The organism is Methylobacterium sp. Leaf100 (assembly GCF_001422845.1).
Lineage (GTDB): Bacteria > Pseudomonadota > Alphaproteobacteria > Rhizobiales > Beijerinckiaceae > Methylobacterium.
Genome location: NZ_LMMW01000001.1, coordinates 1 through 115343, shown reverse-complemented (window position 1 = coordinate 115343; position 115343 = coordinate 1). Strand labels below are relative to the sequence as shown.

Genomic DNA, 115343 nt, shown 5'->3' with positions numbered 1-115343 from the left:
TCGGCGGAGGTGGCGGCGTTGATGTCGCCACCGACGTTCTCGATGTCCTCGGCGATGCGCCGGGCCGAGCGCGTGGTCGTGCCCTTGAACGCCATGTGCTCGATGAGATGGCTGAGCCCGCTCTCGTCCGGCCGCTCGTGCCGGGAGCCTGCGCCGACCCAGACGCCCAGGGTCGCCGTCGCGACACCCGGCATCGCCTCCGTGACGACGGTGACTCCATTGTCCAGGCGGGTGATCCGCAGGTCAGGGGAGGCGCCATGGGTGGCGAAGTGCTGGTTCATGGAATTCAGCCGGCCTTGGTGATGCGGGCGTGGGTGCGGATGAAGCTCTCCACGGCCGCCTGATCGTTGGCGACGCGGGAGAATTTTTCCTCGCGGTCGAGGAGGTCGGCGAGATGCGGCGGCAGGGCAGGGCGCGCTCCGCCGACGGCCTCGGACACGGCATCGGGGAACTTCGCCGCGTGTGCGGTCGCCAAGGCGACGACGGGCGTGCGCGGATCCTTATCGAGGAGCCGTCGGGCGGCATGGACGCCGATGGCGCTGTGCGGATCGATGACGTGACCTGTCTCGGCGAAGGTTCGGGCGATCTCGGCCTTCACGGCATCCTCGGGCACGGCGGTAGCGTCGAACTCGGCGCGCACGGTGTCGAGGACCGCCTCGTCGAGGCTGAACCCGCCCGACTGTTTCAGCCCGGCCATGAGCCGGCCGAGGCTGGACGAATCCCGGCCGAGGGCCTCGAACAGCAGACGCTCGAAATTCGAAGAGATCTGGATGTCCATGGAGGGCGAGGTGGTCGGCTGGACGCCGCGGACCTCATAGGACCCGTGCTCCAAGGTCCGTGCCAGGATGTCGTTGGCGTTGGTGCCGATCATCAGGCGATCGATGGGCAGGCCCATGCGCTTGGCGACCCAGCCGGCCAGGATGTCACCGAAATTGCCCGTGGGCACGGCGAACGAGACACGCCGATGCGGTGCGCCGAGAGCGACCGCACTGGTGAAATAATACACCGCCTGGGCGGCGACCCGCGCCCAGTTGATGGAATTCACGCCCGAGAGTTTCACCGCATCGGCGAACTCGGCGTGCTGGAACAGGGCTTTGACGATGTTCTGGCAATCATCGAAATTGCCGTCGATGGCGATGGCGTGGACGTTGTCCGCCCCGACCGACGTCATCTGCCGACGCTGGACCTCCGAGACGCGGCCCTCCGGAAACAGGATGAAGATGTCGACCTGATCGAGGCCGCGGAACGCTTCGACGGCCGCCGAGCCGGTGTCGCCCGAGGTGGCGCCGACGATGGTCGCCCGCGACCCGCGCGCCCGCAGGACATGGTCCATGAGCCGCCCGAGGAGCTGCATCGCCACGTCCTTGAACGCGAGCGTCGGCCCATGGAAGAGTTCGAGCAGGAATAGGTTGTCGTCGAGCTGGGTCAGCGGACACACGGCCGGGTGCCGGAACGTCGCGTACGAGTCCTCGATCATCCGATCGAAATCGGCATCCGCTATCTCGCCGTCGATCAGAGGGCGCAGGACGATCTTGGCGGCATCGGCGTAGCGCAGGCCCGCGAGCCCCGCGATGGTCTCGTGCGACAGTTGCGGCCAGCTCTCTGGCACGTAGAGACCGCCGTCGCGGGCAAGCCCGGCGAGCAAGGCGTCGGAGAAGGAAAGGGGCGCCGCTGCGCCGCGGGTCGAAACGTGAAGCAAAGGGGCCTCCAGGAAGGCGCCCCGTCTACACCAAGCCGTCCGGCCTGTCGAAACCTGATGCGCCTCAGGTGCTGGTGCCCGGCGCCTTCTTGAGTTGGCACCCCGTGATGCGCCATGCACCGTCTGCTTGTCTCTCCAGGGTGTAGAGGGCCACCCAGTCGATGCCGGCCTCGTCCTGCAGCTTCACACCGAGGGCGACACCGTTGGCATCGACATCCTCCACCCGGTCCACGCTGTAGCTTCGAGCGCGATAGACGGCGGCGTAGCCCTGTCGCACCATAGCGAGGAAGGTGTCGGGCGAGGGGAACATCCCCTGGATCGCAGGTGCAGCCTGGGCGTAGGCCGTCGCCGCATCGTCCTTCCGGAAAGCCTCGATCTGTCGGGTGACGGTGGCGCGGGCAGCCTCGCGCCCAGCTTCATCGGCGGCGTGCGCCGCGCTCCACGTCAAACCGAGGGTCAGCAACAGGATCGCGGCGCGCATGGGCACACTCCAGGGCGTGATCCGCCCTCCCAGAGAGTAGCGCACACCCCGTTGCCGGCAAGCCGACGGAGAACGGTCAGGCAGGGTCGGGTGCGTCGAAGAGGCGCTTCCAGGCGAACACACCGAAGACACCGATGAGGCAGCCGGCGATGCCGAACCACGTGAAGGCGTATTGCAGATGGTTGTTCGGCAGGTCGACCCGCAACTGACCGCCCTTCGGCCAGCCGCCCGGATTGGGAGTGGCGTCGGCTTCGACGAGATAGGGCAGAGGGGCCGCCAGCCCGGCTGCCGCGCTGATGCCGGCGATGTCGCGGTTGAACCACTCGTTGCGCGCCGCATCGGGGGCGGGGACGAACATGGTCCGCGGCTCGGAACCCCGCAGGATACCGGTGATCGTGGTCTCGCCCGCGATCTGCCCGACCGTCCGGCTCGTCGGCGCTTTCAGTTCCGTGGGTACGAAGCCGCGGTTGATCAGCACCGTATCGCCCTCGGACCGCCGTAGCGGCGTCAGGACATAATAGCCCTGGAGCGCGCGACCGGGTGCGGCGCCGGCGGCCAAGCCATGGACGAGGGTCTCGCGGTCGTTGAGTAGCGTGCCGGTCACCCGCACTCGCCGAAACTCGTCGGCCTCTGGGTTCCACGTGCCCGGCGCCGGCAAGGACGCCGGTGGTTCGATGCGCGACCGGTCGAGGATGCGCCCGATGAGCGCTTCCTTCTGGCTCTTGCGATCGAGCTGCCAAACGCCGAGGCCGAGGAGAATCGCGAGACAAACGAGCGAGACGAGGCCGGGCGCGATCAGAGCTCGCACGGCCCCAGGTCGAACGGCCGACACTAGCGAAAGCGTCCCTGCTCGGCCTTGTTGGCGAATTGAAGGGCCGCGAGCACGCCCTTGAGAGGCCGAATAATGGCGAGGCTCAGACCAATGGAGAGCGACCCGGCGACGACGGCGTGGACCCAGATCGGCGGCTCGTAGGAAATCTCCATCCACAGGGCGAGGCCGACCACGATGGTACCGACGATGGACATGACGAAGAAGGCCGGACCATCGCCGGAATTGAAGCCGGAATAGTCGAGACCGCAGGCTTCGCAGGACGGCGCGAAGGTGAGGAAGCCGTCGAACATGTGACCTTCCCCACAGCGCGGGCAGCGACCGCGCAGTCCTGTGGGAATCGGTGGGGGAAGCGGCCGCGTAGCGTCCAAGATTCGTACTCCTCGAGCCCGGGTGAGCATCAGCTCGATCTGGATATGGGGATAGGAGTTGGTCTCGACACGCGAAAGGGCGGCTCGCGCCGCCCTTTCATATCTCCCATGCAGCCGAGGGCCGCTTACGATCAGTGGGCGGCGTGTCCGATGCCAGATCCCCAGACGTAGATCGAGGCGAACAGGAACAGCCAGACCACGTCAACGAAGTGCCAGTACCAAGCGGCGAACTCGAAACCGAGGTGCTGCTTCACGGTGAACTGACCGAGATACGCACGGTAGAGGCAGATGGCCAGGAAGATGGTGCCGATGATGACGTGGAAGCCGTGGAAGCCCGTCGCCATGAAGAAGGTCGCCGAGTAGATGCTGCCCGAGAAGCCGAAATGGGCGTGGGCGTACTCGTAGGCCTGACAGGCCGAGAACAGCACGCCGAGGATGATCGTCAGCCACAGACCATATTTCAGGCCCTTGCGGTCGTCATGCAGCAGGGCGTGGTGCGCCCACGTGATGGTCGTGCCCGAGGTCAGCAGGATCAGGGTGTTGAGAAGCGGCAGGTGCCAAGGGTCGAAGGCTTCGATGCCCTTGGGCGGCCACGTCCCGCCGGTGAAATCGACGCGGGTCGATTGGATGGGGTCGGCGGTGTAGAGCGCTGCCTCGAAATAGGCCCAGAACCACGCGGCGAAGAACATCACCTCCGAGGCGATGAACATGATCATGCCGTAGCGGTGGTGGAGCTGCACCACGCGGGTGTGATCGCCGGTGTTGGCCTCGTGGACCACGTCCTTCCACCAGGCGTACATGGTGTAGAGCACGCCGATGGTGCCGGCACCGAAGATGTACGGACCCGGGCTGAGGGTACCGATGGTGAGGCTCTTCATCCAGAAGACGGCCCCGAACGCCATCAGGAAGCCGGAGAAGGCGCCGATGAGCGGCCACGGACTCGGGGCGAGAATGTGGAAATCGTGGTTCTTGGCGTGCGCCTCGGCCATCTAACGTCTCTCCTGACCCCTGGGCCCCGACCGTGACGGCCCCGGGCTCTCTCATTGTTTCGGCTCGACCGGATGCCCGGCTTCCACGCTCAGACCCTTAATCGGCCGGGCGCGCTCTTGTCACGCTTGCTGCGTCAGAAATTCGACTTCTTTCCCGTGCCGCCCGTTGTCGCAAGCGCGGCCGTGGGCTGACCGTTCTTCGACGCGAAGTAGGTGTAGGACAGCGTCATCTCCGAGAGGTGCGCGGTGTTCGAATCCTGGCGTACGGCCGGATCGATGTAGAACACCACCGGGAAGTCCATGGTCTCGCCCGGCTGCAGGGTCTGCTCATTGAAGCAGAAGCACTCGATCTTGACGAAGAACGCGCCCATCAGCGCCGGCTGGACGTTGAAGGTCGCGATGCCGGTGGATGGTACGGTGCCGGTGTTCTTCACCTTGAAAAAAACGGTCTTGGTTTCGCCCAGGCGGGCCGTGACTTCGGCGGCCTCGGCCTGGAAGCGCCAGGGCAGGCTGGAGGATACGTTGGTATCGAACCGGACCAGCATGCCGTCGTCGGTGGCGGCCGCCACCTGAGCGATGCCCTTGCGCGGGGTGCCGTCGAAGCCCGTTGCTTTGCAGAACATGTCGTAGAGCGGCACCGACGCGAAGGCGAGGCCGATCATTCCGAAGGCGAGGCCCGCGCAGGCGAACGCCGTGACGGCGGCCTTGCGGGAGGGATTCGTGCGATCGGTCATGGTGTCTCCCTCGCCACGCGTCAGAGTGCGCGATTGAGGACCTGAGGTCCGAGCTTCGCGATGGTCAGAACGTAGAAGATCGCCACGAGGGTGAAGAGGACGGCCGCGATGGCGAGGGAACGCTTGCGCCGGCGCTGCGCCTCCTCCGGCGTCAACGGCCGCGGCTGGTTCTGAAGGCCGCTCACGCGATCACCGTCCGAAACAGGCCAAGGCTGTGCTCGGCCAGAAGGGCGGAGAACAGTAGGAAGAGGTAGAGGATCGAGAAGCCGAACATGCCGAGCGCCGCCTTGCGCTCTGCCTCGCCCTCCCGATTGCGGAAAACGTGAACGCTGAAAGCCAGCATGCCGAGGCCACCCAGCAGCGCCGTCACGCCGTAGAGCAGTCCACCGAAGCCGAGAAAGACCGGGGCGAGGCCGATGGGGAACAGGACGAGGGAGTAGTAGATGATCTGGCGGCGGGTCGATTGCGGCCCAGCCACGTTCGGCATCATCGGGATGCCGGCCTTGGCGTATTCGCCGGACTTGATCAGGGCCAGCGCCCAGAAGTGCGGCGGCGTCCAGATGAAGATGATGAGGAACAGGACGATCGACTCGATGCCGACGGAGCCTGTGACGACGGCCTGACCGATGACCGGGGGCAGGGCGCCTGCGGCACCCCCGATGACGATGTTCTGTGGCGTCGCACGCTTCAGCCACATGGAATAGAACACCGCGTAGAACACGATGGTGAAGGCGAGGAGCCCGGCGGCGAGCCAGTTCGAGGCGAGGCCGAGAACAAGGACCGAGCCGACGGATAGGACGATGCCGAAGGCCAGGGCTTCGTTGGGCTGGATGCGCCCGTCCGGAATCGGGCGCTTAGCCGTCCGGGTCATCACCGCGTCGATGTCGGCATCCCACCACATGTTGAGGCAGCCGGAGGCGCCGGCACCAACCGCGATCATCAGCAGCGAGATCGTACCCACCACCGGCTGGATGTGGACGTTCGATACCGCCATGCCGACGAGTGCGGTGAAGATCACCAGCACCATCACCCGGGGCTTCAACAGGGCGAAGAAGTCGGAGACTTCGCCGCCGACGGCCATGATGACCGGTTGCGGCTCGGCGTCAGCGGATAGGCTGTTCGACAGGCTCGTCATGGGGACCTGCATGGGGACCTGATTGAGTTTGTCGTAGCGAATGGGGCTTCGGATCGCGCCGTCATCGAGTGTGACGTCCTGGCGCCGCCCTTTTCGGGATGCCCGCCCGCGAGTTCGGTGGGAAGGCATCCGGGAAAGAGCGAGGACCGCTGGCGCGGTCCTCGCAATCCGAAAAGCTGTGGCTTTTCTCTTAGTGGCCCGGCTCGTCAACGATGCGGGGCAGCGTCTCGAACTGGTGGAAGGGCGGCGGCGACGACAGCGTCCACTCGAGGGTGGTCGCACCTTCACCCCAGGGATTGTCGGCGGCGCGTCGGCTGGAGCGGAACGCCAGAACCACGCCGATGAAGAACACCACCATGCCAAGGGCGAAGATGTGCCCGCCCCAGGTCGAGACCTTGTGCCATCCGGCGAACGCCTCCGGGTAGTCGGCATAGCGACGCGGCATGCCGGCGAGACCGAGGAAGTGCATCGGGAAGAACAGTACGTTCGCGCCGATGAAGGCGAGCCAGAAGTGCAGCTTGCCTGCCCATTCGGGGATGATGTGGCCGGTCATCTTCGGGAACCAGTAGTAGACACCGGCGAAGATGATGAACACCGCGCCGAGCGAGAGCACGTAGTGGAAGTGCGCCACGACGTAGTAGGTGTCGTGCAGGTACTTATCGACGGCCGAGTTCGCGAGCACCACGCCAGTGACGCCACCGACGGTGAACAGGAAGATGAACCCGACGGCCCAATGCATGGCGGCGGTGAAGCGGATGGACCCGCCCCACATGGTGGCGATCCACGAGAAGATCTTTACGCCGGTGGGCACCGCGATCACCATGGTGGCGAACACGAAGTAGGACTGGGTCTGGAGCGACAGTCCGACGGTGTACATGTGGTGTGCCCACACGACGAAGCCGACGACGCCGATGGCCACCATGGCGTAGGCCATGGCGAGGTATCCGAACACCGGCTTGCGCGAGAAGGTCGAGATGATGTGCGAGACGATGCCGAAGGCCGGCAGGATCATGATGTACACTTCGGGGTGACCGAAGAACCAGAACAGGTGCTGGTAGAGCACCGGATCACCGCCGCCGGCCGGATCGAAGAAGGTCGTGCCGAAGTTGCGGTCGGTGAGCAGCATGGTGATCGCGCCGGCGAGAACCGGCAGCGACAAGAGCAGCAGGAACGCGGTCACCAGCATCGACCAGGCGAACAGCGGCATCTTGTGCAGGGTCATGCCCGGCGCGCGCATGTTCAGGATCGTGGTGATGAAGTTGATGGCGCCGAGGATCGAGCCGGCGCCCGAGAGGTGGAGAGCGAAGATCGCGAAGTCGACGGCGGGGCCGGGATGTCCGGCGCTGGAGAGCGGAGGGTAGACGGTCCAGCCGGTGCCGGCGCCGCTGGAGCCCGGAGCGCCCTCGACGAACAGCGAGCAGACGAGGCTGAGGAAGCCCGCCACCGTCAGCCAGAACGAGATGTTGTTCATGCGCGGGAACGCCATGTCGGGCGCGCCGATCATGAGGGGCACGAACCAGTTGCCGAAGCCGCCGATGAGGGCGGGCATCACCATGAAGAACACCATGATGAGGCCGTGGCCGGTCACGAACACGTTGTAGGTGCCGGGGTTGGCGAAATACTGGAGGCCGGGCTCCTCCATCTCCATGCGGATGCCGAAGGAGAGGAACGCGCCGATGATGCCCGCGCAGAAGGCGAACAGCAGATAGAGAGTGCCGATGTCCTTGTGGTTCGTGGACAGGAACCAGCGGGAGAAGAACGGCGGCTTGTGATCGTGGGCGTGGGCGTCGTGGTGCCCAGAATGTGCTGCGGCGTTAGCCATGGATAGACCTCAGTCCAGGTTTCTCTTGAATCTCATGAAACGAGGCCGGACCGGGCGCCCTTCGCGCCCGGTCCGGCCGGACCCGTCAGCGGGCCGCAGCGAACTTCGAGGTGTCGTTGTCGATCCGAGCGAACTTCGTCTTACCCTCGGCGAGCCACTTCGCGTACGCCTCGTCGCTCACGACCTGGACCGTGATCGGCATGTAGGCGTGACGGGCGCCGCAGAGCTCGGAGCACTGACCGTGATAGGTGCCCTCGCGCTCTGCCTTGAACCAGAACTGGTTGAGGCGGCCGGGGATGGCGTCGATCTTGAAGCCGAAGGACGGCATCGCCCAGGAATGCAGCACGTCGGCAGCGGTGACCTGGATCTTCACGATCTTGTTCACCGGCACGACCATGTCGTTGTCGGTGCCGAGCAGCTTGGGCTGCTTGTCCTCGTCGAGGTTGGCGTCGAACGTGAAGCCCCCGCCGTTCTCCACGGCCGGATACTCGTAGGACCAGTACCAGGCGTGGCCGATCACCTTCACCAGCACGTCGGCCTTCGGGTCCGAGAGCTGCGTGCGCAGCAGGCGGAACGAGGGAATCGCGACGGCGACGAGGATCAGCACCGGGACGATGGTCCAGGCCACCTCGATGAGGGTGTTGTGGGTGGTCTTCGAGGGCGTTGGGTTCGCCTTCTCGCTGAAGCGGAAGACGCAATACAGGATCAGCGCCAGCACGAAGAGCGAGATGCCGAACGAGAGCCAGTGCATGCCCTGCTCGAACGTGTGGATGTCCCGTGCATTCTCGGTGACCGGGACCTGACGGTCCATCTGCCAGGGCACGGGTTGACCGATGCCCGCCGCCAACGCGGAGGATGACGAGACGAGGACGGCGCCAAGCGCGGCAAGCCCCCATGATGACCGGTGTTGCGCCTGCGTCGTCCGCATCTGCCTCTCTCGGCTCCCCATGACGTGATCGATTGTCCCCGCGCCTCTTGCTATATTTAGACGAAAGCGCAAGTGCGTTCTGCGGGTGTTGCGGCATCCCGCGGATTTTGCCCACCTTGAATGCCGATCGGCGTGTCAGACCACATGGATTGTGGGGGCGCAACCGCAACAGCGTCGCATCGGCGGCATTCCAGCGGGTTACGCCGGGTCGGATTCGCGCGATGCGCGCGTTCCCCCAAAGGGGAGTCCCGTCGTCAGGGAGGTTCGTGCCGGTCCGTGATCGAACGCCTCGAATTCATCCTCGCTCTCGCCCGCGAGCGTCATTTCGGCCGGGCCGCGCAGGTCTGCAACGTCTCGCAGCAGACCCTGTCGGCCGGCGTGAAGCAGCTCGAGGAACGCCTCGGCGTCATGCTGGTCCAGCGCGGCTCACGCTTCCAGGGCTTCACCCCGGAGGGCGAGCGGGTGCTCGAATGGGCGCGCCGCATCGTCGGGGATGCCCGTGCCATGCGGGAGGAGGTGGCGAGCCTCCGGCGCGGCCTGTCCGGGACCCTGCGGCTCGCCGCGATCCCCACGGCGACGCCCATCGTCGCAGCCCTGACGACACCGTTCCGGATGCGCCACCCCGAGGTACGGTTCTCCGTGCACTCCACCACCTCGGGGGAGATCGGTCGCCTCATCGCCGATCTCGAGATCGATGCCGGCATCACCTACCTGGAGAACGAGCCGCTGGGACGCCTCACCGCCGTGCCGCTCTACCGCGAGCGCTACCGGCTGCTCACGGCGGTGGACGGCGTGTTCGGCGCCCGGGACTCGGTGACATGGGAGGAGGTGGCCCGCATCCCGCTCTGCCTCCTCACCCCCGACATGCAGAACCGCCGGATCATCGACCGGCACCTCACCAATGTCGGGCGGGTTTCGGCGCCGCTCCTCGAATCGAACTCGATGATCGTGCTGCTCACCCATGTCCGGACCGCGAAGTGGGCCAGCATCATGCCGGCAGTGCTGGCCGACAGCTTCCGCCTCAGCGAGCGGGTACGGGCCGTGCCCATCGTCGAGCCCGACGTCAGCCACCTCATCGGCCTCGTCGTGCCCGAGCGCGAACCGATGACGCCGCTCTGCGCCGCCCTGATCGTCGAGGCCCGCGCCGCCGCATCCACCATCGCGCAGGATATTGCCTCTCTGTGAGGTTTTCCGTCCCGGCGATCTCTGCCGTCGCTATGAGTTTTTGCGTTGCACAATCGAGTTTTGACAAAAATCTGTTGTCGACCAACGGAAAGGCGCGATTGATTCAAGCTCGGTGATATACCACCTTGGAACGAGAACAAGATAAACCGGGTGGAACAATGCTGCCGAACGAGCCCTGGAGCGAGCCCCGCGCCGCCGGGATCATCGCCGAACATCTTCATCTCGAAGGGGCGACCCTTCCGATCTTGCACGCCCTTCAGGAAACCTTCGGCTACGTCGACGAGGGGGCCGTACCGCTCATCGCCGACGCGTTGAACCTGTCGCGCGCCGAGATCCACGGCTGCATCACCTTCTACCACGACTTCCGCCGCGCCCCGTCGGGCAAGCATCAGGTGAAGCTGTGCCGGGCCGAGGCCTGTCAGGCCATGGGCTCGGACAAGCTCCACGCCGACATCCTCGCCCGCCTCGGGATCGATTGGCACGGCACAACTTCGGATGGGCAGGTCACCGTCGAGCCGGTCTACTGCCTCGGCCTCTGCGCCAACGGCCCCGGCGCCCTCGTGGATGACGAGCCCCTGGCCCGGCTCACCGCCGACTCCCTGGAATCGGCCCTCGCCGAGGTGAAGTCATGAGCATCACCCTCTACGTTCCCCGCGATGCCGTGGCCCTGGGACTCGGGGCCAACCGCGTCGCACGCGCCCTGTTCGCCTGTGCCGAGCGCCGGGGCCTCGACGTCACCATCGTCCGCACGGGATCTCGTGGGATGCTGTGGCTCGAGCCGATGGTCGAGGTCGGCACGCCGGACGGGCGCATCGCCTACGGTCCGGTCACCCCCGGGGATGTCGATGCGTTGCTCGACGCCGGCCTGGTCGACGGCGGTGAGCATCCCCTGCGCCTCGGCGACCCCGAGAAGATCCCCTACCTCGCCCGCCAGCATCGCCTCACCTTCCAGCGCTGCGGCGTCGTCGATCCGGTCTCCGTCGAGGATTACCGGGCGCACGGTGGCTACAGGGGTCTGGAATCGGCCCTGAAGCTCGACGCCGCCGGCATCGTCGCCGAGGTGCGCGAGTCCGGCCTGCGCGGGCGCGGCGGCGCCGGTTTCCCGGCCGGCATCAAGTGGAACACGGTGATGCTCGCCGCGTCGGACCAGAAATACGTGGTCTGCAACGCCGACGAGGGTGATTCCGGAACCTTCGCCGATCGCATGATGATGGAGGGCGACCCCTTCAACCTCATCGAGGGCATGACCATCGCGGGCATCGCGACGGGCGCTACGCGCGGCTACATCTACCTTCGCTCGGAATACCCGCAGGCCTTCGCGACCCTGAAGGAAGCCATCGCCAACGGGGTGAAGGCCGGATTCCTCGGCGCCGACGTCATGGGCTCCGGCAAAGCCTTCCACCTCGAAGTGCGCCTCGGCGCCGGCGCCTATATCTGCGGCGAAGAGACCTCGCTGCTGGAGAGCCTCGAAGGCCGTCGCGGCATCGTCCGCGCCAAGCCGCCGATCCCGGCGCTCAAGGGCTTCCTCGGCCAGCCGACACTGGTCAACAACGTGATGACCTTCACGGCCGTGCCCTACATCCTCGAGCACGGCGCCAAGGCCTATGCCGAATACGGCATGGGCCGGTCGCTCGGTACGCTGGCGATCCAACTCGCCGGCAACATCAAGCATGGCGGTCTCATCGAGTACGCCTTCGGCATCACCCTCCGGGAGATCATCGAGGATTTCGGCGGCGGCACGCAGAGCGGCCGTCCGGTGCGCGCGGTTCAGGTCGGTGGCCCGCTCGGGGCTTACTTTCCCGATCACCTCCTCGACACGCCCCTCGATTACGAGGCGATGGCGGCCAAGAAGGGCCTCGTCGGCCACGGCGGCATCGTGGTTTTCGACGACACCGTGGACATGGCCAAGCAGGCGCGCTTCGCCTTCGAGTTCTGCGCGGTGGAATCCTGCGGCAAGTGCACCCCCTGCCGCATCGGCGCGACGCGCGGCGTGGAGACCATGGACAAGGTCATCGCCGGCACGGACACCCAGCGCAATCTGGCCGTCATTTCAGACCTTTGCGACGTCATGACCGACGGGTCGCTCTGCGCCATGGGCGGGCTCACCCCAATGCCCGTCATGAGCGCGATCACCCATTTCCCCGAGGATTTCGAGCGTGGCGGACACATGTCCGTCGCCGCCGAGTAAGGAGGCGCGACCCATGGCCCTCATCAAAGAGATCGATTACGGCACCCCGATCCGGGTGTCCGAGCAGACCGTGACGCTCACCATCGACGGTATGCACGTCACAGTGCCGGCCGGCACCTCCGTCATGGCCGCCGCCATGCACGCCGGCACGCAGATCCCCAAGCTCTGCGCCACCGATTCGCTGGAAGCCTTCGGCTCCTGCCGCCTTTGCCTCGTGGAGATCGAGGGCCGGCGCGGTACCCCCGCCTCCTGCACCACCCCGGCCGAGAACGGCATGGTGGTCTCGACGCAGACCGACAAGCTGGCCAAGCTCCGCAAGGGCGTGATGGAGCTCTACATCTCCGATCACCCCCTCGACTGCCTGACTTGCGCGGCCAACGGCGATTGCGAGTTGCAGGACATGGCCGGCGCGGTCGGCCTGCGCGACGTGCGCTACGGCTACGACGGCGCCAACCACGTCAAGCCGTCCTCGGACCAGTACCTGCCGAAGGACACCTCGAACCCCTACTTCACCTACGATCCGTCGAAGTGCATCGTCTGCAATCGCTGCGTCCGCGCGTGTGAAGAGGTGCAGGGCACCTTCGCGCTCACCATCGAGGGCCGCGGCTTCGACAGCCGCGTCGCCGCCGGCCCAACGAACTTCATGGAGTCCGAGTGCGTGTCCTGCGGCGCCTGCGTGCAGGCTTGTCCTACGGCGACGCTCCAGGAGAAGTCGATCATCGAGCACGGCCAGCCCGATCACTCCGAGATCACCACCTGCGCCTATTGCGGCGTTGGCTGCTCGTTCAAGGCCGAGATGCAGGGCACCCGCGTGGTGCGGATGGTTCCCTACAAGGGCGGCAAGGCCAACGAGGGCCATAGCTGCGTGAAGGGACGCTTCGCCTACGGCTACGCCACCCACAAGGACCGCATCACCAAGCCGATGATCCGCGACAAGATCACGGACCCCTGGCAGGAAGTGTCGTGGGAGGTCGCCATCGACCGCGCCGCGTCCGAGTTCAAGCGCATCCAGAAGACATACGGCAAGGATTCGGTCGGCGGCATCACCTCGTCGCGCTGCACCAACGAGGAGGCCTACCTCGTCCAGAAGCTGGTCCGGGCTGCCTTCGGCAACAACAACGTCGACACCTGCGCCCGCGTCTGCCACTCGCCTACAGGCTACGGCCTGATGTCGACGCTGGGCACCTCGGCCGGCACCCAGGATTTCGCCTCGGTGGCGCATTCCGACGTCATCCTGGTCATCGGCGCCAACCCCACCGACGGCCACCCTGTCTTCGGCTCGCGGATGAAGAAGCGCCTCCGGGAAGGGGCAAAACTCATCGTCGCGGACCCGAGAAAAATCGATCTGGTGAAGTCGCCCCACGTCAAAGCCGACTTCCACCTGCCCCTCAAGCCCGGCTCCAACGTCGCCTTCATCAACTCGATGGCGCACGTCATCGTCACCGAGGGGCTTATCGACGAGGCCTATGTCCGCGAGCGCTGCGATCTCGGCGACTTCGAGGCCTGGGCGCGGTTCGTCGCCGACGAGCGCCACTCGCCCGAGGCTCAAGAGCGCTTCACCGGCATCGATCCGGCCGAGCTCCGTGGCGCCGCTCGCCTCTACGCCAAGGGTGGCGCGGCCGGCATCTATTACGGTCTCGGCGTGACCGAGCACAGCCAGGGCTCGACCATGGTCATGGGCATGGCCAACATCGCCATGGCCACCGGCAACATCGGCATGCTGGGCGCCGGCGTGAATCCGCTCCGCGGCCAGAACAACGTCCAGGGCTCGTGCGATATGGGCTCGTTCCCGCACGAACTGCCGGGCTACCGCCATGTCTCCGACGACGCGACCCGCGAGACCTTTGAATCCCTGTGGGGCGTCTCGCTCGACAAGGATCCTGGCCTGCGCATCACCAACATGCTCGACGAGGCCGTCGATGGCGCCTTCAAGGGCATGTACATCCAGGGTGAGGACATCGCCCAGTCCGACCCCGATACGCACCATGTCACCGCCGGCCTGATGGCGATGGAGTGCATCGTTATCCAGGACATCTTCCTCAACGAGACGGCAAAGTACGCCCATGTCTTCCTGCCGGGCGCTTCGTTCCTTGAAAAGGACGGCACCTTCACCAATGCCGAGCGCCGTATTTCCCGCGTGCGCAAGGTAATGCCGCCGCTCTCCGGCGTTGGCGACTGGGAGGGCACGATGCTGCTCTCGAACGCCCTGGGCTACCCGATGAACTACAGTCACCCGTCCGAGATCATGGACGAGATCGCCTCGCTCACTCCGAGCTTCAAGGGTGTGAGCTTCGCCAAGATCGACGAGCTCGGCTCGATCCAGTGGCCGTGCAACGACGCGGCGCCGCGTGGCACGCCGATGATGCACGTCGACCGTTTCGTGCGGGGCTTGGGCAAGTTCATGATCACCGAGTACGTACCGACCGAGGAGCGCACAGGTCCGCGCTTCCCGCTCATCCTCACCACCGGGCGTATCCTGTCGCAGTACAATGTCGGCGCTCAGACCCGCCGCACTGAGAACTCGCGCTGGCACGAGGAGGATGTGCTGGAGATCCATCCGTTCGACGCCGAGGTGCGCGGCGTCGTCGACGGTGACCTCGTGGCGCTGGAAAGCCGCTCGGGCGACATCGCCCTCAAGGCCGTGGTCTCCGAGCGGATGCAACCGGGCGTGGTCTACACCACGTTCCACCATGCCAAGACCGGCGCCAACGTCATCACCACGGACTACTCGGACTGGGCCACCAACTGCCCCGAGTACAAGGTGACGGCAGTGCAGGTCCGGCGCACCAACCGGCCTTCCGATTGGCAGGCGAAGTTCTATGAAGAGGACTTCTCCCTGACCCGTATTGCGACCCAGTTGAATGCTGCCGAGTAGCCAGGACCTGAACGAGAACGACGCGCCGGCCGAGACCGCCCGGCGCGTCAAGACCTTGGTCGTCGCGTACGACGATCCCGCCGCCCGGCCGGGCGAGCGCGACCTCGCTGTCGAGATGCCGGTCAACATCGTCTACGGCAGCGTGCCGTACGCGGTGATGATGACGACGCCGGCCGACCTCGTGGATTTTGCCTACGGGTTCAGCCTCACGGAGGGCATCGTGGCCTCGGCCGGCGAGATCCGGGACGTCACGGTCGAGATCGCCGATGGAGGCCTGCGCCTCCTCGTCAACCTCGCTCCGGGGCGCCTTCGTGAGCACCTTGCCCGCAAACGTGCCATCAGTGGCCGGACCGGTTGCGGCGTATGCGGGATCGACGATCTCTCCGCACTTCCCATGGCCGAAGCTCGCGTCGATGGGGCGGGCAGTGTCGGAATCGCCGCCATCGAACGGGCTCTCACCACACTCGGTGAGGCACAGGTGCTGAATCGTCGGACCCGCGCGGTTCACGCCGCCGCCTGGGCCAATCTCGACGGGTCCCTCTTCGTGGTAAGGGAGGATGTCGGGCGTCACAACGGCCTCGACAAACTCATCGGCGCTTTGATGCGCGAGCGGATCGATCCGGCGACCGGTTTCCTCGTGATCACGAGCCGTTGCTCGTTCGAGATGGTCGAAAAGGCGGCCAGCCTCGGCGCGTCGATCCTCGTTGCCATCTCCGCTCCGACATCGCTGGCCATCGACCGGGCGCGGCTGCACGGCATGACCCTCTGCGCTATCGCCCGCTCCGACACCCTCACGGTCTTTCACGGTCGCGAGCGTTTGATCCTCGCCCCGTCTCTCTGATCGATCCTGCAACGCAAACGACGCGAGCGTCCCCATGAGCGCCATGACATCCGATCAGAAACTCGTCCGCATGGCGAACCAGATCGCCACCTTCTTCCGCTCGTATCCGGACGACGAGGCTGTTGCCGGCATCCACAAGCACATCGTGGCGTTCTGGACTCCCAAGATGCGCCACGCCCTCGTCGCTTTCGGCCCCACGGAAGGGAGTGGGCTCGATCCGCTCGCACTCCAGGCGATCACCGAGAAGCCTCAGGCAGAGAGCCCCGTGCGCGCTGCCACCCGGGACCCCGCGCTTCAGGGCGCCGGCGCGAGCGACGCCGGCTGACTGGGGGACGTCAGTCTTTGGCTGGCTCGCTCGGCGGTGTTGCCCCCGGCACGATGGTGGCGCCGCCGATCACCCGAACCGACTTCTTCTGATCCGCGGGTGGGTCCTTCCACGCTTTAGGCGCCTTCGCGTCGATTTGCGGCTGCACGGCAGTTGGTGTCGGCGCAGTGGCGTTCGTCGCTGGCGTCACGGACTTCGGGGCTTCGAGGGAGGCAGCCGCCGGCTCCCGCACTTCCGGCTTTGACGAAGGTGTCTCGGACAGGCGGGGTGCCTGCGGGGTGATCCGGGTAGCGGCCGGCTTCGGCGGAGGATTGAGCCGGACCACCTTACCCGGAGCTTGGGGGGGGATTTGAGCTTGCGACGGCGCGTCGGGATTCAAGCCCATTGGATTGCGGTCCAGGGGTTCGGCTCGGCCCACCCGAACGGCATCGAGCGGCGCGCGGCGAAGCGGTGCGTTCGGAACGGTGCTGGGCGGTATGATTCGCTCCGCTTCACGGACGGGACGGCGCGGAACCGCCTCCTCCTCGGTCCAACCGTATCCCGGCGCCGGCCGCGCAACGCGCACCGGCGGCGAGGCGAGGGCGACGTTCAGACGTTGGCGACGAAGGATTGCGCCATCGTGGGCATCGACGAACACGCGCACGCGCTCGCCGTAGGGGTCGTCGGCTTCGACGACGTAGGCACGACCGTCGAATTGGGGTCGGGTGACGGCAGTGAATCCGCGGTCGTTCAGTCGCCACACCACGGCGCGCGGCGGCATCGGCATGTCGCGGTCGTCAAAATACTGCGCCATGGCGATTCCCGATCCGAAGACGGACAGGGTGAGGCCGCACAGTACCTTTGAGAGGCGCGGCATCGACGCGCGCGGACGGGGCTTGCTGCGCTGGTTCTGACCACGCACGATCATGAGGCCTCGTTCAGAAGGTTCGATCCGGAGGCCCGCTGTTGGCGCGGGTCCTCCGGTGGGTCTCCGCCAGGGTCTCGCCCCCGCATGCCGCTTGTGCTCGGCAAGGTCCTGTTAAGCGTGGGATTGGGGCGGGAATGCGAGGGCTTCGAGGCGGGTTTCTGTCGGGGTATGCCGAAGCAGGACTCGATCCAAACTCGTACCTGCGGCAACGGAGCGGGCCGTGAAACGTTCGCGCGCGCGGAAAAGGCTTACAAGCCGTCGGAACGGGCCTTGCTGGAGCGTTTAAAATCTGTCACTTTCCGTCGTTAGGACAGCAACGCTGTCCCATTTCCGGGGTAGTGACTTCCTGGATGGCCATGGATCTCCGCGGGTGACGTTTCCGGCGAACAAACGAGATTCGAAGACGATCGCCATCGTGGCGATTCGGGTCCGCGTGGCTTGAGACCAAGCCGGCGTCGTGCCCGCGGGTCGCGGGCGCTTCCTCACCGAAGTCCCGCTGACAAACAGATCCGCTGAGAGCCGACGTCGTCGAGAGGATGCACCCGGGAGCCGTTTGGCGCTTGGGCACGAAACATGCTCGCAAGCGAGCACGTCGGAGGCGAGGAATGGTGAGCGTGGTCGCATCTGCTGAATTCGGGGCGCTTCAGGCGTCCATTCCAGCCACCCGAGACGGCGGTGCGCCGCTCGTCGTGCGGGATCAGGCGCTGCCCAAGGCTCAGGGGTTGTACGATCCTGCTCGCGAAGGCGATGCCTGCGGTGTCGGCTTCGTCGCCGACATGCACGATCGCCGGACCCACGCCATCGTCGCACAAGGGCTTCAAATCCTGAAGAACCTCGACCATCGCGGCGCCGTGGGCGCCGATCCGAAGATGGGCGACGGTTGTGGCATCCTCACGCAGATTCCGCATGCCTTCTTCACGGCCGAGTGCGCCACGCTCGGTATCACCCTGCCGGAGCCGGGCCATTACGGCATCGGCCAGTTCTTCCTGCCGAAGGACGACGAGGCGCGGCGGCTCATCGAGGAGATCGTCGAGAAGGCCCTGGCCGAGGAGGGCCTACCGCTGCTCGGCTGGCGCGACGTTCCCGTGGACCCGAGCGACCTCGGGGTGATGGTCAAGGAGACCGAGCCCCACCACCGCCAGGTTTTCATCGGCCGCCCGGCCGCCATCACGGACGAGGACGCTTTCGAGCGCCGCCTCTTCACCGTTCGCAAGGTGATCTCGAACAAGGTCTACGGCCTCAAGGACCCGCGGGCCGACGTCTATTATCCCGTCTCGCTGTCGACCCGGACCATCGTCTACAAGGGCATGGTGCTGGTTACCCAGCTCGGCGACTATTATCGCGACCTGCAGGACGAGCGTTACGTCTCGGGCCTCGCCCTCGTGCATCAGCGCTTCGCCACCAACACCTTCCCGACCTGGCGCCTGTCGCACCCCTACCGGATGGTCGCGCATAACGGCGAGATCAACACCCTGCGGGGCAACGTCAACTGGATGGCTGCGCGCCAGGCCAGCGTCGATTCCGAGCTGTTCGGCAACGACATCTCGAAGCTGTGGCCGATCTCCTATGAGGGCCAGTCCGACACCGCGTGCTTCGACAATGCCCTCGAATTCCTCGTGCAGGGCGGCTACTCGCTGGCCCACGCCATGATGATGCTCATCCCCGAGGCGTGGGCGGGCAATCCGCTCATGAACGAGGAGCGCAAGGCGTTCTACGAGTACCACGCCGCCCTGATGGAGCCGTGGGACGGTCCGGCCGCCGTGTGCTTCACCGACGGCCGCCAGATCGGCGCGACGCTGGACCGCAACGGCCTGCGTCCCGCGCGCTACCTCGTCACCGACGACGGCCTCGTGGTGCTCGCCTCCGAAATGGGCGTGCTGCCGATCCCCGACGAGAAGATCGTTGAGTCCTGGCGTTTGCAGCCGGGCCGGATGCTGCTCATCGATCTGGAGAAGGGCCGCATCGTCTCCGACGAGGAGATCAAGAGCGAGCTCGCCGCAGCCCACCCCTATGCCGAGTGGGTGAAGAACACCCAGATCGTGCTGGAGGACCTGAAGCCCGTGATCCCGCGCGCCTCGCGCTCGGACGTGTCGCTGCTCGATCGCCAGCAGGCGTTCGGCTACAGCCAGGAAGACCTCAAGCTGCTCATGGCGCCCATGGCCGTGACCGGCCAGGAGGCGGTGGGTTCCATGGGCACCGACACGCCGCTCTCGGCCCTCTCGGACAAGCCGAAGTCGCTCTACTCCTACTTCAAGCAGAACTTCGCGCAGGTCACCAACCCGCCCATCGACCCGATCCGCGAGGAGGCTGTCATGAGCCTCGTCTCGTTCATCGGTCCGCGCCCGAACCTCCTCGACATGGAAGGCGCGTCCCGCAAGAAGCGCCTGGAAGTCCGGCAGCCGATCCTTACCAACGGGGATCTCGAGAAGATTCGCTCGATCTCGCACTTCGAGGACCGGTTCGACACGAAGACCCTCGACATGACCTTCCCGGCCGAGACCGGGGCGGCCGCCATGGAGGGCGCCGTCGACCGCCTGTGCGACCGGGCCGAGGTCGCCGTGCGCGGTGGCTACAACATCATCATCCTGTCGGATCGCGGCGTCGGCCCCGATCGCATCGCGATTCCCGCGCTCCTCGCCACGGCCGCCGTACACAACTACCTCATCCGCAAGGGGCTTCGCACCTCCGTGGGTCTCGTGGTGGAATCGGGCGAGCCACGCGAAGTGCACCACTTCGCGTGTCTCGCCGGCTACGGCGCCGAGGCGATCAACCCCTACCTCGCCTTCGAGACGCTGATCGCGATGAAGGACGAGTTCCCGCCGGACCTCACCCCCGACGAGATCGTCTACCGCTACATCAAGTCCATCGATAAGGGCCTGCTCAAGGTCATGTCCAAGATGGGCATCTCGACCTACCAATCCTATTGCGGTGCGCAGATCTTCGACGCCATCGGCCTGAACTCGGCCTTCGTGGCGCGCGACTTCTTCGGCACCGCCACCACCATCGAGGGCATCGGCATGGCCGAGGTCGCCGAGGAGACGGCGCGCCGGCACACGGACGCGTTCGGCGATGCACCGGTCTACCGCACGGCGCTGGATGTGGGCGGCGAGTACGCCTACCGCCTGCGCGGCGAGAGCCACACTTGGACGCCGGATTCCGTGGCGACGCTCCAGCACGCCGTGCGCCTCGGCCTTCCCGAGCGCTACCGCGAATACGCCCGCCTCGTGAACGAGCAGGAGAGCCATCTCAAGACCATCCGGGGCCTGTTCCGCATCAAGCAGGCGGCCGAGCTCGGCCGCGAACCCGTCGCCATCGAGGCGGTCGAACCGGCCGTCGACATCGTCAAGCGCTTCGCCACGGGCGCCATGTCTTACGGCTCCATCTCGAAGGAAGCACACGAAACCTTGGCCATCGCCGTGAATTCGTTCGGCGGCCGCTCGAATTCGGGCGAGGGCGGCGAGGAGGTCGAGCGCTTCAAGCCCATGGCCGATGGGCGTTCGCGCCGCTCGGCGATCAAGCAGGTGGCGTCCGGCCGCTTCGGCGTGACGACGGAATATCTCGTCAACGCCGACATGATGCAGATCAAGGTCTCGCAGGGCGCCAAGCCCGGCGAAGGCGGCCAGCTGCCCGGTCACAAGGTCGACGCCAAGATCGCCAAGGTCCGCTACGCCACCCCGGGCGTCGGCCTGATCTCGCCGCCGCCGCACCACGACATCTATTCTATCGAGGATCTCGCCCAGCTCATCTTCGACTTGAAGAACGTCAACCCGGATGCCGACGTCTCGGTCAAGCTGGTGTCGGAAGTCGGCGTCGGCACCGTGGCGACTGGTGTCGCCAAGGCACGGGCCGACCACATCACCATCTCGGGATTCGATGGCGGCACGGGCGCGGCGCCGCTCACCTCTATCAAGCACGCCGGTGGTCCGTGGGAGACGGGTCTCGCCGAGACCCAGCAGACCCTTGTGCTGAGCCACCTGCGCGGCCGCGTGGTGCTTCAGGCCGATGGCGGCATCCGCACAGGTCGCGACGTCCTCGTCGCGGCGCTGCTCGGTGCCGACCAGTTCGGCTTTTCCACCGCGCCGCTCATCGCCGCCGGATGCATCATGATGCGCAAGTGCCACCTGAACACCTGCCCGGTGGGTGTGGCGACGCAGGACCCCGTCCTGCGCAAGCGATTCAAGGGCACGCCCGAGCATGTGGTCAACTACTTCTTCTTCGTCGCCGAGGAGTTGCGCGAGCTCATGGCGGCCATGGGCTACACCAAGCTCGAAGACCTCATTGGCCGGGCGGACTTCCTCGATACTCTCGAGGTGATCAAGCACTGGAAGGCGAAGGGCCTCGATTTCTCGAAGCTGTTCCACCGTCCGGACGTGCCGGCGCACGTGGCGATCCGGCATACGGAGAAGCAGAAGCACCCCATCGACCACGTCCTGGATCGGCGCCTCATTGCCGGTGCCAGGGCGGCGCTCGACAGCGGCGAGGCTGTCGTGGTCGAGGATGTGATCAAGAACTCGGATCGCACCGCCGGCGCCATGCTGTCCGGCGCCGTGGCCAAGCGCTACGGCCACGAGGGCCTGCCCGACGACACCATCCGGGTGAACCTGTCGGGCACCGCCGGTCAGAGCTTCGGTGCCTGGCTCGCCGCAGGCGTCACCGTGGTGCTGACGGGCCATGCCAACGACTACGTCGGCAAGGGCCTGTCGGGCGGCAAGCTCATCATCCGCCCGTCCGACGCTCTGCGGGCGCCGTCCGCGCACACGATCATGGCCGGCAACACCGTGCTGTACGGCGCCATCGCGGGCGAGGCCTATATCCGGGGCTCGGCCGGCGAGCGCTTCGCCGTGCGCAATTCCGGCGCCATCGCGGTGGTCGAGGGCATGGGCGACCATGGCTGCGAGTACATGACCGGCGGCGTCGTCGTCTCCATTGGCGAGACCGGGCGCAACTTCGCGGCCGGCATGTCGGGCGGCATCGCCTACGTCCTCGATGCCGATGGCTCCTTCTCGGCACGATGCAATCTGTCCATGGTCGATCTCGAGCCCATCGAGGAGGAGGACGACCTGATGCGTCGCTTCCATCAGGACGGCGATCTCGAGACCAAGGGCCGCGTCGATATCCTTGCCGACATGTCGGGCCACGACGAGGAGCGCCTGAGCCAACTCATCACCAACCACCTGAAGTACACGGGCTCCCCGCGTGCCAAGGAGATCTTGGATGATTGGGCCGGCTACCGCACCAAGTTCGTCAAGGTGATGCCGGTCGAGTACCGCCGGGCACTGCGCGAGATGGAAATGGCGCGGATGCCTGTGGCAGCCGAGTAGGCTCCGCACTGCAGACTCGTGTCGTAACCCGACACGATCGTCGCTCGGGTGATCCTACCCAGAGGGTGGCGGTTTGCGCGACCGGGCGAACGACATGAGAAGCGAACTGGCGAAGATGCCGGTTCGGAGGAAGAAAGCGGAACAGGCCGATCCGGCCGCTTTCCGTGCGACGGATCAGACAGACTCGCGAAAGACAGTCAGACGATGGGCAAGGTCACGGGTTTCCTCGAATTCGACCGGCAGGAGCAGAAGTATCAGCTCGCTGCCGACCGCGTGCGGCATTTTCGTGAGTTCACGCTGCCGCTGGACGAGCATGACCTGAAAAAGCAGGCGGCCCGCTGCATGGATTGCGGAATTCCGTTCTGCCACGGGGATACCGGCTGCCCGGTCCACAACCAGATTCCGGACTGGAACGAGCTCGTGTTCCAGTCGGATTGGGAGGAGGCGGCGCGCAACCTGCACTCCACGAACAACTTTCCCGAGTTCACCGGCCGCATCTGCCCTGCGCCCTGCGAGGAGGCCTGCACGCTGAACCTCGAGAATCAGCCTGTGGCGATCAAGACCATCGAGCAGGCCATCGCCGATCGCGCCTGGAACAACGGATGGGTCAAGCCCGAGCCGGCCAGCCACAAGACCGGCAAGAAGGTTGCGGTCATCGGGTCCGGTCCCGCCGGCATGGCCGCGGCGCAGCAGCTCGCTCGCGTCGGCCACGAGGTCCATGTCTTCGAGCGTGAGCCGAAGGCCGGTGGCCTACTGCGCTACGGCATCCCCGACTTCAAGATGGAGAAGCGCCATATCGACCGGCGTGTGAAGCAGATGGAGGCGGAGGGCGTCCGCTTCCACTACGGCGTGAATGTCGGCGTGACGAAGCCCCTCGACGAGCTCTCGGCCGAGCACGACGCGGTTCTGTTCGCCGGAGGCGCAGAAGACCCGCGTAACCCGCAGCTGCCGGGTCAGGACCTGATCGGCGTGCACTACGCCATGCCGTTCCTCGTCCAGTCCAACCGCCGGGTCGGGGCGGAGCCGATGCCGGGCAACGGCGAACAGCCGATCCTCGCAACGGCGAAGAACGTCGTCGTCATCGGCGGCGGCGACACGGCGTCCGATTGCGTCGGGACCTCGTTCCGCCAGGGCGCCCTGTCTGTGACGCAGCTCGATATCCGCCCGCGTCCGCCGGAGCGCGAGGACAAGCTCTCGGTCTGGCCGTACTGGCCGACGAAGATGCGGACCTCGTCGAGCCAGGCCGAGGGCGCCGAGCGCGAGTTCCAGGCGGCGACCCTGCGTCTCGAAGGCAAGAAGGGCAAGCTCACCGGCGTGGTCTGCACCCGCGTCGACGAGAAGCGCCAGCCCGTCCCGGGCGGCGAGTTCGTGCTGCCGGCCGATCTCGTCTTCCTGGCGATCGGCTTCGCCGGCTCCGTTCGTAAGGGCTTGCTGGAAGAATCCGGTGTGACCATGGACAAGCGTGGCAACGTCACTGCCGACACCGTCGATTATCGGACCTCGAACGAAAAGATCTACGTCGCCGGCGACATGCGCCGTGGGCAATCTCTCGTGGTGTGGGCGATCCGCGAGGGCCGGCAGGCCGCGCGGTCCATCGACGAGGCGCTCATGGGCGCCAGCGTCCTGCCGCGATAGGAAAGCAGGGTCGCCGGTTCAGCCCGGCGGCCAGCGGAAGTCGTCTGCCCGTCCCGGTTGCGTCACGGGTGCGGCACCCCGTAGGAGTGCCCGCTCGACGTTGCCGGATGGATCGGCGTCGCGGGGCCGCCCGCTGACAAGCGTTCCTCCAGGCGCGAGTTCAGCCCTTCCAAGCGGAATCACCGGCCCGGCGGCCGGTTTGACCGGCAGGGCCGGGATGCCGGGTGGCTCTGGGAGACTCGGCAGCATGGCGGTGATCTGGCGGTCGATGGCCGCCGCATCGTCGAGGCGAGGAGCCTCACCCTCGGCCGGTACAGCGGGAGCGGTTGCGACCGGGACGGCCGGCGTCGCGCTCGTCCCCATCATCCGCTTCAACTCGACATCGGCGAAGTGCGCGAGTTTGCGCGCACCGGCCTTGGTGAAATGGACGCCGTCGCCAGCGCGCAGCTTCGCCTCCTGTCCGTCGAGATCCGGCCCCGTGGCGGCGTAGCGGTTGCGGTCGTCGACGAAACCCGGCCAGATATCGACGTAGGTCTGACCCGCTTTGGCAACGCGCTCGCGGGCGATATCGTTGATTTCGGCGAGATCCTTGGTGAGGGATTCGCTGCGCATCGGCGGCACTCCGACCCAGATCAGCGGGATCTTGTGGTCGGAGAACACCTTCACCAGGGCTTCGACGCGCTCCCCGTAGATCTGGCGCCAACGTTCGCTCAGGGGCTCGATGGTCTGGTCGCCATCCCGGATCGGTTGACGGTCGTTCGCACCGACCATCACCAGCGCATACGCGACCTTCGGAGTGGACTTGAGAATGTCCTCGACGGCCTTCGGCCAATCCACGATATCCTTGCGTACCAGGCCACTGTCGGCGCGCGATCGGTCGACGATGCCGATCTCGGTGTTGTCCTCGAACACATCGGTGAGTCCGGTGCCGAGGGAGCCGGCCAGGGAATCCCCGAATACCGCGATCCGGGTGGCGGGCTCGGCCTTGGGCACGGTGGGCTTCGGCTGCGCGATGACCGGCGCCGGGCGCGGCTTGCGCCGGACCGCACGAGGATCGTCGGCATAGGTGGGCGTGCGCGGCCGCGGCGTCGGGCGGATGGTCGGCGTCGGCGCCGGCTGTGCCTGCTGGGGCCGGTCCTCCCACGGCCAATAGAACTGGCGCGGTGCTTCCTGCGGCGGCGGCGCGTAACGACGGTTCGACTGCCGGGCGCCATAGCCGCCGTCGTCGCGGTAATACTCCCGCGCCCTTCGCGAAGGCGCGTCGTAGGAATCGCCCCATTGCGCAGCGGCGGGCGGGGCCGCACCGAGGAGCAGGACGAGGCCGACGAGGGAGGACCAAGCCGCGCGAGGTGCCGGCAGCGTCATGACGAACCTTCTCGAGAACCGGACGGGCCGGTGCGGTAGACCTAATCCTAACCGAGGACGGGCCCTCGGTCTAAGGGCAACATCGTCAGGGACGGTGCTTCAGGTGTTCGAGGAGCGCGGGTGTCGCGTAGCCATCGGCCGGCAATCCTTGCTCGATCTGATAGCGGCGCACCGCCTCGCGCAGTTTCGGCCCGGCCCGGCCGTCGGCCTCGCCGGCATAGAGCTTTCGGGCGGACAGGCCCGTCTGCAGGGCCTGGAGGCCGCCTTTGTCGAGGCGGGCCGCATCGCTCGGCCATGGCGCGACGAGGGAAGGTCCCCCGGCGAGACGGTCGGCGAGGTGGCCGACGGCGAGGGCGTAGGAGTCGGAGGTGTTGTAGGCCCGCACCACCTCGAAATTGTCGGTGATCAGGAAGACCGGCCCCCCGAGGCCTCCGGGCAGGAAAAGGCTGGCGTTTCCCGAGGACGGCAGGGGCGCGTTATCTGTTCGGCGCACGCCCCGCCGGGCAAAGTCCGACAGGTCGGCTCGGTAGGCCGTCAGGTCGAAGCCCGGCGGCAGGGTGACGGCATAACCCCAGGAGAGGGCCGGATTCCAGCCGAGGGACTTCAGGTAGTTCGCGATCGAGGCCAAGGCGTCGGCCTGCGAGCCCCAGATGTCTCGGTGGCCGTCGCCATCGAAATCGACGGCATGGGCGAGGAAACTCGAGGGCAGGAACTGGACTTGCCCCATCGCCCCGGCCCAGGAACCTTTCATCCCGGACGGCGCGATGTCGCCGCGTTCCAGGATCGTGAGCGCCGCCAGGAGTTCATCTCGGAATAGGGTGCCGCGGAATCCCGCCTGAGCCAGTGTGGCGAGCGCCCGGACCGTCGGCACCGTGCCGGCGCTGGCGCCAAAATCGGACTCGACCCCCCAGAATGCCAGGACGATCCAGCGCGGTACGCCGAAGCGTGCCTCGATCGCCGCGAGGGTGGGGGCGAGGCGCGCCGCCTGTGCCTGTCCACGTGCGATGCGGCCCGGAGAGACCGCGCCGACGAGATACTCCCAGACGGGACGGGCGAACTCGCCCTGGCGCCGGGTGCGTGCGAGGACATCCGGGTCCGCCGTGGTCACGCCGGAGAAGGCCGCGGCAAAGGTCCTGGGCGAGACCCCACGGCTGAGGGCTTCGGGGCGCAGTGCTTCGATGAAGGCACGGAGGTCCGTTGGCGCCGGAGGCTTCTCCGCTGCGGGCAGCTTCGAAGTGGGCTTCGTGGGCTCGGACCTCGCGGTACCGCAGGCCGCGAGCAGGAGCACGACGGCGAGGCGAAGGCCCGTCACGTGCGGTTGCGCTTCGTCAGGGCATCCTCCCAGGCGAGCGCCTGGCCGACGATCCCTTCGAGGCTGGCATGGCGCGGCGTCCAGCCTAACCCCCGGATCCGGTCCGCCTGGGCGATGATCCGCGCCGGGTCGCCAGGACGGCGCGGGCACAGCCGAACCTCGAAATCCTTGCCGGACACGCGTTTGACCACCTCGATGACGTCGAGGACGGAGTAGCCCTGGCCGTAGCCGCAATTCATGGTCAGACTCTCGCCGCCGCCGCGCAGGTGGTCGAGGGCGACTCGGTGCGCCTCGGCGAGGTCCGAGACCTGGATGTAGTCCCGCAGGCACGATCCGTCCGGCGTCGGGTAATCGGTGCCGTAGACGTCGAGGTGGCTGCGCTGACCGAGGGCGGCTTGCGTCGCGACCTTGATGAGATGGGTCGCGTTCGGGGTCGACTGTCCGGTGCGTCCGCGCGGGTCCGCACCCGCGACGTTGAAGTAGCGCAGGATCACGTAGGTGAAGCCGTGCGCCCTCGCGGCGTCGGCGATCATCCACTCGCTCATGAGCTTGGAACGCCCATAGGGATTGATCGGAGCGGTCGTGAGATCTTCCGGCACGGGTACGATATCGGGCTCGCCGTAGACCGCTGCCGTGGACGAGAAGATGACGTGGCGGACGCCTTCACGCACGGCCGTCTCGATGAGGGCGCGGGTTTTGACCGTGTTGGCGAGGTAGTAGCCCAGGGGATCGGCGACGGAATCCGGAACGACGATGCGCGCGGCGAAATGCGCCAAGGCGTCGATGCCATGTTCGCGGATGATGCCGGCCACCAGTGTCTGATCGGCGATATCACCGGTGATGAGGGTCACTTCCGGCGGCAGGGCCCAGTCGAAGCCCGTCGAGAGATCGTCGAGCACCACGACACTCTCATGACCTGCGTCGAGCAGGGCCAGAACCATGTGGCTACCGATATAGCCCGCCCCACCCGTCACCAGAACAGCCATGCCGACATCCCCAAGCAGATTGCGCAAGAGTGGTCACCGGGTCTGCATCGAAAACCTCCGGTTCACCAACTCTTAAGCGGGTGAGGCGTTGGCTGGCCGATGCGAACCTGCTCAGGACCGTGGACACCCGATATATCGTAAAACCTTCGCATCGGTTATGCCGTCTCACGGTCACGCTGTAAGACCGGTCTCGGGATGCTGTCGTGCGACGCCTCCGAGGCTCGTCCCACCCCATTCGATACCGGGTCCCGCTCGATGAAACCGATTCGCAAGGCCGTTCTTCCCGTCGCTGGCCTCGGGACCCGATTCCTTCCCGCGACCAAGGCGATGCCGAAGGAGATGCTCACCGTCGTCGATCGCCCCGTGGTGCAACACGTCGTCGATGAGGCGCGCGAAGCCGGGATCGAGCATTTCATCTTCGTCACCGGGCGCGGCAAGGCGGTGATCGAGGACCATTTCGACATCTCGTTCGAACTCGACCGGATGCTCCTGGAGCGCGGAAAGCAGGCGGCCTACGACGACCTGAAGCGCGATCTGCCCGCGGCTGGCCAAACCAGCTTCACCCGCCAGCAGGAACCCCTCGGCCTGGGCCATGCCGTATGGTGCGCCCGCGAGATCGTCGGCGACGAGCCCTTCGCCGTTCTCCTGCCGGACATGCTCAGCCGCGGCTGCATGCAACAGATGCTGTCGGCCTACGAACGCCACGGCGGCAACGTGATCGCCGTCGAGGAGGTCGCCCCCGAGGAGACCCACCAGTACGGCATCGTCAGCGTCGGCGACACCTTCGGTCAGACCTTCGAGATCACCGGTATGGTCGAGAAGCCCAAGCAGGGCACCGCCCCGTCGAATTTCATCATCTCGGGTCGCTACATCCTTCAGCCGGAAATCTTCGAAGTGCTGTCCCACGGCAGGAAGGGCGCTGGCGGCGAGATCCAACTCACCGACGCGATGATCGAGCTGGCGCAGTCGCAGGACTTTTTCGGCATGCGCTACGAAGGTCGGACCTACGACACCGGTTCGAAGCTCGGTTTCCTCACGGCCAACCTCGCCTACGCTTTGGAACGCCAAGAGCTCGGCGGTCCGTTGCGGGCCGAGATCGCCCGTCTGCTGGCTGAGGCGTAGCCGGCACCCGCGCCGCTCGCGAGCGATGGACGGCCTCAGCGAAAAGCTGAGCAAATCCTCCGAAAACTCTTGCGTTTTGTGCGGCGCACACTAGTTTGTGCATTGCGGGAGCGCGATGGCGTCGCGCTCCCGTTGCCCTTCTTGGGCGTTTCCTCCCTAGACTTCGGGCCGCTCTTCGGAGCGGCCTTTTTTTCTGTGTGAACCAGCCACGCGCGATGAGCGCCCTGTGTCCGATACGGCGGCCGCCCAGACCGGCAAATGTCGCTGAGATCACGATTCAAGGTTCGATTTGGATCACGGCGCCGCTCGGCTGCGGCCAGTGCTCACCCATTTTACCGCTACCGAGGCGGGGCTGGGAGCTAGGGCGCAGGCACAAAGTCCCCTCGTCGCAGGCGTGTCCGAGTTTGAGGTTCGGCGTGAAGCAGGCCTGGGCCTGTCTCTTCCGGGGGCTCGATCTGGATGCCGCTTATCGCGAGCGTCCTGTTCGATCCGGCGGACGCTTCGCTGCACCGCTACGATGCCCTCACCCTGGCGGTGGTCAAGATCTGGATCGCGATGCTCGCAGTGCGGAGGGAAACCCGGGAGGAGGCGAAAATCATTGCCCCGTATCAAGGGATCGGAACCGTCGTGAAACTCTTCAGAACCGGGGTCGGATCCTGGATCTAACCGGAGGCCAGCTTTCCACGCTTCTCATGCGTCCCGCCCTTCACGGGCTTCTTCTATGCCAGCATCGGCTTCTACATCGCACGGGTCTGGCGCTATCCCGACCAGCACGCCGGATGGGCAGTGGTACCCTTGGGGGAAGTTCGGCTCGTGGGACCGTCTGATGATCGCGTCTTATGTGCTCGTCACCCTCGTGAGCCGGCCGCGGGAAGTCCGGCGGTCGGCTCGCGGGGAAGGCCGGCCAATGCAAAGGCCGGTAGCGTCGCCGATCATCTCAGTTGAGGTACGTCCGAATCCAGTTCGGGGAAAGGATTTCGCCTTCCTCAGTGATGATCCAAGGCTGCTTGGCAGGATCGGTGAGGGCGCCGGCGGCGGCCTTGATGGCCTCGCGCAGGGTGTCGTAGCGCTCGGGCTGAGCGAGAGGAGCCGGGATCGGCGCAGTCCGCCAGATGGTCAGATCGGCGGGACGTTCGAGGGCTTCGGTTTCCATGGGTCCTGTTCCTTGATCGAGAGGGTCGCTCCCCGCGATGCCGGCTGTTCGGTCTCACCCTTTGTAAGGGGGGCAACCTGAACGGCCGCTGCGGAAAGTGATCGGCAATGGCAGCATCTCTGGGGCGGCTTTGCGATCTTTTCGGGCGCAATCCTGAAGGTTGCGTCCGTTTCGACGCAGGCTCAGACCGACGGTATGAGCGTCGCTGCGTCCGCTGCTGCTTTGGAGATACCGCTTTGTCGGGATACGGGTCTTCTCTGGGTCTGCCCTATAGGTAGGCTGTAGCTGTCGCCTTGGAATTGAACGGTGTGCGAACGCACCCGGATCGTCCCTGCGCTTGAGCATCAGTTGACCCTAGAGGCGTCACCGAGCGGTTAATGCCGCATTGCAGCAAATGGGTTCTCCCATTTTTTGGAAGAGGATGGTGATGGCGGACCGGTTTGTGCGAATGGCGGCGGGCGCGGCGCTCGTCCTGCTCGCGCTCCTCGTGGCGCAGCCCTACGTGACGGCTTTCCTGTTCGCGTCACGAACCCCACGCGCCATCACGGCTCGGGGGGATCTGGCATCGGTGGAGACCGCCACCGTTGCGCTTTTCGCCCAAGCGAGCCCGTCCGTGGTCCATGTCTTCGCACAGGCCGCGGCACAGGGGCGTGCGCTCCTCGGCGCGGAGTCCGAGGATGGCGGAGAGCGGGAGGGCAGCGGATCGCAAACGGGCACGGGCTTCGTATGGGATGCGGGCGGGCACATCGTCACCAACAACCACGTCGTGGCCGCTGCGGCGCAGGGGGGCGGCTCCGTCTCGGTGCGGCTCTCCTCCGGGGTGGTGGTGCCGGCTCGCATCGTCGGGGCCGCGCCGAGCTACGACCTCGCCGTACTCCGACTCGGCCGCACCACGCCCCCACCGCCGCTCGCCATCGGCACCTCCGCCGACCTCAAGGTCGGCCAAGCCACCTATGCCATCGGCAATCCGTTCGGCCTCGACCACACCCTGACCACCGGCGTCGTCAGCGCACTCCAGCGCCGCTTGCCGACGGCCGAGGGCCGTGAACTTTCGGGCGTGATTCAGACGGATGCGGCGATCAATCCGGGCAATTCCGGCGGCCCCCTTCTCGATTCGGCCGGACGCCTCATCGGCGTCAACACGGCGATCTTCTCGCCGTCCGGGGCCAGCGCCGGCATCGGCTTCGCCATCCCGGTGGACGTGGTTAACCGCGTCGTGCCCGAACTCATCCGGAACGGGCGCACCCGCAATCCAGGTATCGGCATCATCGCCGGACAGGAATCGGTCACCGCCCGCCTGGGAATCGACGGGGTCGTGGTGGTACGGGTGATCCGGGGGTCGCCGGCGGCGCAAGCCGGCCTGCGCGGCGTCGATCCACAGACGGGCGCCATCGGCGACGTCATCGTGGCGGCCGGGGATCGGCCGATCCATCGCCTGGCCGACCTCACCGCCGCCATGGCGGCCGCAGGCATCGACGCCACCATGGATCTCACGGTCGAGCGCGACGGCCGTCCTCGGCGCGTCCGCGTCACCACGACGGATGTCGCCGAAGCGCGACGCTGACAGGTGACGCCGCCCTTCATGTCCTTTGGACGCGCGAATGGTCTAAGGTCGAAGATCACGAGAGCGGCCGATGCGTCCAGACCCTCGCCTTCTGGCGATCCTCACACTGATTCTGTTGAACTCCAGCGCACAGGCGGGGGAGGGGGCACGACCGCGCGCGGCGCGGCTGCCCTGTCCGCAGGATGCGCCGGAGGGCGTGCGCCTGCCGGACCGGCCGGGCTGTTCGACCCTGCCGACGGCCAGGCCGCCCGATGGGGATGGGTTTCGCGATGTCGGGGGCGTGCGTCTGCGTGTCGGGGGCCGCGTTGGCGCCGAGTACGGAAGCGCCCGATGACCCTGCTGCTCGCGGGCTTCGGCCTCTTGCTGATGTGGTGGCTCGGCCGAAACGCCCTGCGCCGTTCGCCCGCCACCACGACGCGGCTCCTGCGGCGGATCGGGGGGTACGCGGCCCTGGCTGCGGCCGGACTGGTCCTGGTCCGGGGCCGGCCTGAGCTCGGGGTGATCCTCGTCGTCGCGGGTCTCTGGCTCCTCGAGGGTGACGCCGGCCTGCGCCACCGGTGGAGTGCGCTGTCGCGGCGGGTCCGCGGCAAGCTTCCCCTACAGGCGGATCTCGACCGCCGGCACGCCGGCCGGCGTGAACACGCTGAGGCTGACGCCGACCCGCGGTCGCGCCGTCCGGCGGACCCAGGGGCGATGACGCAGGAGCAGGCCTATGAGGTCCTGGGGCTTGAGCGCGGGGCGTCCCTGGAGGACGTCCGCACGGCTCACCGAACGCTCATGAAGCGGCTCCATCCCGACCAGGGGGGGACGGCCGAGCAGGCGGCGCGCGTCAACGCGGCCCGAGACAGGCTGACGAACCGACATCGCTGATACTCCACGCGCGTGCCAGAGGGATCGTAGGGACGTGTCTGCCGGCATGACGAGCCGGCCCCGCGCCGCCGCGAGGGACGGTTCGGGTCGAGCGCCGATCCGGACGGGATCGGCGAATCCGCGGATGGATCAGCTTCGGGTGGCGAAGCAGCTGAAACCGCTGCGCTTCAGGGTGTTGCAGGCATCCTGGGCCGCATCCTGCTCGGAGAACCCCGAGAAGCGCGCGCGGTAAAGGGTGGCGCCGCCGTGCTCGACCTTCACCGTGTAGGGCGCAGCTCGGGACAGGGAGCCGCCGGCACGGCTGCGCGCCTCGGCGAGCATGGATTTCGCCTTGTCCTCGTCGTCCATGGCACCGAGCTGGATCACCCAGGCGGTGGGGGTCACTTTGGCGCCCGAGACGGTCTTGGGCGCGGATTCCGTGCGCGGACCGTCGACGGAGGCGAGCCGCGCCGGGCTCTTCACGCCCATCGGAAACGGAGAACCCGGTGCCGTCGGGGCGTAGGCCTGGGCGTTGGCCGGCAGGCGTCCCTTGACGCCGGCGCTACCCGGAGTGGTGGTTGCCCGGCTCGGGGAAATGTCGAGGGGTTGCGCCGTCGAGGCGGTCGTCTCGACATCCTCGTCGTCCGCCGATGCCATCTGCGTGCGCGTGCGCGAAGCGCCGTCGGCCACCACGGCAGGGCGCGCGCGCTCGGCGACCTCGATCGTGGCCGGGGTCTGGCGGTTGCCCGCATAAGCGCGGGGAAGGTTGGCTCGCACGAGATCAGCCATGATCTTGTCGCGGCTCGCCCCGGATTTACCGCCGAGGACGATGGCGACGATCTGGCGGTCGTCGAGCCGGGCAGCCGTCATGAGGTTGAAGCCGGAATCGCGCGTGTACCCGGTCTTGATCCCGTCGACGCCCTGGACATTGCCGAGGAGACGATTGTGGTTGCCGATCACGCGACCACGGAATGCGAAGGAGCGGGTCTGGAAATAGCGGTAGTAGCGCGGGAAGCGATCCTGGATGGCACGGGCGAGCACCGTAAGGTCGCGGGCCGTGGTGATCTGATCGGAATCCGGCAGGCCCGACGCGTTGGCGTAATTGGTCCGGCCCATGCCCAGAGCCTTCGCCTTCGCGGTCATCATCTCGGCGAAGCGCGGCTCGGACCCGGCGATGTTCTCACCGATGGCGCAGGCCACATCGTTGGCCGATTTCGTCACGATGGCCTTGATCGCGTCTTCGACGGAAATGGTCGAACCGGGACGCAGGCCGAGCTTCGACGGTGATTGCGACGCGGCGAAGGACGAGATGGTGAGGGGCGATTCGAGGGTGTAGCGACCGCGCTCGAGTTGCTCGAAGAGCATATAGAGGGTCATCACCTTGGTGATGGACGCCGGGTGACGCAAGGAATCTTCGTTGACCGCGTGCAGGGTCTTGCCCGTCTTCACGTCGACGACCATCGCCGCGTAAGGCGGGCTATAGCCGCCGCCGCCACGATGATGGGCGCGCCGCTTGGCTTCTGCGGGGGAGGCCATCGTGGCCAGGACCGCCGCCGCCGCGAGCAACGCGGGCAGGGATCGCTTCAGGCCCGGACGCGGGGCTCGCGCGGGGTCGGCCATCGCGTGGTTGGGAACGCTACGCATCACGACTCACTGCCTCGACAGGCACGGCACGGGGCCGGCTTGCACCGCAACATCGGGGCGGGGAGGCATCTGCGCCGCCGTTACCCCGCAACATCTGTCAATCAGGCTAGGTGGATGCAGTTACGGCCGGGTTAATGAGGTGCGCTGGATTTTGCCGGTTATATTGCGATGCATCATAACCCTTGACGTTCTATATTGCATCGCACAAATAAGGGGAGCCGGCGGTCCGCGCCAGACCGATGTCGATGCCAAGGGGATGCCCGCCAGGGCAGTGCCAGACGATGAACATGATGACGCAAGCGTTCGAAAAGACCTCCGCCCTCTTCAAGGCTGGCGCCGACGACAAGGCTGGCTTGGGCACCGCAATCAAAGGCTTCACGGCCGTGGCCAAGGCGAACCAAAGCGCCAGCATCGAGTGGGCGGATTATGCCCGCCAGTCCCTTGCAGAGGGCAGTGCCACCATGAAGAAGCTCGCCGCCGCGCGCACCCCGCAGGCCGTCTTCGAAATCCAGGCCGCCTACCTCAAGGGCTCGTACGAGCGCCTGATGACCCAGACCCAAGTCATGCGCGACCTTTATTCCGGCCTCGCCGGTACGATGAAGCCCCAGAGCTCCAGTGCAAAGCTGCCCGCCACCATCTGATCGTCCTCCCGGACCCATCGTTCCATCGGCCCCGCGCGTCACAGACGCGTGGGGCTTTTTTTCGCTTGCCTCGACCCCGAGCCGGGGTCGGCCGGCGGACAAGTGCGCGCAGCCGACTGGCGAAGTCGCCCATCGCCCTATAGATTGTGTTCACCACCCGCACGGCTCGCGAGACGGGGTGTCTCGACGGTGCCGCGCCGCCTCATGGGGTCGATGCGATTCAGATGTCCGACGTCCTGAAGCAGGGCATAGCCATGACGCAACGGCGCGAGGATTATCGCAACGCACGCGATGCGCCGCTCCGACCCGAGCCAAGGGCGGCCTCGAATCCCGACGATCCGGGGAACGGCGATGACGGCCGGTCCGGCACGGCGATCATCACCCGAACCAAGCCGAAGACGAAGCGCCCGAGTCTGTATCGCATTCTGCTGCTCAACGACGATTACACGCCGATGGAGTTCGTCGTGCATGTCGTCGAAAAGTTCTTCAACAAGTCCCAGGAAGACGCCTACCAGATCATGATGCACGTACACCAGAACGGTGTCGGCGAATGCGGCATATTTACCTATGAGGTCGCCGAGACCAAGGTGACGCAGGTGATGGACTTCGCCCGCAAACACCAACATCCTCTCCAGTGCGTTATGGAAAAGAAATAGGCACCCCCACACAGAGGCCACGCTTTGCCCAGCTTCTCTCGCAGCCTTGAACAAGCTCTCCACCGCGCCCTGGCGCTCGCCGGTGAGCGGCGGCACGAATACGCGACGCTGGAGCACCTCCTCCTCGCCCTTGTGGACGATCAGGACGCCGCGGCAGTCATGCGGGCCTGCAACGTCGAGGTCGACACGCTCAAGCGTAGCCTCGTCGAGTACGTCGACACCGAACTCGCCAACCTCATCGGCGATGGACGCCAGGACGCCAAGCCCACGGCGGGCTTCCAGCGCGTGATCCAACGCGCGGTGATCCACGTGCAGTCCTCGGGCCGCGAGGAAGTGACGGGGGCCAACGTGCTCGTGGCGATCTTCGCCGAGCGCGAGAGCCATGCCGCCTATTTCCTGCAGGAGCAGGACATGACCCGCTACGACGCGGTCAACTACATCAGCCATGGGATCGCCAAGAGGCCCGGGTCGTCCGAGCCGAAGCCCGTACGGGGTGCCGAAGAGGAATCCGCAGCCGAACGCCCGAGCGGAGACGACAACGACGCCCGTCCGAAGAAGAAGGGCGATGCCCTCGAGGCGTACTGCATCAACCTCAACAAGAAGGCCCGCGACGGCCGGATCGATCCGCTCATCGGCCGTGAGACCGAGGTGCAACGCACGATCCAGATTCTGTGCCGGCGTCAGAAGAACAACCCCCTGCTGGTGGGCGATCCCGGCGTCGGCAAGACCGCCATCGCCGAGGGGCTGGCGCGCAAGATCATCCACAAGGAGGTGCCGGAAGTCCTCATCGACGCCACGGTGTTCTCCCTCGACATGGGCACGCTGCTCGCCGGCACCCGCTATCGCGGCGACTTCGAGGAGCGCCTCAAGCAGGTGATGAAGGAGATCGAGGCGCACCCCAACGCGGTGCTGTTCATCGACGAGATCCACACGGTGATCGGCGCCGGCGCAACTTCGGGCGGGGCCATGGATGCGTCGAACCTCCTGAAGCCAGCACTGGCCAACGGCTCGCTCCGCTGCATCGGCTCGACCACCTACAAGGAGTACCGCCAGTACTTCGAGAAGGACCGCGCCCTCGTGCGCCGGTTCCAGAAGATCGACGTCAACGAGCCGTCGATCCTGGACGCCATCGAGATCGTGAAGGGGCTGAAGCCGTACTTCGAGGAATTCCATAAGCTCAAGTACACCACCGAGGCGGTGAAGGCGGCCGTGGAACTCTCGGCGCGCTACATCAACGATCGTAAGTTGCCCGACAAAGCGATCGACGTCATCGACGAGACCGGCGCCTCGCAGATGCTGGTGCCGGAGGCGCGCCGCAAGCGGACCATCGGTGTCAAGGAGATCGAAGCCACCATCGCCACCATGGCGCGCATCCCGCCCAAGACCGTGTCGAAGGACGACGCGGTGGTGCTGAAGAACCTCACCGACAGCCTCAAGCGCGTCGTCTACGGCCAGCCCAGCGCCATCGAGGCCTTGACCTCGGCGATCAAGCTGGCCCGCGCCGGCCTGCGCGATCCCGACAAGCCCATCGGCTCGTACCTCTTCGCCGGCCCCACGGGTGTGGGCAAGACCGAGGCGGCCAAGCAGCTCGCGGCTTCCCTGGGCGTCGAGATGCTGCGTTTCGATATGTCGGAATACATGGAGCGTCATACGGTGAGCCGCCTCATCGGCGCGCCCCCCGGTTATGTCGGCTTCGATCAGGGCGGCCTGCTGACCGACGGCATCGACCAGCATCCGCATTGCGTGCTGCTGCTGGATGAGATCGAGAAGGCCCATCCGGACCTGTTCAACATCCTGTTGCAGGTGATGGACCACGGCAAGCTCACCGATCACAACGGCAAGCAGGTCGATTTCCGCAACGTCATCATCATCATGACCACGAATGCGGGCGCTTCCGATCTGGCGAAGTCGGCTTACGGCTTCACCCAGACCAAGCGCACAGGCGACGATGTGGAGGCGATCAACAAGCTGTTCGCACCGGAATTCCGCAACCGTCTCGACGCGATCATCTCGTTCGGTCACCTGCCGAAGGAGGTCGTCGCCAAGGTGGTGGACAAGTTCGTCCTCCAGCTCGAGGCGCAGCTCGCCGACCGTAACGTCACCATCGAACTGTCCGACGAGGCGCGCGAGTGGCTGGTGGAGCACGGCTACGACGATGCCATGGGTGCCCGCCCCATGGCGCGCTTGATCCAGTCCACCATCAAGACGCCGCTCGCCGACGAGGTGCTGTTCGGACGCCTCAAGGACGGCGGTGCCGTACGGGTGGTGGTGAAGACGCCCGAGGAGGGTGAGAAGCAGGCTCTCGGCTTCGAGTTCCCGGCCGGTCCGGTGACCCCGAAGCCCGAAAAAGACGTGACCAACGCGGTCAAGAAGCACAAGCGTACGCGGGCCAAGGTCTCCCCGCGGAAGAAGGACGACGGGTCCAACAACGGGGGCTCCGGAAACGTTCGCACCGTGCCGAAGGTACCGTTGGTCAAAGCCTGAGCCGTCGAGACATGGAGCGGGATCGGTCGGGTCGTGCCGGCCGGTCCCGCTGCTGTTTCAGGGAAGCGAACGGCACCTCGATTCAAGCGGTCGACACGCGGGCTTGCGATGGTTAGCAAGCGGGCCTTGAGGCGCAGGCGCTTCGGTTCAGCGCACGGTGCGTGTGGTCCAGTTAATCATCAGGGGGCATCCGAATGAGCGATCTGCATGAGGGCCCCCTCACGCCGGTACAACATCAGTCCGCGCCTGCTGCGACACGGCGCGACGATCGACGCGCGCGCCGCCGCCGTCGCCACAGGGGAGAGGAGATTCTCGGCTGGATCCTCGTCCCGATCATGGTGGTGGGACTCTATTGGGGAATCAATGCCGGTTTCGACGCGCTGGGCACGTCGCCGGGACAGGTTTGGGATCAACTGATGCAGGTCAAGGCGATGATGGAGAAGCGCAGCTGAGGTCTCTTCGCGGATACGATGTCCGGGACGAAATTTCAGGCGCGACTTCTCAGGCCCGCGTCAGGGCGTGGATCGAGAACAGACCCTCGGCATCGGTCCAGGCGGCCTGTGGCATCCAGCCCGCCGCGACAGCCAGGGTCCGGAAGCTGTCGAGCGTGTACTTGTAGCTGTTTTCCGTGTGGATCGTCTCGCCCTCGGCGAAGGCGAAGGTGTGGCCCGCGAGGTGAATCGTCTGCGCCCGCCGGCTCACAAGATGCATTTCGATGCGCGACGCGTCCGCGTTGAAGAAGGCCCGGTGGCCGAACCCCTCGACGTCGAGGATCGCCCCGAGTTCGCCCGCGATGCGAATGAGCAGGTTGCAGTTGAACGCCGCCGTTACCCCAGCCGCGTCGTCGTAGGCCGCCTCCAGCACGGTCCTGTCCTTCACGAGGTCGACGCCGACGATGAGGGTGGCGCCAGGCCCGAGCACCCGGCCGAAATGCGCCAGCAGGTACGTCGCCTGGGGCGGCTCGAAATTGCCGATGGTGGAGCCGGGAAAGAACCCCGCGACGGCATCGTGCGACAGCCCGTCCGGCAGGGTGAAGGCGCGGGTGAAATCCGCCGCCACGGGCGCGATGGCGAGGTTCGGGAAGTCGGCGGCCAGGGTCTCGGCCTCGCTGTGCAGGAACGTCTCGGAGACATCCACCGGCACGTAGGCGGCGAGGTCCGGCCGGTGCACCAGGAGGCGACGCACCTTCACGGTTGAGCCGCTGCCGAGCTCGACCAGATTGGCCCGAGCCGGGAGGCATGCAGCGATCTCGGCACCTCTGGTATCGAGGATGCCGAGTTCCGTACGGGTCGGATAATACTCCGGCTGGCGGGTGATGGCCTCGAACAGGTCCGACCCGGCCGCGTCGTAGAAATACTTCGCGGACAGGAATTTCTGCGGCGCCGAGAGGCCGGCGACGACGTCGTCCTCGAATTGCTGCCGGGCGTCCCGGGCAGCCAGGGGCTTCGCGTTCGTGAAGACGGGATTGATGGTCAACGCTGGAGTCTCCGGGACGCGGGCTTCAGTTCAGATGCGGATGTCGGACAAGCGCAGGCCCGTGAACTGCCAACGCTGATGCGGATAGAAGAAGTTCCGGTAGCCCACGCGGGCATGGCCTTCGGGCGTCGCCACCGACGAGCCGCGCAGAACGAACTGGTTCGACATGAACTTGCCGTTGTACTCGCCGAGCGCCCCGTCCACGGGCCGATAGCCCGGATAGGCCGTGTAGGCACTGCGGGTCCATTGCCAGACGGAGCCGAAGGCATCGGCGAGGCAACCGTCGCGGGCCGCCACTTCCCACTCGAACTCCGTAGGCAGGTCGCGTCCGGCCCAGCGCGCGTAGGCGTCGGCCTCGTAGTAGCTCACGTGGCTAACGGGCAGGGACGGGTCGATGGGCCGGATTCCGGCGAGCGTCATGGAAGCCCAGCCGGCTTCGTCCTGGCGCCAGTAGCCCGGCGCGTTCCAATCCTCGGCCTGGACCGCGAGCCAGCCGTCGGAAAGCCAGAGTTCGGGCCGGGTGTAGCCCCCATCGGCCATGAAAGTGAGCCATTCGGCGTTCGTCACGAGCGCGCGATCGAGGGTGCCGCCCTGGATCAGCACGTCGTGCCGGGGTGATTCGTTGTCGAACGAGAACCCCTCGCCGCCATGTCCAATCCGGGTGATGCCCCGGGCCAAGTCGACCTTGCCCGACGCGGCGGATGGCGCAGGAAAACGCCAGTCCGCGTCGTAGGCCGGGCCAAGGGGGTTCTGCGCGAAGGCATGCAGGATATCAGTGACCAGCAATTCCTGGTGCTGCTGCTCGTGATAGAGCCCGATTTCAAGAATCGGCAGCAGCGTTTCGAGGGCCGCCGCCGAGGCCTGCGCGAGAAGCGCGTCCACGGCGCGGTCGACATGCGCCCGGTAGCCCGCCACCTCCGCGGTCGTCGGCCGGGTGATGAGACCGCGCAGGATACGGGGCTGACGCGGACCAGCAGCGACATAGTACGAGTTGAACAGGTAGTGCAGGCGCTCGTCATAGAGTGCGTATCCCGGCAGGTGCGCTCGGAGCAGGAACTGCTCGAAGAACCACGTCGTGTGAGCGCGGTGCCACTTCGTTGGACTCGCATCCGCCATGGACTGGACCTGCTGGTCCTCCGGCGACAGGGGGGCGGCCCGGCGCTCGGTCTCGTCACGGACATGGTGGAAGGCAGCGATCCAGGCCGTGCGGTCGACGGGCTTGGCACCGAGATTCGGGGGCGGGAAAGCGGGGCGGCCGGACAACGCGGGTCTGGTGTCGCGAAACGCTGCGGTCGCTGCCATGCCGATGTCTCCAGAAGCTCGTGGTTTCGGAACATATGGTGGACGCGACATTCGGCAACGGCCGCCGGGCCGGTCGGTTCGTCGCGGTTCGTCGGGCTTGCGACGCGGTGTTCGAGGACGATCGCCTTTTTCGTGCCTTGGTCACATCCTCTTAACCGGGCGCCATCGACACTTGCTCCCTTGGGTGGGACGTCGGACCAGGTTCGGATGCGGAACAATCTCATGGCGGGCACGGCCACGATTCCCGTGGCGACGGGCGCGAACCCGACCCCGACGATCCTCGTGTTCGATTCGGGACTCGGCGGCCTCACTGTGCTGGAGCAGGTGCGCCGCGCCCGCCCGGACGCGGCCTACGTCTACGCGGCCGACGACGCCGCCTTCCCGTATGGCCGCCTGGACGAAGCAGCCCTCGTCGACCGGGTGCTCGCCGTGATGGACCGCCTCGTCGCGCTCCACCGGCCCGACCTCGTGGTCATCGCCTGCAACACCGCTTCGACCCTCGTCCTGCCGGCCCTGCGCCAGCGCTTCACGATTCCGTTGGTCGGCGTCGTTCCACCAATTAAACCAGCCGCGGAAGCGACGCGCTCGCGCCGGATCAGCCTGCTCGCCACCCCCGGCACGGTGGCGCGCACCTACACCCACGAACTCATCGAATCCTATGCCGCGGCCTGCGCCGTGACCCTGGTGGGGGCCCCGAACCTCGCCGGGTTCGCCGAGGCGGAGCTTGCCGGTACCCCCGTGGACGATGCGCGGCTCTCCGCAGAGATCGCCCCGTGCTTCAGTATCAGCGACGACGGGCGCCGCACCGACGTGGTGTGCCTCGCCTGCACGCATTACCCCCTGCTGCTGGCCCGTTTCCAGGCCCTGGCGCCGTGGCCGGTCCTGTGGATCGACCCCGCTCCTGCCATCGCCCGCCGGGTGACGCAGCTCCTCGGCGCGCCGCCGCGTGGTATGGAACACCGCGCTGGCTCCATACTCGGCGCCTTCACGGGCGGCGCCGGGCTCACCGAGCCCCTGCGGGCCTCCCTCGCCCTGCGCGACGTCACCTCCGTCGCCGTCGAGGCGATGCCGCTCGGGCTCCAATGAGAGCACTTTCCCGGCGACGAAGCCGGCTCGGCATTGACGAGGGCACGGCCCTACTCTAGGGAAACGCACGTGACGGGGTCCCGACGAGGGGCCCCGAAACGTTTTCAAGCGCACCCGTGAGTCGGCTTCGGCCGCTCTGTCGTTCCGGGTCAGGCCATAGGGCCGGTCCGGAAAGAGGAGGGCGCGTTCCTCGATAAATCTCTGTTGCGAGAGGAACCGCGATGTCAAAACGTATTCAGGCGAAGCACAAGCTCGATCGCCGCATGGGCCAGAACATCTGGGGCCGCCCGAAGAGCCCCGTCAATCGCCGCGAGTACGGCCCAGGCCAGCACGGCCAGCGCCGCAAGGGCAAGATGTCCGACTTCGGCACTCAGCTGCGCGCCAAGCAGAAGCTGAAGGGCTACTACGCCAACATCACCGAGAAGCAGTTCCGCCGCTACTACGCCGAGGCCATCCGTCTCCGGGGCGATTCGGGCGAGAACCTGATCGGCCTGCTCGAGCGTCGCCTCGACGCCGTGGTCTATCGCGCCAAGTTCGTGCCGACCCCGTTCGCCGCGCGCCAGTTCGTCAACCACGGCCACGTCAAGGTTAACGGTCAGCGGGTGAATATCGCCAGCTACCTCGTGAAGACCGGCGACGTGATCGAGGTCAAGGATTCCTCGAAGCAGCTCGAAATCGTCGTCGTGGCATCGCAGCTCGCCGAGCGTGACGTACCGGATTACATCGAGGTGGATCACGCCAAGATGACCGCCCGCGTCACCCGCATCCCCAACCTCGGCGAGGTGCCCTACCCCGTCCAGATGGAACCGAACCTCGTGATCGAGTTCTATTCGCGCTGATCCGCCCGGATCGCCGCCGATGTGAAAAGGGCCGCCCCATGGGGCGGCCCTTTTTGTTGGTCGGGCGTTCCTTCGCGAGGCGTGGGTTTGGTGGGCGCCGTTTCGCATCGGCCCTTGCCGAGACCCGGCATCCACGCTTGGCCGATGTCTAACGGGGAAGAGAGGGGCGATCCTTCAGGTTCCGTGCGCGCAACGCCTCCGATGCCTGCTGCGCGCTCGGCGGCATCTCCTGGGCGCGGGCGCCATCCGGAGCGAGGAGACCGGGTCCCGCGTCAGTCCGGTCCCGACCGGACAAGGCATAACCTGCGTTCACGCCCGCATAGGCACCGGTAAAGTCTTCCGGCCAGGCCGGGACGGCCAGGGCCGCGAGCCAGATCAGGCTGAGCGGGACGATTCGCATGGCCTCTCCACCTGGAATTTCGGGGCTGAAACGCGAAACGGCGGCCCCGGGGGACCGCCGCTCGCTCGAGTTGAACTCGGAACCGTGACCGAAGGACGGCCGGGCTCACGGATCAATCGTCGACGTTGATGCTCTGGGCCTCACGACCCTTCTGACCCTCGACAACACCGAGCACGACCTGCTGGCCTTCGGCCAGTGATTCGAGGCCGGCGCGCGACAGGGCTGAACGGTGCACGAAAACGTCCTTGCCGCCATCGTTGACGGACACGAAGCCGAAGCCCTTGGCCGGATCGTACCACTTCACGGTGCCGCTCATCTCCGTGGAGGGGCCGCTGGCGAAGCGTCCGCCGCCACGGTCGCCGCCGCCAGCGCTGCCGTAGCGATCGCCGCCACCGGCGGGGGCGCCATAACCACCACGGTCGCCGCCGAAGCGGTCGCCGCCGCCGAAGCCGCCGGTACGGGGCGGACGCGCATCGCGCATGGGGGCCGCCTCGGCCGTGGAGGTGTCGACGCTGGTGACGTCGGTCACCTGCGGACCCTTCTGGCCCTGGGCCGTATGGACCGTCAGGCGCGTGCCGGGCAGAAGGTCGGCATGGCCTGCGGCTTCGACGGCGCGGATATGGAGGAAGGCATCGCCCGAGCCGTCAGCCAGCTCGACGAAACCGAAGCCCTTCTCCTTGTTGAACCACTTGACCGTCGCATCGCGCTCCGGTCCCGAGGGGGCTGCCGCCGCGCGCGACGGGGCGCGGTCGAAGCCGCCGCCACCGCCGAAGCCGCCACCGTAGCCACCGCCGCTCGGCGGAGCCTGATCGGGCCAACGCGGCTCGGCTCCACCCTCATCGAAGCCGCGCTTCTGCGGCCCCCTGAAATCACGACCACGTCCCATAGAAAGCTCGCAAAAACCGTCCGCCGACCATCATTTGTGAATACCGCGTGCGCGCCATCCCAGACAGCCCACGCTCCGCACTATCATTACCCCCGGCAGCGGTGACCAAGAATAACGCCTTAGTCCTGACTGAAACGCGCCACTCTCGCAAGGTCCATTTCGGCGCCCGAGCGACGGTTCCCTTAATTTTGTGCGGCAAAATGCGTAGCGGATCGGGGTGGGTGCAGAAAGACTGTGGGAAGGTTTGGTTCCGATCGCCCTTGTACGTCGAACGCGGGCGGATTTGGGTCCGACGTTAGGAAAGCGAAAAGGCTCTTGGGTTAATGGTGATGCCGGGCCGATCCGAGTGAGCGGACCGGAGCCGAATGCTGCCGCATGATCGCCACACCAACGTTTCCGGACCTGTCCGCCCTGGTCGTGGACGAAAGCTTGTACATCCGCCGTATTGTGCGGGACATGCTCATGCGCGTCGGCATCAAGCGCGTCCTCGAGGCTCCCGACGGGGCCGAGGCGCTCGGGGTGCTGGCAGAGAGCAAGCCGGACATCACCATCATCGATTGGGATCTGGCGATTCTCTCGGGTGAAGAGTTCATTCGTCTCGCCCGCACACCGACCACATCGCCTTCTCCGACGGTCCCGATCATTCTGATGCTCGCTCAGCCGCGCCGCAACGTGGTCGACCGTGCGATCTCGCTCGGGGTCAACGAGATCATCGCCAAGCCCTTCTCGCCGAAGACCCTTTGGTCGCGCCTCGACGAGGTGATCCACCGGCCGCGCCCATTCTCCCAGGTCAAGAGCCTGCTGCGGCCAGTGCCGCGGCTCGCCGCCGCCGGCAAGGCGTAGCCTGACCGACGCAGAAGCGCCGTGCCAAGGGCGATCCGCGCAACGAATCCAGGGCTTTGCAGTTTGCCCGCGACACCTGTAGCGTGGAGCCTGAATGATGATCCGGCTCTCCGCCTGAGATCACGCGGAAGGACTTCGGCACAGCCGATGCGGGAAGAGAGTGCCGCGACCATCCCGGCCCGCTCCATGGCCGGCCCGATCACCCCCACGGTCGCGCCGGGGGAAATGCAACGATCCGGAACGCAGGCCACCACCCACCGGCCGCCGCGGCGGAATGCTTACGCCGCCCTCGATCTCGGCACCAACAATTGCCGCCTCCTTATCGCTGAGCCCGCATCCCACGGGTTTCGAGTCATCGATGCGTTCTCGCGCATCGTACGCCTCGGCGAAGGCCTCGGAAATGCCGACCGCCTGAGTGAGCCCGCCATCGAGCGTACCATCGATGCTCTTCGTGTTTGCCGTGCGAAGATGCAGGCGCGCGGTGTCGTACGCGCCAAGATCATCGCCACGGAAGCCTGCCGGCTCGCAGTGAACGGCGCGGCTTTCGTCGAGCGTGTACGCGACGAGGTCGGTCTCGATCTCGAGATCGTCGATCGTCAGACAGAGGCTTACCTCGCGGTCACGGGCTGCGCGGCTTTGGCCGACCCCTATGCCGAATCGGTGGTGATCTTCGATATCGGCGGCGGCTCCACGGAGATCGCATGGCTCGACGGAGCGGCCACGAACCCGTCCACCGACCCGACCCTGCGCATCCGCGCCTGGGACTCCCTGCCGGTGGGCGTAGTCACTCTCGCGGAGCGTCACGGCGGCGCCGACGTGACGCGCCTGACCTTCGAAGGCATGGTGGAAGAAGTGGCCGACATGCTCGCCCGCTTCGCGATCCGCGCGGCGCCCGCCGCCAATGCCCGGCACTTCCACCTGCTCGGCACGTCGGGAACGGTGACGACGCTCGCGGCCATGCATCTGCGCCTCGCCCGTTACGAGCGTCGCCGCGTCGATGGCCTGTGGATGAGCGACGGCGAGGTCGGGGGCGCCATCGACGACCTCCTCGACACGCGTCTCGACCAGCGGGCGGACAATCCTTGCATCGGGCGTGACCGGGCCGACTTGGTGCTGGCGGGGTGTGCGATCTTGGAAGCAATCCGGCGGGCGTTCCCATCCGATCGCCTGCGGATCGCCGATCGCGGCCTTCGCGAGGGGCTCCTGATGAACATGATGCGTGAGGACGGCGTGTGGCGCCGTGGGGGTTACCGGTGAGTGACAGGCGTGGTGCCGGTGCAGGGTTGCGCGGCGAACTCAAGCAACGGGTGAAGACCGGGCGCGGTCGTACGGCTTCGCAGAAACGCTGGCTGGAGCGCCAGCTGAACGATCCCTATGTCGCCCGTGCGAAACGCGAGGGCTATCGCTCGCGGGCCGCCTTCAAGCTCATCGAGATCGACGAGCGCTTCAAACTCCTGAAGCCCGGCCAGCGTATCGTCGATCTGGGCGCCGCCCCCGGCGGCTGGTCGCAAGTGGCGGCTAAGATCGTCGGCGACACCGGTCGCATCGTCGGGATCGATCTCCTCGAAATCGAGCCCATGGCCGGTGTCGAGTTCATCACCCTCGACTTTCTCGACCCTGCGGCACCACAACTGCTCACCGGCCTGCTTGGCGGGCCGGCAGACTTGGTCCTGTCTGACATGGCTGCCAATACCACCGGCCACAAGCAGACCGACCACCTGCGCATCATCGGTTTGGCCGAGACGGCCGCCGAGTTCGCCCGTGAGATTCTCGCCCCCGGTGGGTCTTACCTTGCGAAGGTTTTCCAAGGCGGTACCGAAGGCAGCCTTCTCGCTGATCTGAAGCGCGATTTCGCCAGTGTGCGGCATGTCAAGCCGAATGCCAGCCGTGCCGATTCGAGCGAACTCTACGTTCTCGCCTCGGGCTATCGTGGTGGGCGGCGATCGGACGACGCGGAAGACGCCTGAGAACTCTCGGCTTCGGCCGGGTTGTTCCTCGGCAGATCCGAAAGGTCCGCCGACCCGACACATTGCACGGATATCCGAGCGACGCCGAGTGCGTGACGCACAAGGCACGCGGCTTGCCTAGCCAGCCTGGAAGTATCTTGCATTCAAATGCTGGGCTTATTCAAATCAAAGACGCGGCCTGCGATTTAATGGCAGTCAAAGTCGCGACCGATTTCAGAAAATCTTCATTTTTCATGGTTATACCAGATCGATGCTCTTTCCGAAATCGATCGGGTAATATCGATGACACAATTCAGATTGTCGATCCGGACTCGTCTGATCGGTGCTTTCGCGATCGTAATCGTTCTCATGACCGGTATCGGGGTGGTGGCGCTGCAGGCCACGCGTACCATCAATGATCATCTCGTGCAGGTTCAGTCGGATTCTTTGCCGAGCGTGGCGAAGGCTGGCGAAATTACATCCTGGATGGCGCGTTACGCTATCAGTGTCTATCGCCACAGCGCGCTCCTCGACCCGGATTCCAAGAAGCGGGCCGACACCGAGCTTGATGAGCGTGGGGCTCATGTGGCGAAGGTGGTCGGAGAGTACGCGGCTCTCATCAGTTCGCCCGAAGAGCGAGCCTTGTACGACCGGATCAAAGCCAATTGGGCTGCCTATCAGGTTGAGGTCACGGAGATCCTGGCGCTGTCACGCAGAGGCTTGAACGAGGATGCTTTCGAGCGTCTCCAGGGCAAAGCCTCCGAACTCCAACGCTCGTCGATCGACACATCCAACGAGTTGGCCGCTTTGAACAGCAGCCTCGCCGCACAATCACGCCTCGCGAGCGAGCAGGCGTTCGAGCGAACTGAAACCATCGTGCTGACCGTGGTCGGAGGCGGGCTCGTCCTGTCGATCTTGCTCGCAGTTTTCATCATTCGAGGCATTTCCGGCGGGATCGGTGCCGTCGTCCGGCCGATGACCGCGCTCGCGGAAGGCGATCTCACCGCCGTGATCCCGAACCAGGGCAATGGCACCGAGATCGGCCGCATCGCCGACGCCGTTCAGGTCTTCAAGGACGGTCTCATCCGCATGAAGCATCTGGAGGAGGAGACCACTTTGGCGCGTGCCGGAGCCGAGGCCCAGCGCCGGCAAGGCATGCGTGACATGGCCGATTCGTTCGAACGGGCGGTCGGTGGAATCGTCGGTTCGGTGGGAAGCGCTGCAGCCGAGCTCCAGGCGACGGCTCAGACAATGACCGCGACGGCGACTCAGGCGGGCACTCGGTCCGTCTCCGTCGCAGCGGCGGCCGAAGAGGCTGCCATCAACGTTCAGACCGTGGCGGCCGCGGCGGAAGAACTCGGTTCGACGGTCCAAGAGATCGGACGGCAGGTCCAGGGCTCGGCCCACCTGGCGGAGGTCGCCGTGCGCGAGGCTGGTGCAACCGCCGCCCTGGTACAAGATCTCAGTGGCGCCACCGCCCGGATCGGCGACGTGGTCAAACTCATCGCCGATATCGCGTCGCAGACCAACCTTCTTGCCCTCAACGCAACCATCGAGGCGGCGCGAGCTGGCGAGGCCGGACGCGGATTCGCGGTGGTCGCGGCGGAGGTCAAGGAGCTCGCGAGTCAAACCGCACGCGCAACCGAGGAGATCGGCAGCCAGATCGCCCGCATCCAGGGGGCGACGGGAGACAGCGTGACCGCCATCGCCGGGATCCGCGGTCGAATCGGCGAGATCAGCACCGTCGCGATCTCGCTTGCGGCGGCCGTGGGACAACAGGGTGAAGCAACCCAGGAGATCGTCCGAAACGTCTCCCAGGCGGCTGCGGGTACGGGCGAGGTGACGGTGAACATCGCCGCCGTCGCGTCGGCCGCCGAGGAGACCGGTACGGCCGCCACTCGGGTTCTTGCGTCGGCCTCCGACCTGTCGCGTCAGTCCGGCCATCTCAGTGCCGAGGTCGAGCGGTTCCTCGCCAGGGTCCGCGCCGCCTGAGCGGTTCAGAGCGCCTCCGTTCTTGCCGCGATGCCACGGTCGGTGCCTAGGGTGCTGGAAACGACCACGCGATTCACCATCTGAGTAGCGGCGGCAGCCTGCCGCCCAGATGGAAGGAACCCATGCATGACCACCGAGCGCGCTGTGCTGGCAGGAGGTTGTTTCTGGGGGATGCAGGACCTCATCCGTAAACAGTCGGGCGTCATCGCGACGCGGGTCGGTTATTCCGGCGGTGAGGTGCCGAACGCAACCTATCGCAATCACGGCCGTCATGCCGAAGCGATCGAGATCCTGTTCGACCCTGAGGTGATCGGCTATCGCAAGCTTCTGGAGTTCTTCTTCCAGATTCATGATCCGACCACGGTCGATCGGCAGGTAAACGATCGGGGACCGGGTTACCGATCGGCGATCTTCTACGAGAGCGAAGCGCAGAAGGCAGTGGCCGAAGACACCATCGCCGATGTCAATGCATCCGGGTTATGGCCCGGCAAGGTGGTGACTGAAGTCTCGCCCGTCGGGCCATTCTGGGAGGCCGAACCAGAGCACCAGGACTACCTGGAGCGCATTCCGAACGGCTACACCTGTCACTTCATACGGCCGAACTGGACGCTGCCGCGCCGGGCCGACGCTGCCTGACGCGGTCCGCAAGGGGGCTCGCGCCGCCGTATCGTTGCGGCCGGTGCGCGCTGCCGTTGCGTACGCGCTCGGGACCGTTGGACATTCAGTCAACACGACAGTCAACAGGAAGAACCGTCCGTTTCGATCGTGAATTGATCAGTATCGTCGTCACCATCGAAAGGGGCATAGATCGTGCCTGTGACGTCCGGCTTTGCTCCGGAGTTCGATTTCGGAATGGTCCAGCGTTCCCTATGCGGCTCGAAGGACCGGACTTGCTGGTCGATCATCTAACCCGCTGCCCAGTTGATGTGAGACGTTTTTTTCCACCGAATCATTAGAATCCGATGCGTCTCGGATCGCTTCGCTTAACGAGGTCCGTGCACCTTTCTGTCCGAGACCAATGAGTTCTCCAACCGCCGCAGGTTGTCGGCCTTGAAGCCGCAGCCTGATGGGGGGCGTCCGGGAAAAGCGAGGAGCGGCACATGATCAGTGCGGTGTCGATCAGCCGCGGCGGCATAGCGGCGGCCACCCAACGGTTCGCCCAAGCCGCGGAGCGGATCGCCACGATCGGCACGAGCCTGCCTGCGGCGGCACAGGTCGATCTGTCGACCACGGCGATGCAGCTTCTCGCGGCCAAGACGGACGTTTCCCTGAGCACCGTGATGCTCCGCTCCTCGCTCGATATGGAGAAGCGTGTCCTCGATATTCTCGCCTGACCGCTTCCATCCTTGCCGGGAACACGCAAAGCTCCTAAGAGCCAAGGGCGTCGAGAACGCGTCGGGGTGTAGCGCAGTCTGGTAGCGCATCTGGTTTGGGACCAGAGGGTCGTAGGTTCGAATCCTATCGCCCCGACCATTTTTCGACTGGTAACCCGAGACCGTTGGGAATCGTCCGATGTCGAGCGCCCGGATCTATCAACCTGCGAAGGACGCGTCGCAGTCAGGGCTCGCCCGCACGAAGGTTTGGGTCCTCGAATTCGACCAAAGCGCACCGCGTGAGACCGACCCGCTGATGGGATGGACGAGCTCCTCGGATATGCTCCAGCAGGTCCGCCTGGAGTTCGAGACGCGCGACGAGGCCATCGCCTATGCCGCGCGTGCCGGCTTATCCTACCGGGTCGAGGAGCCTCAACAACCGATCGTTCGGAAGGGGCTGTCCTACTCCGATAACTTCAAGTTCAATCGTACGGCGCCTTGGACGCATTGAGCGCAGCTGTGTCTGTTCCGGTCAGAGCTGCATCAGTATCGTCACTGCACCGAAGATCAGCACTGCGGTAACCGTCACGGCCAACAGGATCAGCGCAGCGCGCGATTCGCGAAGATCGTTCTCTGTCATGGCCCCAGGCTAGCGCCGGCAACTTACAAAGCCAATGACTTAATCTTTGGTCTTTTGGCGTTCACGCCATGCCGCGTACGGATGATCTTCGGCGGGTACCGGGTGATGCGTCACCTGCATCGGTTGGTCAGCCAAGGGGCGACAGAGTTCGGCGTAGATGCCCGCACTGATGAGGCCGTAGGTTTCGGCCTCCTCCGCTGAATAGGCGAAGTAGGCTTCGCGGATGCCTGCGAGTCGCATGGCGGCATGGCACATCGGACAGGGACGTCCGCTCGCATAGACGACACAATCGTCGAGCTTTGCCGATCCCAGAATGCGGCTCGCCTCCCGGATCGCAACCATCTCGGCATGATCAGTCGGATCCCGCGTCTCGGCCGTGCGATTGACGGCACGTACGAGGACAGCCCCGTCCCGCACGATCACGGCCCCATACGGACGGCCTTCGGCGAGCACATTGCCGTGGGCCAGCGTGACGGCGTCGAGAAGATGGGCTTCATGGGTCATGGCTGAAGGCTCTCCAGGGCCGGGCTTCAAAACGAATGGTCAGAATGCGTAGCGGACGGTGCAGTACGGCATCCGTTCGCTGAGGAGTGCGGTGAAACGGGCAAGCCACCGGCCTTTCCAGCCTGTGCGGTAGCGCAGATTGGTACCCCCACCCTGGGAGATCTTGGCTTCCTGAATGTCGGGGCGCCAGAGGAGATCCTCGGCCTTGGGATGCCAACCCAGATTGACCGCATGCAGATCGGCATTGTGGGTCAGCATGATGATCTCGGCTTTCACCTGCGCCCGCGCTGCGCGCCCGATCCCATCATCGATCGCTGTGAAGAGCTCAGCCCAGTCCGCTTCCCAGCCTTCGTAAAGGATGACCGGCGAGAAGTTCAAATGGACTTCGTAACCGGCGGCCACGAAGTCGTCGATGGCGGCGATCCGCTCTCGAATCGGGCTCGTGCGGACGTCGACGATACGGGCGATGCGCTCGGGCATCAGCGAGAACCGAATGCGGGTCTTTCCCTGCGGATCGTAGGCGAGAAGGTCGCGGTTTACCGCCTTGGTTGCGAAGGACGCCTTTGCGTTGGGCAATGCGCGGAACAGGCCGATGAGGTCGCGAACGGTGTCGCTGATCGCGGCATCGACCGAAAGATCGCCGTTCTCGCCGAGATCGTAGACCCAGAGGGCGGCGTCGACGTTGTCCGGCGCGGACAAGGGCCCCTGACGCTCGGCATGCCGACGGATCGCGGCACAAACCGCCTCGACGTTGACGAACAGTGAGATCGGATTGGCGAATCCCTTGCGGCGCGGCACATAACAATAGGCGCACGCCATAGCGCAGCCGTTCGACGTCGAAGGGGCAATGAAGTGAGCACTGCGCCCATTCGGACGCATGGCCAGCCCCTTCTTCACCCCCAGGACAAGTGTCGAGCGCTTGATCCGCACCCAATCGTCAACCGAGCCGGCGTTGCCGTGGAGGTCTGGGATGTTCCAATGTGACGGTACCTGGATGCGCTGTGCGTCGGGGAAGCGATCCAAGATCTCACGGCCGCGCGGAAACGTTGCGACTGCCGCCTCGTGATAGATCGTCCGAACATCGATGAAGTCGCGCGAAAGTCCCATCGAGGAGACATGGGACTCGGCGAGCCGGTGGCGACCCGCATGCAACATGCTGGCTGTGGACACGTCGGCGCAGGACATCGACACCCATCAGAGGCGCGCCAGCAGCTCCGCTTTCTTGGACGAGAATTCCGCTTCCGTCAGCACTCCCTTGCGTTGGAGTTCGGCCAGTCGTTCCAGGGTCGTCAGAACCTCGTCGGCCGGGGATTGCGCGCGCGCCGGGCCCGCTTCCACCCGATGAATGGGTTCAGGCGTGAACGGCTTGGGCTGAAGGGTGTTATCTCGCTGGACGGGCGTGTCGGGTTCGGTGGAGGTCGATGAGGAAACGAACGATTCGCCACGATCGTCGTCGATCCGACGCAGGGATTCGAGAGGAATGGCCCCGTCAGGACCGGAGAACCGTAGGCCGCCAGTGCCACCCTGCTGCTGCGAAACCCCGGTGATGTGCTGCCCTGCCGTTCCATAGAGAATGACATTCCCATCCATCGCGATCGCGAGGCGTTGGGCATGCGGAAAATAAGCATAGCGCAGACCGTTTTGGGAGCCCGAAGTCGCGGGCCGTCCGAGGTGCTGCGGCCACCAGGCATCCGACGTGACGCTGGTGATTGGAAAGCCGACTGCCGGCAGGGCTTCGGCCAGAGTGCTGCACAATGCACCGACGCGGGCTTTGAGCTCCGCGTCGAACATGTTGCCGATCATCGTCATGCCACCCGAGGACCACTGACCGAAGCCGCCGAGTTCGCGGTGGTTGAACTGTGCCATGGTGCCGTTTCCGGCCTGTAAGGCATCGACGAGATGGCGGATGGCGTCGAGGCTTACTCCGTACCGGTCGGCGATGGTTTGCAGGCCGTTCGGTTGGTCGGTCATCGTTGAGTACCCAATGGGAGGGTGAGGCGATGCATCGGGAAGCGATCGATCCCGCCGAACTCCGTGATGCACCCTCGACCCCAGAATGGTGCCCCGCGCCAGGCTTCGCAACGCAAAAAGTTTTCTCGGGTGCGGACCTTCGAGGGAAGCGTGAGCGTTCCCGTTTCGGTTTTGGCGTGCCGACGTGCCCGATGAGAGCGCCGCATCGGGCAGGGCGCCGTCCCTGGAGCAGTTATGGCCGACGATTTTTCTCAGACGGGCAAGGCGTCCGCCACCCGCTCGCGTATCAAGGAAGGCTCACCCTATCCGCTGGGGGCAAATTGGGATGGGCTTGGGGTGAATTTCGCCCTGTTCTCGGCCCATGCCACGAAGGTCGAGCTCTGCTTGTTCGACGATGCGGGCGAACAGGAACTCGAGCGCATCGAACTGCCGGAGTACACGGACGAGATCTGGCACGGGTATCTACCCGATGCGAGGCCAGGTACCATTTATGGCTACCGCGTACACGGTCCATACGATCCGAAAGCCGGTCACCGCTTCAATCCCAACAAGCTGCTCATCGATCCATATGCCAAAGGTCTCGTTGGCTCCATCACCTGGAACCCGGCCCTGTTCGGGTACCAGATGGAGACAGGCGACGACCTGACCTTCGACGAGCGCGATTCCGCGCCGTTCACCCGCCGTAGCCGGGTGATCGATCCGGCCTTCACCTGGGGGCGGGACCGCAAGCCGCATGTGCCGTGGGAGAAGACGATCTTCTACGAGACGCACGTAAAAGGCTTCACCAAGCTTCATCCGGCCGTTCCGGAGAAGCTGCGCGGCACGTATGCAGGTCTTGGGACACCGGCGGTGCTCGATTACATCAAGAGCCTTGGCGTCACGTCCGTCGAGTTGCTGCCGGTCCACGCCTTCGTGCAGGACGACTATCTCCAGGAAAAAGACCTGGTGAACTACTGGGGTTACAACACGATCTCGTTCTTCACCCCAGCCCGGCGTTATTCGGCAGTGCCTGATTTTGCCTTCTCCGAATTCAAGGAGATGGTCGCGCGCATGCATGGCGCCGGTCTCGAAGTAATCTTGGATGTCGTCTACAATCATACGGCGGAGGGCAACGAGAAGGGGCCGACGCTCTCCTACAAAGGTGTCGATAACGCTTCGTATTATCGCTTGATGCCCAAGGAGCCGCGTTACTACATCAACGACACCGGCACCGGGAATACCTTCAATCTTTCCCACCCGCGGGTTCTGCAACTCGTTACCGACTCGCTACGCTACTGGGCGACCGAAATGCGTGTCGACGGATTCCGGTTCGATCTTGCGACGATCCTCGGCCGCGAGCCCCATGGGTTCGACGAAGGGGGCGGCTTCCTCGATACCTGTCGCCAGGATCCCGTGCTCAATTCCGTCAAACTGATTGCCGAGCCCTGGGATTGCGGCCCCGGCGGCTACCAGGTCGGTGGTTTTCCACCCGGCTGGGCCGAGTGGAATGACCGGTACCGTGACGACGTTCGCGGCTTCTGGCGGGGGGACCTCGGCTTGCTTCCGTCGCTTGCGTCCCGAATCACTGGCTCAGCGGACAAATTCAACAAGCGCGGGCGCAAGCCCTGGGCATCGGTGAACTTTCTAACCGCCCATGATGGTTTTACGCTGAACGATACGGTTTCGTACAACGACAAGCACAACATGGCGAATGGGGAGAACAACCGAGACGGGCACTCCCACAACCTCTCCAACAATTACGGGGTGGAAGGGCCGACGGAGGATCCGGAAATCCGGGCCGTGCGCCTGCGCCAGATGCGCAACATGATGGCGACGCTGTTTCTGTCTCGAGGCACGCCGATGCTGCTCGCTGGTGACGAGTTCGCCCGGACCCAGAACGGCAACAACAATGCCTATTGTCAGGACAACGAGATCTCTTGGCTCGATTGGGGCGCCATCGGCCCAGAGGAGCGCGACCTCACCGAGTTCACGCAGCGGCTGATGATTCTTCGTGAATCGTTGCCGATTCTCACCCGGGGGCGGTTCCTCACCGGTGAGTTCGACGAGGAACTCGGTGTACGCGACGTGACGTGGCTAACCCCGGCCGGCACTGAGATGACGCCGGAGAACTGGTCGCAGGGTGATGCTCGGTCACTTGCGGTCGTTCTCGACGGCCGGGCGCAGGTCTCGGGTATCCAGCGTCGCGGCGGCGACGCCACGTTGCTGCTGCTCTACAATGCCTACCACGATCTCGTGTCGTTCACTTTGCCGGCAACCATAGGCGCTTCCGCGTGGACGCGCCTCCTCGACACCAATCTGCCTGACAGTCAGGAAGTGGTCAGCGTACCGATCGGCGAACGCTACGATGTCACGGGTCGCTCGATGCTTATGTTTGTGCTCAAGCCCGAGGAGGTCGAGGACGCCGAGGTGACCGAGATGGAGCGTTCGTACCAGCATGTGATGCAGGCGTTCGAGCGCGCCAACATCGACAGCGTCCGCTTCGGCGCGCGCAAGGATTGATGTGGGTCCGGGACGGTGCTTCGTTCGCATCGTCCCGCTTGTCGTCTACGCACGCATGCTATCGGACATAGCCCTGCAGTGAACCGAAGGTGCGATAGGCGAGTTGAGCTCGTGAAGGTCAGGCATCCTCGAAACCCCGATTGTTGCGTCATGTTCGCTCTGTGGATCAGGGAGCGTCGTTGGGGCGGGGAGCGACGGAAGGAGACAAGGCGGTGCCGCAGGGAGACAAGTCGCGCTACACCGATAAGCAAGTTCGTAAAGCCGACCACATCGCGGAGTCGTATGAGGCCCGCGGTGTTCCGGAGGATGAAGCCAAGGCTCGTGCCTGGGCCACCGTGAACAAGGACGACGGTGGTGGAAAGAAGCCTGGCGGAGCCGGCCGCGGCCGCTCGACTGATCATCCGGCTGCCAGGAAAGGCGGCGAAATTGGTGGCAAGGGGTCCGCAGCGCGTACGGCGGAACAGCGCTCGGCCTCGGCGAAAAAAGCTGCCGAGACGCGCAAGCGGAATGCCGCCAACGCCTGAAACGCAGCCCTGCCCGATGCAGGGCCGCGCTCGGCTTCGGATCAGGCCATCGCGGCTTTGAGGTGCTGATCGACCTTGTCGAGGAAGCCTGTGGTCGAGAGCCATTTCTGATCAGGGCCGACGAGAAGGGCGAGGTCCTTGGTCATGAACCCGGCCTCGACGGTATCGACGCAGACGGTCTCCAGGGTCGTGGCAAACTTGGCCAGATCCGCGTTGCCGTCGAGCTTGGCCCGGTGCGCGAGGCCCCGCGACCATGCGAAGATCGACGCGATGGAGTTGGTCGAGGTCTCCTTGCCCTTCTGGTGTTCGCGATAGTGCCGCGTCACCGTACCGTGAGCCGCCTCGGCTTCGACGGTCTGGCCGTCCGGGGTGAGGAGCACGGAGGTCATCAGGCCGAGCGAGCCGAACCCCTGCGCCACGGTGTCGGACTGCACGTCGCCGTCGTAGTTCTTGCAGGCCCAGACGTAGCCGCCCGACCACTTGAGGGCCGAGGCCACCATATCGTCGATGAGGCGGTGCTCGTAGGTGATGCCGGCGGCATCGAACTTGGCCTTGAACTCGTTCTGAAACACCTCCTCGAACAGGTCCTTGAAGCGGCCGTCATAGGCCTTGAGAATCGTGTTCTTGGTCGAGAGGTAGACCGGATACTTGCGGTTGAGGCCGTAGTTCATCGAGGCGCGGGCGAAATCGCGGATCGAATCGTCGAGGTTGTACATCGCCTGGGCGACGCCGGGGGAGGGGAAGTTGAACACCTCCCGCTCGATGACCGTGCCGTCCTCGCCCTCGAACTTGATGGTCAGGCGGCCCTTGCCCGGCACCTTGAAATCGGTCGCCTTGTACTGGTCGCCGTAGGCGTGGCGGCCGACGACGATGGGCTGAGTCCAGCCCGGCACGAGGCGGGGCACATTCTTGCAGATGATCGGCTCGCGGAAAATCACGCCGCCGAGGATGTTGCGGATCGTGCCGTTGGGCGACTTCCACATTTCCTTGAGGTTGAATTCCTTTACCCGCTGCTCGTCGGGGGTAATGGTGGCGCACTTCACGCCCACGCCGTGGCGCTTGATCGCCTCAGCCGCCTCGACGGTCACCCGGTCGCCCGTGGCGTCGCGGTGCTCGACTCCGAGATCGTAGTACTCGAGGTCGAGGTCGAGATAGGGATGGATGAGCTTGGTCTTGATCTCGCTCCAGATGATCCGGGTCATCTCGTCGCCGTCGAGTTCGACGACGGGCTTGGCTACCTTGATCTTATCCATCGCGTGTCAGGCCTTCCGCAAAAATCCCGAGGGGCCCCATGCAAATGCCGTGCGGCCGCGGGCAGGGTCATAGCGCGGGCGTTCCAACGGCGAAAGCCGCCAGGGACCCATCACGCCGTGACAGGGGACGGCATCTGTCAGGTGGGGGCCGGGGCTGGACATTCGGTGCACAAGGGGGGATCTGGCTACCATCACGCAACGAGACGGAACGGGAAAACCCATGAGCGAACGCATCATCCTGCGAGCCGGCGAGGCCCTGGTCGCGGGTGGCCCGCCCAACACCGCCGCCGAGCCAGAAGTCATCATCGGGGAACTCGATGGGCCCGTCGGCACCGCGCTCGCTACACTGACGGGCGATCAGGTGGTGGGACACAGCCGCGTCTTTGCGCTGCTGAATACGGATATCATGGTCCGGCCGGTGACCCTGTGCGTGTCCAAGGTCAGCGTGACAGAGAGCAAGTATACCTCGATCCTCATGGGCACCGTGCAGTTCGCCATCGCCAATGGGGTACTGGACGCTGTGCGGCTCGGCTACATTCCCAAAGACAGAGCCAACGATCTCGGGATCATCTGCTCGGTCTGGCTGAGCCCCGGTGTGATCGAGGCCGAGACCGTCGATCACAAGGCCCTGTTCGAAATCCAGCGGAAGGGGATGACGGAGGCTATCCGCAAGGCGATGTCCAACGAGCCGTCCATCGACTGGCTTCTGGAGAACCAGGACAAGATCATTCACAAGTACTACCAGATGGGTCTTGACGGGAAAATCTAGTCCGATGCCGAGCGCGCCTGTCGTCGTCCTCGTGGAGCCGCAGCTGGCCGAGAACATCGGCATGGTCGCGCGTGCCATGGCGAATTTCGGCCTGTCCGAACTCCGGCTTGTTGCGCCGAAGAATGGCTGGCCGAAGAAGGGTGTGCGCGAGGCGGCTTCGGGCGCGACCCACATTCTTGATGGTGCGGCGGTGTTCGACACCGTCGCGGAGGCCATCGCCGACCTTCACTATGTCCTAGCTACGACGGCGCGCGAGCGCGGGCAGATGAAACGCGTCGTGGGGCCCGAGGACGCCATGCGCAACGTCGCTGCCCGCGCCGGCCAGCGGACCGGGATCCTGTTCGGGCGAGAACGGGCGGGCTTGAGCAACGACGAAGTCTCCCTCGCCGACGCCATCGTGACGTTCCCGGTGACGGAGGAGTTCCCGTCTCTCAACCTCGCCCAGGGGGTCCTCCTCGTCGGCTACGAATGGCGCCGTGCGGCGGGGCTCGCGAAGCTGCCGTTCTCGGGCGAGATGCTGTCGCCGCCTGCGACCCGCGAGGCTATGGCGTCCCTCGTCGGAACCCTGGAGGACAGCCTGGCGACGGCCGGATTCTATCCGCCGGAGAAGCGCGAGATCATCGCCCGCAATATGCGGGACATGCTGCACCGCATGGCGATGACGGAGCAGGACGTACGCACTTTGCGCGGCGCCCTTCGCGCCCTCAACGGCGGGCGTCATCGTCGAGGGTGATCGGCGGACGTAGGCTGGTATTGCTCAATCAGTCTCGGCTTCCACCCTTTCGGAAGGCTGACGCGCCGCTTGCGGGTGCCGGTCACCATCGGGAGGATGGAAAGAAGGCTGCGATCCTCGTCGCCCATGGAGCTCGAGGTGTGCGCAGATGAGGAGCGGACCGCGAGACGAATTCAGCCGACCTGTGCCAGTGCCTGATCGATGTCGGCGATGAGATCTTCGGCGTTCTCCAAGCCGATCGAGAGGCGCACGGTCTCGGGCCCAACGAGCGCGGCGGCCTTCTCGTGCGGCAGCAGCTGGCGGTGCGTCGTCGTCGCCGGATGAATGGCCAGGGACTTGATCTCGCCGATGTTGACGAGGTGCGAGATGAGCCGGAGGCCCATGATGAACTTGACCGCCGCGGGCTCGCCGCCCTTCAGGGCGAAGGTGAAGATCGAGCCCGGTCCGTCCGGGACGTACTTCGCCGCCAGCGCTTCGCCGGCTTGACCGGGCAGGGCCGGGTAGCTGACCCAATCGACGGCGGGATGATCCCTGAGAAAGCCCGCCACCGCCTTGGCATTCGCACAGTGGCGCGCCATGCGCAGCGGCAGGGTTTCGATGCCCGTCAGCGTCAGGAAAGCGTTCATGGGCGAGAGGCCGGGCCCGAGTTCGCGTAGGCCGAACAGGCGACAGGCCACCGCGAAGCTGAAATCGGGAAAGCGCTCCGTGATGACGAGGCCGTCGTAATCTTCCCACGGCTCGGCGATGAGGTTGTAGCGGTCGCCCGCCGCCTTCCAGTCGAACGTGCCGGCGTCGCAGATCACGCCGCCGATGGTCTGACCGGAGCCGCCGAGGAACTTCGACGTCGAGTGCATGACGATGTCGGCGCCATGCTCGATGGGACGGATAAGCGCCGGGGAGGCGAGGGTGTTGTCGACGATGAGCGGCAGCCTATGCCGACGCGCGACCTCCGCAATGCCCGCCAGATCCATCACGGTGGCACACGGATTCACGATGGATTCGCAGACGATGGCCTTCGTCTCGGGCGTGATCGCCGCTTCGAAATCCGCCGGGGTGAGACCCTGGGCGAATTGCGCCTTCATGTCGTAGCGCTTGTCGAGGCGGGTGATGAGGCCGAGGGAGCCGCCGAACAGGCGCGGGGAGACGACGTAGGCATCGCCGCTGCGCATCAGCGTCATCAGGATGAGCAGGAGGGCCGACTGCCCGGAGGAGACCGCCACGGCGGAGGCGGCACCCTCCAGGGCGGCGACGCGGCGCTCGAGGGCGGCCACCGTCGGGTTGGAGCCACGCGAGTACGAGAACCCGGTCCGGCGCATGGCGAAGATGTCGGCGGCCTGCTCCGTCGACTCGAACACGAAGCCGTTGGTGAAGTAGATCGGCTGCACCCGGGCGCCCGTGGCGGGGTCGGGCGCCGCGCCGGCATGGATGGCCGCGGTGGCGAAGCGGTGGGGTCTGGTCTCGCTGGCCATGGGGCCTTTTCTCGAATTCTGTCAGGGAGTTAGGCGGCCCGGTGCACGAAGGCGCGCAGGGTGCGGACGAGGGTCGAGGGTTCGTAGGGCTTCGGGATGAACCGGGCGCCGTCCGGCATGTCGTGGGGGCCGGGGGTGCCCATGCCGGAGACGACGAGGACGGGGATGTCGGGCCAGCGATGGGCCACCAGACGGGCGAGCGCGAAGCCGTCCATGGAGCCGCGCGGCATGTCGACATCCGTCATCAGCACGCCGACGTCGTCGCGATTCTCCAACACCGTCAAGGCCTTATCGGCATGGCTCGCCTCCACCACCGTGAAGCCCGCATCCGCCAGCGTGTCGGCCGCCTCCATCAGGAGCAGGCCGTCGTCTTCGACGAGGAGCACGACGGGCAAGTCTTCGGGCAAGTCTGGGGAGTGCGTCATCGGCAGCCGGACGATCTCGCGCTACGGGGTGAGTGGGGCCTATTCCCCGTCATCCATGCCGTCAACAACGGGGCGCGGCGCACGATCGTTTCACCGGCGCGGGTATGACGCGGTGCGCCGGCGCAGGCGCCGATGCGCCGAGGATCGGCCCGGTCCACGCCCCGGCCCGCGCCGGCGCGCGCGCCCGATGCGCCGGGCTCAGGCCAACGCGGCATCGAGATCCTCGATGAGGTCGGCCGGATCCTCGAGTCCGATGGACAGGCGCACCACCTCCGGCCCGGCGCCGGCCGTGATCTTCTGCGGGTCGGTGAGCTGGCGGTGAGTGGTGGAGGCCGGGTGGATCACCAGGGACCGGGTGTCGCCGATATTGGCCAGATGCGAGAATAGCTGCAGGTTCGACACGAGTTTGACGCCGGCCTCGTACCCGCCCTTGAGGCCGATGGTGAACACCGCGCCGGAGCCGAGGGGCGAGTAGCGCCGGGCGAGCCCATGGTAGCGGTCGGTCTCCAGGCCCGGATAGCTCACCCACGCCACGGCGGGGTGGTGCGCGAGGTGGTTGGCGATCGCCAGGGCGTTGTCGCAGTGGCGCTGCATCCGGAGCGGCAGGGTCTCGATGCCGTTGAGGATGAGGAAGGCGTTGAACGGCGCCAGCGCCGGCCCGAGGTCGCGCAGGCCGAGCACCCGGATCGCGATGGCGAAGGCGAAGTTTCCGAAATTCTCGGCGAGCACCATCTCGGCGTATTCCGGCCGGGGCTTCGACAGGGCCGGATAGCGGTCGTCGCCGGCCCAGTTGAAGGTGCCGCCATCGACCACGAGGCCGCCGATGGAGTTGCCGTGGCCGCCCAAGAACTTCGTCGCCGAATGCACCACGATGTCGGCGCCGTGCTCGAACGGGCGGATGAGGTACGGCGTCGCCATGGTGTTGTCGACCACCAGCGGAATGTTGTGCCGCTTGGCGATTTCGGACAGCGCCGCGATGTCCGTGACGACGCCGCCGGGATTGGCGATGGATTCGCAGAAGATCGCGCGGGTGCGGGGCGTGATGGCGCGCTCGAACGACGACGGGTCGTCGGTGTCGGCCCAGACCACGTTCCAGCCGAAGTTCTTGTAGGCGTGGTTGAACTGGTTGATCGAGCCGCCGTAGAGCTTGTTGGCCGCGATGAACTCGTCGCCCGGCTGCATCAGGGCGTTCATGGTCAGGAATTCGGCGGCGTGGCCCGAGGCGACGGCCACCGCGGCCGTGCCGCCTTCCAGCGCCGCGATGCGCTCTTCCAGCACCGCGTTGGTCGGGTTGGTGATGCGCGAGTAGATGTTGCCGAAGGCCTGGAGCCCGAACAGCGAGGCGGCGTGGTCGACGTCGTCGAACACGAACGACGCCGTCTGGTAGATCGGGGTCGCCCGCGCGCCCGTGGTCTTGTCGGGGGCAGCACCCGCATGGATAGCCAGGGTGTTGAAGCCGGGCAGGCGGTCGGTCATGAAATCCTCCTCGGGCCGGCGGGCCCGCAGTGGCACCGTTCTAGCGCCGGCCTCGACCCCAGCGAAAGGGGCTGGCCCCGTTCCGCTTAAACGAACATGCGTTCTTTGTAGCGGACGATCCCCGCAGGTCAAGCGCGGGCGCCCTGGGGCACGCGGCCACGGCCCGGAACCGCACCGCCCCGATGCGCGTGATCGGTAGAGCGAATGGAAGCCAACCCGGGAGATGGCGCGGTGGCCGAGCACGACGACGCGAGCACGTGGAAAGACTTCAAGGCGGCCGTCAACATGACCGCCTCCGCCCTGGAGAAGTTTCTCGACACCGACGCGAGCAAATCCGTCGGCCAGAAGGCGAAGGGCAGCGACGAATCCACTGGCCACGCCTCCGGCCGCCGCATCGTCGAATTGCTGAACACCAAGAAGGCGGATCTCACGGAGGACGATTACGCGCACATGCGCAAGGTCGTCAGCTACATCCACCGCCACCTCAAGCAGGGCGGCCCCGACGACAAGGACGCCGTGAAGGACTCGCCCTGGCGCCTGTCGCTGATGAACTGGGGGCACGATCCGCTGAAGACGTGAGGGTCGGCAGAGATCGGGAGACGGGGAGAACTTGTCCGCCGCCCTGGCAAGAATGGCGCGGGTCCCCACACCTCCCGGGAGAGGGACAGGGTGAGGTGTGTGACCTTTTCGGAGAGGGACGACACCTCACCCCAACCCTCTCCTTCCAGGAGAGGGGCCCGTCGCGCCTCACGCCAAGATGTAAGGCAACACGCGTCCAATCCGCGCTAGGCGCCCCAGCGACACTTCGCTAAAGCGGCGCCATGCGCACCGTCAGCCCCCCCGTTTCCGCCGCGCGGATTCTCATCGCCAGCTTCGTCGGCACGGCGATCGAATTCTACGATTTCTACGTCTACGCCACGGCGGCCGCCCTGGTGATCGGGCCGATCTTCTTTCCGCCCGGCGATCCGGCGGTGCAGACGCTCGCGGCGTTCGCGACGTTCTCCATCGCGTTCATCGCCCGGCCCCTGGGGGCCGCATTCTTCGGGCATTTCGGCGACCGCGTCGGCCGCAAGGCGACCCTCGTCGCCTCCCTGATGATCATGGGCCTGTCGACGGTGCTCATCGGCTGCCTGCCCACCTATGCCACCGCCGGGTGGTGGGCGCCGTTCGCGCTCTGCGTCCTGCGCTTCGGCCAGGGGCTGGGCTTCGGCGGCGAGTGGGGCGGGGCGGCGTTGCTGGCCGTCGAGAACGCCCCGCCGGGCCGCCGCGCCCTCTACGGCATCTTCCCGCAGCTCGGCGCGCCGGTGGGCTTCATCACGGCGAATCTCGGCTTCCTGGGGCTCGCCCTGGCGCTCAGCCCCGAAGACTTTCAGGCCTGGGGCTGGCGCATCCCGTTCCTGGCGAGCGCCGCGCTGGTCGGCGTCGGGCTCTATGTCCGGTTGAAGCTCACCGAGACTCCGATCTTCAAGGCCGCCCTGGAGAAGGCCGCGCCCGAGCGCGTGCCACTGGCGGTGATCTTCACGAAGTACCTGCGCGCGACCCTGCTCGGCACCTTCGCCATGGTGGCCTGCTACGCGGTGTTCTACCTCTCCACGGTGTTCGCCCTCAGCTACGGCGTCTCGACCCTCGGCTTCACCCGGCCGACCTTCCTGCTGTTCGAGTGCGTGGCGGTGCTGTTCATGGCCCTCGGCATTCCGCTTTCGGGCTGGGCCGCCGACGCTTACGGCCGCCGCCCCGTCCTGCTCTCGGGCCTCGCCTTCACGGCCAGCCTCGGCCTGCTCATGGGTCCGATGCTCGGCAGCGGCCAGGGCGGCCTCGTCCTTGGGTTCCTGTGCCTCGGCCTGTTCGCCATGGGCTGGCTGTTCGGGCCGATGGGGGCCCTGCTGCCGGAGCTGTTCCCGACCCGCGTGCGCTACACCGGGGCGTCCGTGACCTACAACCTCGCGGGGATTCTGGGGGCGTCCGCTGCGCCGTATCTGGCGCAGCGGTTGAGTGAATGGGGTGGTGTGGGTTGGGTGGGGCTTTATTTGGCTTTGGCGGCTGGGGTTAGTTTTGGGGCTGTAGCGCTGATGGAGGAGACGCGGCAGGCTAAAATTTCTTGATGCACAGAGTGAGAATTATTTATGTTGCAGGCAATTAATAAAGTAAACTTACGGAGAATAAATTATATATCTGCACCATTTTATAAGCAATTAATCGAAAAAGATTATTCATTTAGAGGGGCGGCCTTTTTGTTCGATTGTATAGTGGAGATTCCCGACGCGCCATTCGCTTCGCGGCTCAGGAAGATAATACTCTTCGTTCGGAATACTCAAAAATTTCAACTCGAAAATAAGATCGTCTAAAATAATCTGTTTGATGTCCTTTTCCATTAATCGCTCAACTGCCGTGACGAACTGGGTCCAATTGGCAGATGAAACATCTTCGCCATCGACAACATGGCGAAGTGAGTGCGCATAATGTCGCGTCACTACTAGTAGACTTATCTGCGGGTTTTTTTGAAGCGGAGGAAGTCTAAATGTCGCCTGTATTTCATTTACGCTTGATGATGCGATCCATGACCGTACCTTGCCTAACCATTCGTGGATTTGCTGATTCAGTCGTCCGGTTCTGGCTTGCTTTGTTGCTATGTCTTCTCCATAGGGATCTTGATGTTTGAGTTGTATTAAAACCATATGTTTTGTTGAGCGCTCAAATAAAATCATATCTATATCAGTAAGAGTATTTTTATTTCTTTTAAGCTTGATATTAAATCTATAATCTATTTCGGGTAGTAAGGGGCGCAAGGTTGCTTCGATAACCCTTTGCATTACCCCCTCTCGATCCCGCTGTGCCTTGTCGTATTCTTTTGGAAAATTGAACTGGAGAGAATTGAGAAGAAAAAGCATAACTCCGTCACTAGTTGCGCCTATTAATGGCCTAATTACATGTTCATCAGAACACTGAACTAACGGCGGTATCGGTGCTCCAGGGCGATCAAGCAGCGCCAGATTTTTTCTACTGATGGAAAGTACATCGAATATATTCTTAACGTCTTCGTCATTCACTGGGACATGCCCCTCCTGCTGTGCCCCAAATACATTTATGAATTCACGAAGTCCTTCTAGAAAGTCCGCCGTGATCACAGAAACTGTAAGTATATCTTCAATTCGTATTGTAGGTACTTTTTCAATCAACGCTCGTACAAAGGCGCGGTGCTTCAATCCTATCGATACTATAAATGTTGCGGCTAATTTATAGTTTTGGAAAGTCTGTTTGCCGAAATAAGTCGCAAAATGGAATGTATCAAATCCCTTTGATAGGATTATCTCGTTGTAAGCATGTCCATAGAAATAGGAATCCAGTGCGAAGTGGGCTTCGTACCCTATGAAATGGGTTCGAAATGGATAGACCAGTTTATTAAGGAGTAGCTTGACCTCTTTACTCATGTCGGATGTTATAAGTGATTCAAATCCTTGTGTTAATATATTAGAATAGTATTTGTTCATATATTTATCTAACTCTCGCTCATGCCATTCGTGATCGGGGAGATCTTCAGGTAGACTGATATAGAAAATCTCATCGATTTTTCGAATTTGTCCGTTTTTTGAGATCAGGCTCTGTGCTACTCGCCGACCATGTTCAATGGTGCCGATTTGAGCTATTAGGGAAAGCACTGATCCTGAAAGCTTTAGCGAGCGTTGGAACGTAACAGAGGGGGCATCGAAATGAGGATGTGCTTGCATAGCAAGTTTGATTAGACGAATTACTCCAATCCGCATAATATACATGCGCTCATAATCAGCTTCTGTGATCGGGTTGATTTGATTTATAATGTCATAAGCAAGGTCAAGCTCGTTAATTCCGGCCCGCATCACAACCCCCAGATTGTCGACCGCGACGTCGGAGGCAAGTATAACTTCTTCGGAGGTCAATTGATCATAGAATTTTTTTAAATCATTGGTCATTTTATGGCCCAAAACTCAAAATTATTCTTATGTTATATTAATGTTAGGCATAAAAATTCGTGCATGACAATCGAAACAAAGACTTCGACTACGAATTCTAAAAAAACATCTCAATCTTCGGACACCGATCCATCACCACCACAACCCCCTTCGCCTCCGCCCGCGCGGCGGCGGCGTCATCCCGCACCCCGACCTGCATCCAGAGAAAGCGCGGCAGCCAGGGGAGGGCGAGGGCTTCGTCCACCACGCCGCCGGCCGCGTCGGAACTGCGAAAGATCTCCACCATGTCGACGGGGGCGGGCAGGTCGGCGAGGCGGGCGAGGACGGGCTGACCCAAGAGCGTCCGGCCGCCGAGCCCGGGATTGATCGGGGTGACGTGAAACCCGCGCCCGAGCAGGAACGCCATCACGTGGTGGCTCGGCCGGGCGGGATTGGCCGAGGCGCCGACGAGGGCGATGCTCCGGGTCTCCGTGAGGATCCGGCGGATCAGGGCGGGGTCGTAGGCATCGTGCTCGGACATGCCCCCATCTTGTCGGGCATGCCCCTTCATGCTGCAAGGTGGAACGGAGACCCGCCCGCATGTCCGACGCCCCTACGCTTGCTTTATCGCTGCCCGAGACCGTGGCGTTCCTCGACGCGGCGTTTCCCCAGATGGCGGCGGGCGGGCGGACCTATCACCTCGTCGGCGTCGGCTCCTTGCGCGCGACCATGCGGATGGACCACCACGAGCGGCACCTGCGCCCCGGCGGCACGGTCTCGGGCCCGTCCATGATGGCGCTGGCCGATTACGCCCTCTACGCGGCGATTCTGGCCAACATCGGCCCCGTGGCCCTCGCCGTCACCACGAGCCTCAACTTCAACTTCCTGCGCAAGCCCGGCCCGAACGGGCTGGTGGCCGAGGCGCGCCTGCTCAAGCTCGGGCGCCGGCTGGCGGTGGGTGAGGTGGCGATCACGGCCCCCGATTCGGAGGACCTCGTCTGCCACGCCACCGGCACCTACTCGATCCCGCCGGAGCGGTGAGGCACGAAGCCGTTCCCCCAAGGGGACGATGGTGCGGGCATTCCCCGCTGGAACCGCGGCGCCTCCCACGAGAGGGGCCAGGAGAGAGTTGCGGTACCAGAATACCACTTGATCGAACCTGCTCAGAACATTGTGGTTTTCGCCATTTCGCAGCACAAAACCGCATCCGGGCTTGACGCGCCCGCCGTCACCCCCTAGAGACCGTGCCAACGCCGTCGCGTCCCGAACGCGGCGGCGCACCCTTTTCAAGATCAGACTGGAACGTCACGGGATGAGCAGCGCGCAAAAGACCTTTTCGCTGAAGCCCGCCGATGTCGACAAGAAGTGGATCATCGTCGATGCGGAGGGCCTGGTCGTCGGCCGGCTCGCCTCCATCATCGCGATGCGCCTGCGTGGCAAGCACAAGGCTTCGTACACGCCCCACGTCGATTGCGGCGACAACGTCATCGTCATCAACGCCGAGAAGGTGAAGTTCACCGGCCGCAAGCGCGAGCAGAAGGTGTACTACCACCACACCGGTTACCCGGGCGGCATCAAGGAGCGGACGGCGAAGTTCATCCTCGACGGCCGGTTCCCCGAGCGCGTGGTGGAGAAGGCCGTGGAGCGCATGCTCCCGCGCGGCCCGCTGTTCCGCGAGATCATGGGCAATCTCCGGGTCTACAAGGGCACCGAGCATCCCCACACCGCCCAGCAGCCGCAGGCGCTCGACGTCGGCAGCCTCAACCGCAAGAACGTGAGCGCTTGATCATGGCGACCCTTCAGTCCCTCTCCGACCTCACCCGCGGCAACGTCGAGAACCCCGAGGACGCCGCCCCGGTCCACGTGCAGAAGCTCGACGCGCAGGGCCGCGCCTACGCCACCGGCAAGCGCAAGGACGCGGTCGCCCGCGTCTGGATCAAGCCCGGCAACGGCACCGTCGTGGTCAACGGCCGCGCCGTCGAGGTGTACTTCGCCCGCCCCGTGCTGCGCATGATCCTGCGCCAGCCCCTCACCATCGCCAACCGCGTCGACCAGTACGACATCACCGTCACGGTGCATGGCGGCGGTCTCTCGGGTCAGGCCGGCGCCGTGCGCCACGGCCTGTCCAAGGCGCTGACCTACTACGAGCCCGAGCTGCGCTCGCCGCTCAAGCGCGAGGGCTTCCTCACCCGCGACAGCCGCGTGGTCGAGCGCAAGAAGTACGGCCGCAAGAAGGCCCGCCGCAGCTTCCAGTTCTCGAAGCGCTGATCGGCCCATATCGGTCTTACAGAGAGGGCGGCGTCACAGCCGCCCTTTTTGCGTTCACTCAGCAGGAGCAGCCCGCGATGGCAAAACCCTTCCGGCGCGTCGAGGCCCCCGTGGCGAGCGCCGTCACCCTGTGCCTCGACCAGAAGGGCGGCGACGTGACGGGCGAGGTCAAGCTCGCCGACGGCCGGCTGTTCAGCACCACCGGGCCGCTCCCCGTGGCCGAGGCCTTCGGCATCGCCGTGCACGTGGCCAACGAGGGCAGCCTCGAGATCGTGGTGATCGATCCCGGCGCCGTGTGGAAGCCGTCCTGGGGCGTGCTCGAAGGGTAGGGCCCTTTACGGGCGCGCGTCCGGCCCGGATGCGCGCTGCGACAGCAGCCCGTCGATGGCGGAGAACAGCAGGGCCCAGTCCACGGGTTTGGCCACGTGGGCATCCATGCCGGCCGCCCGGCAGCGGGCGATCTCCTCCGCCATGGCGTTGGCGGTGAGCGCCACGATGGGCAGCCGCGCGCGGCCTTCGTCGGCCTCCGCCCGGCGGATCGCCCGCGTCGCCGCCAGACCGTCCTGGCCGGGCATCTGCACGTCCATGAGCACGAGGTCGAAGGGCGGCTCAGTCGCCACCGCGCTCACCGCCCGCTCGCCGTCGCCCACCACGGTCACGGCGTGGCCCTTCTGGCGCAGTACCGTGCCGATGATCTCCTGGTTGATGGGGTTGTCTTCCGCCAGCAGCAGCCGCCGCGCCAGGGGCGCCGGGGCCGTCAGCGCCGTCCGCCCGGTTCCGGCATCGGCCGCCTGCGCCAGGGGCAGGGGCACCGTGAACCAGAACGTCGAGCCCTCGCCCACCCGGCTGGTGGCGCCGATCTCGCCGCGCATGAGGCGCACGAGGCGGCGGCTGATGGCGAGGCCGAGGCCGGTGCCGCCGTATTGCCGCGAGATCGAGCCGTCGGCCTGCGAGAAGCGCTCGAACAGGTGGGGGAGGGCGTCGGCCGCGATGCCGATGCCGGTGTCGACCACCTCGATGGTGACGAGGGGCACGGCGCCGGTACCGCTGTGGCGCGCCCGCAGGGTGACGCTGCCGTCCGGGGTGAACTTGATGGCGTTGGTGGCGAGGTTCAGCACCACCTGCCGCAGGCGCGTCGGGTCGCCGATGAACCAGTCGGGCATCCCGGGGGGAACCTCGACGGAGATCGCCACGGACCGGCCCCGCACCGCCTCGACGGAGAGTTCGCGGCACGCCTCCAGGAGGGCGCGCAGGCCGAAAGGCAGGGATTCGACGGTGAGCTGCCCGGCCTCGATCTTCGAGAAGTCGAGGATGTCGTTGACGATGGTCAGCAGCGAGCGGCCCGATTCCTGGGCGAGGCCGAGGAGGCGGGTCTGCGAGACGCTCAAGGTCGCCTCGCCCATGAGCAGATCGTGGACGCCCAGCATGCCGGTGAGCGGCGTGCGCAGCTCGTGGCTCATGTTGGCGAGGAACTCGGCCTTCACCCGCGCACCGGCTTCCGCCGCCACCTTGGCGCGCTCCAGGTCGGCTTCCTGGCGCTGGCGCTCGGTCACGTCCCGGATGGCGTGGATGATCTGGACGCCGTGCTCCTCGATGCGCCGGAACGCGGCCTCGACCCAGATGTCCGACCCGTCCTTGTGGCGCAGGCGATAGACCGCCGAGCCCGTGGGGCGCGCCGACGACAGGGCGTGCAGGGTCGCCGACAGGTTGGCGATGTCCTCCGGGTGGACGAGGGTGCGCAGGCCCGCCTCGTTGGCCTCGTCGACGGTGTAGCCGAGCATCGGCGTGACGGCGGGCGAGATGTAGAGGTGGCGCCCGCTCGGGTCTTCGAGGAGGATGAGGTCCGAGGCGTGGTCGGCGAGCAGCCGGTAGCGCGCCTCGCTGTCGCGCAGGCGGTCCTCGGCGAGGCGCCGCTCGGTGACGTCCGTGAGGGTCTGGACGTAGCCCTTGCCCCCGAGGATCGGCAGGGAGCGGATCTCGATGACGCTGCCGTCGACGCGGCGCCGCTCGGAGCGCAGGTCCGTGGTGCGCCGCTCGCCGTCGAGGTGCCAGTGGGCCGGGTCCTGGATCAGGACGCCCCAGGCGCCCGTGGCGCGGCAATGCCGGCGCACGGCCCGGTAATCCGGGCGCCTGGCGATCATCTCGGGCGGCAGGCGCAGGATCTCCAGGGCGCGGTGGTTGGCCATGGGCACGGTGCCGTCGGCGGCGATCACCATCAGGCCCTGATCGATGCCCTCCAGGGTCGCCTCGAGGAGTTCGGACTTGTCGGCCAGCGCCCGCTCCACCTGCTTGCGGTCGGTGAGGTCGGCGAACACCCCGAACAGCGCATGGGTCGCCTCGGCGCCGCCCGCATCGGTCACCTGATAGACCCCGCGGGCGAACACCTCGCGCACGTCGCCGTCCGGCCGGACGATGCGCAGGCGGATCTCGAAGCCGGCCCGGTCGCGGATCGCGGCGGCGATGCAGGCCTCCACGCGCGCCCGGTCGTCGGGATGGTAGGCCTGGATCGCCGCCGCCAGGGTCGGCACGAAGGTCGCCGGATCGACGCCGTGGATGCGGAACACCTCCTCCGACCAGGTCAGCGCGAAGCCGGGCAGGCCGATGAGCCAGTGGCCGACATGGGCGACCTCCTCGGCCATGCCGAGAAGGTGGGTCGCGGCGTGCGCCTCCGCCTCGGCGGCCTTCAGCCGCGTGGTGTCGCGCAGGGTGATGCAGACGAGCGCGGCGCCCTTCGCCCCCCGGAGGGGAACGTAGAGGGCATCCGTGCTGTCGAGGCCACCGAGGCGCAGGCTCCGACCCTCGCTCCGCACCGGCAGGCCGGTGGCGACCGCGCGTTCGAGGTGGGGCCGCATGGCCTCGGCGTCCGCGTGCGAGAACACATCCGTGAAGGGCAGGTTTTCCGGGCAGGCCAGGCTTTCCGGGGAGGCCAAGCTTGCCGGGGAGGCCAAGCTTGCTGGCGAGGCTTGATCTCCAGGCTGCGCGAGGCGGCGGCGCGCGGCCGCGTTCGCCCGAAGGAGGGTCGACCCGCCATCGGCGGCGACCGAGACGAGGAGCTGGAGATCCGGCGCCGCCTCGAAGGCGTCGAGGAAGCGGGCCTCGGCCGCGTCCGCCTCGGCCGTGAGCCGCCGGGTACGGCGTTCGGCCGCGATGGCGAGGCCGAGGAGGGCCGCCAACGACAGGCCGACGATCAAGGACGGGACGAAGCCACCGGCCAGCGCGAAGTCGACCCCGGCGACATCGACCACCGCCCGTTCGATCTCGGCCGGCCGGGCGAACTGCCAGCTGCCGAGCAGCAGGATGGCGAGGGCAGCGGAGCCCGCCGCCCATGCGGCAGCGGAGAGGCGCGGACGATGGGGCGTGCCAGAGCGGTCTTCAGCCACGCTGCACCGCGTCGGCAGCCTGGGTCCGGCGCCGCGTGAGGAGGGCGGCGACGCCGATGACGAAGGCGGCGCAGGCCGCGGCCGCCCAGGTCGCGGCATGCGGCACCGCGGCGATCCGCTCGACCACGAAGGGGTCGGTGGCGATCATCTCGCCGGCGATCCAGCCGAGCAGGCCCGCGCCGGCCCAGACGATGGCGGGATACTTCTGGAGAAGGCGGCTGATGAGGGTGGCGCCCATGACGATGAGGGGAATCGACAGCAGCAGCCCGAACACGAACAGCTCCACATGCCCCTTGGCGGCGGCCGCGATGGCGACGACGTTGTCGAGGCTCATCACCGCATCCGCGATGGCGATGGTCCGAACCGCCCGCCACAGGGAGGTGCTCTCGTCCACCGTGTGGGCATCCTCGTCCTCGCCGAGCGCCAGCTTCACGGCGATCCAGACCAGCAGCACGCCGCCGACCACGCGCAGGAGCGGCACCGCAAGGAGCCAGGTGATCGCCAGGGCGAAGACGATGCGCAGGGCGACCGCCGTTCCGGCACCGAGCAGCATGCCGATGCGGCGCTGGCGCGGCGGCAGGGCCCGGCACGCCAGGGCGATGACCACGGCGTTGTCGCCGGAGAGCAGCAGGTCGATCCACACGATCTGCAGCACCGAGACGAGGAAGGGCGTGTCGAGGGTGATCATCGAAACCTTATGGGGCGTCGTCTGGCGGAAGCGGATGCCGTTCCGGGCGTGCGCCCGAACGGGGGATATGAGCCCGGTCTCGTACCGTCCCCATGTGAAGTGCCTACTCGCGTGCCGTCGCGCCAGTGCTCCCTTACCGTCGCGGCTCGCGGATTCACACTTCTCGGCGCGACGCAGCCCTCACCCCAGCGGATTTCTGACGTGTCCGAGACCCGTCGAACGTCCGGGACGGCGTCGACGGTCCGGGCGCTTCGCCAGCCTCGGCCCGACGGGGACCTCGTCCACCCCGGTTGTCAGCCTGACGCCACACGGGCTGTGGCCTCGGTTCCTCGCGCGGATGACGCGGGCCGCCACGCCTTACAAGAGAGGGAGCGCCCTCGTGCCTCACGCTGGCGGAGGGCGGCTTCCGACGCGCGCCCGCGGGCCCGTGTCCGAACCCGGTGCCCTCCCGGGGGAGGGCGCCCGCACCCGATCCCGTGGCCGGGCGGGTCGTCCCCTCAACGCCGCCCGCGACGGCAAGCTCACGCGAGGCTCGTATGGGGATAGACCGCGATCCCGTCGCCCACGCGCACGGCGGTCAGGTCCTCGGACAAGAGGGCGAGGCCGTCGCTCGCCGCGAGGGACAACAAACCGCCCGCCGCCGCGCCCGCGGGCCGGACCGCCTCGAGGGTACCGTCGTCGGTTCGGCGCAGGCCGACGCGGAGGATTTCGCGCCGGCCGGCCTTCTTGGTGTGGTCGAAGGCGGCGCGGGCCGCGACCGCCAGGGGCGGGGGCGAGTCCCAGCCGCCGAGGCGGGCGAGGAGGGGGCGCACCACGAAGAGGAGGGTGACGTAGGCGGCCACGGGATTGCCCGGCAGGCCGACGAACGGCGTTCCGGCGATGTCCCCCATGGCGACGGGGCGCCCGGGTTTGATGGCGAGGCGCCAGAAATCGAGCCGCCCGACGGCCTCGATTGCGGGGCGGACGTGATCCTCCTCACCGACGGAGACCCCGCCGGTGGTGATGAGACAATCGTGCCGGCCGGCTTCCGCCGCGAGGCGCGCGCCGAGGGTCTCGGGCCGGTCGCGCAGAATACCGAGATCGCGCACGTCGGCGCCGAGGCGGCGCAGCAGGGCGGCGAGCATCGGCCGGTTGGAATCGTGGATCGCGCCGGCCTCGAGGGCGGCCCCGGGCTCGGCGAGTTCGTCGCCCGTTGAGAACAGCCCCACCAGGAGGCGCCGGCGCACGTCGAGCCGGCCGTGGCCGGCGGCGACCGCGAGGCCGATGTCGGCCGGGGTCAGGCGGTGGCCCGCGGCGACGATGCGCTGGCCCGTCCCGACATCTTCGCCTTTCCGGCGGCAATTGGCTCCCGGTGCCAGACCGGCCGGCAGCACGATCTCGTCCCCGGTGCGGCGGACATCCTCCTGCATGAACACCGTGTCGGTGCCCTCCGGCATCGGCGCGCCGGTGAAGATGCGGATGGCGGTGCCGGGGAGGGCAATGCCGGTCTGCCCGGCGGCGATGCGGCCCCGCACGGGCAGGCGGGTCTCGCCCGTGGCGGCGAGGTCGACGGCCCGCACGGCGTAGCCGTCGACGGCGGAATTGTCGAAGGGCGGCACGTCGCGGCGGGCGGTGAGCGCGTGCGCCGCCACCCGGCCGTCGGCCTCGCCGAGGCTCACGCTCTCGATGCCGGCGCGCACGGGGAGGGCGGCGACGCGGGCCACGGCCTCGTCGAGGGACAGGGCGAGGGATCGTCCGCGACCCACGAGGCTGCTGTCGGTGAGTTGCGCCATGCCGCCGGATCCCGCTTCTCCGGCCCGAGCCCGAAGCGCGGACCGTTTCGGATCTGTACGCTGCCGGGCTAACCTGCCGACTCGCCAAGGGCAATGTGCGGGCACGCGGCCGGCCGGTTGCGAACGCCCTCTTCGAATGCCCAGGAGTGCCAGGACCCATGCCGCGCTTTGCCGCCAACCTCACCCTGATGTTCACCGAGGTGCCGTTCCTCGACCGGTTCGCCGCGGCGGCGCAGGCCGGCTTCACAGCGGTGGAGTGCCTGTTTCCGTATGGCCATCCGCCGGAGGCGATCGCCGAACGCCTCGCCCGGCACGGCCTGACCCTGGCCCTGTTCAACCTGCCGCCGGGCGATTGGGACGCGGGCGAGCGCGGCCTCGCGGCCTTGGCCGACCGATTCGCGGAGCTCCAGGCCGGCGTCGAGACGGCCTTGCCCTACGCCGCCGCCACGGGCGTCGCCCGGCTGCACCTCATGGCGGGCCTCGCCGACCCGCGCGACCCGGCGGCGCGGGACGCCTATCGCCGGGCCGTGGCATGGACCGCCGAACGGCTCGCCCGCGCGGGGCTCGACCTCGTGCTGGAGCCGATCAATCCCCGCAACATGCCGGGGTACTTCCTCGCTGATTTCGGGGCGGCGGCCGATCTCATCCGCGACCTCGCCCTGCCGAACCTCCGGCTCCAGTTCGACCTCTACCATTGCCAGATCCTGCACGGCGACGTGACCACCCGCCTGCGCGCCCTCCTGCCGCTGGTCGGCCACGTCCAGACCGCGAGCGTGCCCGCCCGCAACGAGCCCGGCACCGGCGAGATGAACGACGCGTTCCTGTTCGCCGAACTCGACCGCCTCGGCTACGCCGGTTTCGTCGGCTGCGAGTACAACCCCGCCGCCGGCACCGAGGCGGGCCTGGGCTGGTTCACCCCCTACCGGGCCGGGCAGATCGTGGGCGGGTGAGGCCGTCGTTCGCCCGCACCGCCGCGCGGCCGGATCAGCCGCCGATCCGCACCGGCGTGCGCGGCAGGGCCGCCGCGGCGAAACCGGCGGGCAGGCTGCGCCCGGCCACGGACGACCCGAGCATGGTCACGATGTCGGTGAGGCCGCCGCCCGGGGTCACGCACGCCTCCGACAGGATGGTTCCGACGAGCATCACCCCCGCGCTCGGCGCGGCGCTCGCCCAGGTCCAGGTCGACGGATCGTCGCCGCGCGCGCCCGTCGGGGCGGCCGCGCCCGCCGTGGCGCTCCGCGTCGCCCGCAACTCCACCGCGAGGGTGACGCCCTGACCCACGAAGGTGTGGTTGGCGATGCGGCCCGCGAAGTCCGGCAGGGTAATCTCCGCCGTCAGCACCGGCTCGCCGCGGGCGGTCACGCCCGGTGTCAGCCGGGCCTCGGGGGCTGCGACGGACGCCAGATCGAGCAGGGGCGCGTGGTAGCGCACCCGGGCGGCGCCGGCGTTCCAGCCCAGCCGGGTGCCGCGCGCGGCCAGGAGCCGCCCCAGCAGCATCGCCGACTGGGTCCGCGCCTGCGTCTCGGCGCTGCGAAGGCTGTAGTTCACCAGCGGGACAGGGCCGTTGCGCTGCAGCGCGATGGCGCCGCTGATCCGGAGCGTGGCGCCGAACGCCTCGCCCCGCACCGCGAGGCGCCCGTCCGCGAGGTGGAAGCCGTGGGCGAAATCGTTGACCAGGGTCTCGGCCGCCACGTTCCGGGCCAGGCCGTCGGCGATCGGCCCTGCCGCGCTCCCCCCGCCGCGCACCCCCGGCGAGCGCGTCGCCTGGCTGGCGGGCGCCCTCCGCTGCGTCGCACGCACCCGGCTGGCGGGCAGGAAGATGGCCTGGCCCGGAACCAGCCGGTCCGGGTTGACGAGGGGCCGCTCGGTCATCGCCAGGATGTCCGGGCGATTGTTGAACGCGTAGAGATCGGGCCAGCGGGCGGGATCGCCGTAATGCGCCTCGGCGACACGCCAGAGCGTGTCGCCCGCCTTCAGCACGTAGCGGACAGGCTTCATCGGGTTCCCCGTGTTGGTCCGCCGCCGCGCCACGGGGCGGGCGAAGGCCGAATCTCGATCCACCCGAGCCGCACGCCGGCGCGGCCCGGTTCCGATGCGGGTGTGGCCGCGGCCCGTTAGGACGAGCGGGCGGTGGCGAGGTCGTAGGAGGCGATCATGGGTGATTGCTGCGCGTTCTTGTCGTCGAACGGCGTGTACTTCACGTCCATCTTGGTGAAGTTCAGCGTCACGGTCTCCACCGGACGGTCGCCCGTGGTGCCGACGGTGTAGCCGGCAATCAGCGTGTTGTGCAGCGTGAACTCGATGTAGGTGTCGCCGGGGTTTCCGGTGGTGACGAGGTGGATCGTCGCCGTCTTGCCGTTGCGGCCCGAGCAGGCCTCTTGGAACAGCTTGGTGGTGGAGCTGTCGCTGACCTTGGTCAGGGTGACTTCGCTCACCGTCGGCTCGGAGGCTTCGCGGTTCGAAGCGGAGCCCGCGAAGGTGTTCATGTTGCGCGTCACGTTCCAGTGCAGCGACTCGATGTCCATCCAACGCTTGTGCGTCTCGTGGGTGGCGTCGCCCTGGATTCCGTCGATCTGCAGGTAAATCGGCATGGTTTGGGTCCTGTGTCTCGTGTGGAGCGGTGTGGGCGGCGTCGCCCGGGAACGTTCGCCGGCGCCCTAGGAAGGCGGACCGTGCGAGGGTGCGACCGGGGGCGTCGCGGCCCCGGCGGTTGCGGCGGGGGCCCCGTCGGCCGAGGCGGTGAACTGTCCGTGGGACGCCACGCCGAGGGCGATCTCCCGCGGCACGCGTCCGTCGAGGGCGTGTTCGAGGATCAGGTCGGACAAGGCCGGCAGGATCTCGCGGGTCAGGGTGCCCTCGATGGCCCGCGCGCCGATATCCGCCGCGAGGCAGCGGGCGACGATCCGCGCCTCGACTCCGTCGTCCCAGACCAGCCGGGTCCCGTGCGAGGCCGCCGCGCGCTCGCGCACCCGCTCGAGCTGGAGCCGCGCGATCCGCGCTAGGATCTCGGGCGTCAGGGGTCGGTAGGGCACGATGGTCACGCGCCCGAGGAACGCCGGCTTGAAATGGCGCAGGAGCTCGGGCCGGATCGCCTCCACCAGGGCTTCGCCCTCCGGCATCGTCTCCGGGTCGGCCGCCAGCGCGGCGAGGGTCTCGGACCCGGCATTGGCCGTCAGGATCACGGTGGTGTTGCGGAAATCGACGTCGCGGCCCTCGCCGTCGCGCAGGGAGCCCTTGTCGAAGACCTGGTAGAACACGTCCTGAACGCTCGGGTGCGCCTTCTCGACCTCGTCGAGGAGCAGGATGCCGTAGGGCCGGCGCCGGACCGCCTCGGTGAGGACGCCGCCCTCGCCGTAGCCGACGTAGCCCGGCGGTGCCCCGATCAGGGAGGAGACCTTATGCTCCTCCTTGAACTCCGACATGTTCACGACGGTCAGGCTCGCCTCGCCGCCGTGCAGCGCCTCGGCCAGCGCCAGGGCGGTCTCGGTCTTTCCGACGCCGCTGGTCCCGACCATGAGGAACACGCCCGGCGGCTTGCGCGGATCGGCGAGGCCGGCGGTGGCGGTCCGCGTCGCGGCCGCGATCGTCGCGAGCGCGGCGTCCTGCCCGGTCACCCGCCGTTTGAGGCGCTCTTCGAGGGATTGCGAGGCGAGGGCCGCGTCGCGCAGGAGCCGCCCGGCCGGAATCCCGGTCCACCGCGCGATCACGGCGGCGACGGCCTCGCGGTCGACCTCCCGGTGGACGAGGGGGGCGTCGCCCTGCAGCGCCGCGAGTTCGGCCGTCAAGGCGGCGTGCCGCTCGGATACGCCCGGACGCGCGATCTCCCCGGGGGCCTCCAGGGCCTCGATCGCCGCGATCAGTTCCCGTTCCTTCCCGAGCCTGTCGCGGACGGCGGCGAGGCGCTCCTCCACGGCGGCGATGCGGGCGTCGAGTTCCCCCGGCGATCCCGGCCCGCCGGTCCCGTCTCCCTTGGCCCCGTCCACCTTGTCGCCGTCCCGGGCCCGCGAGATCCGCTCCGTCTCGAGGTATCGTGCCTCGGCCACGAGATCCTGCAGGGCGGCCGGGTCGGAGGAACGGCTGATCGCCACCGCGGCGGCGGCCGTGTCGAGCACGCTCACGGCCTTGTCGGGCAGCTGCCGCGCGGGCAGGTAGCGGGCCGACAGGCGCACGGCCTCGACGATGGCGGCGTCGCGGATCGTCACCCCGTGGTGGGCTTCGAGGACCGGCACGAGACCGCGCAGCATCCGGGCGGCGTTCTCCTCGCCCGGCTCGTCGACCTTCACCACCTGGAACCGGCGGGTCAGGGCCGGGTCCCGCTCGATGTGGCGCTTGTATTCGGACCAGGTGGTGGCCGCGATCGACCGGACCTCGCCGCGGGCGAGGGCCGGCTTCAAGAGGTTCGCCGCATCGCTGCCGCCGGCCTGGTTGCCCGCGCCGATCAGCGTGTGCGCCTCGTCGATGAACAGGATGACGGGTGTCGGCGCCGCCTTGCAGGCGGCGATGACCGCCGTGAGCCGGCGTTCGAACTCGCCCTTCACGCCCGCGCCGGCCTGCAGCAGACCGAGATCGAGGGTACGGATGCACACGTCCGCCAGAGGAGCCGGAACCGCGCCGGCGGCGATCTGCAGGGCGAGCGCCTCGACGATGGCGGTCTTGCCGACCCCGGCCTCGCCCGTGAGGATCGGATTGTTCTGCCGCCGCCGCAGGAGGATGTCGATGACCTGGCGCAGCTCCGGCTCGCGCCCGATCACGGGATCGATCCGGCCCGCCCGGGCTTCGGCGGTGAGGTCCACCGTGTAGCGCTCGATCTCTGCGTCCTCGGGCGAACGGCCGTCGACCGGGGGGCCACCCGATTCTCGGACCGATGCCGGAACGGCCGCGGCCATGTCCGCCACCCGGCCCGGATCGACCCGAAGGGACGGGGCGATGTCCCGGACCGTGGCCCTGAGCGCGGTCGAGGTGGTCAGCGCCGAGACGAGGTCGGCCGCCGTGACCGTATCCCGGCCGTAGCGGAGGGAGGCCGTCAGCCAGGCCTCCTCGATCCACCCGATCGTCGCCTGCGACAGGGAGGGGGCGCCGCCGCCGCTGCGGCGCATCCGATCCAGTGCATGGGCGACCTCGTTCGACACCGAGGCGGTCCGGCAGTCGAGTTCGCTCAAGAGATCGGTGAACGGCCGGCATCCGTCGACGAGGGCCAGCAGCCAGTGCTCGACCTCAACCGCACCGTGCTCGCGGGCGACCGCGAGGCCGACGGCCTTCTCCAGGGCCTGCCGAAGCGGCGGGTCCAGTCTTGCAACCACGACGTGAAGGTCGAATGTCGGCATGGGATCTCGTCTGCTCCGCCGCGCCGGACCACGAAGCCGCTGCGATCGCTGTCTTCGACTGGGGTTCAGCCTTGGTCGGGAAGGTGGAGTTCGAATTCTACTTGTGTCGTCAGGCTAGAGCGGCTCCGGCCATTCGGATCCGAGCCGGGGTCCGCCGAACGCCCCGGGCGTCAGTTATTATAACTCTGCCGCGAGCGGTCAAGGCCTATACAATCGTAGATAGATGCGCTTTATCGAGCGTCGATGCCGATCGATCTCGCCACCCTGTTGGAGCGTTTCAGTGGACCCGAGCCCGCCGGCTCGGATCTGAGGGCGAATCTCGGTTCGGACGCGCTGTACCTCCGGTTGAAGGATGCGCGGTCGCAGGCCCGCGCGGCGGAGCGCACCGCCGAGGCGTCGGGTGAGCCGACCTCGGTGCCCGCGGCCTGGACCACGGTCCGTCAGCTTGCCGCCGAGGCTTTGGCGAACCACAGCAAGGATCTGGAGGTCACCGCCTGGCTCACCGAGGCGCTCGTCCGGCAGGACGGCTTCTCCGGCCTGGCGCAGGGCTTCGCCCTGGTCGACGGGCTGATCGACCGGTACTGGCCCGACCTGCATTCGAACGACGAGGACGATGCGGAGGGCCGGCTCTCTCCCCTGGCCGGACTGAACGGCGTGGGCGGCGACGGGGTCCTGATTCAGCCGATCCGGATGATCTCGCTGCTTCCGAACCACGCCTACGGCGCGAACGCCCTCTGGCACATGCAGCGCTCGGGGCGGGAGGCCGACCGGTCCGGCCAGGATTTCCTAGAGGCGCGGGCGGCGGCGGGCTCCGAGGCCCTGCGCGCCCATGCCGACATGGCCCGCGCGGCCTACGAGGCGTTTCAGCGCATGAGCGCGACCCTCGATGCCTTCTGCGGCGCCGACGCGCCGCCATTGTCCAACATCCGCACGGTTCTGGAGGACGTCCTCGACGTCTACCGAAGGATGCTTGGCGAATCCTGGTACGGCCCGGCCGCGACCGTGGCCGTGCCGGTGCCGCAGGACGCCCCCGATCCGGCGCCCGCTCCCGACGGGCCGGCCGCTCGCCCGGCCCCGAAGGGCGTCCGGACCGAGATCGCGACGCGGGACGAGGCCTTCGACGAGCTCCTTCGGATCGCCGCCTATTTCCGCCGGGCCGAGCCGCACTCGCCGATCTCCTACGCCCTCGAGACCATCGTGCGGCGCGGCCGGATGAGCCTCCTCGATCTGCTCTCCGAGCTGATCCCGGATGCGGCGGGCCGGGTTCAGTTCCTCCGACAGGCCGGAATCGAATCCGGTGCCGAAAGGCCCGTGCCGTGAGGCCGTCCAGGTCCGAAATTCCTGCCGGTTCGGCTCCGCCACGGATCGTCGCGCGCGGATCGCCGCGGCGCTCCCGCTGCCTAGATCGCCGTCCCGGCTCCAGCACAGGAAGAGGTCCGCGTGTCCAGCATTCATGAGAAGCTCGAACGCGTGCGCAAGCCGCGCGTCCATATCAAGTACGAGGTCGAGACCGAAGGCGCCCTGATCGAGAAGGAGCTTCCCTTCGTCGTCGGCGTGCTGGGTGATTTCACCGGCAATCCGGCGGAGCCGCTCAAGCCGTTCCGGGAACGCAAGTTCGTCCAGATCGACCGGGACAATTTCGACGAGGTCATGACGCGCATGGCGCCCGGCCTCAACCTGCTCGTCGACAACACGCTCGCCGACGACGGGACGCAGATGGCGCTGAAGCTGCGCTTCAACAAGCTCGACGACTTCGAGCCCGCCGCCATCGTCAGGCAGGTGCCGGCCCTGGCCAAGCTGTTCGAGACCCGCAACGAATTGCGCGATCTCATGACCAAGGCCGACCGATCCGAGGATCTCGAGCTCCTGCTCGAACGCATCCTGCAGGACAACGGCGAACTGCGCCGCCTCGTCGGCGAACTCGACCGCGAGGCACCGGGCTCGCCGCCGACCCACACCCCCGACGGAGCTCTCTGACGATGTCGCGATCCGCCGATCCCCGCACCCTCCCGACCACGGAATCGGTCACGGGCTCCACCAGCCTGCTCGATACGGCCATCGCGGCGACGAAGCAGACGGAGCCGGACCGGACCGAGGGTCTGTTGCGCACCCTCACGCAGACCGCCCTCGCGGGCACCGTGAGTTTCGACCGCAACCTCACCGTCACCCTGACCCGGGCCATCGCGGAGATCGACGCGCGGATCTCGCGCCAGCTCGCGGCAGTGATGCACGATCCCGAGTTCCTCGAGCTGGAAGGATCGTGGCGCGGCCTGAAGTACCTCGTCCACAACAGCGAGACGTCGGCCAACCTCAAGATCCGCGTGCTCAACGTCTCGAAGCGCGAGCTCGGCAAGGATCTGCTCAAGGCGACGGAGTTCGACCAGAGCCAGATCTTCAAGGCGATCTACGAGAACGAGTTCGGCACCCCCGGCGGCGAGCCGTACGGCGCGCTCATCGGCAACTACGAGTTCTCGAACCACTTCGAGGACATCGAGATGCTGCAGGGGCTCTCGGGCGTGGCGGGTGCCGCGTTCGCGCCCTTCATCGCCGCCGCGAGCCCGAAGCTGTTCGGCTTCGAGGATTTCCGCGATCTCGCCCGGCCGCGCGACCTCGAGAAGATCTTCGACACGGTGGAATACGCCAAGTGGCGCTCCTACCGGGATTCGCCGGATTCCCGCTTCGTCACCCTGACCATGCCGCGCGTCCTTGCGCGGTTGCCCTACGGCCGCGAGACCCGCTCGGTGGACGAGTTCGATTTCGAGGAGACGCCCGGCGGGCTCGTCGGCGAGCGCACATCCCTCACCCACGCGCAGTATTGCTGGTCGAATGCCGCGTTCGTCCTCGGCGCCCGCCTGACCGACGCCTTCGCCAAGACCAGCTGGGCCACCGCCATCCGCGGCGCCGAGAGCGGCGGCAAGGTCGAATCCCTGCCGATGCACGTCTTCCAGAGCGACGACGGCGACCTCGACCTCAAATGCCCCACCGAGGTCGGCATCACCGACCGGCGCGACGCCGAACTCGGCAAGCTCGGGTTCCTGCCGCTCTGCCACTACAAGAACACCGATTACGCCGTATTCTTCGGCGCGCAGACAACCCACAAGGCCGAGAAGTACGATCGCCCGGAGGCGACGTCCAACGCCGCGATCTCGTCCCGGCTGCCCTACATCATGGCCACCGCGCGGTTCGCGCACTACCTGAAGGTCATCGCCCGCGACAAGATCGGCTCCTTCATGGAGGCCGAGGACTGCGAGAAGTGGCTCAACCGCTGGATCGGCAACTACGTCAACGCCAACGACGACGCCGGCGCGGAGATGAAGGCCCGCTATCCCCTGCGCGAGGCCAAGGTCGAGGTCCAGGAAATCCCCGGCCGGCCCGGCTCCTACAACGCCATCACGTGGATGCGGCCCTGGCTGCAGATGGAGGAGCTCACGACCTCCCTGCGCATGGTGGCCCGCATCCCGCGGCAGGGCTGATCGCCCGGTGCTCGACGCGGACCGCGCACAGCCCGCATCGTCCTTCGGGGGGATGGGGCAGGCGGCCCCGTCCGATGGCGCGGCCGCGCGCAGGCAGGCCGACCGCCTCGTCGCGCTGATCGACCGCGCGCTCAACACGTCCGTCAACGCGATCCTGCATCATGCCGAGTTCCAGGCGTTCGAGGCGCGCTGGCGCGGTCTCGCCTACCTGGTCGGGGTGGCGACCGAGACGGGCGACGTCCAGGTCAAACTGCTCTCGGTGTCCTGGCGCGACCTGTGCCGGGATTTCGAGCGGGCGGTCGAGTTCGATCAGAGCCGCCTGTTCGAACTCGTCTACGCGCAGGAATTCGGCATGCCGGGGGGCGAGCCGTTCGGGCTGCTGCTCGGCGATTATGCGGTCGGCCACCGCTTCGATCCCGTCGACCGCACCGACGACATCGCCGCGCTCAAGGGCATCGCCGGCGTGGCGGCCGCGGCCTTCGCGCCGTTCCTCACCGCATTGCGGCCCGAAACCCTCGCGGTCGACGCCTTCACGGACCTCGACGGGCTGCCGCAGCTCGGCGGCGCCTTCGACGGACCCGACTTCCTCCGCTGGAAGAGCCTGCGCGAGACGGAGGATTGCCGGTTCCTCGGCATCCTGGCGCCGCGCGTGCTCATGCGCCGGCCGCACCGCGCCCACCATCGCGGCCGGGTGGACGGCTTCCCGTTCGAGGAGGATGTTCGGGCTGATGGCCACGCCCTCCTGTGGGGCAGCCCGATCTACGCCTTCGCCCGGGTCGTCCTGCGCGCCTTCGGACTGTCGGGCTGGTTCGCGGACCTGCGCGGCGCCCCGCAGGACCAGGATGGCGGCGGCCTCGTCACCGACCTGCCGACGCTCTCCTTCGGCACCGATCGGCCGGGCCTCGCCGCGCAGCCCCCCGTGGAGATCCGCCTCACCGCCAGCCAGGAACGCCAGCTGTCGGACCATGGCATCATCCCGGTGGGCTGGGTGCCGTTCACGGCCTCCCTGGTGTTCAACGCCAACCCGTCCCTGCATCGGCCGCCCCACAGCCTGGGCGCCGCGGCCGAGGAGAACGCCCGGCTCGCCGCCATGCTGCAATACGTGCTCTGCGCCGCGCGCTTCGCCCATACGCTCAAGGTGATGATGCGCGATCAGGTCGGGCGCCTCGGCGACGCCCCCGCGGTGGAGCGCTTGATCGTCGACTGGCTCGCCCGGTACCGCCTGGGCAACGACACCGCCGCTCCGGAGCTCAAGGCGCGCTACCCCCTGCGCGACGCCGGCGTCGAGGTTCGCGAGATTCCCGGCCGTCCCGGCGTGCTCGGGTGCACCCTGCGCCTGCAGCCGCATTTCCAGCTCGACGACGTCGCGGCGAGCTTCCAGCTCGTCGCCGAGGTCACCACCGCACAGAGCGGCGCGTGACGCCGTTTCCCCCGCCAGAGGCCTGACCATGACCACGACCGACGACGCGCCGACCGGTCTCGCCGACCTCCTCGACGCCGGGCGCCTCGACGATGCGATCGCGGTCGCCTCGCAGGGCGTTAAGGCCCGGCCGACGCAGGCCGCGGCGCGCCTCGCCCTGGCCGAACTGCTGGTGCTCGCCGGCGCCCTCGACCGGGCCGAAGCGCAGCTGCAGGTCGCCATGGAACACGCGCCGGCCGAGGCGACGGCCCTCGTCGCCATGCGCCACCTGCTGCGGGCCGCCGTGGCGCGGGAGGCCTGGCACCACCAGGGCGCCCTCCCGGATTTCATCGACGGCCCGACCGCGCGTCAGGGGGAGGCGATGCGGTTGGCCCTCGCCGTGCGGGCGGGCGATGCCGCGGCCGCCGAGGCCGCACGCCTCGCCCTCGAGGCGATGCCGCCGATTCTGGCCGCCGTCGACGCGGGCACGATGCAGGAGGTCCGCGACGTGTGCGACCTGTCTCAGGCCGGATTCGAGGCGCTGACGCTCGCCGGGCGCTACCTCTGGCTCGCGCCGGAGCGGGTCGAGAGCCTGGTGTTCGCGCCGCCCCGGCGCCCCACCGACCTGCTCTGGCGCCGGGCCGAGGCGCGCCTCGTGGACGGACGCGAGACCACCTTCCTCGTCCTGGCGCAGTATCACGATCCGGAGGCCGGCGAGGCGGCGCGTCTCGCCCGCGAGACCGCCTGGATCGACCTGCCCGGCGGCACAGTGCGGGGGCGCGGCCAGCGCGTCTGGCTCGTCGGCGAGGCGGTGCGCGAGTTCCTAAGCCTCGGCCGCGTCGCCTTCGCGCCGCGCTGAGCCGCGGCATGGGCCTCCATGCCTCCCTCCTCGATCGGCTGATCGACGACGAGCCCGAGCGGGCGGCGGACCCGCCGCGGGCGCGGAGCGACGCACTGCGCCGCATCCGCGAGGGCTTCCGGCGCGACCTCGAATCGCTCCTTAACACCCGCCGGAGGCCCACGACCCTGCCGGCGGCCTTCACCGCCCTGCGCGGAGCGCTGCCCGGCTACGGCGTCGAGGATTTCGTCGGCGCGCCGCTCGCCACTGCCGAGCAGCGCACCGACCTCGCCCGCGCCCTCGAAGCCACCATCAAGGCGTTCGAGCCGCGGTTCCACTCCGTGCGGGTGAGCGTCGTCAAGGGCCGCGATCCCCTCGAACGCCTACTGCGCATCCGCATCGAGGCCGTCGCGCACCTCGGCGCCGGCCCGGAGCCGGTCGCGTTCGAGACCTCGCTCGACCCGGCGATCCGAAGTTTCGCCGTGGAGAGCCCGCACTGAGGGGAATGGGTGTCGCGTGATCGCGGGCGTCGGGGCGACCGACGGGCCGCGCCGCGGAAGAACCACTCCGCCCCCGCTCAGGTCGGCGGCTCCGGCGGCTTCCTGGCTTCGCCGCCCCAGCTGCGGCGGGTCCAGACATCGAGATGGGTGAAGCTGTCGTAGAGGCCGATGCCGCCGTCCGAGACGAAGGAGGCCGCGAGGGCGACGGCGCGGGGAGCGTACCCCTTCACCTGCACGTCGGCGGCATAGCCGTAGACGTGCATCGACTGGCGCGCCGCGTTCTCCAGGGCGGCGTTGTGGGCCGGAGTCCGGTAGCCGCTGGTCACCAGGAGGGGGAGCGGGGCGCCGTGGACCGCCGCCATGCTCGACTGGACCGAGGCGAGGAGGTCGAACAGGCGCGGCTCCATCCAGACCGCCCGTTCGTCGTCGCGGATGTCGCGCATGAACCATGACAGCAGGAGGATCTGCGCGCGGTCGTAGGCGCCGGACGGGTCCCGAAACCGGCTGACGATCTCCGAGCCGTCGGCGCGGCGCAGCCAGAGACGGTCACGGCCGTTGGGCCGGTCACGCAGGGACGCGAGGGCGTCGGCATAGGCGGCGTCGCCCGGCCACGCTCCGGCGAGGAGACCGCCCAGGACGGTGCGGCGCGCGAAGCGCCTCAACGGAAGGCGGCGGGGGCTGCGGCGCGAAACCGGGGGCTCACCTGCAGGCTGACGACGCGCTCGCCCACGAAGGCGCGTGCGCCGTCCGCCGCCACGCGCACCCGGCGGGCCGACGTTCCGACCACGGGCAGGCTGACGGCGCCGCTGCGGGCGAGGTCGTGATAGCGGCCCATCCCAGCATGGTCCCGCTCGAGGCGGTCGAGGTTGGCGGTGAAGCTGGCGCGCGCCTCGGCGATCCCGACCGCGACGCCGGATTCGAAGGCGATCCCCCAGACGCCCTCCTCGGCGCCGCCCTCGGGCCGGACCTCGGAGGCCGATGGCGGCAGCGTCGGCGGCACGCCCGTGTTGTAGAGGTAGTCGCGCCAGCCCGGTGGTGCGAGGGCGAGGCGGGCCGGCCGCACGATCTCGAAGGCGCCCAGGGTGAGGTAGAGCCGCCGGTCGTCGGCCCGCTCCCCGAGGCGGCGCAGCTCGACGATGACGGGCGGCACCAAGGTACGGTCGATCATCAGGGGCGCGAAGTCGTAGCGCCGGTCGAGGGCCGCGCCGTAGGCGCCGTCGAGTTCGGCGTTGATCCGGGCCGTCTCGTCCGCGAAGCCCTGGCGCACGCCGACGCCGCGGGCCGCCTGGGCGATCACCTGCTGGCGGATGTCGCCGTTCTTCGAGCGCAGGCCGCCGTAGCGGCCGTAGACCGGCGAGCCCGGATCCTGCAGCAATTCGTAGCTGGTGTCCGGATCGGGCGCGGGAAGCATCGCGGCGCCGCCGCCGCCCGGCGATCCGCCACCGCCGGATCCTCCTCCCTGGCCGCCGCCGCCCTGACCGCCGCCCTGACCGCCCCCTTGACCGCCCCCTTGGCCACCGCCGAGCAGACCCTGCATCTGCGTCGCGCCGGCGCGGCTCGGCACGTTCGGGCTCCCCTGCGACTGGGTGATCTGGTTCAGGGCGGGATTGGTGGCGGGGTAGGGCGATCCGTAGCCGGGATACGGGGGAGGATAGAAGCCGCCGTACCCGGCCGGAGCCCCGTAGGGATAGGGCGCGGGGGCGAAGGCGCCGGGCACGAAAGGGGCCGCGGCTTGGGTCGCCGCGAGGATCGGATTCACCTGAGCAGTCGCGGCGACCGGAGCGAGCGACATCGTCGCGGCGAGGAGCGGACGAACGAGCCTCATAGACCGCGCCGGCCCATCTCGTCCTTGAGGAAGCTTCGCGTGCTCTCGGGCGAGCCCGTGCCGCCCGTCGAGGAACAGGCCTGAAGGCCGAGGGCCGCCGCAACCAGGACGAGCAGGCGTAGCGACTTCATACCCGGGCTCCCTGTGATAACCAGAAGTTGTCATCTCCGTTCGGAAGCGCCCGCGTCAATCCGCTTCGGCGGGTCCGCTGGTGATTGCCGGGCCCTGTGTCCGGGGGAGCACAGAACCGAAGCACGGTCCCCTGGCGCCCTGCGATTTTCAGGCGTTCCCGCTCCGCCGAGTTATTGCCGAAAACCCGGGGTGTGGCAGGAATGGCATTGCGTTTCGGCGCCGAAGCACGGCAGGTGAGTCAATCCCGCCACAACCGAGGGGTGGTGACGTGCGTGAGGCGAAGAGGCTTTCGGGCTTGATCAGCAGGAAATTTTCGCCACCCCTGGTGGTGTGGCTCTGCGTTCTGGCGCCGGGCGGAGCGGCGCCGGCCCTGGCGCAGGCGCGTGCCGCGACCCAGGTGGCGCAGGCCGAACCCGCCCGCCCGGTCGCGGGCGAGGCTCCCGCGCCGCCCTCGGCTTCTGCGCCCTCCTCGGCTTCTGCGCACCCCGGCCCGGCCCCCCAGGCGCAGCGGGCCGCGACGCCTCCGCCGCCGCGCGAGCTCACGCCGGCCGAGGTCTCCGCGCTCCAGAGCGCCATGACCGATCGGTCGGGCGGTGCGATCCTCACCCCCGGGAACATCGGAGCGATCCGAAACCGCATCATCGATGCGCAGAGCGCCGCCATGGCGTCGGGCTACTCGGACGAGCCGCCGCCCAAGGTCCGGCCGAAGCTGATGAGCATCCAGCCTCAGGTCGACCTGGCGGCGCCCCAGGTCGTGCACCTCGCCTTCGGGATGGTGACGCCGATCACGATCCTCGACGGTGGCGGCCATCCCTGGCCGATCACCGCGACCGCCTACGACCCGCGCATGTTCGCCGTCGACGGCGGCGGCTGCGGCGGCCAGGCCGTGGCGCCGGCCGAGCGCCCCAGCACCATCCACATCATGCCCTGCCGGGTCTCCACCTACGGCAACATCTCGATCACCATCGAGAATTACCCCCTACCGATCGTGCTGATCGTGCGCAGCGGCGGGCGCGGGATCGAGACCGTGGACCTGCCCGTCGCCATCACGGTGCGCGGGCGCGGCGCCTCGGCCGCCGGCCGGGCGCCGGACGCCGAAGCCGCGTCCACCGCGGCGGCGAGCCGGCTCCTCCGGGAGGGGCCCGTCAACGCCCGGCACACGGCACTCGTGGCCGCCGCCGCGGGGGCGGATGCCGGCCCCGCGCGCCTCGTCTCGACCCGGGTTCGGCGCGCGGGCGGCCCGCCGGACCCCGACCGGCTGATGGACGATTTCGGCACCGGCGTCCCGCCCCGCTCCGCCCTGCGCCTGCGGGTCGACGACCCCGTGGTGTCGGCCTGGAGCTACGGCGGGCGGCTCTACGTGCGCGGACCCGTCGTCGTCGTGAACCCGGTTCAGGACGCCATGGCCCAGACCACGGATGGTTTGCGGGTCTGGCGCTTCGACCGGCCGGTGCCGCGCCTTCTCGTGACCGATGCCGAGGGCCGCGAGCGCGCCGTCACCATCGCGTACTGATTCCGTTCGCCGGACCGGGACCGCCTCGGATCGGCCGCATGCCGTGCGACCCCGTCCGCGTGTCTCCGCCCTGGTGACCCCGCCCTCGTGACTAGGTGAAACGATGCCATCCCTCGTCCTGGCCCTCGGTTTCGGTGCGGCTCTGGCCGGCGCGACACCCGACGCCACCCTGCTGATCCGCGTCCAGGCCGAGGCGCCCGTCGGCACCGTGCTGGCGCCCGCCGGCACCGTCCAAGCGCCCACCAGCCCTGTCCAGGCGCCTGCCGGCCCTGTCCAGGCGCCCGCCAGTCCTACCCAGTCGTCGGCTAGCCCTGTCCAGGCGCCGCCCCAGGCGGCGATGCCGTTCACGCAAGGGTCGCTGCCGGGGCAGGCGCCGGCCGCACCGAGCGTCGTCTACCAGGGCCCCCCCGGCCAGGCGCTCTCGGACCCGGCGATCGAGGCGCGGATCAACGCTCAGATCGAGGCGCTGATGGCGCCCCCGAGCGGCGGCTTCACCCTGCAGCGCTACGGGCGGGCCGAGGGGGCGGGGGGCGGTGGGATCTCCGGTGCCGGCCCGACCCGCAGCGGCGGATCGCCCGCACCAAGCGGCGGCACACCGATCCAGCAGGCGAACTACCCGCAGGCGGGGGCACAGCCGGGCGGCTTCGGCGGCGCTGGCGGCGGCGGCCAGTCCGGGTCTCCGGGCGGCTCCGCTGGGCCGGGCGGCGCCCCGGGGCCGGCGGGCTATGGCGGCGGTTCGCAAGGCCAGGGCGGTTATCCGGGCCAGAATGCTTATCCGGGGCAAGGGGGATATCCGGGGCAAGGGGGATATCTGGGGCAGGCCGGTCCGAACGGCCAGTTCGGGGGGGCGCCGGTCCGGCGCTACGCCGTCGCGCGCGCCGGCGACACGGTCTACGCGTCCCTCGACCAGGGCTTCAATTCCGACGATCCGCAGGCGCCGATCTTCGCCACGATCTACGATGTCGACGGGGCGCAGCGGCCCGGCCCCCTGCACGGCGTCCGCCTGATCGGCCAGATCGTCTACAGCAGCAACCAGGCGGCGATCCAGTTCAGCCAGATGGTCCTCAACGACGGGCGCCAGTTCCCCCTGAAGGCCTATGCGATCTCGGCCCGCGACGCGCGCACGGGCGTCTCGAACGATGTCGACCAGCACGTCTTCGAACGCTACGCCGGCCTGTTCGCGGGTGCGCTGATCCAGGGCGCCGGCCAGGCCGGCCAACTCCTGCTGCAGGGGAACCGCAACATCGCCATCGACCCGGGCACGGGCCTCGCGGTCTCCTCGCAGGGCGGGGGCATCCGCACGCAGGCCGCCATCGGCGCGCTCCTGCCCCTGGGCCAGGCCGCCACCGCCATCGGCGCGCAGAACTTCAACAAGCCGGCCACCATCGCGGGTGCCCCGGGCCTGGGCATCGGCGTCGTCTTCCTCGAGCCGCCGGCCCTGCCGCGCGACGCCGTCTACGGCTCGGGCCGGAGCGAGCGGGACACCCGCGTCCGGATGCGGGCGAACTAGCGGTGCGGGCGGGGAATCGCAGGATTCGGGGGCTCACGAAACGGGGGCTCCGGCGGAGCCTCATGGGACGATGACGTTCACCCTGCGCGTCCTGCAGACGCCCGCGGGCGTTCCGGGGATCGACCCGCGGCGCCTCGAACCGTCCGCCTGTCCGTTCGCCATCGGCCGGGCGCCGGACAACGACTGGATCCTCGCCGATCCCGACCGCCACATCTCCAAGGTGCATTGCCGGATCGAGAACGGACCCGATGGCCTGTACCTCGTGGACCTGTCGAGCAACGGGGTGTTCTTCGCCGCCGAGACGCGCCCCGTCGGACGGGACCAGCGGCGCCTCCTCGGGCCGGGCGACGTCTTCCGCATCGGGGATTATCGCATCGCCCTCGATCGGACCGCCGACGCGACCCTGCCGGACCCGCGCGGCGGGACGGACCAGATCGCGCCCGGCACCGCCGAGGGCGTGACCGGGATCCTCGCCGGCACCAGCGAGGCGAGCGAGGGCCGCGCCGCGCGCAGCCTCGGCGGCAGCGCCAGCGACTGGCTCTCGACCCTGCCGGGCGGGGCCGTCGATGCGCAGGTCGTGCAGCCCTTCGGCTGGCAGGCTCCGCCCGCGACGTCCCTGACGGACGAGCCCGAGGCCATGCTCCAGCCGTTGAGCGACTTCGCCAGCCGCAGCGAGCACCTCTCGCCGGTGAGCGAGGCGCTGCAGCTCGGCGGCGTCCGGGCGATCCTGCCGGCCGACTGGGATCTGGGCGACGATGCGCCGCCCGCGTCGGGCGCCGCCGCGGGACCCGACTGGGGCGATGCGCAGGCCGCCCTGGTGGAAGGCGCCGGCCTCGGCGGCCTGATGCCGGAGCGCGTCGCGCCCGCCCGCGACCGCGCCGCGATGGTCCGCAGCGGGCAGATCCTGCGTCGCCTCATCGACGTCCTCGCCGCCCTCGAGGCGGTGCATCGCACCGCCGAACGCGACCTCGGCCTGTCCGACCGGGAGACGTCGGGGGCCGACCTCGCCTCCCTGTTCGCCGCCGCCCTCGCGACGGGGGATGCCGGGGCGACGGACGAACTCACCGGCCGCCTCGCCCGCCTCGCCCAGGCGAGCCGTGCCCTCGGCCTCTCCGTCGGCGAGGCCGCCGCCGATCTCGGCGCGCAGATCCAGCCCGAATTCCTCGAGGACGCGGCCCGCGAGCGGACCCGCCTCGCCGTGGGCCCGCTCCTGCGCGCCGCCTCGTGGGACCGCTACGTCGCCCTTCACGCCAACCTCTGCGGCGCACCCGACGCCCCCGCGGCCGACGTCGTGCTGACGCCGCTGCGTCGGGCCTACGCCCGCAGGACCTGACAGAGCCCCGGAGCCCCGATCCATGCTGAGCGAGAACCGTGTGGTCTGGTCGGAGGGCATGTTCCTCCGCGTCCAGCACTTCCAGCAGGCGGACCGCTGGACGGAACGCTTCGTGCGCGGCCTGACGCGGGACCTCGCGCCCTATCCCTGGGGCTTCTCGGACATCGGCATCAATCGCGAGACCCTCGGCGCCGGGCGCTTCGCGGTCGCGCACGCCCGGGGCATCTTCCCCGATGGAACCCCCTTCGAGGCGCCCGGCGACGCCGACCTCCCGCCGCCCCTCGAATTGCTGCCCGGCACCCGCGACGTCACGATCTACCTCGCGATTCCCATGCGCCAGCCGGGAAGTCCCGAGATCGGCGCCGAGCGCCGCGAGGACGCCGCCACCCGCCTGCGGCGGACCGCCTACGACGCGCCGGACGCCAACGGCGACAGCTTCACGAGCGCGAGCCTCGAAGTGGGGCGCCTGCGCCTCGCCTATGCCCCGTCGAACGGACCGCTCGCGGGCACAGAACGCCTCGCCGTCGCCCGGGTGGTCGAGGTCCGCTCCGACCTCAGCATCGTCCTCGACGACCGGTTCATCGCGCCCTGCCTCAACTGCGCCGCGCAGGCGCCCCTGGCCGCCCTCGTCAACGAGCTGCAGGGTCTCGTCTCGCATCGGGCCGAAGCCATCGCGGCCCGGATCGCCGACCCGACGGTGCGCGGCACCGCCGAGGTCGCCGACTTCCTGCTCCTCCAGGCCCTGAACCGGGCCGATCCACCCCTGCGCCACGCGGCGGCCCAGGCGGGTCGTCTGCCGCCGGAGGCGTTCTACGGCTTCTGCCTCGCCCTGGCGGGCGAACTCGCGACCTTCACGGCGCCCTCGAAGCGCGCCACGCGCTTTCCCGACTATTCCCACGAGGATCTGGCGGCGACGTTCGCGGCGGTCTTCTCCGACCTGCGGGCGGCGCTCTCCGCACTCCTGGATCAGGTGGCCGTGCCCATCGACCTGCAGGAGCGCCGTCACGGCGTGCGGGTGGGCGCGATCAACGACCGCTCCCTGCTGCTCGGCGCCGGGTTCGTCCTCGCCGTGCGCGCCAACATGCCGGCCGAGAGCCTGCGGCGGTCCTTGCCGAACCAGGTCAAGATCGGTCCCGTCGAGCAGATCGCCCAGCTCGTCAACGTCGCCCTGCCGGGCATCGCGGTCAGGCCCCTGGCCGTCGCGCCGCGCCAGCTCCCCTATCGCGGCGGCACGGTCTACTTCGAGCTCGACACCACCGGCCCGCTCTGGCGGGAACTCGAGCATTCGAGTGCGGTCGCCATCCACCTCGCCGGCAATTTCCCCGATCTCGAACTCGAACTGTGGGCGATCAAGGGCTGAGCGCGAAACACGCAAACGGTGTCTGTTCTGTTTTATGCGATCCTCGGTAGAATTTCTCTTGGGACGGGCGGTGGTTCTGGCGCAGTGTCGCGGGTGACCTCGGCCGTGCGCGGAGCGGTCGGCCGCGGCCCTCGCCCGCGGGCCGTCGCGAGCCGGTGGACGACCTTGGAGCGAGCGGGAGCGAACGGTGTCGGAAGCTGAGGCCCGCGGGCTTGCGGGCGAATCCACGGTGGTCAAGCCGACGCCCGGCGGGGTGCGTCCCCAGCCCGTGCTCCGGGTGGACCCGCAGCCGGCGGCGGCCCCCCCGGACGCGGCCATCGAGACCCTCGGCAGCCTCGATCTCGCCCGGTCCGGCGTGCCCCCGATGGTGGCGGCCGCCCTGCCGATCCTCAGCCTCGTCGGACGCCTGCGCAGCCTGTCGAGCCCGCCAGATCTCGAGGCCCTGCGCCTCAAGGTGATCGCCGCCGTCAAGGCCTTCGAAGCGGCGATCCTCGGCGTCGCGGTCACGCGCGAGCGGGCGCAGGCGGCGCATTACGCCCTCTGCGCGACGGTGGACGACGTGGTGCTGAACTCGTCCTGGGGCGCCTACAGCCTGTGGGCGCGGCAGGGCATGGTCTCGACCTTCCACACCGACGTGACGGGCGGTGAGCGCTTCTTCGACCTCCTAGCGCACCTGCACAAGGACCCCGGCTCGAACCGGGACGTGCTGCTGCTCATGTACCACTGCCTCTCCCTCGGCTTCGAGGGGCGGATGCGGGTGCATCCGCAGGGGCATCTCGAGATCGGGCGTATCCGGGAGGGGCTCTACCGCACCCTGCGCGGGCCGGTGGAGCGCGAACTGTCGCCCGAGTGGCGCGGCGTCGATGCGCGCCTGCCCCCGATCCGCGGGCAGCTCCTGCTCTGGGCGGGGGCCGGACTCGGCATCCTCGCCCTCGCGGGCCTGTTCCTCGCCCTGCAATGGGCCGTCAACCGGCGCTCGGACGCGACCTTCGCGGCCTTTCTCGCCGCGCCGCCGCGCGGGACGCCGAGCCTGCGTCGCGTGCCGTCGGCCCGGGCTCCGGCGGAACCGATCGCCGAAGCGCCCCCGGCATCCGACACGTCCCTCGCGGCCGGGCTCGGGCGCGTGCTGAAGCCGGAGATCGACCGGGGCGCCATCGACGTCGAGCCGAGCGGCTCCGGCGCGATCGTGCGCATCCGCAACGTCGGACTGTTCGAGTCGGGCAGCGCGACGGTGGCTCCCGCCTTCGTCCAGCTCTTCGAGCGCGTCGGCGCGGCGATCCGGACGGACGACGTCACGGTGCAGGTGGTCGGGCACACCGACAACGTCCCGATCCAGACCGTGCGGTTCCCCTCGAACTACCAGCTCTCCGTCGCCCGCGCCGAGGCCGTGGCGGCCATCCTCGGCCGCTCCATCGGCAGCGACGCGATCCGGGCCGAGGGCCGCGGCGAGGCGCAGCCGATCCGCCCGAACGACTCTGCCGAGAACATCGCCATGAACAACACCCGCGAGGGACGGGCCGAGAACCGGCGCACCGAACTCCTGATCCGCCGCAACACGCCGGCCCGGGGCGTGTCGGACGGTCCTGCATCGGACGGTCCTGCATCGGGCGCACCGGCCCCGGGACCGTCGAGGGCGGGAGCCACGCCATGAACATCCTCAACTGGATCTACGAGATCCGGTCCTACGCGACGACCTATGCCAGCCGGGTCAAGGCCTGGTGGCTGGTCGCCCTGATCTGGGCGCTCGTCGCCGCCTGCGTGGTGTTCTTCTACGGCGACGGCGTCTCGTTCGGCCGCTGGCGGCCGTTCGAGCGCTTCGAGACCCGCCTGTACGCGGTGGGGGCGATCGCCGTCGGCTTCGTGCTCTACTGCCTCGTCCGCCTCGTCCGGGGCCAGCGGCGCGACGCGGCGCTCATCGACGCGGTCGCGGCCGGGGCCGAGGCCGATCCCGCCCGGGCCGCGGCCGACGACGTCGCCGAACTGAAGTCGCGGCTGCGCGACGCCCTGAAGCTCCTGCGCAAGACCATGGGGCGCGCCTCCGTCTACGCGCTGCCCTGGTACGCGCTGATCGGCCCGCCCGGCTCCGGCAAGACCACGGCCCTGCGCAATTCCGGCCTGCGCTTTCCCCTCGCCGACAGTGTCGGCGAATCCGTCGAGGGCGTCGGCGGCACCCGCCACTGCGACTGGTGGTTCACGGACGAGGCCATCCTGATCGACACCGCCGGGCGCTACACCGCGCAGGAGGGCGACGGCGAGGCCGATGCGGCGGGCTGGCGCGGGTTCCTCACGCTGCTGCGCAAGCACCGGCGGCGCCAGCCCCTCAACGGCGCCATCGTGATGGTCGGGATGGACCTGCTGGTACAGGCCTCCGCCACCGAGCGGCTGCATCACGCCCGGACGATCCGCAAGCGCCTGCGGGAACTCGACGAGGCCTTCGGCCTTCGCGTGCCGGTCTATCTCGTGCTGACCAAGGCGGACCGCCTCGCCGGATTCACGGCCTTCTTCGACGACATGGCCCGGACCGGCCGCGAGCAGGTCTGGGGCGTCACCCTGCCGCCGCCGCGCGGCGGGATCGAGGGCCGCGACCTCGCCGACCGGTTCGGCTCCGCCTTCGACCGGCTCGTCGGACGCCTCGACCAACTCCTCCTCGACCGGTTGCAGGCCGAGACGGACCCCGAGCGGCGCGCGCAGATCTTCGCTTTTCCGAGCCAGCTCGCCCTCATCGCCGAGCCGCTCCACGAGACCATCGGCGAGATCGCGGCGTCCTCGCGCTTCGACGCCCCGCCGCGGCTGCGCGGCCTCTACCTCGCCTCGGCCGAGCAGAGCGGCAGCGGCCTCGACCTCGTGACGCGTTCGGCGAGCCAGCGCTTCGCCATCGACCTGCCGCGCTTCGGTGCCGCTTCGGCGGACGGGCAGCACAGCTACTTCCTCGCGCGCCTGCTGCGGGAGGTGGTCTTCAACGAGGCGAACCTCGTCTCGACCAATCCGGCCCTGGAGCGCCGCCGCAGGATCCTGCGCTCCGCGGCGGGCGGCCTGGCCGCGGCCCTCGTCCTCGGCCTGTCCCTGACCTGGCTCGTCGCCTACCTGCGCCAGGAGCGGATGCTCTCGGACACCGATGCGCGCCTCGCCGTCTACACCGCCGGGGCCGGGACCCTGCCCGTCGAGGCCGTGGCGGATACCGACTTCGTGCGCGCCGAAGTGGTGCTGAGCCAGGCCCGCGATGCGGCCACGCCCTTCACCGAGGCCGGCACTCCGCGTCTGCTCGATACCTTCGACCAGGCGGAGAAGATCTCGGCCGGGCGGGCCAACCTCTACGAGCGCGCCCTGACGGGCTTCCTGCTGCCGCGCATCCTGGTCGCGCTCGGGAACACCCTGCGCGAGGCCGGCGCGGCCGGGGACGCCGACGCTGCCCCGAGACCGAACCCGGACGCGCCGGTGGTGCCGAGAGGAATGTCCAGGCCGCCCGCCGCCGTGGCGCGGGAGGCCGTCCCGGGCGTGGCCGGCGCAGCTTCGCCGAGGCTGGTCCGCGAATCGATCCAGGCCGGTGTCGCCGACTTGGGTGCCAAGGACGCGGGGAGCAAGGACGCGGTAAGCAAGGACAGGGGCGCGAAGGATGCGGATGCCGGATCGGCCGGAGCCGATATCGGCGAGACCCTGCGCCTCTACCGCATGCTCGGCGGCGCCGACTCCCTCGACAAGCCCTTCGCCGACGCGCGGCTCGAGGGGCTGTTCGCGCGGCTCTACCCGGAGGAGAAGCACGCGGTCCTGCGGACGAGCCTCGACGGGCACGTCGCGGCGATGCTGGCGCGTCCCCTGGTGCCGATCGCCCTCGACGAGACCCTCATCGCGGGAGCCGAGGGCAAGGCGCAGGTGGTCGATCTCGCCCGCCGCTGGAGCCAGGCCGGCGAGCAGGCCTGCCGCGCCGCGACGGACAGGCGCTTCCCGTTCGATCGGAATGCGGCGGCCGATACGCCGCTGGGGGAGTTCGCCGCGGTGTTCGGACCGGAGGGCGTCTTCGCCACCTTCTTCCGCACCCACATGGCGGATGCCGTCGACGGGACGGGGAAGCCCTGGCGATGGCGATCGGCGGGCAGCGCCGCCCTCCTGCGCAGCTTCGAGGATGCGGACGAGATCCGGCAGGCCTTTTTTCCGGCGGCCGGGGCGCAGCCCGCCTTGGCCTTCGAGGTGACACCGATTCGCCTCGATCCCGAGGCGACGGCCGCCTCGTTCGTCAGCGACGGCCAGGAGGCGGCCTTCTCGCGCGGCAGCGCGCGCCCCCTGCGTTTCACCTGGCCGACGCCGGGCCTCGCCGGCCCGGCGGCGCGGGTGAGCGTGCAGCCGGGCGCCCCGGAGGCCCTCTCCTTCACCGGACCCTGGGCCCTGCTCCGGCTCCTCGATGCCGGCCGCGCGGAGGCCGTCGCGCCGGACCGGACCCGGGTGACCTACGGCACGGCGAGCCACGCCGTGACCTTCGAGATCCGCAGCCTGGCGCTGCCGAGTCCGTTCGGGCTCGCGGCCCTGCGGAGCTTCCGCTGCCCGAGGTTTCCATGACGGGGGGGCGTGGCCCATGCCCGTGAAGCGCGCAGCCGGCGCCGCGCCGCCCGGCCCGCCGCAGCTCGGCTTCTTCGGCAAGGTCCCGACCCGGGGCGACTTCGTGAACCGCCGCCTGGGTCAGGCCCTGCAGGCCGCCCTCGACCAATGGCTGTCCCGCGCCATCGTGACGAGCCGGCGCCAGCTCGGAACGGAGTGGTTGCCGACCTATCTCGTCGCCCCGGTCTGGCGCTTCGTCGCCGGCCCCGGGACCCTCGGGCCGCATGCCACGGCCGGCGTCCTGATGCCCTCCGTCGACCGGGTCGGTCGCTATTTCCCCCTGGTGATCGCCCTCGAACTTCCGGGCTTGGCCAGCCCGTGGCGGCTCGTGCGCGCCGCCGAAGCCTGGTTCGACGGTGTCGAGGCCCTGGCCCGGAGCTGTCTCGACGACGCTTACGATTTCGAGGCCTTCGAGGAGGCCGTGCGCGCGTTCGGCCCGCCGGCCCCGATACCGGACGAGCCGGCCCGGCCGAACCCGAGCCGCTTCGCGCGCGACGGCGCGGATGGCCCGATCCAGGCCTATGCCGACGCCGTCGAGGCGATGCTGGCGGGGACGAACCGACCCTTCTCCGCCTGGTGGACGCGAGGCTCGAGCACCGTGGCGCCGTCCCTGCTCCTCCATGACGCGGCGCCGGAACCCGAGCAGTTCGCCGCCCTGCTCGACGGGCGCTGGCGCGAATGGGGCTGGCACGAGGGCCTGCGGGCCGGGCCGCCCGCCGCGTCGAAGCCCGCCGGGCCCCCGGAACCGGAGCCCGATCCGGGGCTGGTCAAGCTCGTCGGCGCCGCCCGGTCGCACAAGGGGACGCGGCGGCGGCGCAACGACGATGCCGTGGTGAACCGGTCGGACCTCGGCCTGTGGGCGGTGGTCGACGGCGCCGGCGGCCATGCGGCGGCGGACTACGCGGCCGGCGTCGTCGCCGACCGGCTGGAAGCGATGCCGGCCCCCCTCGGCCGCGCGCCGGAGCGGGCGGAGATCGACCATCTCCTCCTGGAGGCGAACGCCGCCCTGCGGGCTCGTGCCCGCCGGCTCGGGCCCGAGGAGATCGTGGCGGCCGTCGTGGTGGCGCTCCTCGTCCACCGGGGCCGCTACGCCGTGGTCTGGGTCGGGGACAGCCGCGCCTATCTCCTGCGCGGCCATGCGCTCCGGCCCCTGACGCAGGACCACGTGACCCGCGAGGGCCGCAGGATGGTCACCCGTGCGGTCGGGGCGGAGGATGCGTTCGCGGCGGACTGGGTCGAGGGGACGATCCGGCCGGGGGACCGCTTCGTCCTGTGCAGCGACGGGCTGGTCGGAGCGCTCGGCGAGGCCGGGCTCGGCCACGCCGTCGGTCACGGCACCCCGCAGGAGGCCGTCGGAAGCGCCATCGACGACGCGCTGATCGCCGGTGCGCGCGACAACATCTCGGCCGTCGTCGTCGATGTCGTCGGCGCCGATGGTTGAGGCGGCGAACGTGGAGGGCGAGGCCGCCCGGCGTGAAACCCTGCGGGTTCAGGTGCGGCTCGACGCCCTGGTCCAGGCCATCGTCGCCGGTGGCGACGGCCGTCCGCGCCTCGAACCCGAGCGACGGGCGCTGGTGGACGCGGCGCGCGCCGCCCTCGACCGCCTCGGCGACGGCGGCTCCGCCCTGGCGCAGGCGTCGCGCGCGCAGCCTTCCGCCGCGCCGGACACGCCGGACACCGCCTCGCTCAGCCCCGATACGGTCCTGGCCAACACCTACGTGGTGCGCGACCGCATTGGACGGGGCGGGATCGCCGAGATCTACCAGGTCCGCCATCGCGAGTTGCGGCGCGACCACGCCGTGAAGATCCTGCGGCCGGATCGCGTCCGCGATCCGGTCATCGCCCGTCTCCACGTCGCCGAGGCCCGCACGCTGATGAGCCTGCGCCACGAGGCCATCCCGCAGGTGCGCGATCTGCTGCGGCACGCCGACGGCCGCGCCTTCATCGTCATGGACCTGCTCCACGGCGAGACGCTGGCACGGGCGATCTGGGCCCGGGGGGGCCTGGCACCGGACGAGGTCGCGGTCCTGGCCCGGCGCATCGCCGGCGCCCTCGCGGCCGTTCATGCGGCCGGCTTCGTGCACGGCGATCTTTCGCCCGAGAACGTGATGCTGTGCGGTGGTGCCGCGGGCGCCACGCTGATCGATTTCGGCGTCGCCCGGAGGATCGGCGAGCCCGATCCGGAGATCGCGTTCGCGGGCAAGTGGTCCGTCGCCGCCCCCGAGCAGCTCGACGGGCAGCCCGGCGGTCCGGCCGCGGACCTCTTCGCCCTCGGCCTCCTCCTCGCCTGCGCCGCGCGGGGCGAGCGGCCGCCCCTCGGCACCGATCGCGAGAGCGCGCGGGCGGCGCGGCTGCGGCCGCCGGACAGCGGCCTCGACGGCCGGTTGGGGCGCCTGGTGCGGGCCCTGCTGCGCGCCGATCCGGACCGCCGGCCCTCGGCGGAGGAGGTCCTGTCGCGGCTCGGTGCGGGCGGCTGGCTGCCGCGCGTGTTGCGGCGGCGCTGACGCGCGAGCGAGCCGCGCGAGCGTCCGGCCGGACGACACCCGGCGTCGGGCTCAGTGTGCGCCCCGCATGGGATCGTGCACCGACTGATCGGCGTCGCGCTCGGCGGGCAGCTGGCGCAGCCAGGCGTTCCAGCCGAGGGACGGGGCGGCCGGGCCGAGTCGGCACTCGGGCACGTCGTCCTTGCGCAGGATGATCTGGACGTCGAAGTCGAGGCCGGGGTCCATGTAGAGCCGCACGAGCTCCACCAGTTCCGCCATCCGCGTCCCGTCGGGCGCGAAGGCCGCGAAGGTCGCCGCGTCGAGGGGCCCCACCACCACCCGGAAGGTGCTGGAGGCATCCATGATCCCCGAGCCCGCGACGGCATCGACGCCGAGGCGTCCGAAGGCCGGGTTCGGCCCGGCGAGGCGGCTCTGCTCGGCGGGGGCGATGGGCAGCCACCGTGCGATGAACGGCGCGACCCGGATCGGCGTGCCGAGCCGGTCGGCCAGGAGCACTTCGAGGCCCGCGGCCGAGCGCACGTCCCGCCCGAGCAGGCCCGCATAGGGCAGGAGTTCGGCGTCCGGGGTGGCGAGCCGGCCCCGATGCGACGGCAGGCCGAGGCCCATGAGGGCGCGCAACGCCTCCGTCATGCGGTTGGCCCCGCCGCTACCGCGGCGCGCCACCAGGGCCGGAAGCCGATACTTCTCGGAGGTGTCGAGGAAGGCCGTCGTGATCCGGGCGACGAATACGTCGAAGAAGGCCGCGAAGCCCGGATTGCGCGCCTTGCGTTCCTTGAGCGCCACCTCGGTGTAGATCGGCGGCAGCGGGCCGAGGGGGCCGGCGAGCCCGACGAAGGCGATCTCGGGAATCCCGCTCCGGTCCAGGCCGAAGCGACCGCCCGGCACGAGGGGCGTGGCGACGTGCCGGCTCGTCAGGGCGCCCGTCGCGAGGGGCCGATCGGCCGGGGCCTCCGCCTCGTCCGGCGCGGGCCCGGGGCCGAACGCCTCGACGAGGCGCAAGCCCTCGAACGGCTCGAAGCGGTCGATCTCGGCGGCGAGCTTGTCGCCGAGCCGCTCCGGGACGGCCTTTCCATCGCGCGGGCTCATACGAGCGGCCGGGCGCCGGAGCGGGCGGGCCATGTCTTCAGCACCCGGGAGGCCCCGCGCATCCGCACGGTCAGGCGCGTGAAGCTGTTGAGGTTGACGTAGAGGCCGAAGAAACGGTCGAGCACCTGCCCGAGCAGGAAGGCCGCGCCCGGATCGATGTAGCGGCGGTCCATCTCCACCTCGATGTCGAGGCCGCGTGCGAGACCGCCCTCGGCCACCCGCGCCGTCGCGCGCCGGTGCGTGACGGACACGATCCCGTCGATGAGGGTGCGGGTCTCCGGCGCATCGCGAAAGTCGTAGAGCCGCAGGATCTCGCGTAGCGCCTCCGGTCCGCCCTCGCCGTTGGAGAGCGACAGGTGGTTGAGCGTCAGGTGCGAGATCAGCCGCCACAGGAGGCCGTCGCCCGGCGTGAGCCGCAGGGTGGCGGTGAAGGGCGTCAGGGCTTTCAGGCGCCCGACCTCGCCCGGTCCGCGCAGCACCGTGAGGACCGGGTGCTCGCCGCCATAGGGCAGGCGGGCGGGCAGGTCCCGGTTGATGCAGGTGGTGTCGACGGAGAGGACCGCATCCGTGGGCGAGGCCGGGGAGGCAGCCGCATCGACGAGGGCGAGCCGGGCATCCGTGCCTTCGCCCCCTTCCGCCAGATGCCGGCGGCGCAGCTGCCAGTAGAGCGCGCCGACCGCGTCGTGCTGGGCCAGCGTCCGTCCGAACAGGGGACTCGCGTCGCGGGTCATCCCGGCGCGGTCGGTCAGGGTGACGCGTTCCACCGCGTAGACCTCGCGCGAGGCGTGCCTACGCGCGTCGGGCACGAGAGCGTACTCGCTCGCCACCTGGGTGAGCATGATCGGTTCGGCGCGCTGCTCGAACAGGTTGACGACCGGCGTGCAGGCGAGGGCGAAGGTTCCGGCGGTGCAGGCCCGTTCGAGCTCCTGCGCATGCCGGCCGAGATAGAAGAAGATCTCCAAGCGGTTGCCGGCCCGCCGCAGGGTCTTCGCCGAGAGGCGCGACAGGTCGAGGAAGAGGAACTTCTGCGGATAGGCGAAGAACTCCGTCAGCAGGCGGTAGGCCGGATGCGACCGCGGCGCGGGCGGCAGCACCGCTTCGGCGGGTTCGAACCCCACCGCGCGGATCGCGTCCGGCCCGATGAAGACGGCTCCCCCGTCCTCGGCGTGATCCGCGAGGGCGATCTCGAGGCAGTCGTTGAGCAGGAGTTCGTAGAGCGCCACCGCCGGCTGCCAGGGCGCCCGCAGGTAGAAGCGCAGGCGGTCGACGCCGAGATCCGTGAAGGTCACGCCCGGATCGACGGTCTCCAGGACGATCCGCAGGCTGGCGGGCGCCTCGACATGCGGGCAGGGCGGCGCGACGAGGGGGCGCCCGGTCAGGGCGACCGAGGCGACCCTGACGGGCCAGAGCTCCACGTCCTGCGTGGTCCGGAACCGGCAGACGTCGCCCTCCAGCACCTCGCTCTCGACCACGGCGCCGCGCGGCAGGGTGATGACCTCCTTGAGGTCTGGCGGGAACGCCACCTGCGTCACGGCGAGCGCCGGGATCGGCGCGAGGTAGTGCGGATAGAGGAATTCGAGCAGTGTCTCGGTGAGCTCGGGAAAGTCGTCGTCGAGCTTGAGCCGCAGGCGCGCGGCGATGAAGGCGAAGCTCTCGATCAGCCGGGCCACATGGGGATCGTCGATGGCATCCGGCGACAGCCGCAGCCGCCCGGCGATCTTCGGATGCCGCTCGGCGAACCGGCCGCCGAGGCCGCGCAGGGCCTCGAGTTCGGAATTGTAGAAGCCGTAGAGGCGGTCGTTCACGGGGGCGCTCTCCAGGCTCGGACGGTAGAAAACCTACACCGGACGATCGGTCGAATCACGGAAAATCGCGCCGGTCTGCTTGGTTGTGCAGGGACATGGACGATGATGGTCTTCATGAGATCGTCGCAAATACAGATTTGTACTTCCGATCCGGCCAGAGGTACACGTGCTGGGTCGCGCAGCAATCGATCCCGGACGTCCTGTTGTGCCGAGCCGTCCCGTCCCTGAACCAGCGATCCGTATTCTATGCGACCCTGGGTTGTCTTGAGGACGTGGTTCCGAGCCGGTGAAGCGTGCCCGCGGATGTTCGACCGCCGGGCGCCCACGCTGTCGTTTCCCTGCGGGGATCGCGCTTTCTCATGCGAAGACATAGGCTCGGGATGCGACCCGGGGCGATCGCGGCGCACCGATCGCGGTGCCTGGTGCACTCGCCTTCCTGTGCGGCGACCCGGACCCACCCGGCCATGTCCACCTTCGCGAGCTGCCTCCCCGGGCGCGGCGGGCGGCCGGACAACGGCGCCGCCGCGAATCCCGCGCGCGTCGGTGAACGCGTCCGGGCCTACCCGTACGACGCGGCCCGAGGATACCACGGGGGATGAAGATGCCACGGAGGATGAGGATACCACGGGGGATGAGGACATCAGGGGGATGAAGCCTGTTAGCACGATCTCACCGCTGCCTTGGCCCACGGCGCCGGCCGGACACTTGCGGATCTCTCCCTGCGACGACCTCCAAGGCGCGTTTGGGGGGTGTTCTGCTTCGCCCGTCTATCGCCGCGGCCATGCCCGCCGGTATCGCGGCGTCTGCCGTCAGCCGCTCACGGCGGCGGCGCCTCGGTAGGCTTGGGCGGCGTGGCGGGCGGGTAGGCGGTCGCCCGCGCCGAACAGCTTGTTTCTGAACGAGCCCGGCGCGTAGGCGGTCTTGTACAGGCCGCGGTCCTGAAGCTCGGGGATCACGAGATCGATGAAGTCCGAGAAGCTTTCCGGCACGACGATGCGGCTGAGGTTGAACCCGTCCACTTCGCCCTCCTCGACCCAGGATTGCAGTTCGTCCGCGATGGACGTGGCGTCCCCGGTCAGCACCGCGTAGCGGCCGCCGAGGCCGAGTTCCGCAAGGAGGTCGCGTTTGGTCAGCCCGCGCTTGGCCGCAGCCGCGGTGGCCGACTGGATCGCGTTGCCGGGGACGTAGGGGATCGGCTCGTCGAGGCCGTAGCGGGCGAAATCGATGCCGGTGGAGGCGGAGAAATGCGCGAGCCCGGCCTCGGCGCTGGCGTAGCGCATGTACTCGGCGCGCTTATCCTCCGCTTCGGCACGGGTGCGGCCGGGGATGGCGGCGATGCCGATGAACACCTTCACGTCCTGTGGGTCGCGCCCGGCGGCGGCGGCCTCTGCCCGGATCGCCCGGACGGCGTCTCGGGCCGCCGCCTTGTCCCGCGCCGAGATGAACACGCACTCGGCGTGTCGCCCGGCGAAGGCGCGGCCCCGGCCGGAGGCGCCCGCTTGATAGAGCACGGGCGTCCGCTGCGGCGAGGGTTCGCACAGGTGGTAGCCGTCGACGGAAAGAAACTCGCCGCGATGGGAGACCGGCCGGATCAACGCGGGATCGCCGAACACCCGTGCCCCGCGGTCCCGGCGTACCGCCGCGTCGTCCCAGCTTCCCTCCCAGAGCTTGTAGAGCACCTCCAGATACTCATCGGCGTAATCGTAGCGGCGGTCGTGCACCGGAAGGGTCTCGCCCCGGCCGCGATGGGCGCTCTCGAGATAGCCGGTGACGATGTTCCAGCCGACCCGCCCGCCGGTGAGATGGTCGAGCGTCGAGAGGCGCCGGGCGAAGGTGTAGGGCGCTTCCGCGAAGACGTTGACGGTGACGCCGAAGCCGAGATGCTCCGTCACCGCCGCCATGGCCGGAACGATCAGCGTCGGGTCGTTAACCGGCAGTTGCACGGCTTCCCGTGCCGTCACGTCGATGCCGCCGCCGTAGACGTCGTAGACGCCGAGGATGTCGGCGATGAACATCCCGTCGAACAGGCCGCGTTCCAGGAGCTTGGCCTGGTCCGTCCAGTAGCGCAGCGTGTTGTACTCGGCCGAGCGGTCGCGCGGATGGGTCCAGAGGCCGTGGTTGATGTGACCGACGCAGTTCATGTTGAACGCGTTGAGCCGGATCTGCTTGGCGGCGCCCGTCATCGTGCCCGGAGCCTCCGCACCACGCTGTCGCCCGCGAACTGCACGAGGCAGACGAGGACGATGAGGATCGCGATCACCACCGACATCACCGTGGTGTCGAAGCGCTGGTAGCCGTAGCGGATCGCCACGTCGCCGAGCCCACCCGCGCCGACCGCGCCGGCCACGGCCGAGGCCCCGATCATCGACACGATCGTGATGGTGAAGCCGCCGACGATTCCCGGAAGCGCCTCGGGCAGCAGCACGTGGAGCAGGATGTGGCGTCGGCGGCAGCCGATGGACTGGGCCGCCTCGACCAGTCCGGGATCGACCTGCCGCAGCGAGACCTCGGCGATTCGCGCGAAGAAGGGTGTCGCGCTGACCGCGAGGGGAACGATGGCCGCCCAGACACCGATCGTGGTTCCCACGACGAGCCGCGTGAACGGGATCAGCGCGACCAGGAGCACGATGAAGGGCACGGCGCGAAAGCCGTTCACGAGAAGGCCGACGAAGCGGTTCGTCCGCGGTGCCGGGAAGATGCCGCCCGGCCCGGAGGTGACGAGGAACAGTGCGAGCGGGATGCCGACGGCCACCGCGATTCCCGCCGAGACGCCCACCATGAACATCGTGTCGAACACCGCCTGCCAGAGGCGGTCAATCATCTGCGGCGACATAGCCGATCCCCTCGACGGTGACCCCGATGGCTCTCAGGCGGGCCTCTGCCTGCCGGTTCTCGGCGGCGATCAGCAGGCGGCCGACGGCGTGTCCCTGGATGCGCTCGACGCTCGCCTGCAGGAGCCGCAGCGGGCCGCCCGTCGCCGCGACGAGGGCCGACAGGTCGGGGGCAGACCCCCCGGAATAGGTGATCCGCAGGACGGCCTGGGCGCCCGGGACGGGATGCGGCACGAGCCGCTCCGCCAGATCGTCGGGCAGGTCGCGGGTGAGGGGCGCGAGCAGGGCCCGCGTCGCCGGGTGTTCCGGGGCGCCGAACACGCGCCAGACCGGACCGGACTCGGCGATCCGCCCGGCTTCCAGCACTACGACGTCCGTGCAGATCTCGCGGATCACGCTCATCTCGTGGGTGATGAGGATGATGGTCAGGCCGAGCCGCCGGTTGATATCCCGCAGCAGGCCCAGGATCGACAGGGTGGTCTCCGGGTCGAGGGCCGAGGTCGCCTCGTCGCAGAGGAGGATCTCGGGGTCGCTGACCAGGGCGCGGGCGATGCCGACGCGCTGTTTCTGCCCGCCCGAGAGGCGCGACGGATAGGCCTCCGCCTTGCCTTCGAGACCGACGAGGCGCAGCACCGCTTCCACCCGGCCTTCGATCTCCGACGGGCGGATTCCGGCCACCTTGAGCGGCAGGGCCACGTTCTGCCGGACGGTCTTGGCCGACAGCAGGTTGAAGTGCTGGAAGATCATGCCGGTGCGGCGGCGCAGGGCCACGAGGCCGTCCGTCCGGAGGGCCTCGATGGGCTCGTCGTCGACCAGCACCCGTCCCGACGTCGGCGCCTCCAGACGGTTGACGGTTCGGAGCAAGGTCGACTTGCCGGCACCCGAGCGGCCGATGATGCCGAGGATCGCGCCGGACGGAACGTCGAGGCTGACGTCGTCGAGGGCACGGACCTCGCCACCCGCAGAGCGATATGTCTTCGAGACGTTCTCGAACCGCACGGTGCCGGTGCAGCGCCGGCCCGCTTCGGTCCGGGCGGCGGGGATCGCGTCCAGGCCGATCGCCTTCGACCGGGCCGAACCCGTCGCCCCGAGGCAATCCAAAGCCAGGCTCACCATGGTCAGTTCTGCCACGCGAGCAGGTACAGCTTCTCGCTGCCGGCGAACGATGTGTGGATCTGCTGCTTCACGGCCTCGGAGTTCTGGAAGATCTGGACGAATCTTCGGATGGTCGGATCGTCCTTGCGGGTGGCTTTCGTGACGAAGTTTACGGCGAACAGCTTGTCCTCGATCCCGGAATAGATCAGCCCGCTCTTCGGGTCGAAGGCCCCGGCGGCGACGATGAAATGCGGGTAGCCCTGGGCGAGATCGACGTCGCCGGTGATCCGCACCAATTGCGGACCCTCGACCTCGGTGAATTTCAGCTTCTTCGGGTTCTCGACGATGTCGTCGACGGTACCGAGGAAGCCGACACCGTCCTTGAGCTTGATGAGGCCGGCCTTCTGCAGCAGCAGCAGGCCTCGGCCCTGGTTCACCGGGTCGTTGGCGATGGCGACCTTGCCCCCCGCCGGGATCCCGTCGAAGCTCTTATGCTTGAGCGAGAACAGCCCGATGTTCTGCAGGATGCCGAGCCCGACGATGTCGAACCGGTAGCCTTTCTGCTTCGCGGCGTTCTCCATGAAGGGGCGATGCTGGAAGAAGTTCAGGTCGATGTCGCCGGCATCGAGGGCGACGTTGGGCGTCGTCCAGTCGCTGAACTCGATCACCTTCACGGTGATGCCCTGCGCCTTGGCCTCCTTGGCGGCCGCGGTGATGGCGTCGCTGTAGGCGCCCGGCACGGTACCGATCGTCAAGGTCTCGGCCTGGGCCGCCATCGTACCCATGGAAAAAAGGGCGATGGCGAGGGTCTTCAGGAAGCGCATCGGTCGTGGACTCCGGTCGCCCAACTCGGCGAAGGCAGGGCAGGATGGGACTATCGACGTGTGGGGGGCAGTTTCACCCCCGCCGGTCAGGACGGGCGGACAGGGACGACCGAGCCGCGGTAGCGGTGGCCGATGAACCCAGCGACTTCGGCCGAGGTCAGCAGGGTTCCGAGACGCAGCACGCGGGAATCCTTCGCCAAGCCCTCGGTGGTGACGAGGACGTTCGCATACGGGTTGCCCTCGGCGGCTTCGAGGGCCAACGCATCCCGCGCGGGCTCCAGCCCCGCTTCCAACGCGTAGTTGCCGTTGATCACCGCGAGCGCCACGTCGTCGAGGGAGCGCGGCAGTTGCGGAGGTGCGATCTCGACGAAGCGGAAGTTCTTCGGGTTCTCGACGATGTCGTCCACGGTCGCGGCCACGCCCGCGTCCCTCGCCCGCAGTCGGATCAAGCCGTTCGCTTGAAGCAGCGACAGCCCGCGGCCGGTGTTGGAGACGCTGTTCGACAGGGCGACGGCACCGCCACTCGGGAGGGCCGCGAGCGACGTGGCGCGGCGGCTATACAATCCCAGGGGCTCGACATGCACCGCCGCGACGACGGCGAAGCGCATCCCCATGGCGGCTTCCTCCGAGCGGAGGAAGGGGACGTGCTGGAAGAAGTTGGCATCGGCGTCGCCGTCACGCAGCAGGGCATTCGGGCGCAGATCGCCCGAGATCTCGATGATCTTCAGAGGCAGTTCGGGGGCGAGCTTTTCGCCGACGAATTCGAGGATCTCCGTATGCGGCAGCGAGGAGGCGACGACCCGCAGGGGCGTCGATGCGGCGCGGGCCGGTGCGATGCTCAGGGCCAGGGCGCCGGACAGGAAGACGCGACGGGTCGGTGCAAGCACGGCGCACGCTTCTCGCTGTTGTTAGAAAAAGGAAAGACGATCTCTGTATCTCCAAAGGAACGGCTCGCATCAAGAGTACTGAATATCAAAATATTGCCACTTCTCAGACTGTTGTTTTCACGCGCCGTGCTCGAAGCGCATCGATCTTCTCCCTGCACGACGCCGAGACGAGCCTTGCCGACGAAACTTCGTGTCGCGTCGGCTTGGGCTTCCAGACAGATTCGACACAGCGCTCAGCACCGTCAGTACCGGCGAACGGCGATTCTTCGATTCCGTGCGCTGGTCGGCGACCCAGGCCCGCTTCTTCTACTCGGCGACCGTCTCCGGGGTGATCCCGTCGCGTCGAAGGCGCCCCCGGGCGTTTGTCGGTTGCCGCTTCCGGCAGGCGTGCCGCCTGCGCCAGACCGCCCCGACCCGCATCCACCTCGTGGAACGCCGCCCCGTTCAGGGCCAGATCGTCATCGAAGCGCTCCGCCAGTCCGTCGCCGCGCCTCCGTCACCTGACCGTTGGTATCGTAGCCGTAGGTGGTCGGGCCCCAGCGCGCCTCCGCGATCGATACCGGCTCGAAGGTCCGGTTCCAGCCGTAGACCCGCCCCGGTGCTGGCTCGGACCTCGCCTCCGGCCCCCCTGCGCGCGCCGCCACCTGGCAGATCGGCCGACACACCGCGTCATAGAGCGTCTCTGCGAAGGCTTCATCGGCGGGGTGATCGCCCCCAGGTGGACGGGATGCGACGCTACGAATTGACCGGTGCGCAGTGGGAGCCGATCGCTCCGCTGCTGCCTCCGCAGCAGCTTCGCACGGGCCCTTCTTCCGAGGACCACCGGCAAATTCTGAACACTACGCGGTGGATCTTGCGGAGCGGCGCACCCTGGGCGGATCTGCCGGCGCGCTATGGTGCTGTCGGGACCGGGTCGAGCCGGTTCCATCGCGGGCGGTAGGCCAGCCGTGTTCGACCGGGTGCGGCGGCGCCTGCAGGCGCAAGCCGATGCCCGAGGCGACCTCGACTGGGACCTGCACTTCGTGGACACCACGGTGGTGCGCGTCCACCAGCACGCCGGTCCGGCGCCATTGGGGGATGAGGGCACGGTCGAAGGCGGGGGGCGCCCCTGAGCGCAGCCAGGGCGGGTTGTCGACCAAGCTGCCTCTGCGCGCCGAAGGCGGTTGTGCACCCAGCACTACGGTGCTGATGGCGGGCGAGCGCCACGAGCGATTCGCCCTGGCATCAGCATGCTCTGGCTCACATGACTTTGCAGAGACGCCTTCGCCGCTGGGCTTCACGCGCCTGCGCTTCTGCCCACGATACGGTTTCACTTTTCGAAGAGAATGATCGTGACGAGGCGGGGCAGCGCCTCGCACTTGAACCTGCCAGGATCAACTGCGCCGACGAATGGCAGCCGTGATTCGAAACCCGTTACCTGTGACAAAACGGGCGACAGGTCGATCAACGACGCCATGGGGAGGTTGAAACGCGGGGCCGAATCATAAGCGAGACCAATGGCTTGATGATTGGCGCACCCGACACGATTCGAACGTGTGACCTTTGCCTTCGGAGGGCAGACGAGATGGGTTTTCCGGTGCTTCCGCTGAATTGCCCGAGCTTTCCATAGGCCTATCACACCAGCGTTTTCTGCCGTTCGAGTAAGGCAAGGCTCACTCCGGTAATTTCGCGCTTTTTCCGCCCGCTGCTTCCGGTATGCTTCCGGTAGCAGCCTTCGCCTCGCGGCACGGATCACGGATGAAGCTGACGAAGAAGGCCGTCGAGGCGTTGGAGCCGAGGGCAACCGACTATCTTGAGTTCGACGATGGGCTGGCCGGGTTCGGTGTCCGCGTCTGGCCGTCCGGCCGCAAAACCTACGTTGCGCAGTATCGAGCCGGCGGCCGCACCCGTCGGGTGAAGATCGGCAACCACGGGCCTCTGACCGTCGAGGAAGCTCGCAACGAAGCCAGGGGCATTCTTGGCGACGTGGCGCGCGGTGAGGATCCGGCAGAGGACCGCGCAACGAAGCGAGCATCCCTCACCGTCGCCGAACTGTGCGACCGCTACCTGGAGGCCACGGACGCCGGTCTCGTCATGGGCAAGGGCGGCAAAGCGAAAAAGGCGTCCACTCTCTACGTCGACCGGGGCAGGATTGAGCGGCACATCAAGCCGCTGCTGGGCAAGAAGCTCGTCGGTGAACTGACGCAGCCGGACGTGCAGCGCTTTGTGAGCGACGTTCAGGCCGGCAAGACGGCGGCCATCGTCAAGACGGGCCTACGCGGCAAGGCGGTGGTCGAGGGTGGGGCAGGCACGGCCGCTCGCACCGTGGGATTGCTGGGCGGCATCCTCAGCTTCGCGATCAGCGAGCGCGTCATCACCATCAATCCCGCGGCAGGGGTTCGAAAGCCGGCCGGCAAAAGGCGGACGCGCCGCCTGAGTGCCGAAGAGTACGGCGCCTTGGGCAAGGCGATCGCGGAGATGCTTGAGGGCGCCGAGGAGCGATGGCAGGCCGCCGCCGGTGTTCGCCTCTTAGCCCTGACCGGCTGCCGCCTGGGCGAGATCGTGAAGCTGCAGTGGTCCGAGGTGGATCGCGCCGGCCACTGCCTGCGGCTGGAGGATTCAAAGGAGGGCGCGTCGGTGCGGCCAGTGGGCAGCGCCGTGCTGGCACTTTTGGACGGGCTACAGCGGGCGCCAGGCTCGCCCTACGTCCTGCCAGCCGCACGGGGTTCCGGAGCCTTCACCAGCCTCGACGATGCCCTGGAGCGGATCATGGTGCGTGCTTGCTTGGAGGGCGTCACCGCTCACACGCTGCGGCACTCGTTCGCTTCGACGGCAGGGGATCTCGGATACAGCGACTCGACGATCGGCGCGATGCTCGGCCACGCCGGCAGCACCGTCACCAGCCGGTACGTGCATCACCTCGACGCCGTGCTGATCGCCGCGGCCGACAGCGTGGCCGCTCGGATCGCGGGGGCTCTCACGGCGACTGGAGCCTCTGAAAGCTGAAAACCGTTCCCCGTTACGCCGTTTCGATGGGGAACAAGGGGTACACGGGGAACAGTATCCGCAAGCTGTTGTTTCAATTGTGATTTTCTTGTTCCCCAAGCTGTTCCCCAAGCCGCAGGGCTTTGGAGAACATGGGGAACAGATAGCGGCCGCGGGCCAATCCCCACAGAACTTAGGGGTGCGGAGAGATTTCGCAAATGCTACACAAACACAAGGCCAAATTCTGAATCAACGAGAGCACCAATGGCAAAATCAATTAGTATTTTCAATAATAAAGGCGGCGTCGGCAAGACAACTTATATGTATCACATCGCAAACCTTCTTGCGAGAGATGGTCTTACTGTATTAATGGTCGACTGCGATCCACAGTGCAATCTAACGTCTTACTCAATGCGTGATGGTGCGGTTAGGCACGCATGGAGAGACACAGGGAACAGTATATTCCAAAACATACTTCCAGTTTATCGTACAACAGGGGATATCAGAAATCGAGCACCAACAAAAATTCGGGATGAATACGAGCTATACCTCGTCCCAGGCGATATGAGACTCAGTGACTTTGAAGATCGTCTCGGCGACACGTGGAACAGCGCGAAGGGCGGCAGCGAACCTGATTTGCGGGCCCAGTCAGCAATTCATCGCTATATTGAATTTGCGAGCGCTAGCGTTGGGGCCGATCTTGTACTGATAGATTTGGGTCCAAATCTTGGTGCACTCAATAGGGCAACATTGGCGTCAAGCGACTATTTTATCACTCCTGTAGCCCCCGATCTATTTTCGATCCAGGGCACCGAAAATCTTGGAAACAAACTCGTTGGTTGGAGGCGTGAATGGAACCAGTGCAATGCAGCTTGGACGGGTGGTGCAAGCCTGTCAATTCCCGCCGGACGCCCGTCTTATCTTGGCTATGTGGTCCAGATGCATAATCAGCGCTCCACCGGTGCTTCGGGTATGACTGCTGGGTGGCGAATCTATGGGAGCCGACTAGAGCCTGCAATCAGGGCAAATATCGTAGCAAAGCTGCCAAGCGATCAAGTTGTATCATGGGAAGACGAAATCTATAAACTGGGACAAATCCCGAATCTACATAGTCTTATTCCGTACTCGCTCAATGCTAGACTTCCGGTGTACGATCTCCGGTCATCTCATGGATTGACCGGCGCGCATATTAAAACCGCAGCAGATTCAGACGAGCACTTCGAACAGATCGTACAAACTTTGAAAAATGTAGCAAGTTGGCCCTGATACTCAGGCTTCTTCAAATTAATGGAGAGGCACTCATTGCAAAATGGGCGTCTCTCCACTAAAATTTACGTATTATCTTTGCATGGTACGAGGATCATGAGCCCGCAGGCGGCTTCAGTCCCCCCATAAGCCCCTCCCATTTCGCCCGACCTGCCGCTTTTTCCTCGGGCGATCGGTATGGCTGTAGCTCTGCCCTCGTAAAATCGAAGGCACCGACATTCAATATGGTCACCTGCTCATGCTCGCCGTACCCCTGGCAGACTTTGATGAGCGGTAGGGCGACCTCCACCACCTCGCCTACCCAGGTTGCCTGCTCCCTATCGAAACCAGTTGTGAAACGGTAGTCACGGCCCTGCTCGAACATGAAGCACCTCACTCGTTAATCCCGCCACACCCGTCACAGCAACATAGCTAATCATCCGGAGATCTTTCTTCGAAAATGTCGGATACGGTACTTAGTTGGCCGTATGCCCATACCCGATGAGCCTGATCGTCATGTCCATTGTCTACATCGAAGCCGAGCATCGCACCTATATGCCATAGAGACTTGCCGAGCTTCTCTGACAGGTAGCTATCGAGATCTCCGGCTTCGGATCGGGCATGATCGCGTAGGTCGCTAACTAGTGCACTGACTCAGACAGATGGTTCAGGGGCTCGGTTGAGGGCGTCGAAGATAGCGGCGGCGGGTTTGGTCCAGACGAAGGGTTTTGGCTTTCGGTGCTAGTGCACTGACTCAGACAGATGGTTCAGGGGCTCGGTTGAGGGCGTCGAAGATAGCGGCGGCGGGTTTGGTCCAGACGAAGGGTTTTGGCTTTCGGTTGTGCTCGGCGATGTAGCGTTTGATGGCCGCCTGCAGATCGACGAGGCCGGTGAAGGTCCCGCGTCGCAGCCGACGGCGCGTGAGGGCTGAGAAGAAGCCTTCGACGGCGTTGAGCCATGAGGCTGAAGTCGGGGTGAAGTGGAAGGTCCAGCGTGGATGGCGGACGAGCCAAGCGCGGACCTTTGGGTGCTTATGCACGGCGTAGTTATCTAGGATCACGTGGACGAGCTTGCCCGCCGGCACGGCCGCCTCGACCGCGTTGAGGAAGCGGATGAACTCGCCGTGGCGATGGCGCTGCATGCAGCGTCCAAGCACGGTTCCCTCCAGGACGTTCAAGGCGGCAAACAGGGTCGTTGTGCCGTGGCGGGTATAGTCGTGGGTCTGGGCGGCGGGATGTCCGGGGCCGAGCGGCCGGTCGGGACGGGTGCGCTCCAAGGCCTGGATTTGGGACTTCTCATCGATGGAGAGCACGACCGCATGGGCGGGCGGGTCCATGTAGAGACCGACCACGTCCTCTACTTTCTCGACGAAGGCCGGATCGTGCGAGCGTTTGAAGGTCCGCACCCGATGCGGTTGCAGGCGGTGCGCCTCCCAGATCCGCTGGACGGAGCGCAGCGAGATCCCAATCCGCTCGGCGACGGCGCGACCGGTCCAGTGGGTCACCTCGCCCGGCGGCTCCGAGCAGGTCAGCGCCAGCACCTCGGCCACCGCTCGAAGGGGAAGGGGCGGAATGCCGGGCGGTCGCGTCTTGTCCCGCAGCAGGCCGTCGACGCCTTCCTCACCGTAGCGCTGCTGCCAGCGCCAGACGGCGGGTCGACTGACGCCCGCGTGCCGCGCCACGTCCTGCACGCTCAGGCGCTCGGCCGAGAGCAGGATGATGCGGGCTCGCAAGATGTGCTTGAGCGGACGCGAGCGGTCGCCCGCAATTCCCGTCAACTGCGCCTTGGCCGCGTCATCGAGAAGAATGCAAACGGTCTGAGCCATCGCCCAAACTCGCACGCATCACGCCCCCCGTGAATCATCCGCTCGCGTCAGTGCACTAG

101 protein-coding genes, 2 tRNA genes and 1 pseudogene (1 of these 104 running past the window's edge) are annotated in these 115343 nt (G+C 67.5%); 55 read left to right on the top strand and 49 right to left on the bottom strand.

Features of this window, described 5'->3' with window-relative positions:
- From ASF25_RS00485 to coxB, 11 genes are all read right to left on the bottom strand, one after another.
- Positions 1-281, bottom strand: partial view of a pitrilysin family protein gene (locus tag ASF25_RS00485; RefSeq protein WP_056171682.1) — the beginning only. 1015 nt of this gene lie to the left of the window's left edge; only the first 281 of its 1296 coding nucleotides appear in the window; it begins with the start codon at positions 279-281; its stop codon lies off the left edge, out of view.
- Between the two features lie 5 nt (positions 282-286).
- Positions 287-1699: a threonine synthase gene (gene thrC, locus ASF25_RS00480; protein ID WP_056302621.1), complete on the bottom strand. Its 1413-nt coding sequence runs from the start codon at positions 1697-1699 to the stop codon at positions 287-289.
- 64 nt (positions 1700-1763) lie between these two features.
- Positions 1764-2180 (bottom strand): DUF4864 domain-containing protein, encoded by a 417-nt coding sequence (locus tag ASF25_RS00475; protein ID WP_056171677.1) that lies wholly within the window; start codon positions 2178-2180, stop codon positions 1764-1766.
- A 76-nt stretch (positions 2181-2256) separates the two neighbouring features.
- Positions 2257-2988 carry an SURF1 family protein gene (locus tag ASF25_RS00470; RefSeq protein ID WP_244472850.1) on the bottom strand — a complete coding sequence of 244 codons (732 nt, stop codon included), beginning with the start codon at positions 2986-2988 and terminating at the stop codon, positions 2257-2259.
- A gap of 23 nt (positions 2989-3011) precedes the next feature.
- Positions 3012-3410 (bottom strand): DUF983 domain-containing protein, encoded by a 399-nt coding sequence (locus ASF25_RS00465; RefSeq protein WP_056172168.1) that lies wholly within the window; start codon positions 3408-3410, stop codon positions 3012-3014.
- Between the two features lie 101 nt (positions 3411-3511).
- Positions 3512-4369 carry a cytochrome c oxidase subunit 3 gene (locus tag ASF25_RS00460; protein WP_056171676.1) on the bottom strand — a complete coding sequence of 286 codons (858 nt, stop codon included), beginning with the start codon at positions 4367-4369 and terminating at the stop codon, positions 3512-3514.
- Between the two features lie 134 nt (positions 4370-4503).
- Complete coding sequence (locus tag ASF25_RS00455; protein WP_056171674.1) at positions 4504-5103, bottom strand: cytochrome c oxidase assembly protein; 600 nt, start codon at positions 5101-5103, stop codon at positions 4504-4506.
- A gap of 20 nt (positions 5104-5123) precedes the next feature.
- Positions 5124-5288, bottom strand: coding sequence for a hypothetical protein (locus ASF25_RS23150; protein ID WP_056171672.1), 165 nt, complete (start codon positions 5286-5288; stop codon positions 5124-5126).
- Positions 5285-6238 (bottom strand): heme o synthase, encoded by a 954-nt coding sequence (locus tag ASF25_RS00445; RefSeq protein ID WP_056172166.1) that lies wholly within the window; start codon positions 6236-6238, stop codon positions 5285-5287. The genes ASF25_RS23150 and ASF25_RS00445 overlap by 4 nt, the downstream gene beginning before the upstream one ends.
- A gap of 190 nt (positions 6239-6428) precedes the next feature.
- Positions 6429-8060, bottom strand: a complete 1632-nt coding sequence (ctaD, locus tag ASF25_RS00440; protein ID WP_056171670.1) for a cytochrome c oxidase subunit I — start codon at positions 8058-8060, stop codon at positions 6429-6431.
- Between the two features lie 85 nt (positions 8061-8145).
- Positions 8146-8988, bottom strand: a complete 843-nt coding sequence (gene coxB, locus ASF25_RS00435) for a cytochrome c oxidase subunit II (protein WP_056265885.1) — start codon at positions 8986-8988, stop codon at positions 8146-8148.
- A 276-nt stretch (positions 8989-9264) separates the two neighbouring features.
- Here coxB and ASF25_RS00430 point away from each other — a divergent pair, with 276 nt between their 5' ends.
- The 6 genes from ASF25_RS00430 to ASF25_RS00405 all read left to right on the top strand — a co-directional run bounded on the left by ASF25_RS00430 (position 9265) and on the right by ASF25_RS00405 (position 16402).
- Positions 9265-10173 (top strand): LysR family transcriptional regulator, encoded by a 909-nt coding sequence (locus ASF25_RS00430; protein WP_056171667.1) that lies wholly within the window; start codon positions 9265-9267, stop codon positions 10171-10173.
- 158 nt (positions 10174-10331) lie between these two features.
- Complete coding sequence (locus tag ASF25_RS00425) at positions 10332-10805, top strand: formate dehydrogenase subunit gamma (RefSeq protein ID WP_056171665.1); 474 nt, start codon at positions 10332-10334, stop codon at positions 10803-10805.
- Entirely contained in the window at positions 10802-12361 is a 1560-nt protein-coding gene (locus ASF25_RS00420) for a formate dehydrogenase beta subunit (RefSeq protein ID WP_056302620.1), read from the top strand. Before ASF25_RS00425 ends, ASF25_RS00420 begins: the two co-directional genes overlap by 4 nt.
- A 13-nt stretch (positions 12362-12374) precedes the next feature.
- The gene (gene fdhF / locus ASF25_RS00415; RefSeq protein WP_056171661.1) at positions 12375-15236 is read left to right on the top strand and encodes a formate dehydrogenase subunit alpha; all 2862 of its coding nucleotides are present in this window, start codon (positions 12375-12377) and stop codon (positions 15234-15236) included.
- On the top strand, positions 15223-16077 hold the full coding sequence (gene fdhD, locus ASF25_RS00410; protein WP_056302618.1) for a formate dehydrogenase accessory sulfurtransferase FdhD: 855 nt from the start codon (positions 15223-15225) through the stop codon (positions 16075-16077). Before fdhF ends, fdhD begins: the two co-directional genes overlap by 14 nt.
- 34 nt (positions 16078-16111) lie before the next feature.
- Positions 16112-16402, top strand: coding sequence for a formate dehydrogenase subunit delta (locus tag ASF25_RS00405; RefSeq protein WP_056171658.1), 291 nt, complete (start codon positions 16112-16114; stop codon positions 16400-16402).
- 10 nt (positions 16403-16412) lie between these two features.
- On the opposite strand, the gene ASF25_RS00400 is transcribed toward ASF25_RS00405, so the two are convergent.
- A complete protein-coding gene (locus ASF25_RS00400; RefSeq protein ID WP_244472849.1) occupies positions 16413-17309 on the bottom strand; it encodes a hypothetical protein in 897 nt (298 codons plus the stop codon).
- 653 nt (positions 17310-17962) lie between these two features.
- Here ASF25_RS00400 and gltB point away from each other — a divergent pair.
- Complete coding sequence (gltB, locus tag ASF25_RS00395; protein WP_244472875.1) at positions 17963-22630, top strand: glutamate synthase large subunit; 4668 nt, start codon at positions 17963-17965, stop codon at positions 22628-22630.
- 204 nt (positions 22631-22834) lie between these two features.
- Positions 22835-24265: a glutamate synthase subunit beta gene (locus ASF25_RS00390; protein WP_056265875.1), complete on the top strand. Its 1431-nt coding sequence runs from the start codon at positions 22835-22837 to the stop codon at positions 24263-24265.
- Positions 24266-24283: 18 nt separating this feature from the next.
- Here ASF25_RS00390 and ASF25_RS00385 read toward each other — a convergent pair whose 3' ends face one another.
- The 3 genes from ASF25_RS00385 to galE form a co-directional block, all read right to left on the bottom strand.
- Positions 24284-25630, bottom strand: a complete 1347-nt coding sequence (locus ASF25_RS00385; protein ID WP_056302615.1) for an SGNH family hydrolase — start codon at positions 25628-25630, stop codon at positions 24284-24286.
- Between the two features lie 85 nt (positions 25631-25715).
- The gene (locus ASF25_RS00380; protein ID WP_200927261.1) at positions 25716-26942 is read right to left on the bottom strand and encodes a lytic murein transglycosylase; all 1227 of its coding nucleotides are present in this window, start codon (positions 26940-26942) and stop codon (positions 25716-25718) included.
- Entirely contained in the window at positions 26939-27928 is a 990-nt protein-coding gene (gene galE, locus ASF25_RS00375; RefSeq protein WP_056302613.1) for a UDP-glucose 4-epimerase GalE, read from the bottom strand. Before galE ends, ASF25_RS00380 begins: the two co-directional genes overlap by 4 nt.
- 255 nt (positions 27929-28183) lie before the next feature.
- Here galE and galU point away from each other — a divergent pair, with 255 nt between their 5' ends.
- Complete coding sequence (gene galU / locus ASF25_RS00370; protein WP_056302611.1) at positions 28184-29050, top strand: UTP--glucose-1-phosphate uridylyltransferase GalU; 867 nt, start codon at positions 28184-28186, stop codon at positions 29048-29050.
- Between the two features lie 459 nt (positions 29051-29509).
- Positions 29510-29716, top strand: a complete 207-nt coding sequence (locus ASF25_RS23440; RefSeq protein ID WP_056302609.1) for a DUF817 family protein — start codon at positions 29510-29512, stop codon at positions 29714-29716.
- A 271-nt stretch (positions 29717-29987) separates the two neighbouring features.
- Here ASF25_RS23440 and ASF25_RS00360 read toward each other — a convergent pair whose 3' ends face one another.
- Entirely contained in the window at positions 29988-30203 is a 216-nt protein-coding gene (locus tag ASF25_RS00360) for a hypothetical protein (RefSeq protein ID WP_056171645.1), read from the bottom strand.
- A gap of 427 nt (positions 30204-30630) precedes the next feature.
- Between ASF25_RS00360 and ASF25_RS00355 the strand changes: the two genes are divergently transcribed.
- The 3 genes from ASF25_RS00355 to ASF25_RS21640 all read left to right on the top strand — a co-directional run bounded on the left by ASF25_RS00355 (position 30631) and on the right by ASF25_RS21640 (position 32637).
- The gene (locus tag ASF25_RS00355; RefSeq protein ID WP_056266153.1) at positions 30631-31767 is read left to right on the top strand and encodes a trypsin-like peptidase domain-containing protein; all 1137 of its coding nucleotides are present in this window, start codon (positions 30631-30633) and stop codon (positions 31765-31767) included.
- A 70-nt stretch (positions 31768-31837) separates the two neighbouring features.
- On the top strand, positions 31838-32101 hold the full coding sequence (locus ASF25_RS21645) for a hypothetical protein (protein ID WP_082478727.1): 264 nt from the start codon (positions 31838-31840) through the stop codon (positions 32099-32101).
- The gene (locus ASF25_RS21640; RefSeq protein ID WP_082502415.1) at positions 32098-32637 is read left to right on the top strand and encodes a J domain-containing protein; all 540 of its coding nucleotides are present in this window, start codon (positions 32098-32100) and stop codon (positions 32635-32637) included. Before ASF25_RS21645 ends, ASF25_RS21640 begins: the two co-directional genes overlap by 4 nt.
- Before the next feature lie 129 nt (positions 32638-32766).
- On the opposite strand, the gene ASF25_RS00345 is transcribed toward ASF25_RS21640, so the two are convergent.
- Complete coding sequence (locus tag ASF25_RS00345) at positions 32767-34236, bottom strand: D-alanyl-D-alanine carboxypeptidase (protein ID WP_056171641.1); 1470 nt, start codon at positions 34234-34236, stop codon at positions 32767-32769.
- Between the two features lie 305 nt (positions 34237-34541).
- Here ASF25_RS00345 and ASF25_RS00340 point away from each other — a divergent pair, with 305 nt between their 5' ends.
- The 4 genes from ASF25_RS00340 to ASF25_RS00325 all read left to right on the top strand — a co-directional run bounded on the left by ASF25_RS00340 (position 34542) and on the right by ASF25_RS00325 (position 38493).
- Positions 34542-34901 (top strand): phasin family protein, encoded by a 360-nt coding sequence (locus tag ASF25_RS00340; protein ID WP_244472848.1) that lies wholly within the window; start codon positions 34542-34544, stop codon positions 34899-34901.
- A 254-nt stretch (positions 34902-35155) separates the two neighbouring features.
- Entirely contained in the window at positions 35156-35557 is a 402-nt protein-coding gene (clpS, locus tag ASF25_RS00335; RefSeq protein WP_056303127.1) for an ATP-dependent Clp protease adapter ClpS, read from the top strand.
- 24 nt (positions 35558-35581) lie between these two features.
- Complete coding sequence (gene clpA / locus ASF25_RS00330) at positions 35582-38041, top strand: ATP-dependent Clp protease ATP-binding subunit ClpA (RefSeq protein WP_056302607.1); 2460 nt, start codon at positions 35582-35584, stop codon at positions 38039-38041.
- Between the two features lie 194 nt (positions 38042-38235).
- Positions 38236-38493, top strand: a complete 258-nt coding sequence (locus tag ASF25_RS00325) for a hypothetical protein (protein ID WP_056265863.1) — start codon at positions 38236-38238, stop codon at positions 38491-38493.
- A 49-nt stretch (positions 38494-38542) separates the two neighbouring features.
- On the opposite strand, the gene egtD is transcribed toward ASF25_RS00325, so the two are convergent.
- Together egtD and egtB are read right to left on the bottom strand one after the other, a co-directional pair.
- Complete coding sequence (egtD, locus tag ASF25_RS00320; RefSeq protein WP_056303125.1) at positions 38543-39481, bottom strand: L-histidine N(alpha)-methyltransferase; 939 nt, start codon at positions 39479-39481, stop codon at positions 38543-38545.
- Between the two features lie 66 nt (positions 39482-39547).
- A complete protein-coding gene (gene egtB / locus ASF25_RS00315) occupies positions 39548-40819 on the bottom strand; it encodes an ergothioneine biosynthesis protein EgtB (protein WP_056302605.1) in 1272 nt (423 codons plus the stop codon).
- Between the two features lie 222 nt (positions 40820-41041).
- On the opposite strand from egtB, the gene murI reads away from it, so the two are divergent.
- Together murI and rpsD are read left to right on the top strand one after the other, a co-directional pair.
- Positions 41042-41905: a glutamate racemase gene (gene murI / locus ASF25_RS00310; RefSeq protein WP_244472874.1), complete on the top strand. Its 864-nt coding sequence runs from the start codon at positions 41042-41044 to the stop codon at positions 41903-41905.
- Positions 41906-42126: 221 nt separating this feature from the next.
- The gene (rpsD, locus tag ASF25_RS00305; protein ID WP_056086744.1) at positions 42127-42744 is read left to right on the top strand and encodes a 30S ribosomal protein S4; all 618 of its coding nucleotides are present in this window, start codon (positions 42127-42129) and stop codon (positions 42742-42744) included.
- 148 nt (positions 42745-42892) lie between these two features.
- Here the strand turns inward: rpsD and ASF25_RS00300 are convergent, their stop codons facing one another.
- Together ASF25_RS00300 and ASF25_RS23850 are read right to left on the bottom strand one after the other, a co-directional pair.
- Complete coding sequence (locus ASF25_RS00300; protein WP_056265856.1) at positions 42893-43144, bottom strand: hypothetical protein; 252 nt, start codon at positions 43142-43144, stop codon at positions 42893-42895.
- Between the two features lie 112 nt (positions 43145-43256).
- A complete protein-coding gene (locus tag ASF25_RS23850) occupies positions 43257-44030 on the bottom strand; it encodes a cold-shock protein (RefSeq protein ID WP_056171628.1) in 774 nt (257 codons plus the stop codon).
- A 375-nt stretch (positions 44031-44405) separates the two neighbouring features.
- On the opposite strand from ASF25_RS23850, the gene ASF25_RS00290 reads away from it, so the two are divergent.
- From ASF25_RS00290 to ASF25_RS00255, 8 genes are all read left to right on the top strand, one after another.
- The gene (locus tag ASF25_RS00290) at positions 44406-44873 is read left to right on the top strand and encodes a response regulator (protein WP_056171626.1); all 468 of its coding nucleotides are present in this window, start codon (positions 44406-44408) and stop codon (positions 44871-44873) included.
- Between the two features lie 147 nt (positions 44874-45020).
- Complete coding sequence (locus ASF25_RS00285; protein WP_056265853.1) at positions 45021-46130, top strand: Ppx/GppA phosphatase family protein; 1110 nt, start codon at positions 45021-45023, stop codon at positions 46128-46130.
- Positions 46127-46840, top strand: coding sequence for an RlmE family RNA methyltransferase (locus tag ASF25_RS00280; RefSeq protein ID WP_056302601.1), 714 nt, complete (start codon positions 46127-46129; stop codon positions 46838-46840). The genes ASF25_RS00285 and ASF25_RS00280 overlap by 4 nt, the downstream gene beginning before the upstream one ends.
- A 282-nt stretch (positions 46841-47122) precedes the next feature.
- Positions 47123-48811, top strand: coding sequence for a methyl-accepting chemotaxis protein (locus tag ASF25_RS00275; RefSeq protein WP_056302599.1), 1689 nt, complete (start codon positions 47123-47125; stop codon positions 48809-48811).
- A 126-nt stretch (positions 48812-48937) separates the two neighbouring features.
- Positions 48938-49447: a peptide-methionine (S)-S-oxide reductase MsrA gene (msrA, locus tag ASF25_RS00270; protein ID WP_056302598.1), complete on the top strand. Its 510-nt coding sequence runs from the start codon at positions 48938-48940 to the stop codon at positions 49445-49447.
- A 464-nt stretch (positions 49448-49911) separates the two neighbouring features.
- Entirely contained in the window at positions 49912-50145 is a 234-nt protein-coding gene (locus tag ASF25_RS00265; RefSeq protein WP_056302596.1) for a hypothetical protein, read from the top strand.
- Between the two features lie 62 nt (positions 50146-50207).
- Positions 50208-50284: transfer RNA gene (locus ASF25_RS00260), tRNA-Pro, on the top strand.
- 39 nt (positions 50285-50323) lie between these two features.
- The gene (locus tag ASF25_RS00255) at positions 50324-50635 is read left to right on the top strand and encodes an ETC complex I subunit (protein WP_056302594.1); all 312 of its coding nucleotides are present in this window, start codon (positions 50324-50326) and stop codon (positions 50633-50635) included.
- A gap of 168 nt (positions 50636-50803) precedes the next feature.
- Here the strand turns inward: ASF25_RS00255 and ASF25_RS00250 are convergent, their stop codons facing one another.
- The 3 genes from ASF25_RS00250 to ASF25_RS00240 form a co-directional block, all read right to left on the bottom strand.
- Positions 50804-51268, bottom strand: coding sequence for a nucleoside deaminase (locus ASF25_RS00250; protein WP_056302592.1), 465 nt, complete (start codon positions 51266-51268; stop codon positions 50804-50806).
- A 39-nt stretch (positions 51269-51307) separates the two neighbouring features.
- Positions 51308-52375, bottom strand: a complete 1068-nt coding sequence (locus ASF25_RS00245) for a spore photoproduct lyase family protein (RefSeq protein WP_056303123.1) — start codon at positions 52373-52375, stop codon at positions 51308-51310.
- Between the two features lie 87 nt (positions 52376-52462).
- Positions 52463-53239, bottom strand: a complete 777-nt coding sequence (locus tag ASF25_RS00240; RefSeq protein ID WP_056302590.1) for an SHOCT domain-containing protein — start codon at positions 53237-53239, stop codon at positions 52463-52465.
- Between the two features lie 234 nt (positions 53240-53473).
- On the opposite strand from ASF25_RS00240, the gene glgX reads away from it, so the two are divergent.
- Positions 53474-55738 carry a glycogen debranching protein GlgX gene (gene glgX, locus ASF25_RS00235; RefSeq protein WP_056302588.1) on the top strand — a complete coding sequence of 755 codons (2265 nt, stop codon included), beginning with the start codon at positions 53474-53476 and terminating at the stop codon, positions 55736-55738.
- Positions 55739-55950: 212 nt separating this feature from the next.
- Positions 55951-56262, top strand: a complete 312-nt coding sequence (locus ASF25_RS21635; RefSeq protein ID WP_082502414.1) for a plasmid stabilization protein — start codon at positions 55951-55953, stop codon at positions 56260-56262.
- A gap of 41 nt (positions 56263-56303) precedes the next feature.
- Here ASF25_RS21635 and ASF25_RS00230 read toward each other — a convergent pair whose 3' ends face one another.
- Entirely contained in the window at positions 56304-57515 is a 1212-nt protein-coding gene (locus tag ASF25_RS00230; RefSeq protein WP_056093930.1) for an NADP-dependent isocitrate dehydrogenase, read from the bottom strand.
- Between the two features lie 220 nt (positions 57516-57735).
- Here ASF25_RS00230 and ASF25_RS00225 point away from each other — a divergent pair, with 220 nt between their 5' ends.
- Both ASF25_RS00225 and ASF25_RS00220 read left to right on the top strand, forming a co-directional pair.
- The gene (locus tag ASF25_RS00225) at positions 57736-58284 is read left to right on the top strand and encodes a formaldehyde-activating enzyme (RefSeq protein WP_056171605.1); all 549 of its coding nucleotides are present in this window, start codon (positions 57736-57738) and stop codon (positions 58282-58284) included.
- Positions 58285-58288: 4 nt separating this feature from the next.
- Entirely contained in the window at positions 58289-59017 is a 729-nt protein-coding gene (locus ASF25_RS00220) for an RNA methyltransferase (protein WP_056171603.1), read from the top strand.
- 173 nt (positions 59018-59190) lie between these two features.
- Here ASF25_RS00220 and ASF25_RS00215 read toward each other — a convergent pair whose 3' ends face one another.
- The 3 genes from ASF25_RS00215 to ASF25_RS00205 all read right to left on the bottom strand — a co-directional run bounded on the left by ASF25_RS00215 (position 59191) and on the right by ASF25_RS00205 (position 62387).
- Entirely contained in the window at positions 59191-60486 is a 1296-nt protein-coding gene (locus ASF25_RS00215; RefSeq protein WP_056171601.1) for an aminotransferase class I/II-fold pyridoxal phosphate-dependent enzyme, read from the bottom strand.
- Positions 60487-60515: 29 nt separating this feature from the next.
- Positions 60516-60911 (bottom strand): response regulator, encoded by a 396-nt coding sequence (locus ASF25_RS00210; RefSeq protein ID WP_056302586.1) that lies wholly within the window; start codon positions 60909-60911, stop codon positions 60516-60518.
- 198 nt (positions 60912-61109) lie between these two features.
- A complete protein-coding gene (locus ASF25_RS00205) occupies positions 61110-62387 on the bottom strand; it encodes an O-acetylhomoserine aminocarboxypropyltransferase (protein ID WP_056303120.1) in 1278 nt (425 codons plus the stop codon).
- Positions 62388-62618: 231 nt separating this feature from the next.
- Here ASF25_RS00205 and ASF25_RS00200 point away from each other — a divergent pair, with 231 nt between their 5' ends.
- Positions 62619-62966: a DUF3140 domain-containing protein gene (locus ASF25_RS00200; protein ID WP_056303118.1), complete on the top strand. Its 348-nt coding sequence runs from the start codon at positions 62619-62621 to the stop codon at positions 62964-62966.
- A gap of 242 nt (positions 62967-63208) precedes the next feature.
- Positions 63209-64489, top strand: coding sequence for an MFS transporter (locus ASF25_RS00195; RefSeq protein WP_056302584.1), 1281 nt, complete (start codon positions 63209-63211; stop codon positions 64487-64489).
- 108 nt (positions 64490-64597) lie between these two features.
- Here the strand turns inward: ASF25_RS00195 and ASF25_RS22390 are convergent, their stop codons facing one another.
- Both ASF25_RS22390 and ASF25_RS00190 read right to left on the bottom strand, forming a co-directional pair.
- Positions 64598-66334: a hypothetical protein gene (locus ASF25_RS22390; protein ID WP_156368795.1), complete on the bottom strand. Its 1737-nt coding sequence runs from the start codon at positions 66332-66334 to the stop codon at positions 64598-64600.
- A 97-nt stretch (positions 66335-66431) separates the two neighbouring features.
- Positions 66432-66854, bottom strand: a complete 423-nt coding sequence (locus ASF25_RS00190; RefSeq protein WP_244472847.1) for a CoA-binding protein — start codon at positions 66852-66854, stop codon at positions 66432-66434.
- 59 nt (positions 66855-66913) lie between these two features.
- Here ASF25_RS00190 and ASF25_RS00185 point away from each other — a divergent pair, with 59 nt between their 5' ends.
- The 4 genes from ASF25_RS00185 (at position 66914) to ASF25_RS00170 (ending at position 68910) form a co-directional block, all read left to right on the top strand.
- Complete coding sequence (locus ASF25_RS00185) at positions 66914-67354, top strand: PaaI family thioesterase (protein ID WP_056302580.1); 441 nt, start codon at positions 66914-66916, stop codon at positions 67352-67354.
- Between the two features lie 271 nt (positions 67355-67625).
- Positions 67626-68099, top strand: a complete 474-nt coding sequence (rplM, locus tag ASF25_RS00180) for a 50S ribosomal protein L13 (protein ID WP_056171592.1) — start codon at positions 67626-67628, stop codon at positions 68097-68099.
- A gap of 2 nt (positions 68100-68101) precedes the next feature.
- Positions 68102-68581: a 30S ribosomal protein S9 gene (gene rpsI / locus ASF25_RS00175; protein ID WP_056171590.1), complete on the top strand. Its 480-nt coding sequence runs from the start codon at positions 68102-68104 to the stop codon at positions 68579-68581.
- 77 nt (positions 68582-68658) lie between these two features.
- A complete protein-coding gene (locus tag ASF25_RS00170; protein ID WP_056265813.1) occupies positions 68659-68910 on the top strand; it encodes a hypothetical protein in 252 nt (83 codons plus the stop codon).
- A 6-nt stretch (positions 68911-68916) separates the two neighbouring features.
- On the opposite strand, the gene ASF25_RS00165 is transcribed toward ASF25_RS00170, so the two are convergent.
- The 3 genes from ASF25_RS00165 to glp all read right to left on the bottom strand — a co-directional run bounded on the left by ASF25_RS00165 (position 68917) and on the right by glp (position 74421).
- Positions 68917-71961: an ATP-binding protein gene (locus tag ASF25_RS00165; protein ID WP_056302578.1), complete on the bottom strand. Its 3045-nt coding sequence runs from the start codon at positions 71959-71961 to the stop codon at positions 68917-68919.
- Positions 71954-72649, bottom strand: coding sequence for a TerC family protein (locus ASF25_RS00160; protein WP_056172148.1), 696 nt, complete (start codon positions 72647-72649; stop codon positions 71954-71956). The genes ASF25_RS00165 and ASF25_RS00160 overlap by 8 nt, the downstream gene beginning before the upstream one ends.
- A gap of 521 nt (positions 72650-73170) precedes the next feature.
- Positions 73171-74421, bottom strand: a complete 1251-nt coding sequence (gene glp, locus ASF25_RS00155; RefSeq protein WP_056302576.1) for a gephyrin-like molybdotransferase Glp — start codon at positions 74419-74421, stop codon at positions 73171-73173.
- Positions 74422-74579: 158 nt separating this feature from the next.
- On the opposite strand from glp, the gene otnI reads away from it, so the two are divergent.
- Positions 74580-75371: a 2-oxo-tetronate isomerase gene (gene otnI, locus ASF25_RS00150; protein ID WP_056302575.1), complete on the top strand. Its 792-nt coding sequence runs from the start codon at positions 74580-74582 to the stop codon at positions 75369-75371.
- A gap of 34 nt (positions 75372-75405) precedes the next feature.
- Here the strand turns inward: otnI and ASF25_RS00145 are convergent, their stop codons facing one another.
- From ASF25_RS00145 to tssH, 3 genes are all read right to left on the bottom strand, one after another.
- Positions 75406-76419 carry a LysM peptidoglycan-binding domain-containing protein gene (locus ASF25_RS00145; protein ID WP_156368794.1) on the bottom strand — a complete coding sequence of 338 codons (1014 nt, stop codon included), beginning with the start codon at positions 76417-76419 and terminating at the stop codon, positions 75406-75408.
- 116 nt (positions 76420-76535) lie between these two features.
- Positions 76536-77012, bottom strand: a complete 477-nt coding sequence (locus tag ASF25_RS00140) for a type VI secretion system tube protein Hcp (RefSeq protein ID WP_056171580.1) — start codon at positions 77010-77012, stop codon at positions 76536-76538.
- Between the two features lie 66 nt (positions 77013-77078).
- Positions 77079-79745 carry a type VI secretion system ATPase TssH gene (gene tssH, locus ASF25_RS00135; RefSeq protein WP_082502412.1) on the bottom strand — a complete coding sequence of 889 codons (2667 nt, stop codon included), beginning with the start codon at positions 79743-79745 and terminating at the stop codon, positions 77079-77081.
- 243 nt (positions 79746-79988) lie between these two features.
- Between tssH and tssA the strand changes: the two genes are divergently transcribed.
- From tssA to tssE, 6 genes are all read left to right on the top strand, one after another.
- Positions 79989-81065, top strand: coding sequence for a type VI secretion system protein TssA (tssA, locus tag ASF25_RS00130; RefSeq protein WP_056265799.1), 1077 nt, complete (start codon positions 79989-79991; stop codon positions 81063-81065).
- A gap of 120 nt (positions 81066-81185) precedes the next feature.
- Positions 81186-81722, top strand: coding sequence for a type VI secretion system contractile sheath small subunit (tssB, locus tag ASF25_RS00125; RefSeq protein ID WP_056302571.1), 537 nt, complete (start codon positions 81186-81188; stop codon positions 81720-81722).
- Positions 81723-81724: 2 nt separating this feature from the next.
- Complete coding sequence (gene tssC / locus ASF25_RS00120) at positions 81725-83218, top strand: type VI secretion system contractile sheath large subunit (RefSeq protein WP_056302569.1); 1494 nt, start codon at positions 81725-81727, stop codon at positions 83216-83218.
- A 7-nt stretch (positions 83219-83225) separates the two neighbouring features.
- Complete coding sequence (gene tssC, locus ASF25_RS00115) at positions 83226-84638, top strand: type VI secretion system contractile sheath large subunit (protein ID WP_244472846.1); 1413 nt, start codon at positions 83226-83228, stop codon at positions 84636-84638.
- A gap of 28 nt (positions 84639-84666) precedes the next feature.
- Positions 84667-85476: a type VI secretion system accessory protein TagJ gene (locus ASF25_RS21630; RefSeq protein ID WP_156368793.1), complete on the top strand. Its 810-nt coding sequence runs from the start codon at positions 84667-84669 to the stop codon at positions 85474-85476.
- Positions 85477-85484: 8 nt separating this feature from the next.
- Positions 85485-85955, top strand: a complete 471-nt coding sequence (gene tssE, locus ASF25_RS00110; protein WP_056302567.1) for a type VI secretion system baseplate subunit TssE — start codon at positions 85485-85487, stop codon at positions 85953-85955.
- 77 nt (positions 85956-86032) lie between these two features.
- On the opposite strand, the gene ASF25_RS00105 is transcribed toward tssE, so the two are convergent.
- The 3 genes from ASF25_RS00105 to ASF25_RS23840 are packed head-to-tail and all read right to left on the bottom strand — an operon-like array spanning position 86033 to position 87911.
- Positions 86033-86617, bottom strand: coding sequence for a DUF882 domain-containing protein (locus tag ASF25_RS00105; RefSeq protein WP_056302565.1), 585 nt, complete (start codon positions 86615-86617; stop codon positions 86033-86035).
- On the bottom strand, positions 86614-87780 hold the full coding sequence (locus ASF25_RS23845; RefSeq protein ID WP_056302564.1) for a type IV secretory system conjugative DNA transfer family protein: 1167 nt from the start codon (positions 87778-87780) through the stop codon (positions 86614-86616). The genes ASF25_RS00105 and ASF25_RS23845 overlap by 4 nt, the downstream gene beginning before the upstream one ends.
- Positions 87777-87911 carry a hypothetical protein gene (locus ASF25_RS23840; RefSeq protein ID WP_274533789.1) on the bottom strand — a complete coding sequence of 45 codons (135 nt, stop codon included), beginning with the start codon at positions 87909-87911 and terminating at the stop codon, positions 87777-87779. The genes ASF25_RS23845 and ASF25_RS23840 overlap by 4 nt, the downstream gene beginning before the upstream one ends.
- 296 nt (positions 87912-88207) lie before the next feature.
- Here ASF25_RS23840 and ASF25_RS00095 point away from each other — a divergent pair, with 296 nt between their 5' ends.
- From ASF25_RS00095 to ASF25_RS00060, 8 genes are all read left to right on the top strand, one after another.
- The gene (locus ASF25_RS00095) at positions 88208-89425 is read left to right on the top strand and encodes a DotH/IcmK family type IV secretion protein (protein WP_156368791.1); all 1218 of its coding nucleotides are present in this window, start codon (positions 88208-88210) and stop codon (positions 89423-89425) included.
- Between the two features lie 103 nt (positions 89426-89528).
- Positions 89529-90935 (top strand): DotG/IcmE/VirB10 family protein, encoded by a 1407-nt coding sequence (locus ASF25_RS00090; RefSeq protein ID WP_056302560.1) that lies wholly within the window; start codon positions 89529-89531, stop codon positions 90933-90935.
- Between the two features lie 70 nt (positions 90936-91005).
- Positions 91006-92268, top strand: coding sequence for an FHA domain-containing protein (locus ASF25_RS00085; RefSeq protein ID WP_056302558.1), 1263 nt, complete (start codon positions 91006-91008; stop codon positions 92266-92268).
- A gap of 22 nt (positions 92269-92290) precedes the next feature.
- A complete protein-coding gene (gene tssK / locus ASF25_RS00080) occupies positions 92291-93628 on the top strand; it encodes a type VI secretion system baseplate subunit TssK (RefSeq protein ID WP_056265776.1) in 1338 nt (445 codons plus the stop codon).
- A gap of 187 nt (positions 93629-93815) precedes the next feature.
- Positions 93816-95279, top strand: coding sequence for a type IVB secretion system protein IcmH/DotU (gene icmH, locus ASF25_RS00075; protein WP_056302556.1), 1464 nt, complete (start codon positions 93816-93818; stop codon positions 95277-95279).
- Positions 95276-98179: a type VI secretion system membrane subunit TssM gene (gene tssM, locus ASF25_RS00070; protein ID WP_056302554.1), complete on the top strand. Its 2904-nt coding sequence runs from the start codon at positions 95276-95278 to the stop codon at positions 98177-98179. Before icmH ends, tssM begins: the two co-directional genes overlap by 4 nt.
- A gap of 16 nt (positions 98180-98195) precedes the next feature.
- Positions 98196-99659, top strand: a complete 1464-nt coding sequence (gene tagF / locus ASF25_RS00065; RefSeq protein ID WP_056302551.1) for a type VI secretion system-associated protein TagF — start codon at positions 98196-98198, stop codon at positions 99657-99659.
- On the top strand, positions 99652-100722 hold the full coding sequence (locus ASF25_RS00060; protein WP_056302549.1) for a serine/threonine-protein kinase: 1071 nt from the start codon (positions 99652-99654) through the stop codon (positions 100720-100722). Before tagF ends, ASF25_RS00060 begins: the two co-directional genes overlap by 8 nt.
- Positions 100723-100773: 51 nt before the next feature.
- Here ASF25_RS00060 and tssG read toward each other — a convergent pair whose 3' ends face one another.
- The 7 genes from tssG to ASF25_RS00025 all read right to left on the bottom strand — a co-directional run bounded on the left by tssG (position 100774) and on the right by ASF25_RS00025 (position 109250).
- Complete coding sequence (gene tssG, locus ASF25_RS00055) at positions 100774-101841, bottom strand: type VI secretion system baseplate subunit TssG (RefSeq protein WP_056302547.1); 1068 nt, start codon at positions 101839-101841, stop codon at positions 100774-100776.
- On the bottom strand, positions 101805-103613 hold the full coding sequence (gene tssF, locus ASF25_RS00050; RefSeq protein WP_056302545.1) for a type VI secretion system baseplate subunit TssF: 1809 nt from the start codon (positions 103611-103613) through the stop codon (positions 101805-101807). Before tssF ends, tssG begins: the two co-directional genes overlap by 37 nt.
- An 809-nt stretch (positions 103614-104422) precedes the next feature.
- The gene (locus ASF25_RS00045) at positions 104423-105796 is read right to left on the bottom strand and encodes an LLM class flavin-dependent oxidoreductase (protein ID WP_056302543.1); all 1374 of its coding nucleotides are present in this window, start codon (positions 105794-105796) and stop codon (positions 104423-104425) included.
- Positions 105793-106446 carry a methionine ABC transporter permease gene (locus ASF25_RS00040; RefSeq protein WP_056303116.1) on the bottom strand — a complete coding sequence of 218 codons (654 nt, stop codon included), beginning with the start codon at positions 106444-106446 and terminating at the stop codon, positions 105793-105795. The genes ASF25_RS00045 and ASF25_RS00040 overlap by 4 nt, the downstream gene beginning before the upstream one ends.
- Positions 106427-107575 carry an ATP-binding cassette domain-containing protein gene (locus ASF25_RS00035; RefSeq protein ID WP_244472845.1) on the bottom strand — a complete coding sequence of 383 codons (1149 nt, stop codon included), beginning with the start codon at positions 107573-107575 and terminating at the stop codon, positions 106427-106429. Before ASF25_RS00035 ends, ASF25_RS00040 begins: the two co-directional genes overlap by 20 nt.
- On the bottom strand, positions 107563-108363 hold the full coding sequence (locus ASF25_RS00030; RefSeq protein ID WP_056302541.1) for a MetQ/NlpA family ABC transporter substrate-binding protein: 801 nt from the start codon (positions 108361-108363) through the stop codon (positions 107563-107565). The genes ASF25_RS00035 and ASF25_RS00030 overlap by 13 nt, the downstream gene beginning before the upstream one ends.
- An 86-nt stretch (positions 108364-108449) precedes the next feature.
- Positions 108450-109250, bottom strand: coding sequence for a MetQ/NlpA family ABC transporter substrate-binding protein (locus ASF25_RS00025; RefSeq protein WP_244472844.1), 801 nt, complete (start codon positions 109248-109250; stop codon positions 108450-108452).
- A gap of 727 nt (positions 109251-109977) precedes the next feature.
- Here ASF25_RS00025 and ASF25_RS00020 point away from each other — a divergent pair.
- Positions 109978-110471: pseudogene (locus ASF25_RS00020) on the top strand (IS5 family transposase); the annotation flags it as partial.
- A 288-nt stretch (positions 110472-110759) separates the two neighbouring features.
- On the opposite strand, the gene ASF25_RS22380 reads toward ASF25_RS00020, so the two are convergent.
- Positions 110760-110844: transfer RNA gene (locus tag ASF25_RS22380), tRNA-Arg, on the bottom strand.
- A gap of 143 nt (positions 110845-110987) precedes the next feature.
- On the opposite strand from ASF25_RS22380, the gene ASF25_RS00015 reads away from it, so the two are divergent.
- Together ASF25_RS00015 and ASF25_RS21625 are read left to right on the top strand one after the other, a co-directional pair.
- Complete coding sequence (locus ASF25_RS00015; protein ID WP_056302539.1) at positions 110988-112235, top strand: site-specific integrase; 1248 nt, start codon at positions 110988-110990, stop codon at positions 112233-112235.
- 243 nt (positions 112236-112478) lie between these two features.
- A complete protein-coding gene (locus ASF25_RS21625) occupies positions 112479-113480 on the top strand; it encodes a ParA family protein (protein WP_082502410.1) in 1002 nt (333 codons plus the stop codon).
- Between the two features lie 94 nt (positions 113481-113574).
- Here ASF25_RS21625 and ASF25_RS00010 read toward each other — a convergent pair whose 3' ends face one another.
- Together ASF25_RS00010 and ASF25_RS00005 are read right to left on the bottom strand one after the other, a co-directional pair.
- On the bottom strand, positions 113575-113844 hold the full coding sequence (locus ASF25_RS00010; RefSeq protein WP_156368790.1) for a hypothetical protein: 270 nt from the start codon (positions 113842-113844) through the stop codon (positions 113575-113577).
- A 369-nt stretch (positions 113845-114213) separates the two neighbouring features.
- A complete protein-coding gene (locus ASF25_RS00005; protein ID WP_056302536.1) occupies positions 114214-115284 on the bottom strand; it encodes an IS630 family transposase in 1071 nt (356 codons plus the stop codon).
- Positions 115285-115343: the final 59 nt, after the last annotated feature.

Coding starts and splice junctions, on each gene's coding strand:
- ASF25_RS00475 (WP_056171677.1), bottom strand. CDS start 2,180: ATGCGCGCCGCGATCCTGTTGCTGACCCTCGGTTTGACGTGGAGCGCG.
- ASF25_RS00465 (WP_056172168.1), bottom strand. CDS start 3,410: ATGCTCACCCGGGCTCGAGGAGTACGAATCTTGGACGCTACGCGGCCG.
- ASF25_RS00460 (WP_056171676.1), bottom strand. CDS start 4,369: ATGGCCGAGGCGCACGCCAAGAACCACGATTTCCACATTCTCGCCCCG.
- ASF25_RS00455 (WP_056171674.1), bottom strand. CDS start 5,103: ATGACCGATCGCACGAATCCCTCCCGCAAGGCCGCCGTCACGGCGTTC.
- ASF25_RS00445 (WP_056172166.1), bottom strand. CDS start 6,238: ATGACGAGCCTGTCGAACAGCCTATCCGCTGACGCCGAGCCGCAACCG.
- ctaD (WP_056171670.1), bottom strand. CDS start 8,060: ATGGCTAACGCCGCAGCACATTCTGGGCACCACGACGCCCACGCCCAC.
- coxB (WP_056265885.1), bottom strand. CDS start 8,988: ATGCGGACGACGCAGGCGCAACACCGGTCATCATGGGGGCTTGCCGCG.
- ASF25_RS00425 (WP_056171665.1), top strand. CDS start 10,332: ATGCTGCCGAACGAGCCCTGGAGCGAGCCCCGCGCCGCCGGGATCATC.
- ASF25_RS00420 (WP_056302620.1), top strand. CDS start 10,802: ATGAGCATCACCCTCTACGTTCCCCGCGATGCCGTGGCCCTGGGACTC.
- fdhF (WP_056171661.1), top strand. CDS start 12,375: ATGGCCCTCATCAAAGAGATCGATTACGGCACCCCGATCCGGGTGTCC.
- fdhD (WP_056302618.1), top strand. CDS start 15,223: ATGCTGCCGAGTAGCCAGGACCTGAACGAGAACGACGCGCCGGCCGAG.
- ASF25_RS00405 (WP_056171658.1), top strand. CDS start 16,112: ATGAGCGCCATGACATCCGATCAGAAACTCGTCCGCATGGCGAACCAG.
- ASF25_RS00400 (WP_244472849.1), bottom strand. CDS start 17,309: ATGATCGTGCGTGGTCAGAACCAGCGCAGCAAGCCCCGTCCGCGCGCG.
- ASF25_RS00390 (WP_056265875.1), top strand. CDS start 22,835: ATGGGCAAGGTCACGGGTTTCCTCGAATTCGACCGGCAGGAGCAGAAG.
- ASF25_RS00385 (WP_056302615.1), bottom strand. CDS start 25,630: ATGACGCTGCCGGCACCTCGCGCGGCTTGGTCCTCCCTCGTCGGCCTC.
- galE (WP_056302613.1), bottom strand. CDS start 27,928: ATGGCTGTTCTGGTGACGGGTGGGGCGGGCTATATCGGTAGCCACATG.
- galU (WP_056302611.1), top strand. CDS start 28,184: ATGAAACCGATTCGCAAGGCCGTTCTTCCCGTCGCTGGCCTCGGGACC.
- ASF25_RS23440 (WP_056302609.1), top strand. CDS start 29,510: ATGCCGCTTATCGCGAGCGTCCTGTTCGATCCGGCGGACGCTTCGCTG.
- ASF25_RS00360 (WP_056171645.1), bottom strand. CDS start 30,203: ATGGAAACCGAAGCCCTCGAACGTCCCGCCGATCTGACCATCTGGCGG.
- ASF25_RS00355 (WP_056266153.1), top strand. CDS start 30,631: ATGGCGGACCGGTTTGTGCGAATGGCGGCGGGCGCGGCGCTCGTCCTG.
- ASF25_RS21645 (WP_082478727.1), top strand. CDS start 31,838: ATGCGTCCAGACCCTCGCCTTCTGGCGATCCTCACACTGATTCTGTTG.
- ASF25_RS21640 (WP_082502415.1), top strand. CDS start 32,098: ATGACCCTGCTGCTCGCGGGCTTCGGCCTCTTGCTGATGTGGTGGCTC.
- ASF25_RS00345 (WP_056171641.1), bottom strand. CDS start 34,236: ATGGCCGACCCCGCGCGAGCCCCGCGTCCGGGCCTGAAGCGATCCCTG.
- ASF25_RS00340 (WP_244472848.1), top strand. CDS start 34,542: ATGAACATGATGACGCAAGCGTTCGAAAAGACCTCCGCCCTCTTCAAG.
- clpS (WP_056303127.1), top strand. CDS start 35,156: ATGACGCAACGGCGCGAGGATTATCGCAACGCACGCGATGCGCCGCTC.
- ASF25_RS00325 (WP_056265863.1), top strand. CDS start 38,236: ATGAGCGATCTGCATGAGGGCCCCCTCACGCCGGTACAACATCAGTCC.
- egtB (WP_056302605.1), bottom strand. CDS start 40,819: ATGGCAGCGACCGCAGCGTTTCGCGACACCAGACCCGCGTTGTCCGGC.
- murI (WP_244472874.1), top strand. CDS start 41,042: ATGGCGGGCACGGCCACGATTCCCGTGGCGACGGGCGCGAACCCGACC.
- rpsD (WP_056086744.1), top strand. CDS start 42,127: ATGTCAAAACGTATTCAGGCGAAGCACAAGCTCGATCGCCGCATGGGC.
- ASF25_RS00300 (WP_056265856.1), bottom strand. CDS start 43,144: ATGCGAATCGTCCCGCTCAGCCTGATCTGGCTCGCGGCCCTGGCCGTC.
- ASF25_RS23850 (WP_056171628.1), bottom strand. CDS start 44,030: ATGGGACGTGGTCGTGATTTCAGGGGGCCGCAGAAGCGCGGCTTCGAT.
- ASF25_RS00290 (WP_056171626.1), top strand. CDS start 44,406: ATGATCGCCACACCAACGTTTCCGGACCTGTCCGCCCTGGTCGTGGAC.
- ASF25_RS00285 (WP_056265853.1), top strand. CDS start 45,021: ATGCGGGAAGAGAGTGCCGCGACCATCCCGGCCCGCTCCATGGCCGGC.
- ASF25_RS00275 (WP_056302599.1), top strand. CDS start 47,123: ATGACACAATTCAGATTGTCGATCCGGACTCGTCTGATCGGTGCTTTC.
- msrA (WP_056302598.1), top strand. CDS start 48,938: ATGACCACCGAGCGCGCTGTGCTGGCAGGAGGTTGTTTCTGGGGGATG.
- ASF25_RS00265 (WP_056302596.1), top strand. CDS start 49,912: ATGATCAGTGCGGTGTCGATCAGCCGCGGCGGCATAGCGGCGGCCACC.
- ASF25_RS00255 (WP_056302594.1), top strand. CDS start 50,324: ATGTCGAGCGCCCGGATCTATCAACCTGCGAAGGACGCGTCGCAGTCA.
- ASF25_RS00250 (WP_056302592.1), bottom strand. CDS start 51,268: ATGACCCATGAAGCCCATCTTCTCGACGCCGTCACGCTGGCCCACGGC.
- ASF25_RS00245 (WP_056303123.1), bottom strand. CDS start 52,375: ATGGGACTTTCGCGCGACTTCATCGATGTTCGGACGATCTATCACGAG.
- ASF25_RS00240 (WP_056302590.1), bottom strand. CDS start 53,239: ATGACCGACCAACCGAACGGCCTGCAAACCATCGCCGACCGGTACGGA.
- glgX (WP_056302588.1), top strand. CDS start 53,474: ATGGCCGACGATTTTTCTCAGACGGGCAAGGCGTCCGCCACCCGCTCG.
- ASF25_RS00230 (WP_056093930.1), bottom strand. CDS start 57,515: ATGGATAAGATCAAGGTAGCCAAGCCCGTCGTCGAACTCGACGGCGAC.
- ASF25_RS00225 (WP_056171605.1), top strand. CDS start 57,736: ATGAGCGAACGCATCATCCTGCGAGCCGGCGAGGCCCTGGTCGCGGGT.
- ASF25_RS00220 (WP_056171603.1), top strand. CDS start 58,289: ATGCCGAGCGCGCCTGTCGTCGTCCTCGTGGAGCCGCAGCTGGCCGAG.
- ASF25_RS00215 (WP_056171601.1), bottom strand. CDS start 60,486: ATGGCCAGCGAGACCAGACCCCACCGCTTCGCCACCGCGGCCATCCAT.
- ASF25_RS00210 (WP_056302586.1), bottom strand. CDS start 60,911: ATGACGCACTCCCCAGACTTGCCCGAAGACTTGCCCGTCGTGCTCCTC.
- ASF25_RS00205 (WP_056303120.1), bottom strand. CDS start 62,387: ATGACCGACCGCCTGCCCGGCTTCAACACCCTGGCTATCCATGCGGGT.
- ASF25_RS00195 (WP_056302584.1), top strand. CDS start 63,209: ATGCGCACCGTCAGCCCCCCCGTTTCCGCCGCGCGGATTCTCATCGCC.
- ASF25_RS22390 (WP_156368795.1), bottom strand. CDS start 66,334: ATGACCAATGATTTAAAAAAATTCTATGATCAATTGACCTCCGAAGAA.
- ASF25_RS00190 (WP_244472847.1), bottom strand. CDS start 66,854: ATGTCCGAGCACGATGCCTACGACCCCGCCCTGATCCGCCGGATCCTC.
- ASF25_RS00185 (WP_056302580.1), top strand. CDS start 66,914: ATGTCCGACGCCCCTACGCTTGCTTTATCGCTGCCCGAGACCGTGGCG.
- rplM (WP_056171592.1), top strand. CDS start 67,626: ATGAGCAGCGCGCAAAAGACCTTTTCGCTGAAGCCCGCCGATGTCGAC.
- rpsI (WP_056171590.1), top strand. CDS start 68,102: ATGGCGACCCTTCAGTCCCTCTCCGACCTCACCCGCGGCAACGTCGAG.
- ASF25_RS00170 (WP_056265813.1), top strand. CDS start 68,659: ATGGCAAAACCCTTCCGGCGCGTCGAGGCCCCCGTGGCGAGCGCCGTC.
- ASF25_RS00160 (WP_056172148.1), bottom strand. CDS start 72,649: ATGATCACCCTCGACACGCCCTTCCTCGTCTCGGTGCTGCAGATCGTG.
- glp (WP_056302576.1), bottom strand. CDS start 74,421: ATGGCGCAACTCACCGACAGCAGCCTCGTGGGTCGCGGACGATCCCTC.
- otnI (WP_056302575.1), top strand. CDS start 74,580: ATGCCGCGCTTTGCCGCCAACCTCACCCTGATGTTCACCGAGGTGCCG.
- ASF25_RS00145 (WP_156368794.1), bottom strand. CDS start 76,419: ATGAAGCCTGTCCGCTACGTGCTGAAGGCGGGCGACACGCTCTGGCGT.
- ASF25_RS00140 (WP_056171580.1), bottom strand. CDS start 77,012: ATGCCGATTTACCTGCAGATCGACGGAATCCAGGGCGACGCCACCCAC.
- tssH (WP_082502412.1), bottom strand. CDS start 79,745: ATGCCGACATTCGACCTTCACGTCGTGGTTGCAAGACTGGACCCGCCG.
- tssA (WP_056265799.1), top strand. CDS start 79,989: ATGCCGATCGATCTCGCCACCCTGTTGGAGCGTTTCAGTGGACCCGAG.
- tssC (WP_056302569.1), top strand. CDS start 81,725: ATGTCGCGATCCGCCGATCCCCGCACCCTCCCGACCACGGAATCGGTC.
- ASF25_RS21630 (WP_156368793.1), top strand. CDS start 84,667: ATGACCACGACCGACGACGCGCCGACCGGTCTCGCCGACCTCCTCGAC.
- tssE (WP_056302567.1), top strand. CDS start 85,485: ATGGGCCTCCATGCCTCCCTCCTCGATCGGCTGATCGACGACGAGCCC.
- ASF25_RS23845 (WP_056302564.1), bottom strand. CDS start 87,780: ATGAGGCTCGTTCGTCCGCTCCTCGCCGCGACGATGTCGCTCGCTCCG.
- ASF25_RS23840 (WP_274533789.1), bottom strand. CDS start 87,911: ATGAAGTCGCTACGCCTGCTCGTCCTGGTTGCGGCGGCCCTCGGCCTT.
- ASF25_RS00090 (WP_056302560.1), top strand. CDS start 89,529: ATGCCATCCCTCGTCCTGGCCCTCGGTTTCGGTGCGGCTCTGGCCGGC.
- ASF25_RS00085 (WP_056302558.1), top strand. CDS start 91,006: ATGACGTTCACCCTGCGCGTCCTGCAGACGCCCGCGGGCGTTCCGGGG.
- tssK (WP_056265776.1), top strand. CDS start 92,291: ATGCTGAGCGAGAACCGTGTGGTCTGGTCGGAGGGCATGTTCCTCCGC.
- tssM (WP_056302554.1), top strand. CDS start 95,276: ATGAACATCCTCAACTGGATCTACGAGATCCGGTCCTACGCGACGACC.
- tagF (WP_056302551.1), top strand. CDS start 98,196: ATGCCCGTGAAGCGCGCAGCCGGCGCCGCGCCGCCCGGCCCGCCGCAG.
- ASF25_RS00060 (WP_056302549.1), top strand. CDS start 99,652: ATGGTTGAGGCGGCGAACGTGGAGGGCGAGGCCGCCCGGCGTGAAACC.
- tssG (WP_056302547.1), bottom strand. CDS start 101,841: ATGGCCCGCCCGCTCCGGCGCCCGGCCGCTCGTATGAGCCCGCGCGAT.
- ASF25_RS00045 (WP_056302543.1), bottom strand. CDS start 105,796: ATGACGGGCGCCGCCAAGCAGATCCGGCTCAACGCGTTCAACATGAAC.
- ASF25_RS00040 (WP_056303116.1), bottom strand. CDS start 106,446: ATGTCGCCGCAGATGATTGACCGCCTCTGGCAGGCGGTGTTCGACACG.
- ASF25_RS00030 (WP_056302541.1), bottom strand. CDS start 108,363: ATGCGCTTCCTGAAGACCCTCGCCATCGCCCTTTTTTCCATGGGTACG.
- ASF25_RS00015 (WP_056302539.1), top strand. CDS start 110,988: ATGAAGCTGACGAAGAAGGCCGTCGAGGCGTTGGAGCCGAGGGCAACC.
- ASF25_RS21625 (WP_082502410.1), top strand. CDS start 112,479: ATGGCAAAATCAATTAGTATTTTCAATAATAAAGGCGGCGTCGGCAAG.
- ASF25_RS00010 (WP_156368790.1), bottom strand. CDS start 113,844: ATGTTCGAGCAGGGCCGTGACTACCGTTTCACAACTGGTTTCGATAGG.
- ASF25_RS00005 (WP_056302536.1), bottom strand. CDS start 115,284: ATGGCTCAGACCGTTTGCATTCTTCTCGATGACGCGGCCAAGGCGCAG.